Genomic DNA, 96,702 nt, shown 5'->3' on the forward strand with positions numbered 1-96,702 from the left:
ACAGGCGTGCCATCAGCCTGCGCGCGGCGCTGGCCCCCTGATCAGATTGGCGGGGTTTGGGGCAGAGCTCCCAAGGGGAAGCACGCAACCGGAACTCTGACTACGCAACAGGGGAACGGCACGGACACGAAACAGCCACCCGCCGACGCAACCGGGGGACGACCTACGGACCCCACGCGCCGCGCCGACAGGCGCCTCCCCGCCAAAGCCCCTACATCAACGCAGCAATCCGACGAGCAACATCAGCAGACCGCTCAAACGGCAACATGTGCCCAGCCTTCGGATAAACAACAAACTCCGCACCAGGCAACGCCTCAGCCAACACCCGAGAGTGCCGCATCGGAGTAAGAACATCCCAAGACCCAGCCATCACCACAGTAGGAATGTCAGCCAACACGGCCAACGCCGCCCGCCGCTGATGCAACACGAGCTCTTCCCGGATCCCGACGAAGGCGCCACCGGTGGTGTTCCCCGCCATCGCCGCAGCCGCCCGCACATCCGCCCACTTAGGACGCCGCCCGAACGTAACCCTCAACCCAGGCGTGATCAAGCGGCCGAACCCGACCTTCGGCCGCTTGACCAGCCATTTCCCGGCAAGCCGCTCCACACCGCTCAACCGGGGCAGGTCCCCGCACGACGTGGCCACAAGTGCCACCCCCGTAACGCGCGAGAACACATCCGGACGCTGCTCAGCCAACGCCATGATCGTCATGCCACCCAACGAATGCCCGGCAAGCACGATCCGCCCAGCAGGCGCGAACTCCTCAAGCACAGCAGCCAAATCGTCAGCCAGCTCGGAAATCGTCCCCACCCCAGACGACCCACCATGGCCACGCACGTCGTAACGAACCACGCGCCCGGGCAACGCAGCAGCCACCCGATCCCACGTGGTCAGGTCCATCGTCCACCCGTGCAACAGAACCGCGGTCACGTCGGAGGAAACAGAAGACTCCGACGTGACGACGTTCAGCCGATCAAGAACGAGCGACGCCATGAGCGCATCCCCGGCCTTCCCACGAGTCCGGCCTCGTCCAAGAACGACATGATCCGCTCCCCGGACCACCGCAGGGTCTCCTGGAACCGCGGGTTCCCCAGCGCCGCACGCCGAGCCTCCCGGACGTCCAGCCCGACAGCCGCGTACACGGCGGGGTTGATGATCGTCCGCGTGATCATCATCGACACGTACCCGATCAACCACTTCTGGTACGGCAGCTCGAACCCGCGCAACTCCGCCATCCCGCGCGTCAGCTCCTCGCGCGCGAACCGCACGTGGCGAGCCTCCTCCAGCACGTGGATCCGGTTCACCATCCGCACGATGGGCTGGATCGAGGAGTCGTTCATCGCCTCGCGCTGCAACCGGTCGAGGATCTCCTCGGCCACCAGGATCGACCCGTACATCGCGGGCCCGTACCCGATCGTCGGCAGCAGCTTGCCCAGCCGGTGAGTAGAGCGAACAGGACCGTAGGCAGGGCATCCGATCCGCTCCACCAGGCGCGCGAACATCGTCGAGTGCCGGCACTCGTCGGCGACCTCGGTGAGCGCGTACTGGGCGTGCCGGGAGGTCGGGTCCGTGTTGTAGACGACCTTCACCAGCATCTGCATCAGCAGCAGCTCGAACCAGAGCCCCACCGACGCGATCGACGCGAGCTCGTGCTTCGACAGCTCGATGCGCTGCTCGACCGTCAACGACTCGTAGAGAGGAGTGCCGTACAAGGAAATGCGCTGCTCAGGGATGTAGAAGAGACCGTCCACCAGAGGTGCGGACCAGTCGATGTCCACCTCGGGGTCGTAGAACTTCTCCGCGGACGACTTCAGAAGCCTTTCCGCTGTCTTCTCCCGATCGGCGACCCTCATCGGTTGCCCTCCCCGGTAAGTGTTACTTGAGGTAACGGTTACTTCTGGTAGCGTGCGTCACATGGCACGCACTGTCAAGGGCCCAGACGCGCGACGTGAGCGGTGGAAGGGCCACCGCGAGCAGCGCCGGGCGGAGTTCGTGGAGGCCACGATCGCCGCGGTGGCCAAGAAGGGGCCGGACGTCGGCATGGAGGACGTCGCCGCCGAGGCGGGCGTCAGCAAGCCGGTGCTCTACCGGCACTTCACCGACAAGTCCGACCTGTACCTGGCAGTGGGCCAGAGGGCCACCGAGCTGCTGATGGACCGGATGGGTCCCGCGCTCGCCGCCGACGGCCCGATCCGCGAGCGCATCGAACGGATCATCGACGCCTACCTGTCGGTGATCGAGGAGAACCCGAACCTCTACCGGTTCGTCGTGAAGGGGTCCTTTGTGGACCGCCCGGTGGAGAAGGACGTCGCGCAGGAGGACAAGAACCTCATCGCCGCGACCCTCGCCCGCATCCTCGGCGACTACCTGCGCGCGTTCGACATGGACTCCGGCGGCGCGGAACCGTGGGCGCACGGACTCGTCGGCATGGTGCAGAACGCCGGTGACTGGTGGCTCGACCGCCAGACCATGTCCCGCGCGAACCTCAGCGACTACCTCGCCACGATCATCTGGCACGCCATCGACGGGCTGCTCCGCGACGCGGGCGTCCAGGCGGACCCGGCCAAGCCACTCACCCCACTCCGATTGGTGGACTGATGAGCGACGAGCACGACGAAGAGGGCTACACCGGCGAGGCAACGCTCATCTTCGGCACCGACGAGGTGAAGGTCGACGTCGACCTGCGCGGCTACTTCCAGCCGATCGACGGCCGCTACCACTGGTACGGCCGGATCAAGCAGAACGACGAGGTCACGACCCGCGTGGAAGCCGGCGCCCGCTCAGCACTCCTGCGCACCCCGACAGGCCAGGCGGAAGGCACCCTGACCGACCCCGACCCGTGGGCCCGCTACCGGATCACCGGCATCTCAACCCCGCCCTACAAGATCGAAGAGCCCGCCGAGAACTAAGAGAAAAGCCCCGGTCGGCAACGACCAGGGCTTTCTCGTTCAAGACGACTCAGGCGCCGAAACCGACCTTGCGCGAGTCCTGCGGGCCGATCTCCACGTACGCGACGCGGCCAGCGGGCACGACGAACCGCGCACCCTTGGCGTCCACCAGCGACAGCACGCTGGACTTGCCGGACACCGCGTCCGCCACCAGAGCCTCAACGTCCGACGGGTTGAGCTCACTGGTCACGACGAGTTCCCGCGGGCTGTCCGCGACGCCGATCCTGACCTCCACGCTGACCTCCGTGCTCAAAGAGAAAAACTCAAGCCGAGCCTACCTAGCCCAGACCCAGCTGCGTCATGCGCCGCGCGTGCGACTGCTGGAGCCGCCGGAACAGCTGACCGATTCCGGCGAGGTCGCCAGAGCCCCGCACGATGAGCTCCGAGAGCCCGTCCCGCTCCGCCACCACGTACTGGGCCTGCGTCAACGCCTCGCCGAGCAGCCGGCGGCCCCACAGCGCGAGCCGGTCGCGGACGCGCGGATCCGACTCCACGGCGGCCAGGACTTCGCGCTCAGCGAACGCCGAGTGGCCCGTGTCGGCGAGCACGGCGAGCACCAGCTCGCGCGTCGGCTCGTCGTCGAGCCACGACCCCACCTCGCGGTAGAAGTCGGCGGCCAGACCGTCGCCCACGTACGCCTTGACCAGCGACTCGAGCCACGACTTGGGGCTCGTCGACTCGTGGAAGGCGTCGAATCCCTTCACGAACGGCGCCATCGCGTCCTCGACGGCGATGCCCTCCGCGGCCAGGAACTTCTGCAACTGCGTGAAGTGACCGATCTCCGCGGCGGCCATCTGCGCCAACGCGGCGCGCCCGGCCAATGTCGGCGCCGAGCGCGAGTCCTCCGTCATCCGGTCGAAGGCCGAGAGCTCGCCATATGCAAGCGCTCCCAGAAGATCGACAACACCCTCCGCAACACCCATGGAAACGAACTCTAGTGGTCAATCGCGTCTTGCCAGGTAGAATGACCTCGGACGCCCGGCGTGACGAGTGTGACGAACCGCCGCGAGGCGCACGAAATGTGCGCGTACATCTCTCCCGCAGCTGACAAAGAAGCGCGGTCGAGAGGCCCGGCCAGGGCTCGTACGCGCTTGGTACGAGAGAGGCTGATCACCCTGACCGCTGAAGTAGAAGCACATCTGAACCCGGTCCTGCTGGAGCACAGCGAGGCCGGAGTCATCGAAGAAGACACGTCGCACCCGCTGCAGGCCAACGCCCCGGTGCGCACCGACTCCCCCACGTTCGCCGAGCTGGGAGTCCGCAACGAGATCGTCAAGGCCCTCGGCGAGGCGGGCATCGAGCGCGCGTTCGCCATCCAGGAGCTGACCCTCCCCATCGCACTCGCCGGCGACGACGTCATCGGCCAGGCGCGCACCGGCACCGGCAAGACCCTCGGGTTCGGCGTGCCGCTGCTGCACCGCCTCGACACGCCCGGCGACGGCACCCCTCAGGCACTTGTGGTCGTCCCCACCCGTGAGCTGTGTCTCCAGGTCGCGCACGACCTCACCGACGCGTCGAAGCACCTCGGTGTGAAGGTCGCCGCCATCTACGGCGGCATCCCGTACGAGCGGCAGATCGCGCAGCTGCGCAAGGGCGTCGACGTCGTGATCGGCACGCCCGGCCGCCTGCTCGACCTGGCCGAACAGCGCCACCTGGTGCTCGGCAAGGTCCGCATGCTGGTGCTGGACGAGGCCGACGAGATGCTCGACCTGGGCTTCCTGCCCGACATCGAGCGCATCCTGAACATGGTCCCGGACAAGCGTCAGACGATGCTGTTCTCCGCGACCATGCCGGGCCCGATCATCACGCTGGCCCGCACGTTCCTCACGCAGCCGACGCACATCCGCGCCGAGGAGAACGACGCCGGCGCCACGCACGAGCGCACCAAGCAGTTCGTCTACCGGGCGCACTCGCTCGACAAGCCGGAGATGCTGGCCCGCGTGCTGCAGGCGCGCGACCGGGGCCTGTCGATGATCTTCGCGCGCACGAAGCGGACCGCGCAGAAGGTCGCCGACGACCTGACCGAGCGCGGGTTCGCCGCGGCCGCCGTGCACGGTGACCTGGGCCAGGGCGCCCGCGAGAAGGCGCTGCGGGCGTTCCGCAGCGGCAAGGTCGACGTGCTCGTGGCCACGGACGTCGCGGCGCGCGGCATCGACATCGACGACGTGACGCACGTCATCAACTACCAGTGCCCCGAGGACGAGAAGACCTACGTGCACCGCATCGGCCGCACGGGCCGGGCCGGGCGCGAGGGTGTCGCCGTCACGTTCGTCGACTGGGACGAGGAGCTGCGCTGGAAGTCCGTCAACGAGCTGCTGAACCTGGGCATCGACGAGCCGGTGGAGACCTACTCCACGTCGGATCACCTGTTCGAGGACCTGGGCATCCCGTCCGGCTCCACGGGCAGGCTGCCGCTCAGCCACCGCACGCGTGCCGGTCTGGACGCGGAGGAAGAGGAGAAGCTCGACAACGGCAAGCGCAAGAGCCGTCGTCGTCGGGGCAGCTCCAAGGGCTCGGAGCAGGCCGTGCCCGAGGCGACCGAGGAGACCAGGCCGAAGCGCACCCGTTCGCGCACGCGCAGCCGGTCCGGCGTGCCGGTCGAGGGTCAGCAGGCCGAGGCACCGGCGACGACGGAAGCCGCTGAGAAGCCGGCCTCCGACAAGCCGCGCAGGCGCCGTCGTCGGCGTTCCTCTGCCGAACAGGCCGCACCTTCGGCAGACTGATCACATGTCGTCCCCCGGTTCCGACGTCACCGACATCGAGGACGTCCTCGACGAGCCCGCGCACGAACCCGTGTCCGAGCCCGTCGAGGACCGTCCGCCCGCCAGGTCCTGGCGCACCCGCACCGACTTCATCGCGGTCGCGCTGATCGCGGTCGTGTCGATCACGGCGTCGGTGCTGACCTGGGCGTTCAGCGATGCACGTGCCACGACGTCGGTCACCGGACCGGCGTCGTGGGAGCAGCTGCCCGAGGTCACGGCGCTGCCTCCGACGCTCGCCGAGGTGTGGCGCGCGCGCAGCGGCGCCACCCAGTGGCCGATCGTCGTGCAGACCCCGCTGAAGGAAACCGGCGAGGAGAAGCCGTCGACCGTGGTGACCGGCGACGGCGGTGAGGTCAACGGGCGCGACCCGCTGACAGGTGACGTGCGGTGGACGTACAAGCGCGACCTGCCGCTGTGCGTGGTCGGCACGGGTCAGGGCCGCGCGATGGCCGTGTACTCCAAGGGCACCAACTGCTCGGAGATCACCGCGCTCGACGGCATCACCGGCGCGCGGCAGGCCCAGCGCAACGGCGACGCGGAACCGGACACGGCCCTGCTCAACGAGGGCTCGCACCTCATCATGACCGGGTCGAAGTACATCGAGGCGTACCGCAAGGACGACCTGGTGAAGTCGCTGGAGTACGGCAGGCTCCGCGCGATCGTGAACCCGAACAAGCAGCCGCGCGTCGGCTGCACGTACGGCTCGGTCGCGGTCACGTCCGGCAGGTTCGCGCTGATCGAGCGCTGCCCCGACGACGGCTCCGACCGCATCACGGTGCAGAAGCCGAACCCGGACAAGGCAGAAGACCCGAAGGTGTTCACGAGCGTGCTGACCGGCGGCAGGAACGCGCAGGTCGTGGCCGTGACGGAGAAGCTCGTCGCGGTCGCGCTGCCGGACCCGAGCCGCATCGTCGTGTTCGACGCCGAGACCGGCAACCAGATCACCGAGGTGCCGATCGACGTGCCGGCTTCGGACTTCACCGAGCCGCCGCACCACGTCGCGCGCAGCTTCACCACCAAGACGAACGTCTTCTGGTTCAGCGGTTCCAAGACCATCGCCCTGTCGCTCGAGACGCTCACTCCACTGTGGACGGCGAACGACACGCTGGGTGCCGGTACGACCCTCGCGGGCCGCGCGGTCATCCCGGTGAAGGACGGCCTGCGGGTGTACGAGCAGGCCACCGGTGAGCTCGTCGGCACGGTCCGGGTGAAGCGCGACGGCTACACCGGCCCTGTGCAACTCGCCACAGCCGGTCCCGTTGTGCTCGAGCAGCGTGGCGAAACCCTGGTCGCGCTGCGATAGTTCCCTCGTGTACTCGCAGCTCAGCCCGCACCGGGCACAACGCGTCGACCTGCCAGGCCGATACGGCACGATCGCGGCGCTGCGCGCGCCCGCGGTCGGCGACGACGCGTTGCGCACGACGGCGCTGCTCGTGCCGGGTTACACGGGTTCCAAAGAGGACTTCGCGCCGATGATCGATCCGATCGCGGACGCCGGTTTCGAGGTGCTCGCGATCGACCTGCCCGGCCAGCAGGACTCGCCTGGCCCTGCCGACGAGGCGCTCTACCGCCCTGGTCCGCTGGGGTCCGTGATCGCCGAGCTGATCGAGAAGATGGTCGCGGACGGCAGGAAGGTGCTGCTCCTCGGCCACTCCTACGGCGGCATGGTGGCACGCGCGGCGGTGTTCGCCGGTGCCCCGATCTCGGGTCTCACGCTGATGTCGTCCGGCCCGTCCGAACTGCCCGCCGGCGAGCGCCGCACGGTGCTGGAGGTCGGCGAGCACGTGCTGAACGAGCAGGGCGTCGAGGGCACGCAGAAGCTGAACGAGCTGCGGTCGGCGCAGAACCCGGCCTACGCGGCGCTTCCGCAGGAGCTGAAGGACTTCTACCGCAACCGGTTCCTGGCCTCGCCCGCCGCCGCGTTGCTCGGCATGGGCAACGGCCTGCGCTACGAACCGGACCAGGTCGCGAAGCTCGCCCGCGCGCTGCGGTCGTCGGGCATCCCGGCGCTGGTGGTGTGCGGCGACGCCGATGACGCGTGGAGCCCAGCCGCTCAGCGCGACATGGCTGAGCGGCTGGACGCCGACTTCGCGGTGCTGCCAGGCGTGATGCACTCCCCGAACACCGAGGCACCGCACGAGCTCATCGCCACGCTGCTGCCGACCTGGCGGGCGTGGCTGACCTCCTGATCAGTACTGGAGCTTGATCACGGCCTCGTGGCTCGCCGAGTTCGGCCACGCGCTGAGGTCGGCCTTCGCGAACGCCTCGCCGGGCCAGAACGCCAGGTTCGTCGCGGCGATGGACAACGTGGTGGTCTCGAACCCACCGGTGCACGTGACGGACTTGGAGGCACCGCCGGAAGCGATGCGTCCCCACACGTTCTGCGTGAGGCTCACGTTCAGGTAGGGCGACGACGTACCCAGCGGGCACGCGTAGGTGACCTGGACCTCGGCCACCGCACCCCACGCCTTGAGCTTGGCGGGCCCCTCGACTCTGACCGCGGACAACGAAGGCGACTGCGCGCTCACGTCCGCCATGACCGGTGCGACCGACGCGATGATCGCGCCGCCCGCGACGGCCGCGACGGCCAGTGCCTTGCCCCCGGAAATCTTCTTCATGCTCTTGTCCCCTCTGCCATTCCGTCCTCAGTGGACGGAAACCCCAGACCTGCGCACAGACCGGCCACGACGAGCACCACCGGCAGGTGCCACAGGAAGTCGAAACCGCTGTGCACCAGCACGACGACGACAGCCGCCATCGCCCCCGGCCACAACGAAGTCCCGCGCCCTCGCCACATCGCGACCACCACAGCGGCCACGACCCCCAGCGCCGCCAACAGCCCTACAGCCCCCAGTTCGACGAGCACCTGGAGGTACTCGTTGTGCACATAACGCATGACACGGGTGCCCTGGTTGCCCGCGTCGAAGAAAAAAGATCCATTTCCTGGTCCGGTGCCGAGGAGCGGCGAGCGGGAGACCAGTTCCAGCGCGGCTTCGGTGGCACCACCGCGGTCCGGTGAGCTGAACGAGACGCGCGTGGCCAGCCGGTCCGAGAAGGCGAACGCGGTCGCCGCGCCGCCGGCTGCCAGCAGCACCGCCACCGGCACCGCGAACCGCCCGAGCCTGCGCAAACCCAACGCCACCAAGGCTCCCGCGATCAGCCCGGCGACCGCGAGCAACGGCCGCGGCTCGTCGGCGACCCGCATCGACGGCAGCAGCGCACCGACCGCGACCACCGCCCCGAGCAGCACCGGGGTGGCCGTGACGATCGTCTTCTTGAAGCCCCCGAACACGCACAGCACCATCAGGCCGGCGGCCAGCGCGATCACGCCGGCGCGGCTCATGGTGGTGCCGATCCCCGTGCACAGCAGGAAACCCGTCATCGACGTGACCTGCGACGGCTTCAGGACCAGCGACAACACCGCGGCGGCGGCCATCACGGCGGCAGCGGCGTTCGGGTAGGTCAGCGTGGACGCGGCGCGCAGCAGCCCTTCCGCGACCGTCGTCCAGGCCGGGATCCGGAACACCACGGCCACCCAGCCGGTGAACGCGACCAGCGCGCCCACTCCCGTGACGACCGTGGCGAGCAGCTCGCGCTGAGCCAGATCAGCTTGTGCCGCAACGAGAACGGCACCGACGAACACTCCTGCCGCTGCCACCGTCGGCAGAGACGACAGCACGTCGCCTTCGAGCAGCCCGCGGACGACGGCCCACAACGCGAGCGATCCTCCCAGTGCCGCAAGGAGGTTCGGCTTCGGCCGGGCGAGCACGAGTGCCACCCCGACCAGCAGCCCGGACATGACCCGGCCCGGCAGGTAGTACCCGCCCTGCGCGACAACGGCCGCGGCGAACCCGGCGACCACGAGCAAACTCGGCATCGGCAACGCGACGGTCTCCCGGCGCACGCCAACGGCGTCCCCCACCACCATTTCAGGCCCCCCAGCCCTCGAAACCCGCCTCCCCCAGCGGATCGAGAGCACACTCTAAGGGGCGGACGTCGCCGTGCGGAAGCCCGAATTCCGGTCAGCTGAGCAACACCGCGGTGAACGCGCCGAGCAACATGAACGGCCCGAACGGCAGCGTGCTCTTGAGCGTGACCCGCCGCAGGAGCAACAGGACCAGCGACACGACGGCCGACAGGATGAACGCGAGCGCGGCGCCGAGGAGCAGCACGGGCCAGCCGAGCCACGCCAGCGCCATGCCGATCACGCCGGACAGCTTCACGTCTCCGTAGCCCATCCCGGCCGGGTTCAGGAACTCCAGCACGCGGTAGAGGAACGCGAGCAGCAGCCCGCCGAGCACCGCGCGGCCGAGTGCGCCGATCGTGCCTCCGGTCAGCGCGGCCACGGTCAGCAGGATCAGCACCGCGGGATACGCGGGCAGCGTCAGCACGTCCGGCAGCCGCCGCACAGCCGTGTCGATGAACGCGAGCGCGACCCCGACCGCGCCGAGGCAGGCGAACGCGAGGACCTCCACCGAGCCGGCGAACTTGATCGCGAGCACGGCCAGCACGGCCGCCGACACCAGCGGCAGCGCGATGCCGGTGCGCGTGAACCGGTTGACCAGGTCGCGCAGCGCGAAGCCGGACGCGAGTCCGCCGACAGCACCGCCCACGGCCCAGAGAAGAGTCATGCGGCTGACGGTAAGGCTCTCTAGGTCTCGACGGAACGTGACAACGCCAGGTCTGGCCGAGAGGTCGACAGCGTGTCCCCCGATCGACCGACATGTCCCCCGATCTGCGGGTTCGTTACACCTCTTCGTCCGATACCGAACCCTGGCGATGGTCACGCAGAGTTGCGGAGTCCTGAAACGGCATCCCAATCCCCCAGGAGACCGCCATGCTCACGTTCCTCAGCTACGTGCAGACGTTCCTGACCCGCACCCTGAAGCGCGACGACGATCGCGGCGCCACCGCCGTCGAGTACGGCCTGATGGTCGCCCTCATCGCGGTCGTGATCATCGCCGCCGTCACGCTGGTCGGCACCGACCTGCTGGCGCTGTTCAACAAGGTCGCGGCAGCGATCTGACCATGCGGCGCGCACGCGAATCAGACCGTGGCGCCACTGCCGTCGAGTACGGCCTGATGCTGGCGCTGATCGCGGTCTTCGTCCTGGTCGCCGTCACCGCGATCGGAGTGGACATGAACGCCATGTTCAACAAGATCGCCGACATCCTCTGATGGCTGAAGTCTCCTGTCCCGCGCGGCCGGTGATACCCCTCCACCGGCCGCGCACCTTCTTCGGAGCGGTCATGACCACTGAAGCTCGCGATCGCGGCGCGACCGCTGTCGAAGTCGCCTTGCTGATGCCCATCCTGCTGGTGCTGGTGATGGGCATCGTCGACTTCGGGCGCGCGTTGCACGCCCAGATCACCCTCACCCAGGCGGCCCGCGAAGGTGTCCGCGTCGCCGCGCTGGGCCAGCCGAACCCCACTGGCCGCACGCAGAACGCCGCCATCGGGCTGAGCAGCGTCGGCGTCGCGGTCACCGCCTGTCCCGCCGGTTCCGCGGGAAGCGCCAGTGCCGAGGTGGAGGCCACCTACACGTTCGAGTTCGTCACTCCGGTCGGTGCCCTCGCCGGTGCACTCGGCGGCGGTGGCTTCGGCGACCCGATCACGTTGAGCGCCAAGGGAGTCATGCCGTGCGAAAAGTGAGGAGCGACGACCGCGGCGCGCTCGGCGTGCTGATCGCCATCCTGCTCGGGTTCGGCGTCCTGTTCGGCATGGGCGCGATCGTCATCGACGTCGGGTTCATCTACCAGGAGCGCGCCGAGCTGCAGAACGGTGCCGACGCGGGTGCGCTCGCCGTCGCCCGCGGCTGTGCGACCGGCGCCTCGACCTGCCTGGTGAACAAGGCCAACTACTTCGCCAACCACAACGCCAAGGACGGCGTGTCCACTGTGGACAAGGTGTGCGGCTTCGACGGCAACGGCGTGCTCTCGTCGTGCTCCGCCTCGGCGGGCACGATGATCGACTGCCCGGCCACGCCGGCGTCCGGCACCAAGTACGTGGACGTGCACACCTCGACGCAGACGTCCGGCGGGAGCACGCTGCTGCCGCCCGCCTTCGCGAGAGCGCTGGCCAACAACGGCTCCTATGACGGAACCCGCGTGCACGCCTGCGCCCGCGCCACGTGGGGCCCGCCGAAGACCGCGACCACCATGGCAATGACGATCTCGTGGTGTGAGTGGAACGAGGCGACGTCGAACGGCACGAACTTCGGCCCGCAGCCGCCCACGACACCGCCGCTGTCCGTGCACCGGGTGCTCAAGCTGCACACGACGGGTGGCACGACGTGCCCGAGCGGTCCCGCGGGTTCGGACGGTCCCGGCATGTTCGGCTGGGTCGACGACTCGGGTTCCGACTGCTCGGTGCTGATCAACGACAACACCTACAGCGCGGACACCGGCGCCTCCGCGGGCAAGGACTGCAAGACCGCGCTGGCGGACGCGTACGCCTCGCGGAAGCCCGTCTTCTTCCCGATCTACACCTCGGTCACCGGTACCGGCACCGGCGGCACGTACACGCTCTCCGGCTTCGCGGGCTTCGTCGTCACCGGCTACTGGCTCCCCGGCGCCAACCAGAAGGACTGGCTGACCGGCAAGAACGAGTGCACCGGCTCGGACAAGTGCGTCGCCGGCTACTTCGTCGAGGGTCTGCTGCCCAACACCGGCACGATCGGCGGCCCCGACCTCGGCACCTACATCGTCCAGCTCTCCGGCTGAAACCCAGGAGTTGTCATGAAGAACCGCGCATTCATCATCGTCCTGGCAGCAGTGCTGGCCGTCTGCGGCAGCGCCGGGGTGTTCCTCTACGTCCGCAACGCCGACTCCCGCGCCATCGCGGGCCAGCAGGCGGTCACCGTGCTCGTCGCGAAAGACCGGATTCCCGCCGGAACAGCCGGGGACAAGCTGGCAGACCTCGTGGAACAGCAGCAGATGCCCAAGAGCAGCGTGCCGGCGAACGCGATGTCCTCAGTGGACTCCTCGGTCGCGAGCCTCGTCACGTCGTCGGAGGTCGCCGAGGGCCAGCTGCTCACCAAGACGCTGTTCACCGAGGCCGCGTCGCTGGCCAAGGGCATCTCGATCCCCGACGGCATGATCGCGGTGACCGTGCCGACAGAGGCCTGGCAACGGGCAGGCGGGCTCATCCAGAAGGGCTCGAAGGTCGCGGTCTTCGACACCTTCACCGTCATGGAGGGCAAGGGGAACACCCCGGCCGGTGATGGGCTTTCCAAGCAGTACGAACGAAACCAGTCCACCCGCCTGCTGCTGACCGGCCTCGAGGTCCTCTCCGTCGTCGACGAGAAGCAGGCCGCGGACAACGGCGACGTCGGCAAGGCGATCGTCACGGTCGCGGTGAAGCAGGCGGACGCGGAGAGGCTCATCCACGGCCAGCAGACCGGAACGCTCTACTTCGCACTGCTCGGCGGCAAGTCCGAGATCGCGCCGGGCAACGGCGTCGACAACCGCTCCCTGTTCGGAAACTGAGGCGTGCCATGACGATCCTGTGCGAACCGGCCGCCCTTGCCGGACAGCTCTCCCTCGCGCTCGGCGGCGAGGTCCGCACCGTCGAGTCACTGCGCGAGGCCTCCGGGCTGCTCGCCGCGGACCCCGTCGAGTCGCTCGTCGTGGTCGGCTCGTCGATCAACCTGGACCAGGCGCTGGCGTTCACCGAGGCGCTGCGCCTCGAACGTCCCTCGGTCGGCGTGGTGCTCCTGCGCGAGGCGCTCGACATCTCCGTGCTGTCCAGGGCGCTGCGCTCCGGCGTGCGCGAGGTCGTCGCGCGGGACGACCTCGCCTCGCTGGTGGACGCGTGCACCCGGTCGCGTGCGTTGTCGGCGCAGGTCACCGGGGTGCCGCAGCCACGTCTGGAGGAACGCAGGCAGGGGCAGGTCGTCACCGTGTTCGCCGCGAAGGGCGGGTGCGGCAAGACGACCCTCGCGGTGAACCTCGCCGCGGTGCTCGCGGCCGGTGGCGAACGCTCGGTGTGCCTGGTGGACCTGGATCTCGCGTTCGGCGACGTCGGGATCTGCCTGCGCGCCGAACCGGTTCGCACGATCGTGCACGGGCTCGGCATGCTCGGCCACGTCGACGCCGCCGGTGCCGCGTCGCTGCTCACGTCGTGCAGGCCAGGCCTCAGCGCGTTGCTCGCACCGGTCGAACCCGGTGACGCGGAACGGATTCCGGCCGGGCTGGTCAGCGAACTGCTCGAAGTGCTGCCCACGATGTTCGACTTCGTCGTGGTCGACACGCCGTCCGCGTTCAGCGAGCACGTGCTGGCCGCGATGGACGCCTCGCACCACCACGTCCTGCTGACCACGCCGGACGTGCCCGCGTTGAAGAACCTGCGCGTGACGCTGGACATGCTGGACCTGCTGTCGTACGCGCACGACATCCGTTCGGTCGTGCTGAACCGCTCGGACGCCAAGGTCGGCCTCACGATGGACGACATCGACCGCGTCGTGCGCAGCGACATCCGCGCGCACGTGCCGTCGAGCCGGGACGTGCCGATCTCGGTCAACAAGGGCAATCCGATCGTCCTCGACCAGCCCAAGCACCCGGTGAGCGAGGCGATCACGCGGTTCGCCCGCGAGCACGTCCTCGCGGAACCCGCTGTCGTCGCTACCAAGTCCTCGAAGAGGTGGTTCCGGTGAGCCTGGCCAACCGCATTGCCGCACAACGGGAATCCAGCTCGCCGGCACCGCAGGCGCGCAGGAACACCCGCGTGGCGGACCCCTTCGCCGACGTCAAGCGCAGTGTCCACGCGGGACTGCTGGAGGTGCTGGGCCCCAAGCTCTACGACGCGCACCTCGACCAGCGCGAGCTGGAAGCCCGTGTGCGCCAGACGTTGCAGGCCGTGCTGGAACGCGACGAGACGCCGCTGACCAACGCCGACCGAGCCCGCGTCGCGCTGGAGGTCCTGGACGAGATCCTCGGCCACGGCCCGCTGGAGCCATATCTGCGCGACCCCGGCATCTCCGAGATCATGGTCAACGGGTTCGACCAGGTCTACGTGGAGCGGGGCGGGCGGCTGGAACCGGTGCCCGTGGCGTTCGCGGACGAGTCGCACCTGCGCCGGACGATCGACAAGATCGTCGCGAAGGTCGGCCGCCGCGTCGACGAGGCCTCCCCGATGGTCGACGCCCGGCTGCCCGACGGCAGCCGCGTCAACGCCGTCGTGCCGCCGATCGCGCTGGACGGCTCGATGCTGACGATCCGCAAGTTCGCCGCCGACCCGTTCACCGTCGACGACCTGGTGGGGTTCGGCACGCTGACGCCGGCGACCGCGTATCTGTTGCAGTGCTGCGTGCACGGGCGGATGAACGTCCTGATCGGCGGCGGCACCGGCTCCGGCAAGACGACGTCGTTGAACGTGCTGTCGTCGTTCGTGCCTGCTGACGAACGCATCGTCACCATCGAGGACGCGGCCGAGCTCCAGCTGCGCCAGGACCACGTGCTGCGACTGGAAGCCCGGCCGCCGAACGTGGAGGCACGCGGTGAGATCGCGGTGCGGGACCTGGTGCGCAACGCACTGCGCATGAGGCCAGACCGGATCATCGTCGGCGAGGTCCGCGACGGTGCCGCGCTGGACATGCTGCAGGCGATGAACACCGGCCACGACGGTTCGATCACCACCGTGCACTCGAACTCGCCGCGGGACTCGTTGTCCCGCCTCGAAACCATGGTGCTGATGGCCGGTGTCGACCTGCCGGCGCGGGCGATCCGCGAGCAGATGGCGTCCGCGATCGACCTGATCGTGCACCAGAGTCGTCTGAAGGACGGCACGCGGCGGATCACCCACATCACCGAGGTCATCGGGATGGAGGGCGAGATCGTCACGCTGCAGGACATCTTCCAGTTCGACTTCCACGCGGGCGTCGACGAGCACGGGTTCTACCGCGGGTCGTTGAAGTCGACGGGGTTGCGGCCGCACTTCGTGGAACGCCTGCGGGATCGCGGGATCGACGTCCCGCCGCATCTGTTCCAGGGTGGTGTGCGATGAGAAGAGTTCTCGCCGGGCTCGTGGTCGGCGCGTTGCTGACGTTCGTGTTCAGCGCCTTCGCTCACGCCGCGCCCTCTCGCGGGGTGGTGGTGCTGATCGACACCAGCGGCTCGATGGCTCCGGATCGGATCGTCGTCGCTCGACAGGCGATCGCGACGTACGTGGGCTCGTTGCCCGCGGACGTGCAGGTCGGGCTGGTCGCGTTCTCCACCCAGCCGTCGCTCGTGCTCGCTCCCACCGCCGACCGCGGCGCGCTGACCGGAGCGCTGGATCGGTTGCAGGCCAAGGGTGACACGTCGCTCTTCGACGCGGTTCCGGTCGGTCTGTCGGCGCTGCAGGGCATCTCCGAACGGCGGATGGTGATCGTGTCCGACGGCGAGGACACAGTGTCGAAGTCCACTGTGGACGCCGCCGTCTCCGCCGTGGCCGCCGCCGGTGTGCCGACCGACGTGATCGGCTTCCAGTACAGCGACGAGTCGCTGCGCCGCATCGCTTCCGCCGCGGGTGGCCAGTTGCTGACCGCGTCCGACGCGCCCGCGCTCGCCGCCGCTTTCGCCGCGCTCACCGTGCCTTCGACGACCGTGGCCCCGCCGTCGGCGCCTCCGGTCACGGTGGAGGCCCCTGCCCCGGTGGCCGTCGCTCCCCCGGTGGCGACTCCAGGGCAGAACTGGCAGGCGGGGGTCCTGATCGCCGGGACGTTCCTGGTGCTGTTCTTCGGGGTGGTCCTGCTGTTCGCGCCGCGTCGCGCCGCGTCGGGGCGGAAGCTCGCACAGCACCTCGACCACTACGGACCGCAGCGTGAACCTGTTGTGCAGGAAGAGAGTCAGGCCGCGCAGACCGCCGTCGTGTGGACGGCTCGGGTGATGACCGCCGGCGGCACCGCGCGCACCGCGGACCGCCTGGACCTCGCCGGGATGAAGGCCACCCCGGCGGAGTGGACCCTGCTGCGGATCTGCGTCTCGATCGCGCTCGCTGCGGTGCTGAGCCTGGCGACGACGTGGTGGCTCGGCATCCCGCTGGGCGCGCTGTGCGGATGGCTGCTGACCGCGCTGTACATGTCGATGCGCGCCTCCAAGCGCCGAGCCGCGTTCGCCGACCAGCTCCCGGACGTGCTGCAGCTCGTCGCCAGCTCGTTGCGCTCGGGCTTCTCGCTGGCCCAGGCGGTCGACGCCGTGGTGCGGGACGACACGCAGCCGACGGCGGGCGAGTTCTCCCGCGCGCTGGCCGCCACCCGGATCGGTGCCGAGCTGGAGGACGCCCTGGAGCGCGTGGCGTTCCGGATGCGGAGCGCCGACCTCGCCTGGGTCGTGATGGCCGTGCGGATCCAGCGACAGGTGGGCGGCAACCTCGCCGAGGTCCTGATGAACACCGTCGTGACCATGCGGGAACGCGCGCAGACCCGCCGCCATGTGCGGGCGCTTTCCGCGGAGGGACGCCTCTCCGCTTACGTCCTGATCGGTCTGCCGGTCGGCCTGGCCGTGTTCCTGTTCTGGTTCCGGACGGAGTACATGCGCCCGCTGTACACGACGGTGATGGGCCTCGTGATGCTCGTGGGGGCGTTCGTGTTCCTCGTTCTCGGCTCGCTCTGGATGCGCAAGCTCGTGCGCGTGGAGGTGTGACATGGCACTGGTCATCGGCCTCGGCTGCCTGCTGCTCGCGGTCGCGTTGGGCGCCTTCGCACTCATGCTCCGACCGCGAGCCTCCGCCGCCGGCTCGCTGGCGTTGATCGAGACGAGCTACTCGGCGGCGCCCGCCGCCTCGGCCCAGGACGACGTCCAGTCACCTGGCTGGCTCCGCTTGCTGGGCCTGCGGCTCTCGCCGTCCGGCGTCGCGATGCGGCTGCAGCACCGCCTCGACCTGGCCGGCAACCCGCCGACCTGGACCCCGGACCGGATCCTGGCGTTCAAGGGCATGGGCCTGCTCTTCGGTGCCGCGCTGGGCGCGTTCCTCTCGTTCCGCTCGGCGGGCTGGCTGGTGGTGGGCATCGCCGCCGGGGGCGGGTTCGGCTTCTTCCTGCCCGACCTGCTACTGCTGAACGCGGGGCAGAAACGCCAGGAGAAGATCCGCCGCGCCCTGCCGGACGCCATGGACATGCTGACCGTTTGTGTGGAAGCGGGCCTCGGCTTCGACGCGGCCCTCGCCCAGGTCGCCCGCAACACGCACGGCCCGCTGGCCCAGGAGTGCGCCCGCGTCCTGCAGGAGATGCAGATCGGCAAGTCGCGTAACGAGGCCCTGCGGGCGTTGACCACGCGCACGACCGTCTCCGAGCTGCGGGCGTTCGTCTCGGCCCTCGCCCAAGCGGGTGAACTCGGTGTTCCCATCGCCGCGGTGCTGCGCGAACAAGCCCGTGAGATGCGGTTGCGGCGTCGCCAGCGGGCCGAGGAAGCGGCTCAGAAGGTCCCGGTGAAAATCCTGTTCCCGCTGATCACCTGCCTGTTCCCGGCCATGTTCGTGGTGATCATAGGACCGGGCATCATCAGCATCGCCAGAGTGCTGACCGGCCTCTGATGGTCCCTGGCCGAACAAGGCCGAACGACTCTATTAGGCCCTTCGGTGTAACCAAGTGAGATGTCCGAAACGACATGCGGGTTGAACCTTCACCAAGAGAGGGGGTCAGCTCATGGCGATCAACGTTGTCGTCGTCGACGGACACACGCTCACCCGGTTCGGCCTGACGAAGCTCGCCGCCGCGAACCCCGATCTCGAGGTGGTCGCGGAGGCGAGCACAGGCGCCGAAGCCCGGGCCTTGATTGCTTCGTCGTCGCCGGACGTCGTCACCATGGCCGTGGACCTCCCGGACGGGGACGGGCTCCGGCTGGCCCGCGAGCTGCGCGACCGCTACCCGTCACTGGGGATCGTCATCCTGACCGCGCACGGCGAGGACGACGTGCTGTTCCGCGCGCTGGAGACCGGCGCCTCGGCCTTCGTGGGCAAGAGCGCCCCGGTCGAGGAGATCGTCTGCGCCATCCGGCACGCGGCCGTCGCGGCCTCGTCGTTCACCGCTTCCGGCCTGGCCCTCGCGATGGCACGCCGCCAGTCCACCACCGCACGCCTGGCACTCTCGCCGCGCGAGCGCGAGGTGCTGATGCTGCTGCAGAACGGGGAGTCGATCCCGGCGATCGCCCGCACCCTGTACGTGTCGCCGTCGACCGCCAAGACCTACGTCTCACGCCTTTACGAAAAGCTTCAGGCCTCGAACCGCGCCCAGGCGTTGATGTCAGCCCTGCGCCTCGGCCTGATCCGCACCGACGCGGCGACCGCCTAGGCCCACCAGAAGGTCCACAGCGTCGCCCCGGTGACCACGAGCACCGCGAGCGAGGCGACCGGCGCCTTCCAGTCCGCATACCGGTCGGCCACGATCTGCCCGGCGACCACCAGCAACGCCGCCACGACGTGCGCGACCACCGACAACGTGCCAGGTCCCGGCAGGTCGCGGGCGTTCGCGTAGAACTGGACGCCGATGTTCCCCAGTGCGAGCAGCACGATGCCCACCGCGAGCACACCGCTCACGGCGCGCAGGATTCCGAAGATCCGCGAGGGTCGCTTTGCTGCTTCGACTTCCACCCTCGCCACCCTACGGGTCGGCCGGTGCCGATGCCCCGAGGGTCACGGCGCCAGCAACGACCAGGGCTCGATCGCCGGAGCCGCCTGCTGCCCCTCAGGACAGCTCCTCCGGAAGTCGCACCACTGACATTGCCGCCCCGTGACCGGCGGGAACAGGATCTCCTGGTCACCACCGGCCTTCAACGTCTCCGAGGCCATGTCGATCTCGTCGGCGGCCTCCTCCGCCCGCCGCACGTGCCGGGCCAGCGACTCCTCCGTGTGCTCCCACACCGCCACCGACCCCGACGGCAGGTGGTGCAGCTCGACCCGCCGGCACGGCTTGCGCAACGTCCTGCGCGCAGCCAACGCGTACAAGGCCAACGCCTGCGAACCGCGCGCGTCGTCCGAGGTCAGCACGTGCCGCCCGGTCTTGTAGTCGACGATCACCAGCTCGCCGTCGCGGTAGTCGATCCGGTCGACCCGTCCCTCGGCCACGATCCGCTCGGTCGGCGACGACACCCACCGCTCCACGCCGAGCGGTTCGAAAGCCACGTCCAGCGAAGCCACGTAGTCGTGCACCCAGCCACCAGCCCGCGACCGGTACTCGGCGGCCTGGTCGACGTCGCGGAAACCCTCGGACTTCCACTGCCGGTTCACCAGCGCCACGGCCTGGTCCGGCGTGCGCTTCTCCACCGGCAGGTCGAACAACGCCTTCAAAGCGTTGTGCACCACCGCACCCAGCGTGTTGTGCGCCCAGGCACCGCCGCGAGGTGGCGACGGCCGGTCTAGGTAAGTCATCCGGAAACGGCGTGGGCAGTCCGTCCACGTAGCGAGCTTCGCGGGCGTCACGCGCACCAGTCGCCGGGGCTGAACACCAAAGTCGAAGCCGAGTTGGTCCACCCCGACCAAGTTACTCAGGCACCCTGACAGAAAATGAACGGCATGGAGATCTGGCACAACCCGCGCTGTTCCAAGAGCCGCGCCGCCAAGCAGCGCCTGGACGACGAGGGTGTCGAGTACACCGAACGCCGCTACCTCGACGACACTCCGACGGCCGAGGAGCTCGACCACGTCCTCACGCTGCTGGGCAAGGAGCCCTGGGAGATCGCGCGCACCAAGGAACCCGCGTACCCCAAGCTGCTGGCGCACGACCGCGCCAAGTGGATCGCGCACATGGTCGCGAACCCGAGCCTCATCGAGCGCCCGATCATCATCGACGGCGACAAGGCGCACATCGAGCGCTAGACCCCGGAAGAGATGAAGCCCGCGATCGAGGACGCGACCAGCTGCACGGCGATCGCGGCCAGCAGCAGACCGGCGATCTTGGCCATCAGCAGGATCCCGCTCTCCTTGAACACCTTGATCAGCAACCCGGCGGACCGCAGCGTCCCCAGCAGCACGAGGTGCACGGCCACGATCGCCGCGGCCAACGCCACGTACGAACCGATGGCGCCGTCCGCCTGACGCACGAACACGATCGTCGCGGCGATGGCACCGGGCCCGGCCAGCAACGGCGTCCCCAACGGCACCAGCGCGATGTTGACGTCCTCGACCTCGGGGTGGTTGGTCGCGCCCTTGCCCGTCAGCAGGTCCAGCGCGATCAGCAACAGCAGCAACCCGCCCGCGCCCTGCAGCGCGGGGATGCCGATGTGCATGTACGCCAGGATCGAGTTGCCCGCGACGGCGAACAGCGTGATCACGAGGAACGACACCAGCACGCCCTGCCGCGCCGCCCGTTTGCGCGCGTCCCGCGACTTGCGCCCGACCAGGCCCAGGAACACGGGCACGGTGCCGGGCGGGTCCATGATCACCAGCAGCGTGATCGAGGCCTCGATGAACAGCCGCAGGTTGAACACAGTGCCACCTATCCCACGAGGATCTTGCCGCCTGTCGCCCTCGAAGCCAGAGCATCCAGCATCTCCGGGGCCGTCGTCTCCGCGCCGAGCCGCACCGTCTTGTTCGTCCCGTGGTAGTCACTCGACCCGGTGACGATCAAGCCCAGTTCGTCGGCGAGCGAACGCAACGACACCCGCGTAGCAGCATCGTGGTCCGGGTGGTCGATCTCAACCCCGCCCAGGCCGACACCGGACAACTCACGCACCACGTCCGCCGTGACGATCGGCCCTCGTGACCGAGCGAACGGATGCGCCAGCACAGTCACGCCACCGGCTTCCGTGATCATCTCGATGGCCCGCTCGACCGGGGTGTCAGTCCGCCCCACGTAATAACGTCCGCCGGTCAGGTAAGTCGCGAACGCCTCGTCGACCGACGACACCACCCCGGCCCGGATCAACGCCTGGGCCAGGTGCGGCCGACCGGCCGGCGCGTCGAACGGCAGCTTTTCCATCAGGTCGACCGGGTCGATCGGGAAGCCGTCGGCCTGCATCATCTCGGCCATCTTCTGCAGCCGGTGCCGCCGCTCCTCGCGCAACCGCGACTGCTCGAGCATCAACGCCGCGTGCGTCGGGTCGTAGAGATAGGCCAGCAGGTGCACGGTGATCGTGCGACCACGGCCGTCAGGACACGCGCAGGAGAGTTCGGCACCACGCACGAGCCGCAGGCCAGGAGGCAATGCGGCAACGGCCTCGGCCCATCCGGCGGCGGTGTCGTGGTCCGTGATCGCCACCGCGTCGAGTCCGGCTAGCGCCGCCGCCTCCACCAGTTCGGCAGGGCTGTCGGTGCCGTCGGACTCGGACGAATGGGTGTGCAGATCGATGACCACGTCGTCCAGTGTGGACGACGCCCCTGTGAGGCCCGGCTAGGGGACCATCTTCTTGCCGCGCGCGGCCCGCTGCGCCTTGATCATCGAGAACCGCTCGGCCTGCGCCTTCTTGTCGCCGAAGGTCAGCTCCGAGATGGCGTCGTACACCTCTTCGGGGTCCGGCAGGAACTCCAGGCGGTTCAACGCCTGGATCTGACCGGCCGACTCCACGATCAGCGTGCCGTAGCCGAGCATTCGCCCGCCCACGGTCCTCTCATACGTGAGGTCGGTGACCTTGCTGATGGGCATCATCGCGACCTTGGTCTCGAAGACGCCCGACGTCAGCATGAACCGCTTGTCGGTGACGACGATGCGCTCGACCCACCACTCGATGATGAAGTAGGCGAGCCGCAGCAGCACGAGCAGCCCGCCGTACCACAGCACGTTCTGGATCACGCCCGCGTTCGACGGGAGCAGGTACGAGATCATCATGAAGCCCGCGAGCAGTGCCGCGGCTTCGAGCACGTCCCAGATCAGGTAGGACCAGTGCCTGCGCACCCGGATGACCCGACGCTCGCTCGACAGCAGGTAGTCGTCTGGATCACGTGGTGCGAACATGCGCTACCAGCCCTTCCCGGTACCAGCCAGTGCCCTGTCCCTGCCCACCCGTCGACGCCGGGTGAACTAGAACAATTGTCGCACGAAGGTGATCAGGGCCTCAGCCGCAGTTCGCAGCGAGTTGAGGATGTTGGTGACCAGTTGGGCCGCCTGCTGGGGCTCCGCGATGAGGAAGAACAGCAGCAAGGCGATCCCGGCGAAAGTGAGGATCTTCTTCAGGTTCACGGTGTCCACCCCGTCCGCGTTCCGCACCCGTTTGGCGCCGTTCGTGACCGTTGTACAGCACGATTCAGTGCCTTGGGACATTTGTACCGCTGCCGGGCTATCGCACTGCACCGCCGTTGAGGGGTGACTACGCTTCGTGTTCGTGACGGGCAGCAATGAGCGCACGATCCGTTGTGTCGGAGCGGTCGTACATGACTCGAATGGGCGACTACTGCTCGTGCAACGCGCCAATCCACCTGGTGAGGGCATGTGGTCGATACCAGGGGGACGAGTGGAGCCGAACGAGACCGACGAGGCTGCCGTGACTAGGGAAGTCGCCGAGGAAACAGGACTCTCCGTCACCGTCGGCCGTCTCGTCGGAAGCGTCGAGCGAGCGGCCCCGAACGGGGTTTATTTGATCTTCGACTACGAATGCCAGGTCACGTCGGGTGTGCTCCGAGCGGGCGACGACGCATCGGATGTCGCTTGGGCGGACAGTGCGACCTTGGCCACACTTCCGACGACGGAAGGCCTCGTGCAAGCGCTTTCCGACTGGAACTGCCTGCCCAGAGCCTGATCAGGGTTCACGCGATCGAGGAAACCGCTCAACGCCAAACGAGACGTTGCCCGTGGGCCTCGGTGGTCGCCAGAGTGGTCGTCTCGACGCCCGCGTCACTCACACGAACAAGCCGCACCTCGCCGCCCTCGTGCGCGGCCCACCAGGCAGGCCTGCCCAAAGCGGACAAAGCAGGCAGCAGGTCGAGCCCGGAGCCGCTGGAGATGACTACGAGCGGTGCATCGATGCCCTCGACGGCCTTGGCGAGGTCCGCCACCGGGTCGCCGGTCACCAGCCGGGGCGGGTTCTTGCGAAGGACGCCGCACGCGACGCCGAACAGCCGCAGCCGCTCCGGTTGGTCCGCCCACACACACGCCTCGAGCCACGCGTAGGCGTCCTCGTCGGTCAGATCGGCGGGGGCCACGCCGATGCCCGCCTTCGCGGCCACCTTCACCGTCTTGGGCAGCTTCGGCAGCACCGCGCCCGGCGCCAGCTCCAGCGCGCAGTGCAGACCCAGCGCCGCCTTGGCGGGCCCGGCGACGAGCTGGCCGGCCTCCTGCGTCTGGTAGCGGTACGAGTACTGGTCGAGCCCGAGCAGCAGGCCCGCGGTCGTCGCGGCCTCGACGAGCCCGATCGGCCCGCCCGCCTGCTTCGCCGCCGCGGCCACCGCCGGGTAGAGCAGCGCCGCTCTGCGAACCTCGTTGGTCTGGATCACCTGCGAGCTCACCAAAGCCCGCACGCGGTCACCGCGCTCCAGCAGGAAGTCGCGGAACAACGGCCAGGTGCTCTCGTCCGCGCCGTAGGTCCCACCGAGCGACGGGTAGTAGTTCGAGAGCTGGTGGAACGGTTCGGCCTGCACGAGCCGATGCGCCGCCGCCAGCAGGAGCTCGCCCGTGGCGTTGTCCTCGCTGGCGGCGGTCAGCAGCTCGGCGATCTCCGGATCCGCGGCAGCACGCGACGCGAGGTGCTCGTAGAGAGGCGAAATTCCTGCTGCCTCCTCCGCGAACGCCCGCAAACGTTGCTGTGCCAGATCCAGAGTCGTCACGTCACTCCTTGGGCTCAGGGCGTCCAGGCTGCTCGCCACCGCGAGCGTCACCGTAGGACTTCTTCGGCACCATGACCTTGCGCCGGAAGATGCACACGACCGTGCCGTCCTGCTTGTAACCGCGAGTCTCCACGTAGACAACGCCCCTGTCGTCCTTCGACTTGGACGGCGTCTTGTCGAGCACCTCGGTCTCACCGTAGATCGTGTCACCGTGGAACGTCGGCTTCACGTGCCGCAGCGACTCGATCTCCAGGTTGGCGATCGCCTTGCCGGAGACGTCGGGCACGGACATGCCCAGCAGCAACGAGTAGATGTAGTTGCCGACCACGACGTTCTTCTTGAAGTCGGTCGTGTTCTCCGCGTAGTTCACGTCCATGTGGAGCGGGTGGTGATTCATGGTGAGCAGGCAGAACAGGTGGTCGTCGTACTCCGTGACCGTCTTGCCAGGCCAGTGCTTGTAGACCGCTCCGACCTCGAACTCCTCGTAGTACCGACCGAACTGCACCGCGCCTCCAACTACGTGTGATCGAGATCTGTCTCAGGTGGGGAGACAGTCTTTACGCGGAGGGAGTACCCTCGGCAACCGGTGTGTGAGGATTTCCACCACCAGTGACTTCGCCCCGAGGAGGTGAGGACCCCTAAATGAGCAAGGACCCCCACCCTGCCAGTACCAAGCGCGTCCTCACCGAGGTGGCCTGCTAGATCGTTCTAGTCAGCTGAGTTTCACCCGGTCAGGACGCCCGTCGTGTTTTCGATCTTCGACGACGTGTGGCCCTGGAGGAACTCACCATGCCCAGCTTGCCCTCGATCCGCGGACGCGGCGCCCAGCAGCGCCCGACGCCGCACATCTCCGTGCCGTTGTCGCACTACGTGGTCGACTGCGCGGTCTACGTCGACGGCAAGCGCTTGCCCGGCCGCTGGACGCACATCGACGCCGTCAAGGAAGTGCGCAAGCGCAAGGACGGCTTCGTCTGGATCGGCCTGCACGAGCCCGACGCCGAGCAGATCGAGGGCATCGCGGACACGTTCGGACTGCACGAGCTCGCGGTGGAAGACGCGGTGCACGCGCACCAGCGCCCCAAGCTCGAGCGGTACGACAACACGCTCTTCATGGTCTTCAAGACCGTTCGCTACGTGACGAACGAATCCCCCGACACCGCCAACGAGATCGTCGAGTCCGGCGAGATCATGGTGTTCCTGGGCAAGGACTTCGTCATCACGGTGCGGCACGGCAACCACTCCGGGCTGTCCAAGCTCCGCCACGAGATGGAGGACGACCCGGAGCGTCTGGAGATCGGTCCTTCCGCTGTGCTGCACGCGATCGCGGACCACGTCGTCGACAACTACCTCGAGGTGACCGACCACATCGAGGACGACATCGACCGCATGGAGGAGCGCGTCTTCGCGCCGCGCACCGAGGTGAGCGCCGAGCAGATCTACATGTTCAAGCGCGAGGTCGTGGAGCTGCGCCGCGCGGTGATGCCGCTCGCGAACCCGTTGCGCCGCTTGGCGGAGGGCTACACGCCGCTCATCCCCGAGCAGGTGCGCGCCTTCTTCCGCGACGTCGACGACCACCTCACCGAGGTCTCCGAGCGCGTCACGGCGTTCGACGAACTGCTGACCACGCTGGTCGACGCGACGCTCGCGAAGATCACGCTGCAGCAGAACACCGACATGCGCAAGATCACCTCGTGGGTCGCGATCATCTCCGTGCCCACCATGGTCGTCGGCGTGTACGGCATGAACTTCGACTACATGCCCGAGCTGAAGTGGAAGTTCGGCTATCCCCTGGTGATGAGTCTGGTCCTCATCGCCTGCCTGACGCTCTACCGAATATTGCGCCGAAATCGCTGGCTGTAGGTCCCGGTTTCGTTCGCTTTGTTCGTTGTAGAAGGGCTTTGTCATGACCAGATTGCTGACCAACGTCCGGTTCTGGATCCTCGCGTTCCTGCTCTGCTGGATCACCACCGTCTTCGTCCTGATCTCCGGAACGCCCTGACGTGCGTCGCCAGCTGAGGAACCTGCGCTTCTGGATCGTGGTGTTCGCCGTCGGCTGGCTGACGATGGTGTTCATCTCGATCGCTTCCTGGCCCGACGCCGGGAAGGAGTCGCCGGACGAGCTCGCGGCGGAAGTGACGAGTGCGTTGCGCGCACACGACTTCCACAAGTTGCAGCCGTTGCTGGCGGTGGGCGGCGAGGACGTCGCCAAGTCGACCGTGGAGACCTTGCAGACCGCGCGGGTGGAGCGCGGTCTCTACCGCGACGGTGCCGTCGTCGTCGAGTACACGCGCGACGGCACCCGTTCGGAGTTCCGGCTGCCCGTAGAGGAAGTCGACGGGCGCTTCGTGGTGAACCCGCTCGTCACTCCCAAGGGGTGACCTGCCACGTGAACGGTGCGCCGTGGCCGCTGCCGTACCCGAGGTTCAGCGACAGTCCGGCGGGCCAGAGCTTGAGCAGCAGCTCGAACCGGTAGCCCTCCTCCGCGTCGTCGGACCGCCGCGACTCGAACACCAGCAGTGCCAACGGTGTCGTGGGCGTGGCCTTCGCCGCCGCGTCCGCCAGCACCGCCCGTCCCATCGCCCTGTCCGCGGGCGAGACGTACTGCCACACCACGGAATGCCACACGACGGTGAGCACGTCGCGTTCGGCGCGGGCGAGCTGTTTCGCCAGCCACTCCGGGCCCGCTGACCTCTCGACCTTGACCGGATCCGTCGCGGCGAGGTCGAGCGCGTCGCGGAGGCGGTTCAACCGGCTGACCTGGTCTCCCCAGACGAATGAGCTCAGGTGCAGCCGTCCGTCCTCTGTGGACACGTCGACCGGCGTGAGGTCGCAGCCTGCCCTGCCGACGACGCGCAGCCGGTGGTCGAGGTCAGCGGGTGGTCTGCCGGTCCACTCCGGGTCGAACACGAGGAGGCTGTGCGGATCGCCGAGCACACGGTCCTCCAGCCGGTAGCCGATGTGGTGCGGACGCAGGTTGAGCCCGCCGCTCGCCCCGACCTCCAGCAGCCGCACGCAGAACGGCACCGTGCGGCCGGCTGCCTTCGCGGCCTCCTGCGCGGCGACCAGCAGTCCTCCGTAGAGGGGAGCGCTGCGAGCGGGTTCGTTGGTCTGCACCGTCGTGGCGCTGATCCACTGTCTGAGCAGGTCGGCGTGCTCGTTGAGGGCGGGCAGCGCGTCGTCCCACAGCGTCTCGAGGTCCGGCTGTCCCCCGACCGACGGGTAGTGCTTCGCCAGGCGTGGCGCCCTGCCTTCGAGCACGAGGCGGTGCACGGCGCCGGCAAACCGCAGCCCGGGCATGGTGCCGTCCCGGTCGCGTGCCGAACCCGCCATGATCTGGGTCGTGACGCCGCCTCGCCGGAGATCGGCCGCGGCGTCCTCGATGAGTTGTCGGGTCAGTGGACTGCGGTCGCGCGGTGCGCCCGCGTCCGCGACGAACAGCTCGGCAAGCACCCTGTTGACGCTAGTGGGAGAGCTGTCCCGCGTCATCCGGAGAAAGCCTTATTACGCTGCTGGAATGGTTCGGGTGCTCGCGGTGGCGGACGAGATCGTGGAACAGCTGTGGACTGATCAGGTGCACTCGCTCGACGTGGACCTGATCGTGGCGGCGGGCGATCTCCCCTTCGACTACCTGGAGCACCTGGCCAACGCGCTGGACAAGCCCCTGGTGTTCGTCCCCGGCAACCACGACGCCGACCTCTCCGGCTACTCGAACGTGCGCGGCCTGTGGACCAAGGCGGGTGTCCCGGTCCGCTGGCCAGGACCAACCGGTGCGGTGAACGCGGACGAACGCGTGATCGACGTCGCCGGCCTGCGCATAGCCGGTCTCGGTGGTTCGATCCGCTACAACAAGGGCCCGAACCAGTGGACGGAACGGCAGCAGGCCCGCCGAGCCCGCCGGGTGTCCCGGCTGGCGGGGTGGCGCAGGCTGCGGGACGGACGTGGCGTGGACGTGCTGCTGACCCACTCACCGCCTTACGGTTGTGGCGACGAACCGGACGCACCGCACCGGGGTTTCGCCTGTTTCGAGGGTCTGGTCTCCCGGTTGCAGCCTTCGTTCATGCTGCACGGCCACATCCACCCGCACGGCGTGCCGCGGCCGGACCGTTCTTTGGGCTCAACGCGCGTGGTGAACGTTGTTCCTTACAAGGTGCTGGACATCTCGGGGGTTCGCGATGAGACGTGACACCGGCTTCCCGGTCGCCGACGCCGAGAACGACTTCCTGCGCGCTCGACGCCGCCAGGTGATGTCGCGGCTGGCCGCCTGGCTGCGCCGCGAACCGGACGACGTGAACATCATGCTGCCGTTCCACGAGGTGGTGGACGCCCTGGGCATGGTCTCCGAAAAACGCCTGGGCCTGCAGACCATCCGCCTCGACTCGATCGTGGGCAGCGTCGACCGAACCCGCGACTTCGACCGCCGCTTCCGCCCGACCTCGGGCCGCGTCCGCGAACGCTGGCAACGCCTGGCCCTGGCCGCCCGCCGCGGCGAAAGCGTGCCGCCGATCGAGGTCTACCGCATCGGCGAGCTGCACTTCATCGTCGACGGCCACCACCGCGTCTCCGTGGCTCACGCCCTCGGACTCTCGGTGATCGACGCCTACGTGACGGCCGTGATCACGCGGGTGAACTCGTCCGGCATCCGGTACCGCGGCGACCTGATCGTGAAGGACTACCGGCGCTTGTTCTTGGAGCGCGTGCCGTTGAACGGCGAGGCCCGTGCCGCTGTCGTTCTGTCCGACCCGTGGGACTACGCCGAGCTGGGTGAGCACATCGAGGCCTGGGGCTTCCGTCTGATGCAGGACTCGTGCGCTTTCTTGGACCGCGGCGAAGTCGCTCGCCGCTGGTACTCCGACGAGTACAAGCCCGTCGTGGCGATGCTGCGGCAGGCCGACATGATCGGCGACCGGACCGAGACCGAGGCCTACATGTGGGTGGCGGCTGAGCGGTACCGCCTGATCCGCACGCACCGGTGGGACGCCGAGGTGATCAACGCCGTGCGCGAGGAGTCCCAATCGCACGGCCGAGGCCACCGCAGCTGATCACCGGCCCTTCGGCTCCGGGAACTCGCGCTCAAGCACCTCCGGCCAGTCTCCGTTCGCCAGGCCGCCGTTGACGAGCACGTCGCGCCAGTCCAGCGCGCTCAGCTCGACGGCCTGCCACAACCTGTCGACACTGCCGTCCGCCATCAACACCAGCGCCGCGTGGACGCGCTCCACGTCCTGGTTGCCGGTCTCGGCCAGCGCCAACGCTCCCAGCGCGTCGCTCGCCGCTGGACCGAAGTCGCGGCTGACACGTGCCGTGACCCTCGCCGACACGCTCACCTGGGCACCACCGCTGAACCTCCCGACGCCTCACGCACCACGGCACCGAAGCCACGACCGGCCCGCACCGCACGCCTGACCGACACGCTCACCGCCGCTGAACATCCCAACGCCTCACACGCCACAGCACCGAGGCCAAGACCAACCCGCATTACGGCCCCCACTGACACGCTCACCTGGGCACCGCCGCTGAACATCCCGACGCCTCACGCACCAAGCACCGAAGCCATGACCGGCACGCTGCTCACCGCGGCACCACCCGCGGACCGTCCGGCGCGTCCGGCAGCGGGCGGGCCTGGTCCAGCACCTCGTCCGTGTACTTGTCGAGCAGCCGGGTGCCGATCTGTTGCGCGTAGCCGAAGATGACCGCCCACAGCAGCAATGCCGCGGCCGAGGGTATGCCGATCAGGCCGCTCGTGACGCCGGCTCCCAGCGCGAGAATGCCGACCACCGCCAGTGCCGCTCCGAGCATGATCTTGATCAGGGCCTGGTAGCCGATCATCACGTACGGCGAGAGCGATGGTCGGCGGCGTAAGAGCAGGACCACGGCGGCCAGCACCGCGCCGAACGAGCCGAGCACCTGCACCAGCCACACGTCCACGCCGGTCGCCCGAGTGGTGCCGCCGGGGCAGACCGTCGGCAGCGCGTTCTCCTTGGGGTCGACGCACAGCGGGATGATGCCGGGCTTCACGATGCCGACGACGCCCAGCACCGTGTTGATCACGAACAGCACGAGCGAGGCCGCGATCAGCTTGTTGCGCAACGCCCGCGAGCCCGCGTGGGCGAAGTCCGAGTTGTCGTAGGCGGCGCGCAGGGCGTCCACCACGATCGCGCGCTCGACCGCGGGCGTGAACTCCCCCGGCCGCAACGCTTCCAGGGCGCGGCGCCGCGGATCGTCGTCGTCCAGGTACTGCGCCACCCGCGCCTGCAAACCCGGTAGCCGGCCCATGAACCCGCGCTCGGCCGAGATCGTCGCCACCTCGGCCTCGTGCAGGGCGCGCCAGGCCCGTTCGATGTGCCAGCCCGACCACCACGACGGCAGCATGCGCCACCACGGCTCCCGGTCGCTGAGCATCGCGTCCACCACCGCCGCCTGCTCCACGGCCGTGCGCCGCCACACGTCGCCCTCGGGATCGACCGGATCCGACGGCCCGAGCGCGGCCAGATCCGCGCGGACCCGGTCCAACCGGGACTGCACGACGAGTCGCCAGTCGGTGACTCTGGGTTTGCGCTCGGCCATGCCCCGATGGTGACAGCCACCACCGACAATTTCGGCAGCCATCCGTGTGACGTGCTAAAACGACCGGAATTCCGCGTGGTCGAGCGGATCGTCGTACTTCCCGAACCGGCACAGCCCCGGCGTGACCAACCGCCCCCCGCAGCCACTCCAGCACCGTGTCGGCCAGCGAAAGAGCCAACGGCAGCCCTTGATCGGCATGCCGTGGCACGAAGATCAGCGGCCACGAGCCAGACGTCAACCACCCGAGTTGGTCGCCGTCGATCGAGTCACCGAACGGCAGGAACCCGCCGGGCTCCGGCCACAACGGCAACGGGTGGTACTCGGGAAACTCGGCCCGCAGCTGCCGGTTGGCGTCGAGCGCACCCTCCGACAGGTCCACCAACCCGTGCGGATCCAACGGCGCCCACAACCGCAACCACCCCGCGAACTCCCCAGCGCCGTAGCACTCCATGAACGCCACGTAGTCCGACGGCAGATGCGTGCCCAACGAGTCGAACAACCACTCCCACGACCGTGCGCCGAGACGAGGCCGAGCAGGCGGCACGACCAATGACCGCAGAACCGAAAGCCTAGCCCCCTCGGCAAGTGCGCGCTTGCGAGCGACCGACGTGTCGACCGGCGCAGGTGGCGTCCACGGACCAGCCTGCCGGAGGAACGCCGTGCGCACCGCGGTCGCCGGCAACATCCCCAACGCCGGCAACGCCTCGACCACAACGGTGTCCAGCAGCCCCGACATCGTCATGCCGTAGTCGTGCCAGCCGGTGTCGTGGTCGAAGCACACCACCGGCCACTCGTCAGGAGCACCAGTGGAAGCGTCCCAGAACAGGTAACCACCACCGCGGGTCGCGCCCCACGGCACCAACGAAGGCGGCGCATCGGCGACCGAACGCGTCTGCTTGACCCACTCACCCCAGTTGAAGCGTCCAGCCTGGACACACGGCACGTGCATCCAGATGAACTCGCCGATGTCGAGCGGCCCGCGCGAGGACGCGATCGCCTTGTAGTCACTCGGCAACGGCAGCCCGAGCCACCCTTCGACGGCCTCCCAGTCGACCGCGACAGGTTCCCCCGTGAACTCCACGAGCGCATCCAATCACATACGCTTGCGCTTATATACGCCAGAAGTTATCTTCGGCGTCGTGGACGTCTTCGAAGCCGTCGCCGAACCCAACCGCCGCCATCTCCTCGGCCTGCTCGCCGAACGCGAACGCACCGCGGGCGAGCTCGTCGACAGCCTGCCGACCCTGACCCAGCCCGCCGTCTCCCGGCACCTGCGGGTACTCAGAGAAGTAGGCCTTGTCGAGGTCCGCCCGGACGGCCAGCGCCGCATCTACGCGCTGAAACCCGATGGCCTGCAACGCATCGACGACTGGATCACCCCGTACCGCCGCTTCTGGCGCGACCACCTCGCCGCCCTGCAACAGCACCTGGAGAAGTGATGAACGACCTCGGCACCGTGTCGCTGAACGGCGACCACGCCACCCTCACGTTCGAGCGCAGACTCAAGTTCCCGATCGACCGCGTCTGGGCCGCCATCACCGACCCCGCCGAACGCGCACAGTGGTTCGGCACCACGCACATCGCGGACGGCGAGATCGTCATCGAGCCCGAAGACCCGCCCGCCCCACCAGAGGCCAAGCGCGTCACGGGCCGCATCCTCACCTGGCAGCCGCCGGAAGACGGCCACGCGGTCTTCGAACACGAGTGGCAGCAACGAATCGTGGAGGACAGCGTGGTCCGCTACGAGCTCAAAGCCGACGGCGACACGACAGTGCTGACGTTCACCCACCGAGGACTGTCCGAACGCAACGCCCTCGGCTTCGTCCCGGGCACGCACGCGTTCCTCGACCGGTTGCGGGCGCACCTCAACGACGAGGAACTGCCGAACTGGCAGGAGCGCTACGCCGAAGTGGCACCGTCCTACCCGGCCTGGAAGTAACGGCTCAGGTCCACTTCCGCGCACCCGGATCCCAGGCGTCCAGGAGATCTCCCGCGGCCAACGGGTCCACGAACCCGACCACGGCGCCGACAACATCACCGAAGCTGTCGGGCAGATGCACGCCATCCGCACCAAGGCGCCGTTTGAACGCGCGATACGCAGGCTCTCTCAGCGACACGAAGTCTCCGAGTACAACCGAGAGCGGCTGAATCTCGACACCACGGTGACTTGCCGTTGCTTCCAACGCGGAACGGACCGACCCGTACGACAGGGCCTGCCGACCGGTGAGGGTGTAAAGGTCGACGTAGTCGCGTACCCGTGTGCTGGTGTCGCCCAAGGCGATCGCCGTGCTCGACTTCTCAGCGAGCACTGTCTCGATCGGATAGCCGAGCACCGGCACACCTGGCACTCCAGGCCGTTGCGACGGCAGCTGGAGAGCCTGCGGAGCCGGAGTGACCGGATCGCCGAAGTTGACGTCGAGCCACAGTTTGACCTTCGCAGTGGACAGTTCGCAGTCCATGCCGACCCTGACGCCGGAGTACAGGTCGTCATCACGGATTGTCCGCGCGCTCGTCGTACCGGTCAGGAACCGAACTCCGTCGTCGGGATCGATCTCGAGCTCGGCGATCTCGATCACCCTGGCGACGACCGACGCCTCGTCGTTGGGCAGGTTCCTCGCCAGCAGATCGGCGTCGGTGGTGGGGCGGCGTGCTTCGAAGACCGCGAGCAGCACGCCGCCCTTGAGCACGAACTTGCCGGCGTGCCGCGACTCGGCGAGGCGGGCGAGCCAGCGCTCCAGCACATAAAGAGTCAGCAGCTCCTGAGTTGGCCGCTTGTCTCTGCGTGCCCGGTTCTGCAGGTCCAGGTATGCGCGACCAGCCGGAGTGTCCTTCGTGGGTCGGCTCACTCCGCCGTCACCGCGTCCATCGCCGTGCGCACAGGACCGAGAATGTTGAGCTCGCGGGCCATCGCCAGCAGGTCACGCGGTCGAGCGTCCCGGCCGCGCAGGTATCGGCGAAGCGCCGCAAGCGCAAGGGGCTCTCCGAGCCTGTTCCTCAACCTCATGAGGTCGGCGACTGTCCTTTCCCTCGTGTAGATGCGAACAACCTCTCCCGGAGCAGCCTCCACCGAGGACAGACCGAGTTCGAACTTGTCAGCCGTGAAGCGGAACACCTCGGTCGGCGGATAGTCGATCCGAGGTGGCCGATGTGGTCGTGGCACCGCGAACTGGACGGCGACGGGTATTTCGTCGGTCAGGTCGTACACGGCCGCGGCTGATACGCAGCACACGATGGCGGCCGGCACTCGTCTGGACACGGCCAGCAGATCAGGAAAGGTCGGTACCGGGGCGTTCGCCCAGCGGAAGACACCACGCGACAGCTCGATCAGCGCGCCGTCGTCACGCAGGCCGTACAGCTCACGGCGGTGCATGCCGCTGCTGAGCGCCTCAGCCGTCGTGAACGTGTTCGCGAGAGTGCCGACCATGGACAAAAGTGTCGCCACCTGACGGTCAGATGGCAACACTTTTGTCCACCGAACTAGGCGGTCTGCGAAGGCTCCACCAGCGCACGGAGCCGGGGAGGCATCCTCTTCTCCAACCCGTACGGTTCGAGGTGCGCCTGCAGCACGCCCGTGAACGCCCGCTCGACCGAAGCGGTGTCCCAGTTGTCGCTCTCCAGCATCGGCTGCTTGAAGTACGGCTGCCCCACGATGTGCAGCTGCCGGCCGTTGCAGCGGATGACCTGCCCGGTGATGCCCTCGGCGCGGTCCGAGAGCAGGAACAGCACGAGCGGCGCCACCTTGCCCGGCGTGCGGTCGGCGGGAATGGCGCGCAAAGAACGTTCCGACTTCCACACCATCCGCGTGTGCGCGACCGGGCACACGGCGTTCACGCGGATGCCTTCGGACTCCAGGTCGAGCGCCCACGAGTAGCTCAGCGAGGCCACCGCGCCCTTGGTCGCCGAATAGGTGGCGAGTTTGCGCTGACCGAAGGAGGCGCCGGAGGAAATGTTGATGATGGAGCCGCCGCCGAAGCCGCGCATCGCCCGCATCGCCGCGATTCCGACGTAGATGACGCCGAGGACGTTCACCTCGACGACGTGCTTGATCGTCTCCGGATCGTCTTCCCAGGGCGCGGTCTCGTAGTTCAGCCCCGCGTTGTTCACGAGGCCGTCGATGCGGCCGAACTCGTCGACGCACAGGTCGACGATCTTGGCCGCCTCGCTCGGGTCGGCGACCGTGTGGCTCGAGGCCACGGCGCGGCCTCCGTAGCCGCGGATGTGCTCCGCGACGCGTTCTGCCAGGTCACCGTCGTTGTCGTTGACGACCACCGATGCACCCGCGAGGGCAGCGTGCATCGCGTAGGCCTCGCCCAAGCCGCGACCCGCCCCCGTGATGACGACCGCTTTACCGTCCAGGATCCCCATTGCACGCTCTCTTTCCTCACTCGGCGGCGGTTCCCCGGAACCCCCCTGTGGTCCTGTACCCGCCTTCGACAAGCGTGCGGACGAACCGAAGCGGCGCAGAAGATGTTTCGTTGAGACGTCGCTGCCGAGCGCCCAATGGCGAGCCGAGTTCGGCCCGGCAGATGACCTGGACTAATCGGCCCGGCGGAGCAGAGACCTTTGGCCCTAACTCGATCGAGTGACAAAGAGAAGCCGCCTTCCCCGCGCGGGGAAGGCGGCCCGTAAAACGAGAATTCACCGTTCCGTGTAAGTCAGGTTCCTGCCGCTGGACGGGTCGAAGAGCTGCACCTTGTCCGCGTCGAACCAGATGTCCGCCGAGGCACCCTCGGCAGCACCCGACGCCGACGACAACCGCGTCACGAGCGAGATGCCGTCACCCGGCACGTCGTCCGATCCCGCGTCCGCCGCCAGCTCCTGGAGCTCCGCCGACGCCGCCTGCTCGCCGGTGATGTTGAAGTAGGCGTACTTGTCCGAGCCCATCGACTCCAGCACGTCCACCTGGTGCGTGAACTTGCCGCCGGCCGACAGCTTCGACGGCTCGACCAGCGCCGCGTCCTCGAAGTGCTCGGGGCGGATGCCCAGGATCACCTCGCGGGGCGCGTCGGCACCCTCCAGCAGCTGCCGCACCCGGTCCGTGAGCGTCACGTCGCCCAGGACCGACCGCAGCGAGCCGTTCTCCAGCGACGCCGGCACGAAGTTCATCGACGGCGAGCCGATGAAGCCCGCGACGAAGAGGTTGGCCGGGTGCTCGTAGAGGAACTGCGGCGCGCCGATCTGCTGCACGACACCGCCGCGCATGACCACGACCCTGTCGCCGAGGGTCATCGCCTCGGTCTGGTCGTGCGTCACGTAGACGGTGGTGGTGCCGAGCTGCTTCTGCAGGCGCGACACCGAGGTCCGCATCTGCACGCGCAGCTTGGCGTCCAAGTTGGACAGTGGTTCGTCCATGAGGAACGCCTTGGGGCTGCGCACGATCGCGCGGCCCATCGCCACGCGCTGCCGCTGGCCACCGGACAGGTTGGACGGTTTGCGCTCGAGGTGCTGGGTGAGGTCGAGGATCTCGGCCGCCTCCTTCACCTTCTTCTCCACCGTCGCGTTGTCGACCTTGGCCAGCCGCAACGGGAAGGCCATGTTCTCCTTCACCGTCATGTGCGGGTAGAGCGCGTAGGACTGGAACACCATCGCGATGTCGCGGTCCTTCGGCGCCCGTTCGTTGACGCGCTGCCCGCCGATGCGCAGCTCGCCCTCGGTGATGTCCTCCAGGCCCGCGATCATGTTGAGGGTGGTGGACTTCCCGCAGCCGGACGGCCCGACCAGGATGATGAACTCGCCGTCGGCGATCTCGAGGTTGACCTCCTGAACGGCCAAAGCGCCGTCGGGGTACCTCTTGCTCACCTTGTCCAGAACGATCTCTGCCATTTGTCAGCTCACCCCTTGACGGCGCCGGAGGTCAGGCCCGCGACGATGCGGCGCTGGAAGAACAACACGAAGAGGATGATCGGGATGGTGATCACGACGGCGGCCGCCGCGATCGACCCGGCCGGGTCCTCGAACTGCGAGCTGCCGGTGAAGAACGACAGCGCGACCGGCACGGTCCGCGACGACTCGGTCGAGGTGAGCGAGATCGCGAACAGGAAGTCGTTCCAGCAGAAGATGAACACCAGGATCGCCGTCGTGAACACACCCGGCGCGGCCAGTGGCGCGATGACGCGACGGAACGCCTGCCCCGGCGTCGCACCGTCCATCTTCGCCGCCTTCTCGAGCTCCCAGGGGATCTCGCGGAAGAACGCCGACAGGGTGTAGATCGCGAGCGGCAGGGCGAACGTGATGTACGGCAGGATCAGGCCGGGCCACGTGTCGAACAGGCCGAGCGAGCGCTCGATCTCGAACAACGGTGACACCAGCGAGACCTGCGGGAACATCGCGATCAGCAGCGAGACGCCCACCAGCAGGTTCTTGCCGGGGAAGTCCAGCCGCGCGATGGCGTAGGCGGCCATCGTCCCGAACACCACGGCGATCGCGGTCGCGATGATCGCGATGCCGATGGAGTTGATCAGTGCTCGCGTGAACTCCGACGTCGAGAAGATGTTCTGGTAGTTCTCCAGACTCCACTCGCGAGGGATGAAGTTGCCGTCCGCCAACGTTTTCGACGACTTGAAGGACAGCGACACGATCCACAGCACCGGGAACAGCGCGTAGATCACGACGACCGCGTTGAGGACACCCCAGCCCCACTTCTTGCCGGTGGTGTCCGCTCCTCCGATGCCTGCCATCAGCGCTTCCCCCCGTCGTCGCTGCCGGGAGCAGCTGTTCCGAAGAGCTTGATGAACACGAACGCGATGATCGCGACCATGATGAAGATCAGCACGGACATCGTCGACCCGATACCGAGGTTCAAGCCCTTGATGAGGTTGTTGTAGGTCAGCATCGACACCGACGACGTGCCCTGCGAGCCCGCGGTGAGCACGAAGAGGTTGTCGAAGATGCGGAACGCGTCGAGCGTGCGGAACAGCAGTGCCACCAGGATCGCCGGCTTCATGATCGGCACGGTGATCTTGATGAACCGCTGCCACCCGCTCGCGCCGTCCATCGCGGCGGCCTTGAGCAGGTCGTCCGGCACCAGCGCCAGGCCCGCCATCAGCAGCAGGGCCATGAACGGCGTGGTCTTCCAGATCTCCGCGAGACCCACGACGAGCAGCGCCGGGATCTTCTCCGTGAGCACCGGGTCACCGCCGAGCGCCTCGGCGAGGTAGCCGGTCTTGGGCGTCCAGGCGAAGCGCCAGGAGAACGCGGCCACAACCGTGACGATGCCGTACGGGACCAACGTCGACGTGCGCACGATCCCGCGCCCGACCAGCGTGCGGTGCATGATCAGCGCGAGTGCCATGCCCAGCACCAGTTCGACCGCGACGGTGACGACGGTCAGCACGACCGTCACCCACACCGCGTTCCACCAGTACGGGCTGCTGAGCACGGTGACGTAGTTGTCGAACCAGATCCACTCGGTGCGGTCCGGGAACTTCAGGTCGAACCGCTGCATGGACAGCAGCAGCGAGTAGAGGATCGGCCAGCCCGTGACCGCGACCATGGTGATCGCGGCGGGCGCGCAGAGCAGCCAGCCCAGCCTGCGTTCGGCCCTCTTGCCCTCGCTCAGCACCGCTTTCTTCTTGGGGGCAACGGGTTCCGGCGCTGCCTCCGTCTTCTCAGCCGTCGCGTGGCTCACGGCAGCACCCCCTTGGAGTCGAGTGCGTCCTGAAGTTCCTTGCGGAGCCGGTCCGCCGTCGCCTGCGGGTCGATGCTCGCGGGCGGCGAGAGGATCGTGGAGATGACGGTCGACGCGTTCTGGTACGCGGGCGTGAGCGGTCGCACGCTCGCGTTCTTGAGCGTCTCCAGGATGTCGTCCTTCATCGGGTACGCCTCGGCCATCTCGGGCTCGTCGTAGACGGCCTCGATGGTCGGCGGCACACCGTCCTTGAGCGCGGCGAGCTTCTGGTTCTCCGCGCTGCGCAAGCACAACACGGCGTCGAACGACTCGTTCGGGTGCGTGGTGTAGTTGCTGACCGCGTAGTTGATCCCGCCGACGGTGACCTTCGCTTCGCTGCCACCGAGCGCGGGATACGGCGCCCACTTGAAGTTCTTCGCGAAGTCCGGCTTCTTCTGCGCCGCCGCGTAGACGTACGGCCAGTTGAGCTGGAACGCCGCGTTGCCGCCCTCCATCGCGAGGCGCGCGTTGTCCTCGGTCGCGTTGGAGAACGACGGGTCGATCGCCTTCGACGTGGCGAGCTTCTTCAGCGCTGCCAACGCTTCCACGGCCTTCGGATCAACGACGGCCTTGGTACCGGTCGAGTCGATGATCGTGCCGCCGTTGGAGTTGACCAGGGTGTTGTACAGCACGACGAGCCCTTCGTACTGCTTGCCCTGTCCCACGATCTGGCCGGGCTTCCCCTCCGCCACCAACGCCTCGGCCATCGAGATCATGTCGTCCCACGTCTTCGGCGGCTCCGGCACCAGATCCGAGCGGTACCAGAGCAGCTGGACGTTCGTGTTGTCCGGCGCTCCGTAGAGCTTGTTGTCGTAGGTCGCCGTCTTCAGCGGCGTCGCCAGCGTGCCGCTCTCCACCTGGGACTTGACGGACCCGGTGAACTCCTTGAGCCACCCGGCCTCCGCGAGCTCGGCCGTCCACGTGACGTCGAGCCCGAGCACGTCCATGCTGTCGTCTTCCGCGGCGAGTCTGCGCACCATCTGCTCGCGCTGACCGTCCGCCTCACGCGGCAGCTTGTTGTAAACGATGTTGTAGCGCCCGCCGGCCTTCGCGTTGCAGCTGTCGACGATGGCCTGGAAGTTCTCCTGCGGGTACTTGTAGACGTTGACGGTGATGCCTTGGTCGCCCGACCCGCACGCCGTGAGGGTTGACGCCGCGAGCAATGCGGACCCCAACCCGGCGGCGAGTCGATAGCGCCGTGTCGCACCCATCGGCCCTGCCTCCTTCCCGACTACACGGAGGAGCCAGACCCGCCTGCGCCCGGCACCTCGTCGTGCCACCGGCCGCACCGGGCGGACCGGTCAACCGAACCTAGGCCCGGTGATCAGGAGCCGCAACCAAAGGAAGCAACGATTCAGAACCAATGAACTTATTGGAACCTTAAGAGCCGGGGTTCACAGGCCGCATGGCGAGCTTCGCGAGCAGGTCACGCCCCTTTTCGGCCGACTTGGGGTCGCACAGCACGTCATACCTTCCCGCAACCAGCTGGGACGCGGACTGAAAGTCCCGCTTGCCCCGCGCCGACCCGTACCCCACCGCCGCGAACACGAGCCCGAAGAACACACCGGTGATCAGACCGGTGAGCACCGGTCCCACCGTCACGCCGGGTTCCGGGCTGAAGAGGGTGAGCAGCAGGCCGACGAACAGACCGAACCAGGCGCCGCTGGCCGCACCCGTCATGAGCACCCGGCTCCAGGTGAGCTTGCCGGTGATCCGCTCGACCAGCATCAGGTCGACGCCGACGATCATGACGTCCTGCACGGGGAAGTCCTCGACCGCGAGGTGGTCGACCGCACGCTGCGCTTCCTCGTACGTGGCGTACGAGCCGATCGGCCACCCCGTCGGCGGGGTGGGCAGGCGGGGCGGGACGCCTGGCCGGTTCGGGTTGGCGAACGGACTCGTCACAGGGACCACCTCTGTCGGACGCGCTGATCGTTCCATCCTGCCAGTGCCCGGTGCGGCGTGCTGAGACGCCTACGGGTGTTTTGCCGGAGTCATCGCTCAACCAACCAGGGGCCGACTGAGCACGCGCTCAACCGGCCCCTGCGAGGCGAAGTCAGCTAATCGCCGACCCCGCCGATGACCTCTGGCGCATAGGGTTCAGGGCGCGAGTCAAATCCATCCCAATAGACCCACAAGCGCCCACAGTTGCCGCATTTGAACATGGACCGGCACGCAAGATACACGGCCTCGGCCTCAACCAGCCCTTCAAAGTTATCGAAATCCGAATCAGACATGAACTTGAACTCCGCCGGATTCGGTATCTCACCGCTCACGCGGATGAGATATCCACAAATGCAGTTGAACTTGGCCACTACGGCAACACCACAATCTGACCCACTCGACCTCCAGTGCCGAAAACCCTGGCCTCAATGTTCGCTAGTTGGTCAGCAGTAACACTGGACCGAGAAAGATCAACAATTACGCCGCCACCGTGAACCTGACTCCCCTTCGAAGCGACTGCACTAACGATCCGGTCAGCATTGCCAGTCTTCGGGCTGTACACGTCCCACCGTACCCCGTTCACGAGGAGATCGCTCGTGTCACCGTCTTTACGCGTTCCTACGGGGTCCCTGAGAACGACATCGTTTCCACGAGCTGCCATCTCTTGCGCCCCCCGCAGCTCCGCAGCCGACGGTTTAGCGGCACTTACCCTGAGACTTCCAAGCCTCGGCCCCGCGATGACATTGGCGCAATTCTGATTGTGAACCAGAACAGGAGTTTCACCTGCGACGACGTAATACGTGTGGACGCTGTCCACGGTCAGGTTGTACGTCCGCATGTTGGCGATGTAGTGCCGGACGGCAACGAGTTCAGCACGACCGTTGCCCGGAGTGTTGAGGAGATCACCGGTTTCGAGTTCACCCGCATCCTCCCACTGCTTCGAAGCAGAGTTGTAGAACGGGTGATGAGCTGTTGTCCGAATTACCTTCGGCCCACCCGGGGTTGACACGGTGAGGTCGACGTACTCCTTGTCAGCATCTGTGACAATGACAGCCACGACCTCGTGCCGCTCCGTTGACGCAACCTCCGGCAGGCTGCTGGCAACCTCGTCACCGACCTCGACCTGGCCGATCGGTTTCATCGAGCCGTCGGCCATCAGTACCAACGTGTCGCCGGTGAAGCTGTTGGGTCGGCAGAAACTCGGCGCGGTTCTCGACGCCGCACCAGCACGAATTCGCATCGCGGTCGCACCGCCGAGGGCCATGTTGGCGAACTCGCCCGCGACGTCCTCCCACGTTGCCCCCTTGGAACAGGTCGTGAAGTTGTCGGCGCAGTAGTTCGCGGCAATTTCCTTCGCACCCGCGACGTCGTCCGGGTGCTCCACGAGATAGATCCACGCCTCCTGGCATGCCTGGCGCCCATAACAGGCGGCGTGGCCGTCGCCCATGTCTTGATGCCAGTAGTCGATGCCGTAGCTGTAGCCGACGGTGCGGGTCGAGAAGATGTCGATCAGCCGGTTCACATCGTTCGTCGCCGGTGAGTTCGCCTTCGTCCACCGCGTGTGCATGTCATCGCCCGGCGCGTCCCCACCGAGCATCAGCGGCGCCGGTGTCTGTTCGCTCTTCGTCCCGCCTGGCTGGCTGCTGCACGGGCCGTCCATCATGCAGCCCATCGCCAGCAGACCGGACGGATCGCTGAACGTGACAGGCGAGTTGTTGCTGTACGCGTACCCGTTCCACTGCTGCGGATCTCCGGTGGCCAGAATCGGGTCAACAGAGATGAACCGTCCGATCACCGGGTCGTACTGACGTGCGCCGAGCTGGGTCAGACCCGTGGAGGCATCGTTCGTGCCGCCGACGAATCCACGCTCCCCAGGGAACGAGGCGACGCCACCGCGAGGTGCTCCGAACGGAAGCTGACGGCGGCGCTCCACCGCCATGGAGTCCCGGTTGACAGCGATCTGTGCCGTGCCTTGGTGGTCGTTGGCCAACCAAGTGATCTTGGTTGCGCCCTCGCGCATCGCCACAACGTGTCCACCGTGGGTGTAGTAGCGCGTGACGCTGGGCTTGGTCGCTCCCTTGGCGAGCCGGATCTCCTGGCCGGCCAAGTACAACGTGGTGCCGTCCGGGTCACGACGCAACAACCGGGAGCCATTGGTTCCGTAGACGAACTTCGTCTCCTTGGTGCCTTCGGCGACCTTGGACACGCGTCCTTCTACGTCCCAATCAAGCGTCTGCGCGGCGCCCGCAAGGTTGCGCGTTTTGGTGTTGCCGGCTGCGTCGTAGGTGAAGCGGTCGAGGCGGCTGCCGCCGGGACCGGTCGACGTCACGGACTCAAGCTCGTGCGCCCGCGCGTAGTTGTAGGTGCGGGTGGTGTCGCCGCCCGTCGCATGCTGGACCTCGGTCTTCCGATTGCCGACAGCGTCGTACTCGAACGATTGCCAGTAAGGCGCCGGTCCGCCGAGCGCGGCAGTCGACGGATCGGTCGAACACTCCGTTGATGGCGTCCAGGCCTGGGTGAGCCGCTGCAGGTGGTCATAGCGGAAGCATTGCCGGTCCACTCCAAGGACAGTGTTGTCAGTGACCGACAAGGCGTTGCCCGCATCGTCGTAGCCATAATTGACGTCCGCCTGCTTGGGCGACGGAACCTCGGCGTCGACGATGTACCGGTTCATCCGGCGGGTGTTGTCGTCGTAGTAGTACGACAGCCACGTGCGCTTGCCGGTCACACCAAGTTCCACTCGGTATTGTTCGCCGTACCGCGTGTACGCCGTGCTGTTGACCAGCATGTCCGAGGTCGTACCGCTCAGGCCTGCCACGGTTTGTGACGGCCGCCCCAGGTCGTCGTACTGGTGCAGCACGGTTTCGGACGGCAGGTCAGCAGCGGGGATGGCACCGAACACCTCGCCTTGCAGGCTGCCGTCCGGGTTGTACTGGAACGTGGACTTGTACACGCCCTTCAGCGGTCCCTCGGCATCCGGGATCACCACTTCGCCGAGCAGTGGCCTGTCTAGTGGGTCGTAGGCGAGCACTCGCGAGATGTAGGCGTTTCCGTCGACGTACCTGGTCGACGAGGCCGGCAGACCCAAGCCGTAGTCCGCCGTGTCGTAGGTGAACTCCTGAAGCAGCGTTGCGCCTGACTTCACTGAGATCTTGCGGTTCAACTTGTCGTAGCCGTAAGCGAGCTTGCCGCTGTTCGGGTCGGTGATCGACTCGACACGGTCGAGAGCGTCGTAGGTCGTCGTCGAGACGCCCTTGTCGACGTCTTCCGCACGGATCTGACGGCCACGGAGGTCGTACTGCCACTTCCACGTGTTGCCAGCGGCGTCGGTCGTGGACGCGAGCTGGCCCGCGGCCGTATAGGAGTAGCGAGCCACGTCGTGATCGCCGCTCGCCGTTGCTCCCTTGTACTGCCACAGCTCAGTTTTCTGGCCGCGCGCATCGGTGATCGTGGTCGTGGGGGTGGCGCCACGCGGAGGCGTGACGTCCACGCGGTCACCGCCGTACGCGGTGGTGGTGCGCCACTTCTCCTGCCCACCGACCTGGTAGATCGAGTTCTGGACTCGGCCGGCCCCGTCGTATTCCGTGCGGGTCAAGCCCGGGACGTCGGTTTCCGAGAAGACCAGCCGGTTCGTGTCCACCGGCTTGTCGTTGAAGAACGGCTGGGTCACGCGGTTGGGACGCCCCTGGGAGTCGTACCTCGTGTCCACGACCAAGCGACCACCATCGGTGGGCGACTGAGTCTGCAGAGGCCGGTAGAGACCGTCGAACGTCGAGGTGCTGGTCAGGTAGTTGCCCTTGGCGCTGACCGTGGTCTTCTTGATCGAGCTCGGGGCGTCGCGCTGGACGGAGTAGGCGAACGACTGCGACGGCTGGTCGGGCCAATCCGCGCGCGTGCGGTCCGGCAACCACACCCTGGTTGCCCTGCCAAGTGCGTCGAACTCCGCCTCGTGCACGTTCTCGTTGGCGTCGACCTGCTTGGTTTCCTTGCCCCACGCGGGTTCGATCGTCGTCGTGACCGTGTGGCCGAGCGCGTCGGTGTGGACCACGCTCGTTGTCGGGCCGCCAGTCGACGGGACGTAGTCCGTCTTCGTCGCGTTGCCGAGCGCATTGGTCACGACGAGACCGCGGCCGTAGACGTCGTAAGTGTTGGTGACCTTGGTCTTCCAGACCGGCCCAGAGGCCGGGCGATCAGAGATCTCCTCGACCTTGGTGATGTTGCCGGCGTTGTCGTAGGTGTTGCGGACGCCGCCCAGTGCCTGAGCCGGGAACGACGCCGCAGTACCGCAGGCGACCGCGACGGTTTCCGACTCGAGCGGGTAGGCGAAGCGCCACCGCGGCTCGTCCTGCAAGTAAGAGGTCGTGGTGCAGCGGTCGTCGTCGGCGGTGGCGAGGTCGCCGAGATCCTTCGACTCGGTCGCCTGGCCGTGGCCGTCGTACTTGCTTTCGGTGCGGGTTTTGCGCCAGCCGCCGGAACGCAGGGCGGTGTAGGAGGTCGAGGACTCCTGGGCGGTCCAGTAGGCCTTGTAGTCGCCGCGGGTTGCGGTGGGGCCCGACCAGGTCGGGGTGGAGATGGTCTTGGAGAGGACGGTGTCGCTGGTGCCGTCGTGTTGCTGCGACTCGTAGCGGAAGCCGCTCAGCCAGTCCGAGTCCTCGCGCGTGCCGTTCTCCGTGTCGGTCACGTTGGCCGTGCGGGTGCCGCCGCCGGGGAGCTTGTCGCCGTGCATGCCGCGGTAGAAGCGTTCCTCGGACATGGTGACCGGGCCGGACAGGTCGTTGTCGCGGCCGTTGAGGACGCGGACCCGGCCGTAGCCGCGGAACTCGTTGTAGGTTCGCTTGTCGTCCTTGGTGAACTCGGACTGGTCGCGACGCCAGGCCGCGCCGTCGAGGTACTGGTAGCGCACAAGCTGTTCGGTGCTCGCCGCGTAACGGTCGGAGGTCGTGATGGACTCCACCACGTACTTGTGGAAGTAGTCCTCGCGCTCGGCGCCGTTCAGCGGCGTCCACTTGGAGGGGTAGCAGCGCTTGTCGTTCGACTCCGGGTTGGCGGGCATCGAGGTGCCCGGCACGCAGTCGGGATTCGCGTACTTCACCGTCGTGACGCCACCGGACTCGGAGACGACACCGGTGACGCGGTAGCGGTTCAGCGGGCCGATGCCGGTCGGGGCGTCGACGCGGTTGGGCATCTTGGTGCCCTCGAAGGTCACGTCGGGCAGCGGGAGCTCGCCGCCGACCAGGCCGGTGTGCGTGATGGAACGCAGCCACAGCGCGGCCTGGTAGACGTCGTCGGTCTTCGGGAACTCGTGCTGCAACGTCCAGCGGTCGACGTTCTGGTAGCCGTTGCCCTTGCGGACCTGAGTGGTGATGGTCGACAGGCGCTTGGTCGACCAGAAGGTCGGGACGTTCTTGTCGTGGCAGGTGGCGGCGTCGCAGTTGTCCGCGACGGCGGCGTCCGGCCAATTCTCCTTGATGCTGTAGTCGGAGCAGTTGGCGTCCTTGACGCAACGGTTCTCCAGGCCGAACTCGACGCGGCCCGACGCGGGCGCGTTCACGTCGTCGCGCAGGCCGTACTCGACGGACTTCAGCGTGCCGGCACGAACGTAGGAAGCGGCTGCGTCCTCACGGTTCTTGCCGTACTTGTTGGTCTCGGTCTCGTAGTTGTAGAGGACCACGTTGCCGCGCGGGTCGACGACCTTGTCCAGCATCCAGCGCCACGCGCGGTCGCACGACGACGCGGCGAAAGTGCTTTCGTGGCAGGGATCTTTGTCGTCGTCACCGAAGACCGGAACCGTCCACGTCGACTTCGCACCGGTCCTGGTGCCGAAGAAGTACTGGGTGCCGTCGACCGTGGTGATCTTCCACGACTCGTTGAACTTGTCGCCGTTGCCCGGCGTGGAGGTCCGCTCGATGCGCGACCGGTCGTCCGCCTTGAGCCGCCACGCGCCGGTGGCGTCGTCCTTGATCAGCATGCCGCCGCGGCCGCCGAACGACGCCGTCGCGTTGTCGCTGCGCCAGCACAGGTCGCCGGTCTTCGGCGGCGTCGTGCCGCCTTCGGTGTCGCTGGAGCAACCGCCGTAGGCCCGCTCGACGTAGCCCGCCGAGAGGTCCCAGCCCTCACCGACCCACGACGGCTGGTTGTTCGTCACCGACGTCAGACCGTCCACAGCGGACGATCGGTAGGAGAGGGCCAGCGACGGGCTGAACCCACCCGGCGCCGGCGGCACCCGCAGCGGGTACGACCAGGAGAAGTCACCGCTCTGCCGGGAAACCTCCCACGAGGAGGACGCCGAGAACGGGGTGGCGGCGAACGAACCGCCACCCTGCTGGGTACCGCCCGCGGGCTGGTTTCCCTTCAACGCCCGTGTCGTCGCCTCGTCCTGGCCGCGAGAGCCGAGCGATCCGTTCGACACAGCGACGGACTTCACGTCCGGCGCGTTCACCGACGGGCTGCCGGCCGCGATCGCGGCCTGGTCGACGCTGACGGTCACCATCGTCAACGCGAGGCAGACCGTCATCCCTCTGATGAGGGCGCGTTTGAGCTTCATGGTTTCGTCTCCCCCAGAGATCAGAACGTCGCGACGGTGGTAGGCAGGTCCATCGGGATGTAGCCCAGTGACTGCTCGACCTGATTGCCCTCGCAGTTGCCGGTCGAGTCGAAGCGGTTACCGGCACCAGAGTCGGCCCGGCAGCGGAAGAGCTGCTTGGAAGGCATGCCTGCCGGCGGCGAGGTCCAGATGTAGCCCACGCCACCGATGTTCTGCTTGCCGTCACACCCGCCGTCGAGCGAGCTGTAGGTGTCCGAGCCGTCCCTGCACTGCCACAGCACGACGGTGCCGGGCTGCTGGGTCAACGACACGACGCCGAGGACGCCCTCGTAGCGGTAGCCCGGCAGCACACCGTGTGTCGTGCTCCAGTGGTCCCACGGGTATGCCGTGCTCAGGTACCGCACGAGCGGTGCGTAGGCCCGCAGGTAGCCGAGCCTCTTCACCTTGGTCTGCCCCTCGCAGTCACTCGACGTGGCCGTGAACCGGTCGGCGTCGACGACGCAGAGGTTGAGCTCGACGGTCTGGATGTTCGTCGGTTTGATCGCGTAGACCGCACCGCTCTCCCCGATCACCGTCGCGCCCTCGCAGTCCGCCGCGGTCGAGTTGAAGTAGTCGTTGCCCGACTTGCACGAGTACAACCGCTGGGTGTTCGACTCGCTCAGCGACGGCGGCTGACCCATCACGCCTTCGTAGCGGTAGTTGGGCAGCGCGGGGACGTCGGTGAGACCGGTGTAGTGCTCACCATTGCCGTTGATGGTGTTGTATCGGCCGAGCAAGCCGCCGGCAGGCATCGGCCGGGACGACCGTTCCAGCAGCTTGGCTTCCGGCACCATGCCCTGTTCGAGCCGCACCTCGTCGATCAGTCCGGCGAAGTTGTCCGCGTCCTTGCCCTGCCACTGGGCGCGGCCGACCGCGAACTTGCCGTCGGCAGGCCACAACCTGCCCGACGTCGTGCCGGCGAGCTTGCCGTCGACGTACAACCGCAACTGCCCGGCACCGTGGTCGTACACACCGGCGAGGTGCGTCCAGCGCCACGGCACGGCGGGGTCGGCGGACTGCGCCTTCACGAGCGGCGCCTTGTCGGAGTCCTGAACGGGTGCCGCGAAGACCCACCGCTTGGACTCCGGCCGGTACTGCAGGACAAAGGCGCTGACGTTGGTGGCGTCCTGACTGAGCACCGTGAACGGCTTGTCGTCGCGTTCCACCCGCGCCCACGCCTGGACGGTGAAGCTGTCCCGGGTGTCGATGCCGAACCACTGCGCCGCCGCCGCACCGCTGCCGTCCGACTTGTACGCGGTGCCGATCACGCCTGGCACGAACGAGGAGCCACCCGTCATCGTCAGGGTGTTGTTGCGCCACGTGCTGTCCTTGCCGTTGCTCTCGTCGAACTTGAAAAGCCCGAAGTCGTTCAGCACCACGTCGTCGTGGACCTTGTTGACCTCGCCGTCCGTGAGCGCGCGGCTGAACACGCGGACGTCGTCGATGCCGCGGTAGTACCAGCTTCCCTTGACGCCGTTCCACTTGTTGCGGCCGATGGTGAACGGGCCGGTGGCCTTGAACCCGATCGCGCCAACCTTCACCGCGGACAGCACTCCGTTGACGTACAGGCGGAGCTGGTTCTGCCTGGAGTCGGTGGGGTGGACGTAGTACGACGCCGCGACGTGCGTCCACCGGTCCGTCTTCGCGGGCTCGGAGGAGACCAGCACCGTGGCGGCTGACCCGTCCGCGTCCTGCTCCGGCTGGACGATCGCCCACCTGCCGGAATCACCGTTGTAGGACAACACGAACGCGCTGTTGCGCGCACCGTCCTGCGCCACGATTCCGCGGTTGCCGGTAATGCCGTCCTGGGCGTACGTCCACGCCGACACCGTGAAGCTCTTCGACGTGTCCTCGATGACCGGGCCGGTTGTCTCACCGGCGCCGCTCGCCCCGTCGAGCCACGCGGCGACACCAGTGCGACCGCCGATCCACCCGGACCCGGTGCTGAAGGTGACGGTGTTGTTCCGGCCGCTGATGTCCGCCGCGGTGGTACCCGTGCCCTCGTTGAGCTTCCAGTACCCCACGTCCGCGACCGGAAGAGCGGGAACCGGCTGGTCGGCGACGGGGTAGGACTTGTACAGCTTGAACACGCCGTCGAGGTCCAGTGCACCGGTGTACATCCGGACGTCGTCGACCGAACCCGTCCACCACTGTGCGTCCCCGCCCAGCTTCGCCCGGCCGATCGTGATGCCGTGCTTCGCCTCCCACGCGCTATTGAGCGCGCCTTCGCCCATCCGGTTGCCGTTCACGTACAACAGGAGTCGCTTGGCGGACCTGTCGTAGACGCCGACCAGGTGCACCCACGTGTTGTAGTCAGCGAGCTCAGCGGACACCGCGGCCTTGGTGATCGTGGTGGCGGGAGTGTCGTCCTCCGGCATCTCGAAGTACCAGTTGCCGAGATTCTGCCTGTCCTTGATGAACCCGAGCCGGAACTTGCTGTTGTTCTCACCGTCCTGGCTCACCGCAACCTGCCTGCAGGTCGACGAACAACCGGCTGGCAGCTTGACCCACGCCGACACCGTGAAGTTCTGGTCGGTGCGGGGTTTGGCGTCCGTGGTCACCGCACCGTTGCCCGTGAAGCTCACTGCGTTGCCGAGCTTGCCCGGTGCATAGGTGGCGTTCTGCAGCGTGCCCGCCTGGCCGCCCACCGAGTCGCCGGCGGTCGTGCCGGTGGCCTCGTCGAACTGCCACTTGTGCACGAGGTTGAGGTCGCGGCCCGCCTTGTCGCGGATCTCGTTCGCGAACAACGCCCGGTTGTAGACCTCGACGTCGTCGATCGCGCCGGGAAAGAGGTCGACGTCGGCACCGTTCCAGAACGCGCGACCGATGCGGAACCAGCCGTCCGGGCGGTCCCAGGCATCCGGACGGATCGCGGTCGCTGCCTCGACTCCGTTGACGTACAACGTCATCCGGTCGGTCTTGTCGTTGTACGTGCCCACGAGGTGAGTCCAGACACCGATCTGCGCCACCGCGCCGACCGCCCTGGACGCCTCGCCGCCACCGTTCTGCTGGTCCTTGCCGAACATCGCGAACGCCCAGTGGCCATCGCTCGTCGCCTGCAGCTGGAACGCGCTCACGGTGTTGCCGTCCTGGGACAGCACTGCCGGGTAGCGGTCGGTGACGGTCTTGTCCAGCTTGGCCCAAGCACTCACCGAGAAGCTGCTCGACGTGTTCACGGCGTGAGGTGCGTAGAGCGAGGCGCCGGGAACCCCGGTCAGGCGGACACCGAGGTCCTTGGGGTCGGAGGTGTTGCTCTGGCCGCTCACCCAGTCGACCGGGTTGCCGATCGTCGCGTTCGCGTTGTAGCCGGACGTGTCGGTGCCGTCACCGTCCAACCGGTACTGGCGAACCGGGTAGGCGTCCAGCTGGACGATCTCCTGGATCTCGTCGACCGCCAGGACCCTGCTGTGCACGCGCACGTCGTCGAGGTCGCCCTTGAAGAACGCGCCCTGCTGGTCGGTGCCCAGCACGAACGGGCCCGCCGAGTCCCAGAACGGCTTGGTGGCGACGGCACTCACCGCGGCCTCGCGACCGTTCAGGTACAGGGTCGCCTTCTTGGTGCCCGCGTCGAAGACGGCGGCCACGTGCGTCGGGGTGTTCGCGACAGCGGTGTTCGGCCCGCTCTGCGCGAGCACGTTCCAGCCCGGCTTGCCGTCACCTTCCGACATCCCGAACTGCCAGCGCCCGTCCCGTTGCTGCAGCACGAATCCGCTCGACGTCGGGCCGTTCTGCGACAGCACGGTCATGGGCTGGTTGATGTTGTCCAGCCGCACGGACGCGGAGACGGAGAAGCTCTTGTCCGTGCGGACGATCGAGCCCTCGGTCTTGGCCTGACCGGTGCCGTCGAAACGGAGCGCGTTGTTCTTCGGCTGCGGCCGCTGCTCGAAGTACGAGACACCGCCAGACAGTTGCGCCGGAGCCCCGCTGGTCACGGCGTTGCGCGCGACGGTGCCCTGGCCTTCCTCGAAGCGCCAATGTCCTACTTGGACGTTGTCGCGGCGGACCTCGCCGATCACCTCGGCGTCAGTCAGCGCGCGGTCGTACATCCGAACCTCGTCGATGCCCCCACGCCAGAAGGTGTGCATCTCGCTGCCGTTCTTCGCCTGGCCGATCTGCAGGTCGCCCGCCGCGTTCCACGGTGTCGGGCTCGACTCCGCGATGCCCTGCAGTTCGCCGTTGACGTACAGCTTCACCTGCCGGCTGTCCGCGTCGTACACACCCGTGAGGTGGGTCCACGCGCCTGGGGTGGGTTCTTCCTTCGACCTCACGAAGACCACCCCGATGTCCGTGGTGGAGTCCTTGTGGGGCATCAAGAACACCCAACGCCGGTTGTGACCCTCGTACCGGAGGAAGAACCCGGCAGTGGCGTTGCCGTCCTGCGAGACCGCGGACCTCCCGATGTCGTCGACCTGGTCCAGCTTGACCCAGGCGGACACGGAGAAGCTCGTGTCGGTGCGCACCGAACTGGGAGCAGTGGCGTGGGCGCCGGAGCCGTCCAGGTTCAGCGCGGAACCGACCGCACCCGTGATGTAGCTCGTGTTGCCGTACGTGGCTCCGTTGCGGTCGCCGAGGTACGCGCTGTCGTTGACGTTGCCGTCCAACGAGTACTGCGCAATCGCACCGCTGCCTGCGCGGACATAGATGTGGTAGGTGCGAGTCGGGCCGTAGTTGCCCGCCTTGTCCACGGAACGCACGAAGAGGTCACGAGGGCCATCTCCGGGCGGAGTCAGCGTGGCCGTGGCCGAGCCGCCGAGCCCGTTCGCCGTGACGGACTTCGAGGGATCGCTCCAGTCGCCGTCGACCCAGCTGTACGCGAAGCGGTCGACGTCGGCGTCCTTCGCGGTGAAGGTGAACTTGCCCGGCACCGACGTACCGCCGTGCCAGCGGTTGTCCTCCGGGTACACGGCGCTGACGACGTCCGGCTGGTTGGCCGGCCTCGTGTGGTCGATGCGGAACACCTTGGGGCCTCTGACGTAGCCCGACTCCCACTGGTCGTCTGTGGCCTTGACGTACCAGTCCATCTCCCAGCCGTCCGCGACCTTGTCCAGCGGCACGTCCAGCGTGGTGGTCGACCCGGACTCGCGCGGGCTGCCCGTGAAGACGCGCTTGTTCTGCCCTGGGTGCTCGGGGTCCGTGTCGTAGACGTCCCAGATGGGCCTGACCTGGTCACCGTCCGAATCGGACACGGTCGCCTTCAGGCGGATGGAGGAACCGCCGTACCACGCCATGCCACCGCAGTTCGCGCACGCCTGCGGGTCGGGCTCGGTCGCGGGGTCCTTCGGGGTGTTCGCCTGGCCGTTGTAGTAGATGACCAGCTTCGTCGCGCCGGGGCTGAACTTCCGCCAGGCGTCCTGGTCGCCCTCGTTGCCCGCGCGGATCGAGAAGGTCGAGTTGCCCTTCTTGTCGATCTGGTTGGGGAAGTTGGGACTGTTGAAAGACAGGAACTGGTGCCCGGAGCAGTTCTTCCAGACAGACGGGATGCCGGCTGACGTGATCGAGCCCCAGTCGGCGGGCTGGTTGTTCCAGTTCGTGTTCCCGTCCACGTCCCACTTGGACTGGTACAGGTGGTGGGTGTGGTTCGACGCGTAGCAGGAGGCCGAGTGGACCACCTCGACGTCGAGCCTGGCGGAGGAGATGCTCTTGCCGTCGAGGAAGGCGGTGTTGTACTGGAAGTAGGTCCTGGTCGTCAGATTCCACCCGTAGGCGCGGCCGGATCTGGCGGTGGGGTTGGTCTGGATCCACCAGGCGTTGGGGTCCTCGGCCTCAGTGTCCTTGCCGTTCCAGTGCGTGCCGTTGCGCATGGCGTTGGTGCCGTCGTCGTAAACGGTCGTCCAGCCGTCGTTGTTGCCGACGTGGGGTCCCGGGTCGATGAACACCGGGTAGACCGTCGCGGGGTCGTCGAGCATCTTCTGCTGCGGCACCAGGGTGAGGGAGTCGGCGGCGATCTCCACCCCGACCACCTCCCTGTCGGTGCGCGGCGCCTCGGTGTACTCGCGCTTCTTCGAGTCCCACATCAGCGACGAGGGCACCTCAAAGACCTTCGTGCCGGCGGCGTCCACCATCGTGAACGAGCTGCCCTCGCCCGGCTTCAGCTCCAGCCCGTCGGTCTTCACGCCGAGCTTGATGTTCTTGACGTGCTTCGCGGCCTCTCGGGTCTTCACCACGAAGAGCTGCTCGTAGCCGTCGTTCTTCGCGGTCATCCGCAGGTCGACGCCCGGCAGGATCTCGGCGTACTTCGCGGTCGAGCCCTCGATCGAGGGAGCGGGCAGCCTGCCCGGCCAGGTGAGCGTGAAGGACTTGCCGTTCTTGCTCAACCGCACGAGCGGCTCGGCCTCGCCACCGCCGGAGAACGTCAGCCCGACCTCGGTTGCCTTGGGCTCGACGCGCTCCTTTCCCGCTGTGAGCGCGGTGTCGATCGGCATCCACTTGCCGTCCCGCTGAACCCGCTGCGCCAGCGTGGAAAGGTTCGCCTTGAGCTGGCCGTTCGGCTGCGCGAACACCTCGCGCGTCGAGGTCCGCATGCTGACGGCCTCGACCTCGGTGCCCTGCTTGCGGGCCGCCTGCAGGGCGGTGGCCGTGTCCGGGGCCTCGGTGATCGGTGCGGCGACCGGCTTCTCAGGGACGCTCACGGTGACGACCACCGCGGTCGCCGCCAGTGCCAGGGCCAGAACTGCGGCAGCGGCGATGTTTCTGGGCGTGCGCAGGCGTGACAGCCTCGCCGCCCCATGGCGGTTCAACAAGTGGATCCCCCAGGTCGCGCGCATGTCCCCCGACAACACGCGGACTTAACAACGTCAGCGGGAATCCTGACAAACAGAACGCCGGCTACACATAGGCCAGACGAGTGACGATCGCCGCGTGTGACCGAGATGTGAGCTTGGACATTTCGGACCAATAGTGGCCATTTGCCCTCGGGGGTCCAGTTCGGATCGAACCTCTGTTCGAGGCTCTCAGGCGGGGAACGCCAGCTCGAAGCGGTGCGCGAAGGCTCGGTACGAGCGCGCGTAGACGTCCGTCTTGTCCGCCACCCGCTCGCGTTCCTTCTTCAGCACCTCGCCGGCCGCGCCCGCGTTGCCGTTGAGCACGTGGATGATCGACAGCTTGCGCGCCCGTTCGAAGTCCAGCAACGACTCGGGCTTCGCGACCAGTTCGCGTGAGAGCGCGTCCCACTTCGCGTGTTTGTCGATGTACGGCTTGCCGTGCTTGAGGAACGCCCCGACGAGCGCCTGCGCTACGGGCGCGTGGTCGCCTCCGGGCTCGAAAGTCCAGTGCCACACCGGTTTCTCGCCCATCAGGTGGCCTAGCGGCGTGGAGATGAGCGGGGTGGTCGCCGTGACGCCGAGAGCGCGGCACACCTCGTCGTAGCGCCTGAAGCAGACACCTACGAGCGGGGTGAGTTCCAGTCCTACCACGCCGAAACCCAGCCATCCCGAGACGCCGTCGCCTCGGTCCTTCCGCCAGACGTGGCCTCGGCGGACGAAGCCCGTTGGGCGCAGGGCGGTGTCCACGGCTACGAGCACGTCGGTTTTGGGCGATGGCCTCACGCACGACAGGGTCCCACCGATGATCGGTCAGTGCAGCACGGGCGCCAGGAACTTCGCCAGCTCCTCCACCGCCTCCTGGGGCACGTCGTCGAGGTGCTCGGTGAGCTGCAGCAGCAGGCGACCGCCGCCCAGGTCGGTCACCGAGCTGCAGGGTGCGGAGGCACAGACCTGTTGCACACCACCCAAAGCGGCGACTTGACGCGGGCCGAGCAACGTGGCCCAGTGCGGGCCGCGGGACAGTTCCGCTGCCATGAAAAGAGATTCGTCCAGACCCACGCCGACGGACACCTCGTGTGCGGTTCGGACGCCTACGCGGTCCAACGTGATCCAACCGCCCGAGGCGCGGACCAGCGAGGCGCCCGTGCGGAACATCGAGAGCCAATCCTGTTGCACGGCATGGGAAATCCAGCCGCCGAACAACGCGCGGGCCGCGGTGACGACCACCTGGTGCGGGAAGGCCGGGTCGTCCTTCAGGAGGATTTCCGCGCACCAGCCGTCGTCGACGAGAGGCATGCCCTGGTAGTCGAGCTGGACGAGCTGCACGCGCAGGAAGGAGGGCAGGTCCGAAAGTGCGGCCTGCCACGAAGAAAGAGTGAACTCACCCGAAGAGAGCAGCAGGCGCGCGTAACCCGGTGGGCCCCAAGGCGTTGTATCGGACGGCACGTAGTCGCGGGCCACCGACACGAGCTCCTCGATCGACGCCGGGCACAGGGGCGCGAGGAGGTCGTCGAACAGGCGGCCGAACCAGGTGGCCAGCGCGGGGCGGTCGACGCCGGTGAACGTGTCCAGCTCCAGGCGGACGACGTGCGGCGGCGACACAGGTCTCGGAAGCGTCAGATCTGTGCTCAAAGTGAGCGAACCCTATGGCTCCCAGGCAGAAAACGTTAGGGGCCACTCTCGTGAAAGAGTGACCCCTAACGGAGGAATGCTCAGCCGCGGGACTGGTAGTCGCGCAGCAGGCCGCGGGAGATGATCGTCTTCTGGATCTCCGAGGTGCCCTCGCCGATCAGCAGGAACGGGGCCTCGCGCATCAGGCGCTCGATCTCGTACTCCTTGGAGTAGCCGTAGCCGCCGTGGATGCGGAACGACTCCTGCGTGACCTCGGCGCAGTACTCGGACGCGATGAGCTTGGCCATGCCGGCCTCGACGTCGTTGCGCTGGCCCGAGTCCTTCAGGCGCGCGGCGTTCACCATCATCAGGTGCGCGGCCTCGACCTTGGTCGCCATCTCGGCGAGCTTGAAGGCGATGGCCTGGTGCTCGGCGATGGCCTTGCCGAACGTCCTGCGCTGCTGGGAGTACTCGATCGCGAGCTCGAAGGCGCGGATCGCGATGCCGCACGCGCGGGCGGCCACGTTGACGCGGCCGACCTCGACGCCGTCCATCATGTGGCGGAAGCCCTGGCCGGAGACACCGCCGAGGATCTGGTCAGCGGCGATCTCGAAGCCGTCGAACACCATCTCGGTGGTGTCGACGCCCTTGTAGCCCATCTTGTCGATCTTGCCGGGGATCGTGAGGCCAGGCAGCACCTCGCCGTAGCCCTCGGGCTTCTCCACCAGGAACGTCGTGAGGTTCTGGTGCGCCTTCTCGGCACCCTCGTCGGTCTTCACGAGCACGGCGGTCAGGTTCGACGTGCCACCGTTCGTCAGCCACATCTTCTGGCCGTTGATGGTGTAGCCGGAATCCGACTTAGCTGCCCGCGTGCGAATCGCCGCCACGTCCGAACCGAGCTCCGGCTCCGACATCGAGAACGAGCCGCGCACCTCGCCCGCGGCCATCCGCGGCAGGTACTTCTGCTTCTGCTCGGGCGTGCCGTGCTGCTTGAGCATGTGCGCCACGATGAAGTGGGTGTTGATGACGCCGGAGACGCTCATCCAGCCGCGCGCGATCTGCTCGACGACGAGCGCGTAGGTCAGCAGGGACTCGCCGAGGCCGCCGTACTCCTCCGGGATCGTCAGGCCGAAGAGACCCATCTCCTTCATGCCCTCGACGATGTCGGCGGGGTACGTGTCGCCGTGCTCCAGCGTCTGGGCGTGCGGAATGATCTCCTTGTCCACGAACGTGCGAACGGTCGCGAGGATTTCTTCCTGGATGTCCGTGAGACCCGCGGTCTGGGCGAGGCGCGCCATCGCACTTCCCTTCCAAGGCTTGGTTACCGGCGAGTATGGACCGGTTAACGCCCGTTTGCGACCGGGGTGTGCTCTCCGCAACACACTCGCGCCACCTGTACCGAGACAGCATGCCCAACAGGGGGAATCGCGCACCCACACGCAACGAACTGGCGGGCGAACCCTAGGATCGCCGCTCAGCGAAGCGAGGGGGATCCCGATGACTTACGACCCGTACAACCAGAACCCGAAGGGCGACCCCTACGGGCAGCAGCCTTATGGCCAGCCCCAGTACGGTCAGCCGCAGTACGGCCAGCAGCCCTACGGCCCGCAGTACGGGTACGGATATCCGCCCAAGCCCCTCGACACCCAGACCGCGATGATCGCGATGATCTCCTCGATCGCGGGCATCCTGTGCTGCGTCGGCTGGATCGTCGGCATCGTGATGGGGCACGTCGCCCTGGGGAAGATCAAGCGGGGCGAGGCGACCGGCAAGGGGATGGCGATCGCCGCGTTGTGCATCGGCTACGGCTTCATCGTGCTCTTGGTGCTGCTCTACTCGCTGGGCATCGGCGCGGCGATCTTGGAGAACGCCAGGCGCTGATCAGCCCGCGAGGGCGATCTCCAGGTCTCCACCGCAGTGGCGGCAGACGTCGGCGAACACGTGGACGTCGGCATCGCATCCCGGGCAGCTGCGGAAGCTGCGCTCGAGCAGGTCGTCCTCGCGGCGCTTGAAGAGCCGCAACCGTCTGCTCGCCTTACCGTTACTCGAACGTGACATGCCCACGAGCATGCACCCCACCCCGGGGCGCACCGCAAACTTCGGTGACGGATTGTGCGCCACTTCACCCGTTTTGAACGCAACCTGTGACGGTCGAACACGTCCAGTAATAGTTGGGGTGAAGTGGCGCACAATCAGTAACGGCTTTGAACCGGCTCAGTCCTCCGGCGGCGTCCAGACGTTCGAGCGCGACATGCCCGCGGCACGCCCCTTGCCGGAGATCACCAGAGCCATCTTCCGCGACGCCTCGTCGATCATCTCGTCGCCGAGCATCACCGCGCCGCGCTTACCGCCGGCCTCGGACGTGTAGTACTCGTACGCGTCGAGGATGTTCTCGGCGTGGTCGTAGTCGTCCTGCTTGGGGCTGAAGACCTCGTTGGCCGCGTCGATCTGGCCGGGGTGCAGCACCCACTTGCCGTCGAAGCCCAGCGCCGCGGAACGACCGGCGACGCGCTTGTAGCCGTCGACGTCGCGAATCTGCAGGTAGGGGCCGTCGATGGCCTGCTTGTCGTGGGCCCGCGCGGCCATCAGGATCCGCATCAGGATGTAGTGGTAGGCGTCGCCGACGTCGTAGCCGGGCGGCTGCTCACCGACGACCAGGGACTTCATGTTGATCGACGCCATGAAGTCCGCCGGGCCGAAGATGATCGTCTCGACGCGCGGGGACGCGGTGGCGATCGCGTTGACGTTGTTCAGGCCCAGGGCGTTCTCGATCTGCGCCTCGATGCCGATCTTGCCGACCTCGTAGCCCATCGTCTTCTCGATCTGCGTGATCAGGAAGTCCAAAGCAACGATCTGCTCGGGCGTCTGCACCTTCGGCAGCATGATGCAGTCGAGGTTCGCGCCGGCGCCCTCGACGACCTCGGTGACGTCGCGGTAGGTCCACTCCGTCGTCCAGTCGTTCACGCGAACGACGCGGGCCTTGTTGCCCCAACCGCCCTCGTTGAGGGACGCGACGATCGTCTTGCGGGCGTCCGGCTTGGCCAGCGGGGCGCAGGCGTCCTCCAGGTCCAGGAACACCTGGTCCGCCGGCAGCGTGCGCGCCTTGTCGATCATCTTCTGGCTCGAACCCGGAACCGCCAGACACGAGCGACGGGGACGCTGCTGGTCGACCACTGGAGTACCTCCTCGTACCGGCCGGTAACTATGTGCGCCACAGTGGCACGCATCATCTCCGGGCGCATATTCGCTGAGTCCCGTTTCACAAACCCTGGCAGGCTGAACCGGTGGAGATCACTCGAATCCTGGACGCGGCGCTGCGAAAGGCAGCCGCCGTGTGGATCACCTCACCGGGCCACGAACCGCGTCTCGTGCACGCGCACTGGCGTGACGACGCGCTGTGGGTCATCACGGGAGGCTCCGAACAGCAGGTGCCGGGCCTGAGCGAAGGAGCGCAGGTCACCGTCACCGTGCGCTCCCCCAGCACGCACTCGCACCTCATCGACGCTCCTGCCGTGGCAAGGCTGACAGAGCCTGACGAGGAGACGACGCAGGCGCTCAAGACCGCCCGGCTCAACACGAAGCCGGAGTGGGAAGCGGTGTACCGGCTGGAGTTCAGCGCATGATCACCGTCCCGGAGGGCTTCGGCGAAGGTCTCGGCGACGGTGCCGAGCAGTGGGTGGCGACGCTGCCGAGACTGGCGACGAAAGCCTGCGCGCGGTGGCAGCTCACCCCCGACGGCGCGCTGATGAACGGGTTCTGCGCGGTCGTGCTGCCGGTGCGCCAGGCCGACGGACACCCGGCCGTGCTCAAGCTGACCTGGGTCGACGTGGAGACCGAGCACGAACCGCTCGCCCTCGAGCTCTACGACGGCAACGGCGCGGTGCGGCTGCTGGACCACGACGCCGAGCTGGGCGCGTTGCTGCTCGAACGCCTCGACCCGCATTCGCTCGACGACGAACCGATCGACCTCGCGGTCGGGGTGATCGGCGAGCTGCTGCGCCGCCATCGTCATCTCCAGGCACCGGACGGGATCCGCCGGTTCGCGAGCGAGCTCGAAGACCACCCCGCGGTGCCGCGCAAGCTGATCGACGCCGCTCGGGAGATCGCCACCAGGCCGATGGGCACGACCCTCGTCAACGAGGACCTGCACTACGAGAACGTGCTGCGCGGCGACCGCGAACCGTGGCTGATGATCGATCCGAAGCCGCTGTCCGGTGATCGCGAGTTCGGCGTGCTTCCGTTGCTGCGGAACAGGTTCGACGAGATGGACGGACGAAAGGGACTCGCCGACCGATTTCTCGCGATCTGCGACGCCGGCGAGCTCGACCCGGCCGCGGCGAGGGACTGGACGCTGCACCGCGCGGTGACGAACTGGATCTGGTGCCTGGAAGAGGACGACGAAGAAGAGGCCGTGATCTGCGCCGAGATCGCCGGGTGGGCGGCCAGAACCTGATCTAGCCTGGGTGTTGTGGTGGCTGTGAACCGGGTTTACATCGCTCAGCTGGCCGGACTTCCCGTCTTCGGCCCCGACGGCGAACCGATCGGCAAGGCCCGCGACGTCGTGATCAGTCTCCGGATCGACCGTCAGCCGCCGCGCGTGCTGGGCATGGTCGTGGAGCTGGTGACCCGCCGCCGGATCTTCGTGCCGATGCTGCGGCTCACCTCGGTCGAGCCGAACGCCGTGACGCTCGCGACCGGATCCGTGAACCTGCGGCCGTTCCACCAGCGCGTCAACGAGGTGCTGGTGATCGGCGAGCTGCTCGACGCCAAGGTCCAGCTCGACGACGGCGGCACGGCGGTGGTGGTCGACGCCGCGATGGAGCTGACCCGCACCCGCGACTGGCGGATGGTGCGCGTCGCCGCCCGCCAGCGCACCGGCCGGTTCGGTTTCAAGGGCCCGACCCAGGTGTTCCGGTGGGAGGACGTCGGCGGCCTGAGCGTCAACGAGCTCGCGGGCCAGCCGCAGGGCGCACAACAGCTCGTCGCGGTCTTCGAGGGCATGCGCGCGGCGGACGTGGCTCACGCGCTGCACGAGCTGCCGCCCAAACGCCGTCACGAGGTCGCGGACGCGTTGGACGACGAACGACTGGCCGACGTGATCGAGGAACTGTCCGAAGAGGACCAGAAGGACATCCTGTCGCACCTGGACGAGGAACGCGCCGCGGACATCCTGGAGGCGATGAACCCGGACGACGCGGCCGACCTGCTGGGCGAGCTGTCCGAGGGCACCAAGGATCGCCTGCTGGAGCTGATGGAACCCGAGGAGTCCGAACCGGTCCGGCGCCTGCTGGAGTACTCGTTCGACACCGCCGGCGGCCTGATGACCCCGGAGCCGATCATCCTCACGCCGGACGCGACGATCGCGGAAGCGTTGGCACGAGTGCGAAATCCCGACCTCACGCCGGCGCTGGCGTCGATGGTGTTCGTGTGCCGCTCGCCCTCCGCGACCCCGACCGGCCGATATCTGGGGTGCGTGCACATCCAACGGCTGCTGCGCGAACCACCGTCCGATCTGGTCGCGGGCGTGCTCGACACCTCCTTGGTGCGGCTGCCCCCGTCGGCTTCACTGAGCGACGTGACCCGCTACTTCGCCACCTACAACCTGGTGTGCGCCCCGGTCACCGACGAGGCCGAGCACCTGCTCGGCGCGGTGACCGTCGACGACGTGCTGGACCACCTGCTGCCGGACAACTGGCGCGAGACGGGACTGAGCCATGCCTGAACTGCTGCCGCGGCGCAGACTCGACCAGCCGCGCGAGCCGCGTGGCTTCCGCTTCTCGATCGACCCGGACTCGTTCGGTCAGTTCTCCGAACGGCTCGCGCGGTTCCTCGGGACCGGGAAGTTCCTGTTCTGGCAGACGCTGATCGTCATCGCGTGGATCGTGCTGAACCTTTTTGCTGTGACCCTGCAGTGGGACCCGTATCCGTTCATCCTGCTGAACCTGGCGTTCTCGACGCAGGCTGCTTACGCGGCGCCGCTGATCCTGTTGGCGCAGAACCGGCAGGACGACCGGGATCGGGTTTCGCTGGAGGAGGACCGGACGCGGGCGGCGCAGACCAAGGCGGACACCGAGTACCTGGCGCGCGAGCTGGCGGCGGTGCGGCTCGCGATCGGTGAGGTGGCGACGCGCGACTTCATCCGGACCGAGCTGGAGAAGCTGGTGAAGGAACAGGGCAACCGCAAGAAGGTGCGACCGTGACGAAGGACGTGCCGGCCAGGGAGGCCGAACTGCGAGCGATGTGCAGGCGCGCCCTCTCCGGTGAGCTGTCGCCCAAAGAGCTGACCAGATGGGTGCGCGACACCTATCGGTACGGGCCGATCGTGCTCGCGCAGGCGTTCACCGACTTCGACAAGGCTTACAGCTCACTCGACTACATCGGCCTGACCGAACAGGACGTGGACGAGATGGTGCTGGACGAAGTGCGCCGCATCACGTCCTGATCTGTCCACTCGCGACCAGGTCTGCCAGGACCTCGTGGATCGCGGGCGCTGTCTCGGCGTGCTCGCGGTACTCGTCCCGCGTCACGTACGTCAGCTCGGCGATCTCACTCGTCGGCTGCGGCGTGCCGTTGAGTACGGCGGTGAAGCACGTCATGTCGACCATCGCGCCTTCGCCCTCGCCGTACGCGGGTGCGACGTAGCGCTTGAGCACCGTCGGGTTCTCCACCGAGATCCCGAGCTCCTCCCGCACCTCCCGGCGCAGCGCGTCAGCCGGGGACTCGCCGGCCTCGATCTTGCCGCCCGGCAGGTAGAAGGCCTTCTTGTTGCGTGAGCGCACAACGAGGAGGCGGCCAGCCTCGACGTGCACAAGGCCCACCACGGTGATCACGGATAAAGGTCGTCCGCTGCGAGTCGATCACACGTGCGGCCGAACGCCTCGAGCTCACCAGGCCCGAAGCTCTCCCCGAAGTGCTCGGCGACTCCCGCCAGGTGGGTGGCGGACGCGCTGCGAAGGCGTTCGGCACCGAGCGGTGTGAGCACGGCCACGATGCCGCGTCCATCACCGTCGGCGCGTTCACGCCCGACGAGGCCAGCGCGTTCCAGACGGTCCACCAGGCGGGTCACGCCTGAACGGGACAGCAGGACGGCATCGGCGAGTTCGGTCATGCGCATGCGCATGGAAGGCGTCTCGGCCAGTTGAACCAGCACGTCGTACGCCGCGAGCGAAAGGCGCTGCTCAGCAATCAGTTCGGCCTCGAGGACCCTCGTGATCCGTGCATGCGCGCGGAGGAACGATCGCCACACCCCTAGCTCGACACGGGTGGGCAACCGGGAACTACCCGATTCCGGCACGGACGTCGATGTTACGGACAGCTCCGGCCCCGCTACGACCTGGGCCTGTGCTCTCAAGTGACCGGCCGGTAGGACGCGGACGAACCGGACGTAGCATGGCTGGGTGACCACCACGCAGCCCCTCCCCACCGTCGAGGACGTCCGCAAGGCGCTCGCCGGTGTGCAGGACCCCGAGATCCGCCGCCCGATCACCGAGATCGGCATGGTCAAGGACGTCGAGGTCGGCACGGACGGTGCCGTGGTCGTGGGCATCTTCCTCACGGTCGCCGGCTGCCCGATGCGGGACAAGATCACCAAGGATGTCACCGCGGCCGTGTCTGCGCTGGACGGCGTTGCCTCCGTGCGCGTCGATCTGGACGTGATGAGCGACGCCCAGCGCACCGAGCTCCGCAAGACCCTGCGCGGCGGCACCGAAGAGCCCGTGATCCCGTTCGCCCAGCCGGGCTCGCTGACGCGCGTGTACTGCGTCGCGTCCGGCAAGGGCGGCGTCGGCAAGTCGTCGGTCACCGTGAACCTCGCCGTGTCCATGGCCGCGCGCGGCCTGTCCGTCGGCATCGTCGACGCGGACATCTACGGCCACTCGATCCCTCGCATGCTGGGCGCCGACGGCAAGCCCACCCAGGTCGAGAAGATGATCATGCCGCCGCAGGCGCACGGCGTGAAGGTCATCTCGATCGGCATGTTCACGCCGGGCAACACCCCGGTCGTGTGGCGCGGCCCGATGCTGCACCGCGCTCTGCAGCAGTTCCTCGCGGACGTGTTCTGGGGCGACCTGGACGTCCTGCTGCTCGACCTGCCGCCCGGCACCGGCGACGTGGCGATCTCGGTCGCGCAGCTCGTGCCGAACGCCGAGATCCTCGTGGTCACCACGCCGCAGCAGGCCGCCGCCGAGGTGGCCGAGCGCGCCGGGTCGATCGCGCTGCAGACGCGTCAGCGGGTCGCGGGCGTCATCGAGAACATGTCGTGGCTGGAGATGCCCGACGGCTCGCGCATGGAGGTCTTCGGCTCGGGTGGCGGTTCGGCCGTCGCCGCGTCGCTGTCGACGACGATCGGGTCCGAGGTGCCGTTGCTCGGGCAGGTGCCGTTGGACCCGCGTCTGCGCGAGAACGGGGACACGGGCACGCCGATCGTGCAGGCGGTGCCGGACTCGGCCGCCGCTCAGGTGCTGAACGACGTGGCGAAGAAGCTGACGGTGAAGTCGCGCGGGCTGGCGGGGCGTCTGCTGAACGTGTCGCCTGCCGGCCGCTAGTCAGATCGCGCGAGGTAGGCGCGTTCCATCTGGGCGCGCCACTCCGCCTCAGTCAGCGGTGGCGGTTCCTCGGCCTGCACGAGTCCTCAGACGACCACGCGTCCGGCTCCCGCCAGCTCCGCACGTACGCGTCGAGGAAGCTCTGCACCTTCAGACGATCCAACCGCGGCAACCGCACGTAGATGTCGTAGCAGGGACCGCTCACCAGGTCAGGTGGCGTCCGGGTCGTACGGCGGGCGCTCGCCGGGCGCGAGCGGCCGCTGCTCCGGCGCGGGTGGGGTGGACGGCGTCGGGTAGCCGTTCGACTTGGTGGGCTCGGGGTCGTCGAACAGGTGCTTGGTCACCGCGCGCTTCGGGTCGAAGTTGCGCAGCTCGCGGAGGTCCTCGAGAGGCTTGCGGAGCGACTCGAACTCCGGCCCCATCTCCTGCTTGAGCTGCTCGCGCGCGCCGGTGGCGTACTCGCGGACCTGGCGCACGGTCTTGCCGAGCCAGGCGGCCGCGGACGGCAGGCGTTCGGGCCCCAGGATGAAGAGACCCGCGACGACGATGATGAGGATCTCTACCCATCCGATGCTGTCGAACACGGGTCCCAGCCTACTTGTCAGTCGGACTTCAATGTCACGTCGAGTTTGAGCTCACGGCCTTGCCGGGCGAGCACTACCTGCACCGTTTGTCCGATCTCGTGCTCGCGGACGGCCACGACGAGCTCGGCGGCGTTGCGAACCATGCGGTCGCCCACCTTGGTGATCACGTCGCCCTCCTGGATGCCCGCGGCGGCCGCGGCACCTCCGGCGGGAACGTTCTGCACCTGGGCGCCCTCGGAGGTCTCCGCGGACACCGACTTCACGTTGATGTTCATGTCCGCGTGCTTCACCGAGCCGTTGCGGATCAGCTCCTGGCTGATCTTGCGGGCCTGCTTGCCGGAGATCGCGAAGCCCAACCCCACGGAGCCGCCCGTCTCGGTGCGGATCGACGAGTTGATGCCGATCAGGGCGCCGCGCGAGTCGACCAGCGCGCCGCCCGAGTTGCCAGGGTTGATGGCCGCGTCGGTCTGGATCGCGTCGTAGGTGACCTGGGGGCCGCCGTTCTCGCCCGCCGCCGACACGGGGCGGTGCAGGGCGGAGACGATGCCCTCGGTGACCGTGTTGGACAGCTGCAGCGGCGAGCCGATGGCGATCACGCTGTCGCCGACCTGGAGCTCGTCGGAGTTGCCGAACTGCAGGACGGTCGGGTTGGTGACCTCGACCTTGATCACGGCGAGGTCGGTCTTGGGGTCGCGGCCGACGATGCGGGCCGCGGCGCGCGTGCCGTCCGTGAAGACCGCGCTCAGCTTGGCCGACGAGTCCTGGGCCGCCGGGGCGACGACGTGGTCGTTGGTCAGGATGTAGCCGCCGGCCTCGATCACGACGCCGGAGCCGACGCCCGCGACGTTCGTGCCCTTGAACTCGATGGACACGACGCTGGGCGTGACGCGCTTGGCGATGTCCGAGATCGAACCGGCCGGGCGCTCCTTGCCCTCCTCGATCTCGGCCAACGTCACCGTCGAGTCGGTCAGCGGGTTGCCTGCGCGACCGATCAGCCAGCCCACCAACCCACCGGCAGCGCCGACGAGCAGCGCCACGACCACGAGCAACGTCAGAGCGGCCGGCTTCACACGGCGGCCGAAGAGCAGTTCGGGAACGCTCAGCTGCGGACCGGGCGCGGGCTTCGCCTCAGGTTCGCCCGGCGGGTCCTCACCCACGGCGGGCGGCCCGATCACCGCACCGGAAGCCGGGTCGCGCCACGGGTCACCAGCGGGCTTGTCGTCCCAGAAGACGGGGTCGATGTCCGGATCGGGGTCCGAAACGGGCTGCGGCGGGCGCTGCAGGAGTTCGGCAGAGCCCTGGCGGCCGAACGCGGTGGCCAACGACTCGGGAGGGGGCGGCGCCGACTCGACGGGTGCGACAGGCACGTCGCGCGCGGAGAACGCGCCGGCGACACCGTCCGGGCGGCCGAAAGCGGAGGCGTACGCGGGGTCGACCGGCGGCTGCACCAGGGGCCGTGGCCGGAGCCTGCGATGCGCTCCGTCGTCCACTCCGGAAACGGGCGTGGGCGTCTGGCCGTTGGGCGACTGCTGGCTCATCTCTCCCCGAATTTTCCGCTAGGAGTGCTGAACTACAGCGTGCCTCACGAACGGTGAAATGGCTGTCAGGGGGTGGTCGCGAAGACCGCGCGGGCGTTCTGCGGCACCGACGGCGAAGCGGGCGCGTCGCTCTCGGGCGAGGTGAACGCGAGCGCGCCGAGCAGCATGCCGCTCACCACGACACCGGCACCCTGGCGCGCGCGACGGCCGCTGAACCAGCCGTTGCTGCCCAGAGGCCGCGAAGAGCCGAGCACGGGACCGGACCCGAACGCGGGCTTGTCCGTACGTTGCACGGCGACGAACTGTCCGTCCTCGGTGATCGCGAGCCCGTCCGGAGCGGACGGCAGGTCGACCTCCTGCGGGATGGCACCGAGCCTGTCCAGCAACGACGCGGACGCCGTCGGCGCGGCGGCAGTGCGCACAGCCGCACGCGCCTGCTGCTGGGTGTAGGTCTCGAAAGCGCAGAAGCCGCAGCGCTGGATGTGCGCTGAAGCTCGCTCGTGGGCGACCGAGGACAGTTCTCCGTCCACGAACGCGACCACGGCATCCGGCAACAGGTGCTGCTCAGGCAGGCCCCAACCACGGAGGTCGGTCATGCAGAGTCCTCCAGCAACGATTCCCGACGACGACGTTCGAGCGCGACCTTCAGAGCCTGGCGGCCCCGATGGATCCTGCTCCTCACGGTACCCATCTTCACCCCGAGCGTGGCGCCGATCTCCTCGTAGGAAAGGCCTTCCACGTCGCACAGGACCACAGCGGCGCGGAACTCCGGCGGGAGCTCGTCCAGCGCGGCCTGCAGATCGGGGTCAAGGTGGTTCTCGTCGTAGATCTCCTCGGGGGACAGGTCGTCACCCTCGAGGCGGTCGTTGTCCTCGGGCAGCGCCTCCATGCGCACGCGAGAACGCCTGCGTGCCATGTCGAGGAAGAGGTTGGTGGTGATGCGGTGCAGCCACCCCTCGAAGGTGCCCGGCTTGTACGAAGCGAGCGACCGGAAGACGCGAATGAACGTCTCCTGCGTCAAATCCTCGGCATCGTGCTGGTTGCCGGTCAAGCGGTACGCGAGCCGGTAGACGCGGTCCGCGTGCTCACGAACGATCTCGTCCCACGAGGGCGGCGTCCAGTCGGCCGTCTCGATGGGCGCGACGGCCTCCGGCGAACTCGACTGCGTGCGCATCAGGTGTTTCGGCACCTCCATGTGGGCCGCCCGGCGACCCTTATGCGGCTCAACGAGCGACGGGTCCGGCTTGTTCCCGACTAGAGCCTGGCTTCTTGCCTCCGTACCTTCTCCTGCTCCCTTTAAACGATCGTGAGAACCAGCTGAGAGCACCCTGAGAATCTCGGTTCAGGCCGGGTTCACCCGTTTTGGGCACGCCTGGCACTAACCTGCCCCCTGTGACCACGGAATCGGCCCTGCGGGAGTACGTCGAGCAGTACCTCCCCGAGGACGAGGTGCACCTGGCCGCCCGCAAACGCGGCCAGGAACTGGGCTGCGTGCCCATCGGCGCAGGTGGCGGCGCAGCTCTGCGCTTCCTGGCCACCGCCCTCCAAGCCCGCGCGGTAGTGGAAATCGGCACCGGCGCGGGCACCAGCGGCCTCTACCTCCTGGCGGGAATGCCCCAATCCGGCATCCTGACCTCGATCGACGTGGCCCCGGAACACCAACGAGCAGCCCGCGAGGCCTACGCCTCAGCAGGCATCTCCCCGTCCCGCACCCGCCTGATCATGGGCAAAGCGCTGGACGTTCTCCCTCGTCTCACCGACGCGGCCTACGACCTGGTCTTCGTAGACGCCTACAAACCTGAGTACCCGGCCTACCTGCAACACGGCGTGCGGATGCTGAGGCCGGGCGGGGTCATCGCGTTCGACAACGTCCTGTGGCACGGCGCCGTCGTGGACCCTTCGAAACGCGACGAGTCGACCCAGGCGATGCGGGACATCGCGCGGCTGGTCAAGGAGGACGACCGGCTCGTCCCGGTGATCCTGCCGCTGGGCGACGGCCTGCTGGTCGCCGCGCGCAAACCCTGAGTGGGCAGATAAGAATTCTGGTTGGACCACCTGAGTGATGCGGTAACAGCGCATTACGACCATTCGACATGCCCTCCGCAGGGTCGGGGATCGTCTATTCCCCGAAAGGGGCACAGGTGAAACCAACAAGAGTTCTGGCCGCGCTGGCGGCTGCCTTCCTACCGGTCATCGGCCTGGCAACACCCGCGCTGGCAGATGGTCCGTGCTGGGGAAACGGCGACGACATGATCCACGAGACGTGCGGCCGCGACACCTACATCCTCGACCCGGGACTGCACAGCGAGCTGAGCCCGAACGACGTCCGACAGGCCGAGGGTTATTACCTGGGACGCGGATTCAACCGCAATTTCATCTGGTACGCACCCACCGCGAACCGACAATTCCAGGACACCGAAGAATGGTCGCACTGCGTCGACGACATGGCACAGGACGTACCGTGCACACCGGGCCACGAGGACTACCACCAGATCGGCATCGCCTTCCGGGACCGGCCGATCGTGGTGCACTCGCTGGCCTACGGCGGCACCTTCATCACGCTGCCCTGCGGCAACTTCTCCCGTGACAAGTCCGGCAAGCCCGTGCCGGTGATCAGCGGGCACAAGTACCACGACGCCAACCGCAACGGCGTCCGCGACCCCGGCGAGGAAGGCCTGGCCGGCTGGACCATCACACTGCACCGCGACCGTTCCGACGCAGGTCAGGGCACCGGCGCGGTCGCCACGACCAGCACCGACGCCAACGGCTACTACGAGTTCCGCCTCGACGGCCACCTGCCCGGCGACTACGCGCTGACCGAGGAGAGCCGCGACGGGTGGACCCGCACGAGCGGCCCGGAGCGCCACACCATGAACGTGGCTCCGAACATCGGTGACGCCAGGTTCGACGGCCGCGACTTCGGCAACGTCGAGACCACCGCCGACGCGGTGAAGGTCGCCTTCGAGGTGCTCAACCCGCCAACGGAGATGACTGCGGACGAGCCGCACACGCTCCAGGTCCGCGCTGTGCTGGAGAACCGCGGCCCGGCGCCGATCATCGAGGTCCAGGACTTCCTCGCGAAGTCCGGCCCACCGGACTGCTTCCTCACCGCACCGGAGTCCCTGACGAGGGAACTGGTGCTGGGCAGACCGGTTGAGGTGATCTTCGAGGTCGAGGTCACCTGTCTGGAACCGAGCTTCCACCGGTTCGAGTTCACGAACAAGCTGACGATCCGGACGCCAGGGGTGACCGATCCGGACCGCACCAGCAACTTCCGGACCACCGAAACGACCATCGCCGTGATCGACGATGCGAACGTCGGCATCGACAGCACCCAACTCGACTGCGTGACCCGCACCTACGTCCGCGACCAGTTCGAGTGCACAGTCACGGCCGTCGCCGCCAACATGGGCACCCACGGCCCCGCGAACACCGACGTAGTGCTGGGGCTGACCGGTCCGGCCGACTGCACGCTCACCCCTAACGGCCCCACGAGCCACGAGACCTCGATCTACAAGGACCCGGTGACGGTGTCGTCGAAGTGGAACGTGACCTGCGCGAACCGCAGCTACCACGACTTCACGGCGTCATCGGAGGCGAAGCTCGACCACCTGCACGTGATCGACCCCGACGCCACCAACAACAACGGCACGGCCACCGACCGCGTCGAGGTGTTCGAGCGCGTCGACCTCTCGGTCTCCGACATCAGGCTGACCTGCACCGAACGCCAGTACCAGACCCAGACGTTCGACTGCGCGAGCAAGGTGACCGTAGCGAACGCCGGACCTGCCGACGCGGTGCACACGCTGACCACGGTGACGTTCGGCGCGCCCGCCGACTGCACGGTCACCCCGAACACCGGTCAGCAGCAGGCCCACGTCCTCAACGCGGGAACCACCGCGACGTTCACAAAGAACTGGACGGTGTCCTGCACGGAGAACCGCCGGCACCTGCTGTCCACCAGCGCGGTGATCGTCGCCGACGAGCCGCACCCGGAGGACACGAACCGCGCCAACGACGTCCGCTCGATCAGCTGGGTGCCGCCGGACGTGAAGCCGCGCAGCTTCCCCAGCTCGATCAACGTCAAGAAGGAGGGTCTGGTCCCGGTCGCGATCCTGTCCACCGCGGAGTTCGACGCGGTCGCGAGCGTCGACCGGACCAGCCTCACCTTCGGCGCCACCGGCCTGGAGCAGAGCTTCGTCCGGTGCGGGTCACCGGGTGAGGACGTGAACGACGACGGCCGCGCCGACCTGGTGTGTCACTTCGACACCACGAAGACCGGCCTGACCTGTGGCATGACGACGGCGACCCTCATGGGCCGCACGATCGACGGCCGCCGCTTCGAGGGTCAGGACGACGTGAAGCTGACGGGCTGCTAGTAGGCCCGGACGCCCTTGCCGAGGACCGTGACCCCGCTCGCGGACACCGTGTAGCGCTCACGGTCCATCGGCGCGTCAACACCAATCAACGCCCCATCAGGCACAACAACGTTCTTGTCCAAAATAGCCCGCCGCACAACAGCACCCTTGCCAATCCGAACCCCGGGCAACAGCACCGACCCCTGCACAACAGACCCGACCTCGACAGTCACATCCGAAGAGATCACAGACCCGTGAATCTTCCCGGAGATGATCGACCCAGGCCCCACCATCGAGTCCTCAGCAGACCCACCAGCGATGAACTTGGCCGGCGGCAACGGCGGAGTGGCAGTCCGAATCGGCCACAACTGGTTGTACAGGTTGAAAATCGGATGGACCGAAACCAGATCCATGTGCGCGTCGTAGTAGGCGTCAATGGTCCCGACGTCCCGCCAGTACCCGCGATCCCGATCAGTGGCCCCGGGAACCTCGTTGTCCTGGAAGTCGTAGACGTGCGCCTTCCCCCGGTCCACCAGCATGGGGATGATGTCGCCACCCATGTCGTGGTCCGAGTCGGGGTTCAACGCGTCCCCGCGCAACGCGTCCAACAGCGCCTCGGTCGTGAAGACGTAGTTGCCCATTGAAGCGAAAGTGACATCGGGATCGTCCGGCACGTGCGGCGGCTCGGACGGCTTCTCCAGGAACCGCGTGATCTTCCCGGACGCGTCCGAGTCGATGCACCCGAACGCCTTGGCCTCGGTCCGCGGCACACGAATACCGGCCACGGTCACGGCCGCGCCCGACTCGACGTGCTGCGAGATCATCTGCGACGGGTCCATCCGGTACACGTGGTCGGCACCGAAGATGACCACGTGGTCCGGCTTCTCGTCGTGGACCAGGTTGAGCGACTGGAAGATCGCGTCGGCCGAGCCCGTGTACCAGCGCGGGCCCAGGCGTTGCTGGGCCGGGACCGGTGTCACGTACTGACCGAGCACATTGGACAGGCGCCACGTCGTCGAGATGTGGCGGTCCAGTGAGTGCGACTTGTACTGCGTCAGCACGCAGAGCTTCGCGAGCCCCGCGTTGACCAGGTTCGACAGCACGAAGTCGACCAGCCGGTAGTTGCCCCCGAAGGGCACAGCCGGTTTCGCGCGGTCGGCCGTCAGTGGCCACAGGCGCTTGCCTTCACCACCGGCAAGCACAATTCCGAGAACGTGCGGCTGCCCCTTCACGGTATGTGACCCTATCTGTGCGATCGAGCTTCAACCAGACGCAAACTGGTTCGTCCCAACAAGTACCGCCGTGATCTACGGTGGGTGTGTGCGAGTTGCGCTCATGACGCGGGAGTACCCGCCTGAGGTCTACGGCGGCGCTGGTGTGCACGTGGGATTCCTCGTGCCCCATCTTCGCGAGCTCGTCGACGTCGACGTGCACTGCTTCGGGGCACCCAGAACGGACGCCACCGCCCACAACCCTCCGCACAGCCTGGAGCAGGCGAACGCGGCCATCACCACCCTCGCGGTCGATCTTGAGATGGCGCAGGCGGTCGCTGGGGCGAACCTCGTGCACACCCACACGTGGTACGCCAACATGGGCGGTCACCTGGCCAAACTCCTGCACGGGATACCCCACGTGGTCACGGCTCACTCGCTCGAACCGCGCCGGCCGTGGAAGGCCGAGCAGCTCGGCGGCGGGTACCGGATCTCGTCGTGGGCCGAGCGGACGGCGTACGAGCACGCCGACGCGATCATCGCCGTGAGCGACGGGATGCGGGCGGACGTGCTCGACGCCTACCCGTCGCTGGACCCGGCGAAGGTGCACGTGGTGCGCAATGGGATCGATTCCACCGCGTACCGCCCCGTCACCGAAACCGACGCACTGACGGCGTACGGCATCGATCCGGAGAAGCCGATCGTCGCGTTCGTCGGACGGATCACGAGGCAGAAGGGCGTCGGCCACCTCGTCGCCGCCGCGCACGAGATCGACCCGAGCGCGCAGATCGTGCTGTGCGCGGGCGCGCCGGACACCCCGGAGATCGCCGAGGAGACCCGGCTGGCCGTCGAGGAGCTCTCCAAGACCAGGACCGGCGTCATCTGGATCCAGAAGATGCTGGAACAAACAGAGGTCAAGCAGATCCTCAGCCACGCGACGGTGTTCGTCTGCCCGTCGGTCTACGAGCCGCTCGGCATCGTGAACCTGGAGGCGATGGCGTGCGGCACGGCGGTCGTCGCGAGTGACGTCGGCGGCATCCCCGAGGTCGTCGCTCACGGTGAGACCGGGCTCCTCGTTCACTACGACGAGCACGATTTGTCGACATATCGACACGCCTTGGCCCAGTCCATAAATGAACTTGTCTCGGATCCTGAGCGGGCCCGCCGCTACGGCCAAGCCGGACGAAAGCGCGCTGAGCAGGAATTTTCCTGGTCGACCATGGCCGAGCAGACCGTCGAGGTGTACCGCAGCGTGATTTGAGTCACACACTCATGGGGCAACCCCAAAGTGTGAACGCCGCCTTTAACCAGTAGTGACGTTTCGGATTCAACTGGTGAGGGGCACGAGGACTGTGCGTGTTGCGGTGCTGGGTCTGTCGGTCCTCCTGGCGATCACCGCGTGCGGCACATCAGAGAAGACAAAGCCCACCGCGGTGCAGCTCAGGGTCGACGGCATGAAGCTCGCCGACGCCTCCGACCTGCAGTCACAAGCCGAGGCCCAGCTCGCCTACACGCTGGAGTACGGCTACGTGGCACGGGCGGGCGCGGCGGCGGTGAGCTGCTGGTTCGCCAAGACCGGCGTCGAGGCCGAGGTCGACAAGAAGCTGTGGTGCGGACCGGTCCAGGTCCCGGGCACCGGCGCGTCGACCGACTGGGTGCCCGTCCCGCTCAAAGAGGTCAACAAGAGCGGTGACGAGGTCCGCTACGAGGTCCAGTCGCCGCAGGTGCCGGAGAAGGGCAACCGCAGCACCCCGTCCGGCACGCTCGTGCGCACCGACGGCAAGGAGTTCGACCCGTCGAAGCAGCAGGACCTCACGGCCGGCCGCGACTTCCTCGCGGTGCTCCCGGACGACGGCAAGCGCAACAACGCCGACCTCGGGCTCGGCAACGTCGACGTCAAGCTGCGCGACGACCTGCTGACCACCGCCGTCACGGGCTGGGCGAACCCGGACATCTGGTACACCGCAGAGGGCACCCTGCGCGCCGAGCCGGGCTCACGGCTGCGCGTCATGCGGATCAAGGTCGAGAAGCTCTGGGAGACCGACAGCGGCTTCCACCGGACGAACTGGCAGGGGTTCGCCCCGCAACCGTCCGAGCTCGCCTTGGAGGTGCCCGGCAAGCGCCAGGTCCTGCCCGCCGACCGGCTCCCGGCCAACGGCTCGGTGTTCGTCGTCTACACCGTGCCGGACCCGCAGGAGGGCACCGAGACGCTGGCGCTGGGCTCGCTCGGCGCCAAGTCGCTGGAGCAGAAGGTCGAGATCCCGACCGGCAAGCGCACCGACAACGCGCCGAAGGTGCTGCAGCGCGCCGCCTCCCCGAACCACTTCGACGAGAAGACCCAGAGGCTCCGCTTCGGCGGCAACGCGATGGGCATGAAGATCACCGGCGTGAAGCTCGGCAGGCAGCGCCCGGTCAAGCTCGGCGAGAGCCAGTACGACCTCGCGACCATCTCCGCACCGGACAAGGCGCTGCTGGAGATCCGCATGGAGGCCACCGGCGACCTGCCCGACACCGCGGGCGGCAACGTCACCAAGGACCTGATCTCCGTGCAGCTGCCGGACGGCTCGACCGCGAGGCAGGTCGGCGCCCGCTACGACGGCGGCCCGCTGCCGTTCGCGATCGTCGTCGAGGTGCCGGCGGACACCCGCTCGGTCTCGGTCGGCCTCAACGAGGGCACCGCGGAGCTGCCGAGGCTGGGCAAGCAGCTGATCTCGCCGGTCGACTCGCGCATCACCCTCGCGTTGGAGTTCTGAACGAGCATCACGGCCAGGGCCAGCCAGCCGAGGATCACCAGCACGAGCCCGCCCCAGCCCCACTCGCCGTACGCGGTGCTGCCGGACGTGCCACCGATGCTGCTGCCCACGTAGAACCCCGCGAGGTACAGCCCGGACGCCTGGCCGCGGGCGTGCGACGGGGCACGCGCGCCGACCCAGCTGCTCGCGATGGCGTGCGAGGCGAAGAACCCGGCGGTGACGATCGCCAGGCCGAGCGGCACCCACAGCAGGCTCGCCAGCGTGCCCACCGCAACCACGCCGATGGTCATGAGCAGCACGCGCCCGCGTCCCAGCCGGTCGGACAGCCTGCCGGCGAACGCCGCCGACGTGCTGCCGAACAGGTAGAAGAGGAACACCAGCGACTCGAGCCACGACGGACCGGTGAGCTGGAAGCCCGCGACGTTGTAGAACGAGATGAACGCGCCGACCAGCAGCACCGCGACCCCGTACAGCGAGAGCAGCACCGGGTCCTGCACCGCCGCCTTCATCCCGCGAGGCGCCCGCTTCGGCGCCGCCTGAGCCCGCGGCAGGAAGAACACGACGACCAGTGCCGCCACCAGCCCCACGACTCCGCTGAGCAGGATCGACGCGCGCCAGCCCAGCCAGTCGACGGTCATGCCGGAGAACAGGCGGCCGACCATGCCACCGACGCTGTTGCCCGCGATCATGGCGCCCATCGCGGCACCGAGCTTCTTCTTGTCCAGCTCGTCCGCGAGGTAGGCCATCGACGCCGCGGGAACCCCGGCCGCCGCAACGCCCTGCAGCACCCGCAGCACCAGGAAGACGTCGTAGTTGGGCGCCAACGGCAGCACGACGCCGAGCAGGCCCGCCAGCAGCACGCTGATCACGATCACCGGCCGGCGTCCGACGCGTTCGGACAGCATCGCGATCGGCACGACCACGACGGCCAACGCCAGCGTGGCGGCGGACATCGCGAGCGACGCGCCGCCCGGCCCCAGCCCGTACTCCGCGGCGATTTGCGGCAACACCGGCTGCGGCGCGTACAGCAACGCGAAACACGCGAGCCCGGACGCGGCGATGGACGCGGTCAACCTGTTCACGCATTCGACGCTAAGCCATACGTCCAATACGGAAATGCGTCAGAATCAATTCGTGGATGAATTGGAGCTGGCCCCGAAGCTGGCGGTGCTGAAAGCGCTTGCCGCCGACGAGCACGTGACCCGCGTCGCAGAACGCGTCGGGCTTCCCCAGCCGACGGTCAGCCGCTGGCTCGCGGAGATCGGCGAGCAGCTCGGCTCGCCGATCATCGTGAAGACCGGCCGCCGGGTGCGTCTGACCCGCGCCGGCAGGCTTCTCGCCGAGGCCGCCACCCGGTCGTTGGCCGCACTGGAACCCGGTCTGCGCGCGGTGGAAGAGGAGCTCGACCCGGAGAAAGGCCGTGTGGTGCTGGGATTCCTGCACATGCTCGGCCGCTCACTGGTGCCGGAGCTGGTGCGCGGTTTCCGCGCGGAACATCCACACGTGCGGTTCGGCCTGGTCCAGAACGCGCGCTACACGGTGGTCGAGAAGCTGTTGCAGGGCGAGATCGACCTCGCTCTGGTCGCGCCGCCACCGGAGGGGCCGGAGTTCGAGTCGGCTGTCCTGTTCGAACAGGAACTGATCGTCGTCGTCCCGTCCGGACACCGGCTGGCAACGCGAAAGACCGTGCGGCTCAAGGACTTGGAGCACGAGGAACTGATCATCCTGGAACACGGCTACGGCTTGCGGCAGATCACCGACGACATGTTCGCGGCTGCCGGAATTTCGCCGAAGATCGCCTTCGAGAGCCAGGAGATCGAGACGGTGCGCGGCCTGGTGGCAGCGGGTCTCGGCGTCGCGCTGCTCACGCACGCCGAGACCACACCGCCTGCCGGCCTTCGAGAACTACCGCTGGCACCGCGGGCGAGCCGGGTGTTCGGGCTGGCCTGGTTGAAGGACCGCCCGTTGCCGCCCGCGGTTCGCGCTTTCCGCGATCACGCCCTGCGGACTCACGCTCCCCAGCGCTGAACCCCGGACCACATCCGCAGGTACGACTCGGCGCCACCCAGCATGTCCTGGACGAGCTGGTCACCGCCGAGCTGACGGACCCTCTCGATCCAGTCCGGCAGCAGACCGATGTGCGCACCGCCGTCGACGTTGATGTCCCAGACCTTGTCGCCCGTGCGCTGCCGGTCGACCAGCGGACCGTCCGGGTAGGTGCGGAACGGGTAGGTCACGCCGGTCTGCGGGTCCGGGTGCGAGCCCACGCCGTTGTAGTCGGAACCGAACCCGATGCCCACGTCGTACTTGCGCCGCAACGGTTCCGCCGCGGCCGCCTGCGAGACGTAACCGCCGGGGTCGTTCTCGTAGCCCGCCACGAACCCGCCGAGCTGGTAGACCTTCTCGGTCCACAGCGAGTCCATCCAGGAGTGGCTCGACACGATGCCGGGGTACTTCTTCTGCGCGGCCAGCTCCAGCGTGCGGCCGGCGGCCTTCACGCTCATGTGATCGATCTCGATCATCATGTGGCGCTTCATCATGCCCTGCACCGCGTACTCGCCGAGCGACGTCAGGCCGCGCACGTTGCAGCGCTTCGCCGGGTCGTACTGAGGCGCGACGGCACTCGCCGGGATCAACGCGTTCGGGCCGGCGGTGCCGATCGGGTTGTCCTGCTGCGGGCCCTTGCACTCCTCGGTCTTCCACCACGTGCCGGTGCGCAGGAACTGACCCGCGTTGAGCACGCCGCCCTGCACGCCGGAGTCGAACCTCACGCCGCACAGCGCGTTGTCGAACTTGTGGCACAGGAACGCACTGCGCACGCCGAGCGCGTAGACCTCGTCGAGGCCGCGGTCGATGTCGCCCTTGCCGCACAACGGGAGGTCGAGCAGCTGCCGGCAGCCGAACAGCTCAGAGGTCTCGATGCCGAGGATCACGGCGAGCTTGCCCTGCTTGATCACGTCCCGCGCCTGCTCGGACGACGTGACGATGCGGAACCAGCCCTTGCCCTCGCCGCCGAACATCTTGTCGATGAACGCCTGCAGCTCGTAGGTCCGCTTGGCCTGCAGCTTCACGGACGCCATCTCGTCACAGGGCTTGTCCTTGAACGGGTAGATCACGCACAGCGTCGCGTTGCTGGTGAGGTCCTGGACCAGCACGCGCTGCCCGCCGCGCCAGGCCCGTTCCAGCCAGGCGTAGTAGTTCTGCTGGTGCGACACCGTCTTGTACGACGGCCAGTCCTTGAACGTCGGCCAGCCCACCGGGTCGTGGCCGTCGAAGTCGTTGGTGACGATCGCCTCGAACAACGCGCCGAGCCCAGCCGGGTAGTGCTCGGGGCAGTCCTTCAACGCGGCTGCCGCGCCCTGCTCGTTGAACTCCTCGCCGCAGATCAGCCGGCCACCGAACGCCTCGTTGGTCATCAGGTGGTTGTGCGCGTCGACGAACCCGCGCACCTTCCCGGCGCCGTCGGTGCCCTTGAACGGCTCACCGGTGACGTTGATCTGCGAGTCCAGCGCGGGCCTCGCGACCGGTTCCCACCAGGGACCGGCCGCCGTGGCAGGGGTCATCGCCGCTACTACCAGCGAGGCGGCGAGAGCGAGGCGGAGTAACACGAGCGCTCCTCTACGACGTTGTGAAGGCGCTCACATCATGCAGGGAACGTCGCCGTCTCGTATCGGCCGTTCGTAGGTACTAACGCGAATATTTTTCAGCAAGTTCGATCAGCGTGCGCGCACCGAAGCCCGTGGCGCCCGCGACGACCTCGTCGTAGACCTTCTCCGACCGCGCGGGACCCGCGATGTCGAGGTGCGCCCACGGCACCTGACCTGCGAACTTCTGCAGGAACAGCGCCGCCGTGATGCCACCGGGGCCGGGCGGGCACTGCTTGTAGTCCGCGATCTCGCTGGCGACGGCCGCGACGTGCTCCTCCAGCAGCGGCATCCGCCACCACTTCTCGCCGACGTTCACGCCCGCGTCGATCACGCTCCGAGCGATCTCGTCGTCCGAGGTGAACACGGCACCCGTGCGCAGGCCGAGCGACACCTTCATGGCACCGGTCAGCGTCGCGACGTCGACGATCAGGTCCGGCTTGAGGTTCTTCACGGCGTACGCCATCGCGTCCGCCAGCACCATGCGGCCCTCGGCGTCGGTGTTCTGCACCTCGGTGGTCGCGCCGCCGTAGTGCCGCACGACGTCGCCCGGCCGGTACGCAGAGCCGCTGACGTGGTTCTCCGCACACGGCACGAGCCCGGTGACCCTGATCGGCAGTTGCCGGCGCGCGACGGCCATCAGCGCGGAGATCACCGCGCCACCACCGGCCATGTCGGTGCGCATCAGGTGCATGCCGTCGGCGGGCTTCACCGAGATGCCGCCGGTGTCGAACGTGATGCCCTTGCCGATGAAGACCAGGTGCGGGCCGGTCGTCCCGTACGTCAGCTCCAGGAACCGCGGCGGGCGTGCGGACCCACCGCCGACCGCGAGCACGCCGCCGAAGCCCTGCTGCTGCAGCCACTTCTCGTCGCGCACGGTGGCGGACAGTCCGTCGATCTTGTCCGCGAGCTTGGCGGCCGTGGTGGCGAGCCAGCGCGGGTCCTTGACGTTGGACGGGGTGTTGGCGAGATCACGGGCGAGCGAGGTGGCGGTGGCCAGCGCGTGAGCCTTCAGCGCGGCCGACGTCAGCACCTCTTCGAACCCGGTGTCCTGGCTCACGAGCCGCAACGAACCGACGCGCTTCGGGCCGTCCTCACCGGTGACCTTGAAGCGGTAGCCGCCGAGTGCCGCGCCCAGCACGAACGCGCGGACCTTGTCCGCGTCGAAGTCCGGCGTGAGCAGGACATCGGCGCTCTTGGGAGCGTCTTCACCGCTCAGCGCGCGCACCAGGGCAGCACCGGCCGTGCGGTAGTCGCTGTGGGTGCCGGTGCCGACACCGAGGGTCCAGACGTCGTCGTGCCGGACCGTCTCACCGGCCTTGCCCGTCAGGTCGGAGACGTCGATGCCGTCGCCACCCGGCCCCAGCGCCGGTCCGGTGGCCGCGAGCACGACAGCCGGAACGTTGCGGCGCGAGGTGGTGGCCACCTCGACGTCCACGAGCTTGGTTGGCACTGACGGAACCGTCGACCCCACGACTGACCCTCCACCTGTTGCATTGACGACCGTTCAGTCAACACCACCACCGAACGAAGCGATGCCCCGGCCTCCACTATGGAACACAGTGGAAACCGGGGCTCTTCTCGTGCTTCCTCGCCGGGTGCCTCAGCCGGCGGCGGCCTTCAGCGCGTCGCCCAAGGCGCTGGCCTCGTCCGCCGACATCTCGACGACAAGGCGCCCACCACCCTCGAGCGGCACGCGCATGACGATGCCGCGTCCCTCCTTGGTGACCTCGAGGGGACCGTCGCCGGTCCGGGGCTTCATGGCCGCCATCGCGTGCTCCCTCCGTCAACATCTTCCCCGTCCGGCCAGGCCGGATCTGCTCCATTCTCCCCTATCGCGACTCAGGGGCGAAACCGAACCGATCTTTTGGCGAGTTCGGGTGACATTTGTTGATCTTGCTTTACACCTGATCACTAGCCGTTTTCACGACAACACAACAGTTTCGGCACGGATGGGCATGGCGTGACAGGATGGGCCGGGTGCGAGCCCGTTCCGCGCTCTTCGACGTCTACGGCGGCCACCTGCGCGAACGCGGTGGTGCCGCCACGATCGCTGCCCTCGTCCGGCTGCTGGAACCGCTCGGATTCGCCGCGCCGGCCGTGCGCACCGCTGTTTCCCGGACGGTCAGGCAGGGCTGGTTGCAGCCGACGAGACTGCCCGACGGGCCGGGTTACGCGATGACACCTCGCGGGGAACGAAGGCTCGACGAGGCCGCCGCCCGCATCTACCGGACAGGGCCGTCCACGTGGGACGGTCGCTGGCACGTGGTGGTGCTGGAGGAGATGCCGGGCCGCGACTCGCGCGATCACCTGGCGTCTGAGCTGCAACTGCTCGGGTACGGCGCACTCGGTCCTGTGACGTGGATCGCTCCCCGGCCGTCCCCGGAACTCGCCGATGTGCTCGCGGCCGAGGAAGTACAAGCACGAACTTTTCACGGTTCACACGACGGTGCGGACGTCGAGCTGGCGTCCAAGGCGTGGGACCTGGCCGAACTCGGGCGCGATTACGCCGCTTTCGTCGCGCACTGGCGGGCACAGGTGTCCGTTGTGGACGAAACCGACGACGCGGCGGCGTTCGCAGCGTCACAGCAGCTGCTGCACGCGTGGCGGAAGTTCCTGTTCCGCGATCCCGGTCTTCCTGCTGAACTGTTGCCACCGGACTGGCCGGGGCACGCGGCAGCGTCGTTCTTCGACGAACAGACACTGCGGCTGGCACCGGGCACGAGTCGTTTCGTCGACGAGTGCCTGCGGCCGGTTCGCAACGTTTCCACTGCTTGATGGAGGTCCAGTGTCCGAGCTCCTCGTCGACGACGCCGATGGTGTGCGCACGTTCACGTTCAACCGCCCCGAGTCGTTCAACGCCTTCACCATCGCGCTGAAGGAGTCGTTCCTCGCCGCGCTGAAGGAGGCGGCGGCGGACGAGAACGTGCGCGCGGTGGTGATCACGGGTGCGGGCAAGGCGTTCTGCGCGGGTCAGGACCTCAAGGAGCACATCGGGTTGCTGCAGGCCGGCGACCCGGCGCCGCTGCACACCGTTGAGCTGCACTACAACCCCATCGTGCGCGAGCTGATCGGCATGCCGAAGCCGGTGATCGCCGCGGTCAACGGCAGCGCGGCCGGTGCGGGCGCGTCGTTCGCCTACGCCTCGGACCTGCGCATCGCGGGCAAGTCGGCGAAGTTCCTGATGGCGTTCGCGAACGTCGGACTGACCGCGGACTCCGGTGCGTCGTACACGCTCCCACGGCTGATCGGGCACGGGCGCGCGATGGAGATGATGCTGCTGGCCCAGCCGGTCGGCGCCGAGGAGGCGTTGCGGGTCGGCATGGTCAACCAGGTCGTGCCGGACGAGGAGCTGCTGGAGACCGCGCACCTGCTCGCCGCGAAGCTCGCCAAGGGGCCGACGACGGCGTACGCGAAGATCAAGGAAGCGCTGGCAGCGGCCGCGGACGGCACGTTGGAAGACGCTTTGGAGGCAGAGCGCCGGACTCAGGCCGACTGCGGTGCCACGGAAGACCACCGCGAAGCCGTCGACGCCTTTGTGAACAAGAGGGCGCCGAAGTTCATCGGGAAGTAACCCGGATCAGCGCGCACGGAAACACGTCGCGATGTGGTCGTCCACCATCCCGGTGGCCTGCATCAGCGCGTAACACGTGGTGGGGCCGAGGAACTTGAAGCCACGACGCTTCAGTTCCTTGGCCATCGCCTTGGATTCGTCGGTGATGGCCGGAACGTCCGCGAACGTCGCCGGACGGACATGATCTTTCGGTGCGAACGACCACAACAACGCATCGAGATCCACGTCCTCGGAGACGATCACGCGAGCGTTGTGGATCGCCGCGTCGATCTTCATCCGGTTCCGCACGATTCCCGCGTCCGACATGAGCCTTTCCACGTCGGCGGGCCCGAACTCCGCCACCAGCTTCGGGTCGAAGTCACCGAACGCCGAGCGGAACGCGGGACGCTTGCGCAGGATCGTGATCCACGACAGACCGGACTGGAACGCCTCCAGCGTCATCCGCTCGTACAGCGCGTTGGTGCCGTGCAGCTCCACGCCCCACTCGGTGTCGTGGTAGTCCACGTAGTCCGGAGTCGAGTCACCCCACGGGCAGCGCGTGATCACCGGTACTCCTCGGCGAAACGGGCGAAGCGCTGCAACGACCGGCGCAGCATCAGCACGAACAACGGCTTCACCAACGGGTAGAAGAACGGCACGTCGAGACGCTCCGTCCACACGAAACGGCTGCCGCGCACGGCGAACACGCCCGTGCCCTTCACGACCTTCCCGAGGTGCTCGACCTCGACGGCGTGCGGCGGGTCCCAGCGCGTGATCCGCATCCGGTCGGAGACGCCGAACGTCCGCGCGTCGATCTCGCTGCCGACCGACTTCCCGTCACCGGCCACGACCGACACCCGCGTGCCGAACACCCACTCCGACTGGCGTTCCCAGTCGGTCATCGCGCGGAAGATCGTGTCGGGCGGGGCGGCGACCTCGACCGTCAGCTCAAGCTCGGTCACTGGTCTCCAGCTCCTCGACGCGCGCCCGCAGCGTCTCGACCTCGGTCGCGAGCCGCCGCAGCACCCAGTCGACCTCGCTCATCTTGTAGCCGCGGAACACCTGCTGGAACTTCAGCTCGCGGACGTCCTCCGCGGTGATGTCGTCGGCCGGCAACCGCGTCGGCGAGGCGCCGGGCGGCAGCGGGGCGAGCTCCTCGCCGCGCCCGAACACCAACGCCGCGAGCAGGAACACCACTGCCGCGACGGCCACCATCACGATCAGGTAGATCAGGGCGTTGGTCACGCGACGATCGTGGCACAGCTCAGGCAGCGACGAGCGAGCAGACCGAGTCGAATGATCACGATCCAGCTGATCAGGCTCGCGATCGACATCGGCAACGACTGCATCAGCCGGGACGCGTCGACGCTCGCGGTCGCGACGATGATCGAGATGTTGCCCAGCAGCACCACGCCGACGGCGCCGATCGCGACCGTCGCACCGATCTTGGCCAGCAGTTTCGTGTCGTACCGGCGAGCCAGGACGCGCCCCAGGACCAACGCCACCAACGCCACCCCGGACGCGATGCCGCTGCTCAGGTCGTTGGCCTTGGCGATGAACAGGTACCAGGACGGCGGCATCGCGCCGAAGTCCTGCCACGGACCGATGAGCAGCATGCGGCCGTACTCCCACGCCATGTGCATCAACGGCAGCACGATCGCGAGCCAGATCAGCGTGCGCGTGCCGTACGCGACGGCGAGCTCGGCCTGGTACTCGTTCGCGATCTCGCGCACGGGCCCGAACTCCTCGACGGCACGCTCCCGCGCCTCTTCTTCGGTCAGCCCGCGGTCGAGGTGCGCCTCGGTCGCGTCGGTGAGGCTGTCGCGCGTCTCCGTGAGCAGGTCCCGCACCTGTTTCTTCGAGCCCTGCAACCGCGACCCGAGATCGGTCACGTAGCGCTCGATCACGTCTGTGCCCACTTGCCGTCACCCCCCAGCACCCCGTCGATGACCGTCGTGAACTCCTGCCACGCGGTGCGTTCGGCGTGCAGCGCCTTCTGCCCCGTCTGCGTGAGCTTGTACGTGCGGCGCTTGCGGCCACCGACCGTGCTCCAGTCGCTGACCACGTGCCCGGCGCGTTCCAGCCGGCGCAACGCCGGGTAGACCGTGCCCGTCGGCAGGTCGAGCGCGCCGCCGCTGCCCTGCTGCAACGCCTCGATGATCGCGTAACCGTGCAGCTCGCGGCCGTCGAGCGTCGCCAGCAGCAACGCGTCCAGATGACCACGCAGCGCGTCGGGCTTCATGAGTAGCGACTCTACTCATCACGGCACCTCCGGGAACCCCTGAGACGCCCCTGAGATCTCCCTGATCTCTCTCGAAAAGGCTCGATGTGTAGCCGCACTACATATAGCTTCCCTACTCATGAGCGCAGCAGACCTCGCCCGGCTCCAGTTCGCGTTGACGACGTCGTTCCACTTCCTGTTCGTGCTGCTCACGCTGGGTCTGGTCACCCTGCTCGTGATCATGCAGACCAGGTTCGCGATCACCGGGGCGCCCGTGCACGAGCGGATGACGCGGTTCTGGGGCCGCATCTACGTGATCAACTACGCGCTGGGGATCGTCACCGGCATCGTCATGGAGTTCCAGTTCGGGCTGAACTGGTCGGGCCTCGCGACCTACGCCGGCGACGTGTTCGGGGCGCCGCTCGCGATGGAGACGCTGATCGCGTTCTTCCTGGAGTCGACGTTCCTCGGCCTGTGGATCTTCGGCTGGGGCAAGCTCAACCGCTGGGTCCACCTCGCGCTGCTGTACCTGACCGCGTTGACCGCCTACGCGTCGGCGTTCTGGATCATGGCGGCGAACGGGTTCCTGCAGCACCCCGTCGGCTACCGGATCGACGGGAACGTGTTGCGGCTGGACGACTTCTCCGCGTTGCTGACCAACCCGACCTTCAACTCCGCGCTGATGCACGTGATCTTCGCGTCGATCACGGCCGGCGGCGTGTTCATGACCGGCGTTTCGGCCTACCACTTCATCAAACGCACGCCCGAGATCGAGTTCTTCCAGCGGTCGATGAGGCTGGGCGTCATCACCACCGCGCTGGCCACGCCGTCGCTGCTGGGCGCTGGGTTCGCGCAGTTCCCGATCATCGCCCAGTACCAGCCGGGCAAGCACTCGGCGGCACCGTGGATCGGGGCACCGCTCGGGTTCATGATCATGATCGGGATGACGCTCGCCGCGGTCAGCTGGCTGACGCTGCCGTTCCTGTTCGGGACGGTGATCCTGCGGATGCGACCGCTGCTGTACCTGATGGTGATCGGCATTCCGCTGCCGTTCACGGCGGCGATCTTCGGGTGGATGTTCCGCGAGGTCGGACGGCAGCCGTGGCTGGTCTACGGACTGCTCAAGACCGAGGACGCCGTGTCCCATGTGGACGCCTCGCAGATCCTGTTGTCGCTCATCGTTTTCACGTCCCTGTTCATCCTGCTGACCGTCGTCGACTGGGCGTTGATCGCACGTGCGGTCCGTCGTGGTCCCGATGTCGCGCCCGCTCCCGTTTCGCCGTTGGTGGTGACGCTCTGATGGAATTCCTCTGGCTGGTCGTGCTCGGCGTGCTGACGACGGGGTACTTCGCGTTGGCGGGCTTCGACTACGGCACCGGGTTGCTGCTGCCGTTTCAGCGAAAAGACGTTGCCTTGCAACGGATGACACCGTTCTTCCTGGGCAACGAGGTGTGGCTGGTCGCCGCGATCGGGGTGTTGTTCGCGGCGTTCCCGCGGCTCGAAGGCGAACTGCTGTCCGGCGCGCATTCGGTGTTCACACTGGTCCTGGCCGGGCTGGTGCTGTTCATGGCGGCGGTGCAGCTGCGGTTGTGGTCGTGGCTGGTGTTCACCGGCGCGCTCATGGTCTCCGTCGGCTGGGGCCTGTTCCTCGCGCACCTGCTGCACGCGCCGTGGCCCGTCGCACTCCTCATGCCGGTCGTGTTCGCCTTTCACGGCTGGGTGTTCCAGACCCGGCAGTGGAAGTTGTTCCCGTGGACCGCGGCACTGTGCGCGCTGCCGATCCCGGCCGCGTTCAGCACGATCGACGTCAGTGGGTTGATGGCCCACTCGGACACGCTCGGCCTGCTCGCGTGGGTCGCGATCCCGATCATCCCGTTGGTGGTGTGGGTGCAATGGTCGATCGTCGCCATCTCCTCGCGCTGATCCCCGTCCCGTTCCTGGTACTGGCTCAGGCCGAGCTCCTGGCGTCGGTGCTGAGCGGTGGGACCGGGTTTCTGTTGCTGTGCCTGGTCATCGGCCTGCGGGTACTCGTGTGGTGGGTGCACCGCGCGATGGCTCACCGCGCCGCCGAACGCACCCGCTCGCGCCTTCGCGAGGCCTTCCTGCGCTCACCCGGGAACAAAGCCGGCGAGGTCGCCACGCTGGTCACTCGTGGCGTGCACGACGTGACGCCGTACGTCGTCGGCTATCTGCCACAACAGGTTCTGGCCGTAGTCGTGCCGTTGGCCGTGGTGATCCGACTGGCGTTCGCCGATCTCACCGCCGCTCTGACCATCCTGCTGACGCTGCCGTTGATCCCGATCTTCGGTGCGTTGGTCGGAGCGCACACCCGTGAGCGCACCGCTCGCCAGTGGGCCGCGCTGGCCACTCTCGGCGGGCATTTCCTCGACGTGGTCAAGGGAATCGGCACGCTCCGGGCGTTCGGGCGGGCCGAGGCGCAGTCGACGACGGTCCGGAAACTCGCCGCACAACACATGACCGAGACGATGTCCGCGCTGCGAGTCGCGTTCCTGTCGGCGTTCGTGCTGGAGCTGGTCGCGACGCTGTCCGTGGCGATGGTCGCCGTGCCGGTCGGGCTCAGGCTGCTCGACGGCGGAGTGCCGCTGCTCACCGCTCTGCTCGTGCTTTTCCTCGCACCGGAAGCGTTTCTGCCGCTGCGAGCCGCCGGAGCGCAGTACCACGCGAGCGCTCAGGGCCGCGAGGTGCTCGCGAAAGTCCCCGCTCACACCGAAAACATCGGGCAGGCACCACCGGATCTCGCACGCGCCGAGATCGTGTTCGACAACGTGAGCGTGCGCAGTCTCAAGAACTTCTCACTCACGATCACACCAGGAGAGCGCATTGCGCTGGTCGGGCCAAGCGGCGCGGGGAAGAGCACGATTCTGGGGCTGCTGCTGGGATTCGTGCAGCCCGACGACGGCCGCGTCCTCGTCGGCGGCGTCGACCTGCGCGAGATCGACCAGAAGGCCTGGCTGGAGGCGCTGTCGTGGGTGCCGCAACGCCCCACGCTCGTCCCCGCGAACCTCTCGTCCGGCGAACAGCAACGGGTCGCGCTGGCCAATGCTCTCGACCGGCAGCAAGCCGGGCTGTTCCTGCTCGACGAACCGACCGCGCACCTCGACGCGGACACGGAAGCGCTGGTGCTCCAGGCAACACGCGAGTTCACGAAAGGCAGGACCGCGGTGATCGTGGCGCACCGGCCGACGCTCCTCAACGAGGTCAACAGGGTGGTGACGGTGTGAAGCTCGCAGTCCTCGTCGGCGTGCTCGCCGAACTGGCCGGCGTCGGCCTCACCGCGACGGCGACCTGGCTGATCATGCGCGCCGCCGAGCACCCGCCGATGGAGGCGCTGACCGTGGCGATCGTCGCGGTCCGCACCCTCGCGCTGGCCAAGGGCGCGCTGCGCTACCTCGAACGCCTGACCAGCCACAAAGCCGTGCTCAGCGAGGCTGTCGAGCTCCGAGGGAAGGTCTACGACGACCTGGTGAACCGCAGGCACATCCCGTCCGGCACGGCGCTGACCCACATCGTCACGAACGTCGACCAGCACCTCGACGGCAAGCTCCGCACCACGCTGCCGTGGATCACCGCGGCCCTGGTCAGCGCGGTGATGGCGGTCTTCTCACTCCCGCTCGCGATCGGCCTGCTGATCAACGTGGCCCTGCTCCCCTGGCTAGCCATCCGCAAGCCGGAAGACCTCACCCCGTTGCGCGCCAAGCTGACCGAACAAACCACTGAACTGGTGCACAGCAAAGAAGAACTCATCGCGTACGGCCTCTTCGACGAGAAGCTCTCCGCCGCGACCAGGACCGCGAAGACGTTGTCCCGCAAGGAACGCACCCGTGACCTGACCCCGCTCGCGATCGCCGTCCAGTTCGGCACGGCACTCCTGATGCTCGCCCAGCACGACCCGGCCTGGCTGATCATGGCCGCCATCGCGACGTTCGAGATCACCATCCCGCTCGCCGCGCTCAGCAAGCCGACGCCAGAGCCCACCGACGAACCAGAACCCGCCTACGTCACCGAAACGCCGACGCTTCAAGGCAAAACGGCGATCGTCGGCCCGAGCGGCATCGGCAAGACCACGCTGCTCAACGCCATCGCCCACGACCTCGAACCGAGCAAGGGCGCGCTCGCGGACGCGCACGTCTTCCACACCACGGTCCGCACCAACGCCCTGCTGGCCAAACCCGATGCCACGCAGGAAGAACTGGACCACGCCGCGAGCATCGCCGAGCTCGACCTCGACTGGGACCAGGTCGTCGGCGAACGCGGCGAGGAGATCTCCGGCGGCCAACGCCAGCGCCTGATCCTCACCAGGTCGGTGCTGGCGAACCCGGAGGTCCTGCTGATGGACGAGCCGACGGAAGGCCTCGACCCGGAACAGGCCGACCGCGTGCTGAAGAAGGTCCTCGACCACTGCCAGGGCACCGCGCTGGTCGTGACGCACCGCGAAGAGCAGCTAGCGCTCTTCGACCACGTGCACCATCGGGGGCCGATCCGCGACGAGGACCTCGGTCGAGTCGGGTAGCCACTCGCCACCGACCTGCACGAACTGCGTGAGCGGCCCGGAGTCGAACTCCACCTGACAACGGGCCAGCGCGGTGCCCATGATCTGCGAGGACATCACGCCGAGCTGCAACAACGACCGGTTGCGGTGCTTGCGCACACCCAGGTTCACCTGAGCCAACGCGGACAGCCCGTAGATCCGGTGCACGTCCAGCAACAACCCGATCTCCACGCCATATCCGGCCGCGAAGGGCACAGACTCCAAAAAGGACCGAGTAGCCGCGTACTCGCCGCCGAGCGGTTGCACCACACCGGAAAGCTCCGGCCGCAACGTGTTCAGCAACGGCCGCGCCACCAGCTCGGTCACCCGCCCGCCACCGGAGCTCTCCAACCGCAACGGCCGCCGGTAGAACCCCTTCACCAGGTGCACGTCCGAAACATCCAGCAACGGCCCGAGCAACGCCGTCACGAACGCGGTCTCCGGATCCACCAGATCGGAGTCCAAGAAAACGATCAGATCCCCAGAAGTAGCGGCCAACGACCGCCACAGCACCTCACCCTTGCCGGGCAACGGCGGAAGCCACGGCACGACTTCCTCGCGCCGCACCACCCGTGCCCCGGCTGCGGTTGCCACCTCGACGGTCCGGTCGGTCGACCCGGAGTCCATCACCACGAGCTCGTCGACGAGCGTCCCGAGCAACGGCCGCACGACCGAGACCACATCACCGACGGTGGCTTCCTCGTTCAACGCGGGCAGCACGACGGACACGGTCCGGCCGCGCTTCAACGCCACCAGTTCGTCAACGGTCCAAGCGGGCTGCTGCCAGGTGTGCGTGGCGAACCAGGCCTCGACGGCGGGCAGCATCAGGCGAGCGCCCGCACCGCTCGGGCAGGCGGACGGGTCCCCGTCACGCTCGCGACCATCTCCACGACCTTCCTCGCCTGCCGCACGTCAGATGCACGAATCGCGCGTGCTCCGGACATCGCAGCCACTGTGGCAGCCGCGAGCGTGAAATCCTCATCCCCTGCGGGGATCGTCACCACATCCAACGTTTCGGTGAGCGATGACAATTCCAGCTCGCCGTCGAATTCAACGACGTCCGCGCCGTCGTTAATGGTCTGGCCCAACGCGTCCGCGCTGGTCAGATGCGCAACGACCAGGACCCGGTCTTTCGGCAGCTCAGTCACGCGGAATCGGTTCACGCCACCCAGCGTAAAACAGTGACCTGGCTCACAGCCTCTTGCTACCCGCCAGTAGCAATCGGTTTACTCCCCAGTAACAACCCTGTGTGATCTACGTCATGGTCAAGGAGGACCAGCGTGCGACGATCACTTGTTTCAGTCCTGGTACTCCTCTCAACCCTGCTGGGTGCTCCGGCTGCCAACGCGGCTCCCGGCAGCTCCATCTCCTACAAGTCGATCTCCGGCGTCGGTGGCACCACCCTGAAGGCCTTCGTCGTCGAACCGACCGGAATCGGCAACGGCCCCTTCCCGTTGCTCGTGATGCCGTCCAGCTGGGCGGTGCCCAACATCGAGTACGTCGGCGCGGCGGCCAAGCTCGCCAAGGAGTCCGGCTACGTCGTGGTGAGCTACACCAGCCGCGGCTTCTGGGACTCCGGCGGCGAGATCGACATCGCCGGCCCCGACACCGTCGGTGACGTCAGCAAGGTCATCGACTGGGCGATCGCCAACGCGAAGGCCGACGGCACCAAGGTCGGCGTCGCCGGGATCTCCTACGGCGCCGGGCAGTCACTTCTCGCCGCGGCCGTCGACAAGCGCATCAAGGCCGTGGCCGCGATGAGCACGTGGACCGACCTGGCCCGGTCGCTCTACCCGAACAACACCGTGAACAAGCAGGCCGTCGAGGTGCTGCTCGCGGCAGGCCACGCCACCGGACGTCCTGGACCCGTCCTCCAGGAAGCCGAGGACGCCTATCGCGACGGCCGGTTCTGGGAGGTCGTGCCGATCTCCGCGGGCCGGTCGGCAGCCTCGAAGATCTCGCAGATCAACGCCAACGGCACCGCCGTGATGCTCGGCAACGCCTGGAACGACGGCATCTTCGCGCCGGGCCAGGTCGCCGACTTCTACTCGAAGCTCACCGGCCCGAAGCGACTCATGCTCTCGCCGGGTGACCACGCCACCGCCGAACTGTTCGGCGCGGCCGGTCTGCCCAACGAGATCTGGGAGTCGGTCGGCCGCTGGTTCGACCGCTACGTCAAGGGTTCAGCCAACGGCATCGAGAACGAACAGCCCGTGCAGCTCAAGCCCAACAACGGCGGCACGTGGAAGAAGTTCGGCGCGTGGCCGGCGGGTGCCGCGGACACGTTGCAGCTCGACGGCAAGAAGATCTACGCGGGCTGGAACACCGTCGCCGACAGCGGCACGATCCTGCTCTCCGGTGCGCTGCAAGGGTTCTTCAACATCCCGACCGGGGTGGCGCTGCCGTTCGTCGACCGCAACGTCGCGGGCGTGTGGAGCGGACCGCAGTACTCGAACGGCGCGACCCTCGCCGGTACGCCGAAGCTCAAGCTGCAGGTGACGCCCAGCGCGGAGACCACCACGCTGTTCGCCTACCTGTACGAGGTCGGCCCGCTCGGCCTGGGTTCCCTGATCACGCACAAGCCGATCAAGGTGACCGGCGCCGGCCGCACCCAGACGCTCGACGTCGAGCTCGAACCGACGGTCTGGGACGTCGACAGGGGTGACCGGCTCGCACTGGTGATCGACACGGTGGACCCGCGCTATGTCACCGAGTCGACGCTCGGGTCGACCGTCACGTTCGGACCGTCGAGCTTGACGGTGCCGAAGGCGTAACAACACCCCGCTTCACCTCGGACGCAGTCGAGCCCGAGGGTGGGACAGGCGTAAGAATGTCCGGGTGGACCTCACCCGGCAGCAGGTGCTCTTCCACCGGATCCACCAGCACGAGCTGGACCGGCGGGTCAGTGACGCGGCCGAGCTGGCGGTGTTGTCCCTGGGCGTCCAGGACAACACCTCCGGTTCGGCCGTGCTGAGTCTCGCGGCTCGCCTGGACAAACCCTCCGTGGAGGACTTCACCCTCACCTGGTCCGTGCGCGGCGCTCCCCACCTGCACCGCGCCGGTGAGCTGAAGGCGTTCTCCCGCGCGCTGTGGCCGTGGAGCGACAAGGACGCCCTGGCCCGCGCCGCCCGCCCGAAGGTCGAGGACATGCTGGCGTCGCTGCGGCACATCGCGACGGCGATGCGCTCCATCGTCACCAAGCCGATGACCAAGGGCGATCTGAGCAAGGCCCTGACCCCGTTGGCGCCCAGGCAGACCGTCGAAGCCTGCCGCGGCTGCCAGACCGAGCACGTCAGCGACCCGATCTTCCGGCTCGGCGCGCTGCCGGCCGGTCTGCGGATCATCCCCGACGAGAAGACCGTGACGTTCGAACGGATCCACGGCTGGCCGGGCGTCCCGCGCAAGACCGCCGGTTTCCACGAGCTGGTGCACCGCTACCTGACCCTGCACGGCCCGGCGGGACCGTCCGAAGTGTCCAGTTACTTCGGCACGACCACCCGCGAGGTCAAGAAGCAGTGGCCTTCGGAAGGCCTGATCGAGGTGACCGTCGAAGGCCAGCAGGCGTGGCTGCCGGAAGACCTGGACATCGCCGACGCCGAACCACCGGACGTCCGCCTGCTCCCGCCGACCGACCCGTACCTGCAGGCCCGCGACCGGGACCTGCTGCTGCCCGACAAGGCCGCCCAGAAGGACATCTTCCGCATCCTGGGCCGTCGCGGCGCGATCCTGGTCGACGGCGAGATCGCGGGCTCCTGGCAGGGCAGGGTGGTGTCCGGCAAGCGGTTCGAGGTCACGGCCACGCCGTACCGCCCGCTGCCGGATCTCCTGCCGGAGACCCAGATCCTCGCTCAGGCCAAGGGACTAAACGACGCAAGCGTCAAGAGCAACTGACACGTCGTCCGTGACGACGAGCCCCTTCAACGCGGCGTGCGAGACGAAACCCTTGTCCCGCAACTCGGTCAGCCACTCGACGAGTCCCTTGTAGTGGTTGTCCACGTCCAGCAGCACGACCGGCTTGGCGTGCATGCCCAGCACACCCGCCGTCCACACCTCGAAGAACTCCTCGGCGGTACCGATGCCACCGGGCAGCGTCAGGAACGCGTCCGCCTTGTCGTCCATCATCTTCTTGCGCTCGCGCATCGTCTCGACGACGTGCAGCTCGGTCGACTCGCGGTCCGCGATCTCCCTGGTCGCGAGCCCCTGGGGAATCACGCCGTACGTGTGCGCCCCACCGGCACGAGCCTCCCGCGCCACCGCGCCCATCATCGACGTCTGCCCGCCACCCCACACGAGGTTCCACCCGCGCGCGGCGATCTGGCGCCCCACCTCGGCGGCGAGGTCGACGTAACTCCGCGGAACCGTCGACAGGCTCCCGCAATACACAGCGACGTACATCAGTGAGCGTCCGCCCATGCTTGGTGTGCTTCCTTGACCACGCGCACCGCGTCGTCGATGTCATCGGTCAGGTGCAGCAGCGCGAGGTCCTTCTCCCCCACCTTGCCACCTTCGAGGACCGAGTTCTGGATCCAGTCGTAGAGCCCCTGCCAGTACGACTTCCCGAACAACACCACCGGGAACTTCGTGACCTTCTTGGTCTGCACCAACGTCAGCGCCTCGAACAGCTCGTCGAGCGTGCCGAAGCCACCCGGCAGGCAGATGAACGCCTGCGAGTACTTGATGAACATCGTCTTGCGCACGAAGAAGTACCGGAAGTTCACCCCGAGGTCGACCCACGGGTTCAGCCCCTGCTCGAACGGCAGCTCGATCCCGAGCCCGATCGAGAACCCACCGGCCTCCGAACACCCTCTGTTCACAGCCTCCATCGCACCGGGCCCACCACCCGTGATGGCGGCGAACCCGGCCTCGGCCAACGCCTTCCCGAGGTCCCGCCCGATCTGGTACTCGGGGTGGTCCCGCCCAGTGCGCGCAGACCCGAACACCGTCACCGCACTGGGCACCTCGGCGAGCGCCCCGAAGCCTTCGACGAACTCGGCCTGGATCCGCAACACCCGCCACGGATCCGTGTGCACCCAGTCCGAGGGCCCACGAGAATCCAGCAACCGCTGGTCCGTGGTGGTCAACTCGTCCCGGCGCTCGCGCCGCAGCACGACCGGCCCGCGCATCTTCTCCTTGGGACGCTCGTCCACAACACCGTTCTTGTCTTCCGTCATCTAAAAACCTCCGAGAAGACCCCGTCGTTCACGACGGGGAGAAATCGGCCCGCTGCGGAGCGGTTGCACGGATCGGCGCTCACTGTCCTGAGAACACGGCGATCGCAACCCGTTCGCGTTGGGGCGCAATGTAGTTTGGTAGTTTGTGAACCGTGAACGGGCACGTGAAGCGGGCATTTCGGTACCGCTTCTATCCGACCGAGGCGCAGGCATCGGAGCTTTCGCGCACGTTCGGGTGTGTTCGGAAGGTGTACAACCTGGCGTTGCAAGCTCGGACAGAGGCGTGGACGCAGCGCAGCGAACGAATCGGCTACAACGCCACATCTGCGTTGCTGACAACCTGGAAGCGCACGGAAGATCTGGCTTTTCTGGCCGACGTATCGTCGGTGCCGCTGCAGCAGGCGTTGCGGCATTTGCAGGCAGCGTTCTCCCACTTCTTCGCCAAGCGTGCCCGGTATCCGCGATTCAAGTCGCGGAAGAAGTCGCGTGCCAGCGCCGAGTACACGCGGTCGGCGTTCCGATGGCGTGACGGAGTGCTTACGCTGGCGAAACTGGCCGGGCCGCTGAACATCCGCTGGTCGCGGCCGTTGCCCGACGGGGCTGTGCCCTCGACGGTGACGGTGTCGCAGGACGCAGCTGGGCGCTGGTTCGTGTCCTTGCTGTGCGAAGACGCTGGTGTACGGCCTTTGCCCGCCGCCGACACGGTCGTCGGCATCGATGCCGGTCTCGATCACCTGCTGGTCCTGTCGACCGGGGACAAGATCGGCAATCCGCGGTACGAACGCCTCGACCGAGAGCGTCTGGTCAGGGCGCAGCGGGCCTTGCACCGCAAGCTGAAGGGCAGCAACAACCGGGACAAGGCCCGCGTCAAGGTCGCCCGTGTGCACGCCCGGATCGCCGATCGACGCACAGACTTTCTGCACAAAATCACCACTCGGCTCGTGCGTGAGACCCAAACGCTCGTGATCGAGGACCTGGCCGTGTCCAATATGGTCGGCAACCGTCGTCTCGCACGCGCGATCAGCGACGCGAGCTGGCGCCAGTTCCGGCAACTGCTGGAGTACAAAGCGGACTGGTACGGGCGGGACGTGATCGTGGTTGATCGCTGGTTCCCGTCGTCCAAGCTGTGCTCGGTCTGCGGCGCACTCGCGGAGGCGATGCCGTTGCGCGTGCGCGTGTGGACCTGTGGCTGCGGCACGATCCATGACCGGGACGTGAACGCGGCACGCAACATCCTGGCCGCCGGGCTGGCGGTGACAGTCTGTGGAGCCGACGTAAGACCTCAACGGAACACTCCGGGCGGGCGGACGGTGACGAAGCAGAAAACCCTTCGGCGCGAGCCGTAGGACTCCTCCCCGATCCCGAGGAGGAGGAAGTCAACACTGAGATATTAGTGATCAGGCAAGCAAAAATCGCTTAAGCACGTCGAAACACCCGGTGATCTGACGGACCGGCACGTTCTCTTCCCGCGTGTGCGCCAACGTGGGATCCCCCGGCCCGAAATTCACCGCAGGCATCCCCAACGCGGCAAACCTCGCGACATCCGTCCACCCGAGCTTGGCCACCGGCACCCCACCGGCAGCCTCCACCAACTCCCGCGCCGCAGGAGCGTTCAGCCCGGGCAACGCCCCGCCCGCGAAGTCCGTGACGGTGACGTCAAACCCCTCGAACACCTCGCGCAGGTGCTGTTCCGCCTGCTCAACAGTCCGATCCGGGGCGAACCTGTGGTTGATGCTCAGCACGGCCTCATCCGGAACAACATTGCCCGCGACGCCACCGCTGATCTTCACGGCCTGCAGTCCCTCGTGGTACTTGCAGCCGTCGATCTCGGGCTGCCTCGGCACGTACGCCTCCAGCCGCCGCAACGCCTCACCCAACCCGTGAATGGCGTTCTTCCCCATCCACGCCCTGGCCGTGTGGGCCCGCTTCCCGCTCGTCCGGATCTCAATCCGCATCGTGCCCTGACACCCGGCCTCAACCGTCCCGTTGGACGGCTCGCACACGATGGCGAGATCCCCCATCAGCCATTCCTTCAGCTCACGCTCGATCCGCGTGAGCCCGTTGCGCTCGGCCTCGATCTCCTCGCAGTCGTAGAAGACGAACGTCAGATCGTGCCGCGCCTCAGCACTACGAGCCGCGATCGCCAACATGACCGCGTCCCCGCCCTTCATGTCGACGGTCCCGCACCCGTGCAAGATCTCGCCCTCACGCCGACTGGGAAAGTTCTGGTTGATCGGCACGGTGTCCAAATGCCCGGCCAGCACAACCCGCCGCTCCCGCCCCAGGTTCGTCCGCGCCAACACAGCATTCCCCGATCGAGTGATCTCCAAATGGGGCGCGTGCAACACCAACGACCGCTCAACAAGATCCGCGATCTCCGCCTCCTCCCCGGACACGCTGCGCACATCCACCAGTGCGGTAGTCAGCTCAATCGGGTCGGCAAAGAGATCAAGGGTGTCGGACACGCCCCAACCCTACTCAGCGAGCTTGGGCACTAGACCGTTCAGCCGATACCGTGCGCTGCGTGATCAAGCGCACACTCCTGGTCATCTCCTTGATGCTGTTGGCCACGGGTTGCGGCGAGGCCCCAGCAGCCTGCGACCGCCAGTGCGGCGAAATCCGCACCCTCTTCACGGCCCCGTGCGGCTCCCAGCACACCGGCACCCCAGCCGACTGCGCCCCGTGGGTGGCCCGCGTGAGCACCATGACCCGCAAACTGGACAAGTCCCTCCAGGGCAAACACGTCCAGGAGGACGTCAGCGAGGTCCTCCCCCGCCTGATGACCGCAGTAGGCGACTTCGAAGCCCACAAATGCGCCGACGTAAAAGTCGACAACATCTCCAGCACCGACGCCCGCCAGTCGAAGTGCAACGAGGCCTTGATCGCGACCAGGGGCGACCTGGGCTCGCTCTACTTCAGCGCAGACGTACCGGACTAGGACAAGAGGCGAAGGCGAAGCCGAGCTGCTTGGGGCGACGCCGAAGGCGAGCTTGCTTTTCCGTGCGCTCCGGCGGGCCCCGTCACGAGTCGTGCCTGATCGTTGGCCGCGCCAGAGGGGTTGGGTCAAGTCGA

100 protein-coding genes and 1 pseudogene are annotated in these 96,702 nt (G+C 67.6%); 44 read left to right on the top strand and 57 right to left on the bottom strand.

All coding sequences use genetic code 11. The features are described 5' to 3' along the window. Positions 1-211: 211 nt before the first annotated feature. Both AB0M24_RS39665 and AB0M24_RS39670 read right to left on the bottom strand, forming a co-directional pair. Positions 212-994, bottom strand: a complete 783-nt coding sequence (locus AB0M24_RS39665) for an alpha/beta hydrolase (protein WP_363778800.1) — start codon at positions 992-994, stop codon at positions 212-214. After that, on the bottom strand, positions 967-1,854 hold the full coding sequence (locus AB0M24_RS39670; RefSeq protein ID WP_363778802.1) for a diiron oxygenase: 888 nt from the start codon (positions 1,852-1,854) through the stop codon (positions 967-969). The genes AB0M24_RS39665 and AB0M24_RS39670 overlap by 28 nt, the downstream gene beginning before the upstream one ends. Before the next feature lie 61 nt (positions 1,855-1,915). Here AB0M24_RS39670 and AB0M24_RS39675 point away from each other — a divergent pair, with 61 nt between their 5' ends. Both AB0M24_RS39675 and AB0M24_RS39680 read left to right on the top strand, forming a co-directional pair. After that, entirely contained in the window at positions 1,916-2,599 is a 684-nt protein-coding gene (locus AB0M24_RS39675) for a TetR/AcrR family transcriptional regulator (protein WP_363778804.1), read from the top strand. Beyond that, positions 2,599-2,910 (top strand): DUF4873 domain-containing protein, encoded by a 312-nt coding sequence (locus AB0M24_RS39680; RefSeq protein ID WP_363778806.1) that lies wholly within the window; start codon positions 2,599-2,601, stop codon positions 2,908-2,910. The genes AB0M24_RS39675 and AB0M24_RS39680 overlap by 1 nt, the downstream gene beginning before the upstream one ends. Before the next feature lie 49 nt (positions 2,911-2,959). Here AB0M24_RS39680 and AB0M24_RS39685 read toward each other — a convergent pair whose 3' ends face one another. Continuing rightward, entirely contained in the window at positions 2,960-3,184 is a 225-nt protein-coding gene (locus AB0M24_RS39685; RefSeq protein WP_030474076.1) for a DUF3107 domain-containing protein, read from the bottom strand. 43 nt (positions 3,185-3,227) lie between these two features. After that, complete coding sequence (locus AB0M24_RS39690; protein ID WP_363778808.1) at positions 3,228-3,872, bottom strand: ferritin-like fold-containing protein; 645 nt, start codon at positions 3,870-3,872, stop codon at positions 3,228-3,230. 168 nt (positions 3,873-4,040) lie between these two features. Between AB0M24_RS39690 and AB0M24_RS39695 the strand changes: the two genes are divergently transcribed. The 3 genes from AB0M24_RS39695 to AB0M24_RS39705 are packed head-to-tail and all read left to right on the top strand — an operon-like array spanning position 4,041 to position 7,900. Next, positions 4,041-5,672, top strand: coding sequence for a DEAD/DEAH box helicase (locus tag AB0M24_RS39695; RefSeq protein ID WP_363778810.1), 1,632 nt, complete (start codon positions 4,041-4,043; stop codon positions 5,670-5,672). A gap of 4 nt (positions 5,673-5,676) precedes the next feature. Continuing rightward, positions 5,677-7,014 carry a hypothetical protein gene (locus AB0M24_RS39700; RefSeq protein ID WP_363778812.1) on the top strand — a complete coding sequence of 446 codons (1,338 nt, stop codon included), beginning with the start codon at positions 5,677-5,679 and terminating at the stop codon, positions 7,012-7,014. Between the two features lie 7 nt (positions 7,015-7,021). Continuing rightward, positions 7,022-7,900, top strand: a complete 879-nt coding sequence (locus AB0M24_RS39705; RefSeq protein ID WP_363778814.1) for an alpha/beta fold hydrolase — start codon at positions 7,022-7,024, stop codon at positions 7,898-7,900. Here the strand turns inward: AB0M24_RS39705 and AB0M24_RS39710 are convergent, their stop codons facing one another. The 3 genes from AB0M24_RS39710 to AB0M24_RS39720 form a co-directional block, all read right to left on the bottom strand. Then, the gene (locus AB0M24_RS39710; RefSeq protein ID WP_363778816.1) at positions 7,901-8,329 is read right to left on the bottom strand and encodes a hypothetical protein; all 429 of its coding nucleotides are present in this window, start codon (positions 8,327-8,329) and stop codon (positions 7,901-7,903) included. Beyond that, a complete protein-coding gene (locus tag AB0M24_RS39715; protein WP_363778818.1) occupies positions 8,326-9,633 on the bottom strand; it encodes an O-antigen ligase family protein in 1,308 nt (435 codons plus the stop codon). Before AB0M24_RS39715 ends, AB0M24_RS39710 begins: the two co-directional genes overlap by 4 nt. A 100-nt stretch (positions 9,634-9,733) precedes the next feature. After that, positions 9,734-10,342, bottom strand: a complete 609-nt coding sequence (locus AB0M24_RS39720; RefSeq protein WP_363778820.1) for an A24 family peptidase — start codon at positions 10,340-10,342, stop codon at positions 9,734-9,736. 206 nt (positions 10,343-10,548) lie between these two features. Between AB0M24_RS39720 and AB0M24_RS39725 the strand changes: the two genes are divergently transcribed. From AB0M24_RS39725 to AB0M24_RS39770, 10 genes are all read left to right on the top strand, one after another. After that, a complete protein-coding gene (locus AB0M24_RS39725; protein WP_363778822.1) occupies positions 10,549-10,737 on the top strand; it encodes a Flp family type IVb pilin in 189 nt (62 codons plus the stop codon). A gap of 2 nt (positions 10,738-10,739) precedes the next feature. Continuing rightward, positions 10,740-10,889, top strand: a complete 150-nt coding sequence (locus tag AB0M24_RS39730) for a Flp family type IVb pilin (RefSeq protein WP_363778824.1) — start codon at positions 10,740-10,742, stop codon at positions 10,887-10,889. A 71-nt stretch (positions 10,890-10,960) separates the two neighbouring features. After that, positions 10,961-11,362 (top strand): TadE/TadG family type IV pilus assembly protein, encoded by a 402-nt coding sequence (locus AB0M24_RS39735; RefSeq protein WP_363778826.1) that lies wholly within the window; start codon positions 10,961-10,963, stop codon positions 11,360-11,362. Next, complete coding sequence (locus AB0M24_RS39740; protein WP_363778828.1) at positions 11,350-12,432, top strand: TadE/TadG family type IV pilus assembly protein; 1,083 nt, start codon at positions 11,350-11,352, stop codon at positions 12,430-12,432. Before AB0M24_RS39735 ends, AB0M24_RS39740 begins: the two co-directional genes overlap by 13 nt. A 15-nt stretch (positions 12,433-12,447) precedes the next feature. Continuing rightward, entirely contained in the window at positions 12,448-13,197 is a 750-nt protein-coding gene (gene cpaB / locus AB0M24_RS39745) for a Flp pilus assembly protein CpaB (protein WP_363778830.1), read from the top strand. A gap of 8 nt (positions 13,198-13,205) precedes the next feature. Beyond that, positions 13,206-14,363 (top strand): AAA family ATPase, encoded by a 1,158-nt coding sequence (locus AB0M24_RS39750; protein ID WP_363778832.1) that lies wholly within the window; start codon positions 13,206-13,208, stop codon positions 14,361-14,363. Next, entirely contained in the window at positions 14,360-15,712 is a 1,353-nt protein-coding gene (locus AB0M24_RS39755) for a CpaF family protein (protein ID WP_363778834.1), read from the top strand. The genes AB0M24_RS39750 and AB0M24_RS39755 overlap by 4 nt, the downstream gene beginning before the upstream one ends. Next, the gene (locus AB0M24_RS39760; RefSeq protein ID WP_363778836.1) at positions 15,709-17,331 is read left to right on the top strand and encodes a VWA domain-containing protein; all 1,623 of its coding nucleotides are present in this window, start codon (positions 15,709-15,711) and stop codon (positions 17,329-17,331) included. Before AB0M24_RS39755 ends, AB0M24_RS39760 begins: the two co-directional genes overlap by 4 nt. Position 17,332: 1 nt before the next feature. Then, positions 17,333-18,220, top strand: a complete 888-nt coding sequence (locus AB0M24_RS39765) for a type II secretion system F family protein (protein WP_363778838.1) — start codon at positions 17,333-17,335, stop codon at positions 18,218-18,220. 112 nt (positions 18,221-18,332) lie between these two features. Further along, complete coding sequence (locus tag AB0M24_RS39770; protein ID WP_363778840.1) at positions 18,333-18,977, top strand: response regulator transcription factor; 645 nt, start codon at positions 18,333-18,335, stop codon at positions 18,975-18,977. On the opposite strand, the gene AB0M24_RS39775 is transcribed toward AB0M24_RS39770, so the two are convergent. Then, positions 18,974-19,276 (bottom strand): hypothetical protein, encoded by a 303-nt coding sequence (locus AB0M24_RS39775; protein WP_363778842.1) that lies wholly within the window; start codon positions 19,274-19,276, stop codon positions 18,974-18,976. The genes AB0M24_RS39770 and AB0M24_RS39775 overlap by 4 nt on opposite strands. A gap of 42 nt (positions 19,277-19,318) precedes the next feature. After that, positions 19,319-20,155 (bottom strand): PD-(D/E)XK nuclease family protein, encoded by an 837-nt coding sequence (locus AB0M24_RS39780; RefSeq protein ID WP_363778844.1) that lies wholly within the window; start codon positions 20,153-20,155, stop codon positions 19,319-19,321. A 33-nt stretch (positions 20,156-20,188) separates the two neighbouring features. On the opposite strand from AB0M24_RS39780, the gene AB0M24_RS39785 reads away from it, so the two are divergent. After that, positions 20,189-20,500, top strand: a complete 312-nt coding sequence (locus tag AB0M24_RS39785) for an ArsC/Spx/MgsR family protein (protein WP_363778846.1) — start codon at positions 20,189-20,191, stop codon at positions 20,498-20,500. On the opposite strand, the gene AB0M24_RS39790 is transcribed toward AB0M24_RS39785, so the two are convergent. The 4 genes from AB0M24_RS39790 to AB0M24_RS39805 form a co-directional block, all read right to left on the bottom strand. Further along, positions 20,497-21,111, bottom strand: coding sequence for a MarC family protein (locus AB0M24_RS39790; RefSeq protein WP_363778848.1), 615 nt, complete (start codon positions 21,109-21,111; stop codon positions 20,497-20,499). The two genes, AB0M24_RS39785 and AB0M24_RS39790, sit on opposite strands and share 4 nt — an antisense overlap. Positions 21,112-21,119: 8 nt before the next feature. Then, entirely contained in the window at positions 21,120-21,977 is an 858-nt protein-coding gene (locus AB0M24_RS39795; protein ID WP_363778850.1) for a PHP domain-containing protein, read from the bottom strand. A 36-nt stretch (positions 21,978-22,013) separates the two neighbouring features. Next, the gene (locus AB0M24_RS39800) at positions 22,014-22,574 is read right to left on the bottom strand and encodes a PH domain-containing protein (RefSeq protein ID WP_045314770.1); all 561 of its coding nucleotides are present in this window, start codon (positions 22,572-22,574) and stop codon (positions 22,014-22,016) included. Between the two features lie 66 nt (positions 22,575-22,640). Continuing rightward, on the bottom strand, positions 22,641-22,799 hold the full coding sequence (locus tag AB0M24_RS39805) for a hypothetical protein (RefSeq protein ID WP_167971300.1): 159 nt from the start codon (positions 22,797-22,799) through the stop codon (positions 22,641-22,643). Positions 22,800-22,941: 142 nt separating this feature from the next. On the opposite strand from AB0M24_RS39805, the gene AB0M24_RS39810 reads away from it, so the two are divergent. Further along, the gene (locus AB0M24_RS39810) at positions 22,942-23,355 is read left to right on the top strand and encodes an NUDIX hydrolase (protein ID WP_363778987.1); all 414 of its coding nucleotides are present in this window, start codon (positions 22,942-22,944) and stop codon (positions 23,353-23,355) included. A 28-nt stretch (positions 23,356-23,383) separates the two neighbouring features. On the opposite strand, the gene AB0M24_RS39815 is transcribed toward AB0M24_RS39810, so the two are convergent. Beyond that, positions 23,384-24,379: a DUF2332 domain-containing protein gene (locus AB0M24_RS39815; RefSeq protein ID WP_363778853.1), complete on the bottom strand. Its 996-nt coding sequence runs from the start codon at positions 24,377-24,379 to the stop codon at positions 23,384-23,386. Between the two features lies 1 nt (position 24,380). Next, complete coding sequence (locus AB0M24_RS39820; protein WP_112271026.1) at positions 24,381-24,884, bottom strand: MaoC family dehydratase; 504 nt, start codon at positions 24,882-24,884, stop codon at positions 24,381-24,383. 284 nt (positions 24,885-25,168) lie between these two features. Between AB0M24_RS39820 and corA the strand changes: the two genes are divergently transcribed. Then, positions 25,169-26,239, top strand: a complete 1,071-nt coding sequence (gene corA, locus AB0M24_RS39825) for a magnesium/cobalt transporter CorA (RefSeq protein ID WP_363778856.1) — start codon at positions 25,169-25,171, stop codon at positions 26,237-26,239. Between the two features lie 140 nt (positions 26,240-26,379). After that, complete coding sequence (locus AB0M24_RS39830; protein WP_363778858.1) at positions 26,380-26,757, top strand: hypothetical protein; 378 nt, start codon at positions 26,380-26,382, stop codon at positions 26,755-26,757. Here the strand turns inward: AB0M24_RS39830 and AB0M24_RS39835 are convergent. Further along, a complete protein-coding gene (locus AB0M24_RS39835; RefSeq protein WP_363778860.1) occupies positions 26,741-27,829 on the bottom strand; it encodes a DUF2332 domain-containing protein in 1,089 nt (362 codons plus the stop codon). The genes AB0M24_RS39830 and AB0M24_RS39835 overlap by 17 nt on opposite strands. A gap of 64 nt (positions 27,830-27,893) precedes the next feature. Here AB0M24_RS39835 and AB0M24_RS39840 point away from each other — a divergent pair, with 64 nt between their 5' ends. Continuing rightward, the gene (locus tag AB0M24_RS39840; RefSeq protein WP_363778862.1) at positions 27,894-28,562 is read left to right on the top strand and encodes a metallophosphoesterase; all 669 of its coding nucleotides are present in this window, start codon (positions 27,894-27,896) and stop codon (positions 28,560-28,562) included. Continuing rightward, on the top strand, positions 28,552-29,418 hold the full coding sequence (locus AB0M24_RS39845; RefSeq protein WP_363778864.1) for a chromosome partitioning protein ParB: 867 nt from the start codon (positions 28,552-28,554) through the stop codon (positions 29,416-29,418). The genes AB0M24_RS39840 and AB0M24_RS39845 overlap by 11 nt, the downstream gene beginning before the upstream one ends. On the opposite strand, the gene AB0M24_RS39850 is transcribed toward AB0M24_RS39845, so the two are convergent. The 3 genes and pseudogenes from AB0M24_RS39850 to AB0M24_RS39860 form a co-directional block, all read right to left on the bottom strand. Continuing rightward, entirely contained in the window at positions 29,419-29,700 is a 282-nt protein-coding gene (locus tag AB0M24_RS39850) for a hypothetical protein (RefSeq protein WP_363778866.1), read from the bottom strand. A 244-nt stretch (positions 29,701-29,944) separates the two neighbouring features. Continuing rightward, positions 29,945-30,940, bottom strand: a complete 996-nt coding sequence (locus AB0M24_RS39855; RefSeq protein ID WP_363778868.1) for a hypothetical protein — start codon at positions 30,938-30,940, stop codon at positions 29,945-29,947. Between the two features lie 169 nt (positions 30,941-31,109). Continuing rightward, positions 31,110-31,625, bottom strand: a pseudogene (locus AB0M24_RS39860) (SMI1/KNR4 family protein); the annotation flags it as partial. 454 nt (positions 31,626-32,079) lie between these two features. Between AB0M24_RS39860 and AB0M24_RS39865 the strand changes: the two are divergent. Together AB0M24_RS39865 and AB0M24_RS39870 are read left to right on the top strand one after the other, a co-directional pair. Then, the gene (locus AB0M24_RS39865; protein ID WP_363778870.1) at positions 32,080-32,379 is read left to right on the top strand and encodes a metalloregulator ArsR/SmtB family transcription factor; all 300 of its coding nucleotides are present in this window, start codon (positions 32,080-32,082) and stop codon (positions 32,377-32,379) included. Next, entirely contained in the window at positions 32,379-32,879 is a 501-nt protein-coding gene (locus AB0M24_RS39870) for an SRPBCC domain-containing protein (protein WP_363778872.1), read from the top strand. The genes AB0M24_RS39865 and AB0M24_RS39870 overlap by 1 nt, the downstream gene beginning before the upstream one ends. A 4-nt stretch (positions 32,880-32,883) precedes the next feature. Here the strand turns inward: AB0M24_RS39870 and AB0M24_RS39875 are convergent, their stop codons facing one another. The 14 genes from AB0M24_RS39875 to AB0M24_RS39940 form a co-directional block, all read right to left on the bottom strand. Continuing rightward, positions 32,884-33,786, bottom strand: coding sequence for a nucleotidyl transferase AbiEii/AbiGii toxin family protein (locus AB0M24_RS39875; RefSeq protein ID WP_363778874.1), 903 nt, complete (start codon positions 33,784-33,786; stop codon positions 32,884-32,886). Further along, positions 33,783-34,364, bottom strand: coding sequence for a type IV toxin-antitoxin system AbiEi family antitoxin domain-containing protein (locus AB0M24_RS39880; RefSeq protein ID WP_363778876.1), 582 nt, complete (start codon positions 34,362-34,364; stop codon positions 33,783-33,785). The genes AB0M24_RS39875 and AB0M24_RS39880 overlap by 4 nt, the downstream gene beginning before the upstream one ends. A gap of 53 nt (positions 34,365-34,417) precedes the next feature. Next, positions 34,418-35,305, bottom strand: a complete 888-nt coding sequence (locus AB0M24_RS39885) for an SDR family oxidoreductase (protein ID WP_363778878.1) — start codon at positions 35,303-35,305, stop codon at positions 34,418-34,420. 273 nt (positions 35,306-35,578) lie between these two features. Further along, positions 35,579-36,763 carry a sn-glycerol-3-phosphate ABC transporter ATP-binding protein UgpC gene (gene ugpC / locus AB0M24_RS39890; protein ID WP_363778880.1) on the bottom strand — a complete coding sequence of 395 codons (1,185 nt, stop codon included), beginning with the start codon at positions 36,761-36,763 and terminating at the stop codon, positions 35,579-35,581. Positions 36,764-36,771: 8 nt separating this feature from the next. Next, on the bottom strand, positions 36,772-37,617 hold the full coding sequence (locus tag AB0M24_RS39895; RefSeq protein ID WP_363778882.1) for a carbohydrate ABC transporter permease: 846 nt from the start codon (positions 37,615-37,617) through the stop codon (positions 36,772-36,774). Beyond that, the gene (locus AB0M24_RS39900) at positions 37,617-38,567 is read right to left on the bottom strand and encodes a sugar ABC transporter permease (RefSeq protein WP_363778884.1); all 951 of its coding nucleotides are present in this window, start codon (positions 38,565-38,567) and stop codon (positions 37,617-37,619) included. Before AB0M24_RS39900 ends, AB0M24_RS39895 begins: the two co-directional genes overlap by 1 nt. Then, on the bottom strand, positions 38,564-39,817 hold the full coding sequence (locus AB0M24_RS39905; RefSeq protein WP_363778886.1) for an ABC transporter substrate-binding protein: 1,254 nt from the start codon (positions 39,815-39,817) through the stop codon (positions 38,564-38,566). Before AB0M24_RS39905 ends, AB0M24_RS39900 begins: the two co-directional genes overlap by 4 nt. A gap of 169 nt (positions 39,818-39,986) precedes the next feature. Further along, the gene (locus AB0M24_RS39910) at positions 39,987-40,547 is read right to left on the bottom strand and encodes a general stress protein (protein ID WP_363778888.1); all 561 of its coding nucleotides are present in this window, start codon (positions 40,545-40,547) and stop codon (positions 39,987-39,989) included. A gap of 119 nt (positions 40,548-40,666) precedes the next feature. Further along, a complete protein-coding gene (locus tag AB0M24_RS39915) occupies positions 40,667-40,921 on the bottom strand; it encodes a hypothetical protein (RefSeq protein ID WP_363778890.1) in 255 nt (84 codons plus the stop codon). Continuing rightward, a complete protein-coding gene (locus AB0M24_RS39920; protein ID WP_363778892.1) occupies positions 40,921-47,094 on the bottom strand; it encodes an RHS repeat-associated core domain-containing protein in 6,174 nt (2,057 codons plus the stop codon). Before AB0M24_RS39920 ends, AB0M24_RS39915 begins: the two co-directional genes overlap by 1 nt. Before the next feature lie 20 nt (positions 47,095-47,114). After that, complete coding sequence (locus AB0M24_RS39925) at positions 47,115-53,870, bottom strand: LamG-like jellyroll fold domain-containing protein (protein ID WP_363778894.1); 6,756 nt, start codon at positions 53,868-53,870, stop codon at positions 47,115-47,117. A gap of 213 nt (positions 53,871-54,083) precedes the next feature. Next, positions 54,084-54,677 (bottom strand): hypothetical protein, encoded by a 594-nt coding sequence (locus AB0M24_RS39930; protein WP_363778896.1) that lies wholly within the window; start codon positions 54,675-54,677, stop codon positions 54,084-54,086. A 27-nt stretch (positions 54,678-54,704) separates the two neighbouring features. Further along, entirely contained in the window at positions 54,705-55,526 is an 822-nt protein-coding gene (locus tag AB0M24_RS39935; protein ID WP_363778898.1) for a hypothetical protein, read from the bottom strand. Between the two features lie 80 nt (positions 55,527-55,606). Continuing rightward, a complete protein-coding gene (locus AB0M24_RS39940) occupies positions 55,607-56,803 on the bottom strand; it encodes an acyl-CoA dehydrogenase family protein (RefSeq protein ID WP_363778900.1) in 1,197 nt (398 codons plus the stop codon). 199 nt (positions 56,804-57,002) lie between these two features. Between AB0M24_RS39940 and AB0M24_RS39945 the strand changes: the two genes are divergently transcribed. Further along, complete coding sequence (locus AB0M24_RS39945) at positions 57,003-57,386, top strand: DUF4190 domain-containing protein (protein ID WP_363778902.1); 384 nt, start codon at positions 57,003-57,005, stop codon at positions 57,384-57,386. Here the strand turns inward: AB0M24_RS39945 and AB0M24_RS39950 are convergent, their stop codons facing one another. Both AB0M24_RS39950 and AB0M24_RS39955 read right to left on the bottom strand, forming a co-directional pair. Beyond that, entirely contained in the window at positions 57,387-57,563 is a 177-nt protein-coding gene (locus AB0M24_RS39950) for a hypothetical protein (RefSeq protein ID WP_363778904.1), read from the bottom strand. A 156-nt stretch (positions 57,564-57,719) separates the two neighbouring features. After that, positions 57,720-58,679: a CoA ester lyase gene (locus AB0M24_RS39955; RefSeq protein ID WP_363778906.1), complete on the bottom strand. Its 960-nt coding sequence runs from the start codon at positions 58,677-58,679 to the stop codon at positions 57,720-57,722. Between the two features lie 110 nt (positions 58,680-58,789). On the opposite strand from AB0M24_RS39955, the gene AB0M24_RS39960 reads away from it, so the two are divergent. The 5 genes from AB0M24_RS39960 to AB0M24_RS39980 are packed head-to-tail and all read left to right on the top strand — an operon-like array spanning position 58,790 to position 61,947. Further along, positions 58,790-59,128 carry a hypothetical protein gene (locus AB0M24_RS39960; RefSeq protein ID WP_363778908.1) on the top strand — a complete coding sequence of 113 codons (339 nt, stop codon included), beginning with the start codon at positions 58,790-58,792 and terminating at the stop codon, positions 59,126-59,128. Continuing rightward, entirely contained in the window at positions 59,125-59,958 is an 834-nt protein-coding gene (locus AB0M24_RS39965) for an aminoglycoside phosphotransferase family protein (RefSeq protein WP_363778910.1), read from the top strand. The genes AB0M24_RS39960 and AB0M24_RS39965 overlap by 4 nt, the downstream gene beginning before the upstream one ends. A 15-nt stretch (positions 59,959-59,973) precedes the next feature. Then, positions 59,974-61,227 carry a CBS domain-containing protein gene (locus AB0M24_RS39970; protein WP_363778912.1) on the top strand — a complete coding sequence of 418 codons (1,254 nt, stop codon included), beginning with the start codon at positions 59,974-59,976 and terminating at the stop codon, positions 61,225-61,227. After that, complete coding sequence (locus AB0M24_RS39975) at positions 61,220-61,705, top strand: DUF1003 domain-containing protein (protein ID WP_363778914.1); 486 nt, start codon at positions 61,220-61,222, stop codon at positions 61,703-61,705. Before AB0M24_RS39970 ends, AB0M24_RS39975 begins: the two co-directional genes overlap by 8 nt. After that, positions 61,702-61,947, top strand: coding sequence for a hypothetical protein (locus tag AB0M24_RS39980; protein ID WP_363778916.1), 246 nt, complete (start codon positions 61,702-61,704; stop codon positions 61,945-61,947). The genes AB0M24_RS39975 and AB0M24_RS39980 overlap by 4 nt, the downstream gene beginning before the upstream one ends. Here AB0M24_RS39980 and AB0M24_RS39985 read toward each other — a convergent pair. Both AB0M24_RS39985 and AB0M24_RS39990 read right to left on the bottom strand, forming a co-directional pair. Beyond that, positions 61,937-62,335, bottom strand: a complete 399-nt coding sequence (locus AB0M24_RS39985) for an NUDIX domain-containing protein (protein ID WP_363778918.1) — start codon at positions 62,333-62,335, stop codon at positions 61,937-61,939. The genes AB0M24_RS39980 and AB0M24_RS39985 overlap by 11 nt on opposite strands. Further along, positions 62,332-62,799, bottom strand: a complete 468-nt coding sequence (locus AB0M24_RS39990) for a MarR family transcriptional regulator (protein ID WP_045312718.1) — start codon at positions 62,797-62,799, stop codon at positions 62,332-62,334. Before AB0M24_RS39990 ends, AB0M24_RS39985 begins: the two co-directional genes overlap by 4 nt. 103 nt (positions 62,800-62,902) lie before the next feature. On the opposite strand from AB0M24_RS39990, the gene AB0M24_RS39995 reads away from it, so the two are divergent. Beyond that, complete coding sequence (locus AB0M24_RS39995) at positions 62,903-64,048, top strand: P-loop NTPase (RefSeq protein ID WP_363778920.1); 1,146 nt, start codon at positions 62,903-62,905, stop codon at positions 64,046-64,048. 52 nt (positions 64,049-64,100) lie between these two features. Here AB0M24_RS39995 and AB0M24_RS40000 read toward each other — a convergent pair whose 3' ends face one another. From AB0M24_RS40000 to sigE, 5 genes are all read right to left on the bottom strand, one after another. Further along, positions 64,101-64,253, bottom strand: a complete 153-nt coding sequence (locus tag AB0M24_RS40000) for a hypothetical protein (RefSeq protein ID WP_363778922.1) — start codon at positions 64,251-64,253, stop codon at positions 64,101-64,103. Positions 64,254-64,257: 4 nt separating this feature from the next. Next, positions 64,258-64,632 carry a Sec-independent protein translocase protein TatB gene (gene tatB / locus AB0M24_RS40005; protein WP_363778924.1) on the bottom strand — a complete coding sequence of 125 codons (375 nt, stop codon included), beginning with the start codon at positions 64,630-64,632 and terminating at the stop codon, positions 64,258-64,260. Positions 64,633-64,649: 17 nt separating this feature from the next. Continuing rightward, positions 64,650-66,170: a trypsin-like peptidase domain-containing protein gene (locus AB0M24_RS40010; protein ID WP_363778926.1), complete on the bottom strand. Its 1,521-nt coding sequence runs from the start codon at positions 66,168-66,170 to the stop codon at positions 64,650-64,652. Positions 66,171-66,235: 65 nt separating this feature from the next. Further along, positions 66,236-66,766: a zf-HC2 domain-containing protein gene (locus tag AB0M24_RS40015; protein WP_363778928.1), complete on the bottom strand. Its 531-nt coding sequence runs from the start codon at positions 66,764-66,766 to the stop codon at positions 66,236-66,238. Further along, positions 66,763-67,359 carry an RNA polymerase sigma factor SigE gene (gene sigE / locus AB0M24_RS40020; protein WP_363778930.1) on the bottom strand — a complete coding sequence of 199 codons (597 nt, stop codon included), beginning with the start codon at positions 67,357-67,359 and terminating at the stop codon, positions 66,763-66,765. The genes AB0M24_RS40015 and sigE overlap by 4 nt, the downstream gene beginning before the upstream one ends. A gap of 203 nt (positions 67,360-67,562) precedes the next feature. Between sigE and AB0M24_RS40025 the strand changes: the two genes are divergently transcribed. Both AB0M24_RS40025 and AB0M24_RS40030 read left to right on the top strand, forming a co-directional pair. Beyond that, a complete protein-coding gene (locus AB0M24_RS40025) occupies positions 67,563-68,195 on the top strand; it encodes an O-methyltransferase (protein WP_363778932.1) in 633 nt (210 codons plus the stop codon). A 116-nt stretch (positions 68,196-68,311) separates the two neighbouring features. Continuing rightward, positions 68,312-70,549 carry an SdrD B-like domain-containing protein gene (locus tag AB0M24_RS40030; RefSeq protein ID WP_363778934.1) on the top strand — a complete coding sequence of 746 codons (2,238 nt, stop codon included), beginning with the start codon at positions 68,312-68,314 and terminating at the stop codon, positions 70,547-70,549. On the opposite strand, the gene glgC is transcribed toward AB0M24_RS40030, so the two are convergent. Beyond that, a complete protein-coding gene (glgC, locus tag AB0M24_RS40035; RefSeq protein ID WP_363778936.1) occupies positions 70,546-71,760 on the bottom strand; it encodes a glucose-1-phosphate adenylyltransferase in 1,215 nt (404 codons plus the stop codon). The two genes, AB0M24_RS40030 and glgC, sit on opposite strands and share 4 nt — an antisense overlap. Positions 71,761-71,848: 88 nt before the next feature. Between glgC and glgA the strand changes: the two genes are divergently transcribed. Next, on the top strand, positions 71,849-73,000 hold the full coding sequence (gene glgA / locus AB0M24_RS40040) for a glycogen synthase (RefSeq protein WP_363778938.1): 1,152 nt from the start codon (positions 71,849-71,851) through the stop codon (positions 72,998-73,000). A gap of 1,329 nt (positions 73,001-74,329) precedes the next feature. On the opposite strand, the gene AB0M24_RS40045 is transcribed toward glgA, so the two are convergent. Then, positions 74,330-75,574: an MFS transporter gene (locus AB0M24_RS40045; protein WP_363778940.1), complete on the bottom strand. Its 1,245-nt coding sequence runs from the start codon at positions 75,572-75,574 to the stop codon at positions 74,330-74,332. A 52-nt stretch (positions 75,575-75,626) separates the two neighbouring features. Here AB0M24_RS40045 and AB0M24_RS40050 point away from each other — a divergent pair, with 52 nt between their 5' ends. Then, positions 75,627-76,520, top strand: a complete 894-nt coding sequence (locus AB0M24_RS40050; protein ID WP_363778942.1) for a LysR family transcriptional regulator — start codon at positions 75,627-75,629, stop codon at positions 76,518-76,520. Here AB0M24_RS40050 and AB0M24_RS40055 read toward each other — a convergent pair. The 3 genes from AB0M24_RS40055 to AB0M24_RS40065 all read right to left on the bottom strand — a co-directional run bounded on the left by AB0M24_RS40055 (position 76,502) and on the right by AB0M24_RS40065 (position 79,907). Further along, the gene (locus AB0M24_RS40055) at positions 76,502-78,100 is read right to left on the bottom strand and encodes a hypothetical protein (RefSeq protein ID WP_363778944.1); all 1,599 of its coding nucleotides are present in this window, start codon (positions 78,098-78,100) and stop codon (positions 76,502-76,504) included. The two genes, AB0M24_RS40050 and AB0M24_RS40055, sit on opposite strands and share 19 nt — an antisense overlap. 79 nt (positions 78,101-78,179) lie before the next feature. Further along, positions 78,180-79,589: a leucyl aminopeptidase family protein gene (locus tag AB0M24_RS40060; protein ID WP_363778946.1), complete on the bottom strand. Its 1,410-nt coding sequence runs from the start codon at positions 79,587-79,589 to the stop codon at positions 78,180-78,182. 150 nt (positions 79,590-79,739) lie between these two features. Continuing rightward, entirely contained in the window at positions 79,740-79,907 is a 168-nt protein-coding gene (locus AB0M24_RS40065; protein WP_065914675.1) for a DUF3117 domain-containing protein, read from the bottom strand. A 209-nt stretch (positions 79,908-80,116) separates the two neighbouring features. Between AB0M24_RS40065 and AB0M24_RS40070 the strand changes: the two genes are divergently transcribed. After that, entirely contained in the window at positions 80,117-80,914 is a 798-nt protein-coding gene (locus tag AB0M24_RS40070) for a PaaX family transcriptional regulator C-terminal domain-containing protein (RefSeq protein ID WP_363778948.1), read from the top strand. Between the two features lie 10 nt (positions 80,915-80,924). Next, complete coding sequence (locus AB0M24_RS40075) at positions 80,925-81,710, top strand: enoyl-CoA hydratase-related protein (RefSeq protein ID WP_363778950.1); 786 nt, start codon at positions 80,925-80,927, stop codon at positions 81,708-81,710. Positions 81,711-81,716: 6 nt separating this feature from the next. Here the strand turns inward: AB0M24_RS40075 and AB0M24_RS40080 are convergent, their stop codons facing one another. The 5 genes from AB0M24_RS40080 to AB0M24_RS40100 are packed head-to-tail and all read right to left on the bottom strand — an operon-like array spanning position 81,717 to position 83,931. Further along, the gene (locus AB0M24_RS40080) at positions 81,717-82,253 is read right to left on the bottom strand and encodes a DNA-3-methyladenine glycosylase I (protein ID WP_363778989.1); all 537 of its coding nucleotides are present in this window, start codon (positions 82,251-82,253) and stop codon (positions 81,717-81,719) included. Beyond that, positions 82,253-82,651: an SRPBCC family protein gene (locus AB0M24_RS40085; protein WP_363778952.1), complete on the bottom strand. Its 399-nt coding sequence runs from the start codon at positions 82,649-82,651 to the stop codon at positions 82,253-82,255. The genes AB0M24_RS40080 and AB0M24_RS40085 overlap by 1 nt, the downstream gene beginning before the upstream one ends. Further along, positions 82,638-82,934, bottom strand: coding sequence for a DivIVA domain-containing protein (locus AB0M24_RS40090; protein WP_363778954.1), 297 nt, complete (start codon positions 82,932-82,934; stop codon positions 82,638-82,640). Before AB0M24_RS40090 ends, AB0M24_RS40085 begins: the two co-directional genes overlap by 14 nt. Then, a complete protein-coding gene (locus AB0M24_RS40095) occupies positions 82,931-83,608 on the bottom strand; it encodes a permease prefix domain 1-containing protein (RefSeq protein ID WP_363778956.1) in 678 nt (225 codons plus the stop codon). The genes AB0M24_RS40090 and AB0M24_RS40095 overlap by 4 nt, the downstream gene beginning before the upstream one ends. Then, positions 83,593-83,931 (bottom strand): helix-turn-helix transcriptional regulator, encoded by a 339-nt coding sequence (locus AB0M24_RS40100; protein ID WP_363778958.1) that lies wholly within the window; start codon positions 83,929-83,931, stop codon positions 83,593-83,595. Before AB0M24_RS40100 ends, AB0M24_RS40095 begins: the two co-directional genes overlap by 16 nt. Positions 83,932-84,049: 118 nt before the next feature. Between AB0M24_RS40100 and AB0M24_RS40105 the strand changes: the two genes are divergently transcribed. Genes AB0M24_RS40105 through AB0M24_RS40120 form a run of 4 tightly spaced genes read left to right on the top strand, consistent with a single transcriptional unit; the run spans position 84,050 to position 88,441 of the window. Then, positions 84,050-85,210: a cytochrome ubiquinol oxidase subunit I gene (locus AB0M24_RS40105; protein ID WP_363778960.1), complete on the top strand. Its 1,161-nt coding sequence runs from the start codon at positions 84,050-84,052 to the stop codon at positions 85,208-85,210. Then, positions 85,210-85,833: a cytochrome d ubiquinol oxidase subunit II gene (locus tag AB0M24_RS40110; RefSeq protein ID WP_363778962.1), complete on the top strand. Its 624-nt coding sequence runs from the start codon at positions 85,210-85,212 to the stop codon at positions 85,831-85,833. The genes AB0M24_RS40105 and AB0M24_RS40110 overlap by 1 nt, the downstream gene beginning before the upstream one ends. Continuing rightward, positions 85,803-87,152 (top strand): ATP-binding cassette domain-containing protein, encoded by a 1,350-nt coding sequence (locus AB0M24_RS40115; RefSeq protein ID WP_363778964.1) that lies wholly within the window; start codon positions 85,803-85,805, stop codon positions 87,150-87,152. The genes AB0M24_RS40110 and AB0M24_RS40115 overlap by 31 nt, the downstream gene beginning before the upstream one ends. Next, entirely contained in the window at positions 87,149-88,441 is a 1,293-nt protein-coding gene (locus AB0M24_RS40120; RefSeq protein WP_363778966.1) for an ATP-binding cassette domain-containing protein, read from the top strand. The genes AB0M24_RS40115 and AB0M24_RS40120 overlap by 4 nt, the downstream gene beginning before the upstream one ends. Here AB0M24_RS40120 and AB0M24_RS40125 read toward each other — a convergent pair. Both AB0M24_RS40125 and AB0M24_RS40130 read right to left on the bottom strand, forming a co-directional pair. Next, positions 88,373-89,284: a glucosyl-3-phosphoglycerate synthase gene (locus AB0M24_RS40125; RefSeq protein WP_363778968.1), complete on the bottom strand. Its 912-nt coding sequence runs from the start codon at positions 89,282-89,284 to the stop codon at positions 88,373-88,375. The two genes, AB0M24_RS40120 and AB0M24_RS40125, sit on opposite strands and share 69 nt — an antisense overlap. After that, positions 89,284-89,622: a hypothetical protein gene (locus tag AB0M24_RS40130; protein ID WP_363778970.1), complete on the bottom strand. Its 339-nt coding sequence runs from the start codon at positions 89,620-89,622 to the stop codon at positions 89,284-89,286. The genes AB0M24_RS40125 and AB0M24_RS40130 overlap by 1 nt, the downstream gene beginning before the upstream one ends. Positions 89,623-89,739: 117 nt before the next feature. Here AB0M24_RS40130 and AB0M24_RS40135 point away from each other — a divergent pair, with 117 nt between their 5' ends. Together AB0M24_RS40135 and AB0M24_RS40140 are read left to right on the top strand one after the other, a co-directional pair. Next, entirely contained in the window at positions 89,740-91,233 is a 1,494-nt protein-coding gene (locus tag AB0M24_RS40135) for a CocE/NonD family hydrolase (RefSeq protein WP_363778972.1), read from the top strand. A gap of 64 nt (positions 91,234-91,297) precedes the next feature. Further along, positions 91,298-92,350, top strand: a complete 1,053-nt coding sequence (locus AB0M24_RS40140) for a winged helix DNA-binding domain-containing protein (protein WP_363778974.1) — start codon at positions 91,298-91,300, stop codon at positions 92,348-92,350. Here the strand turns inward: AB0M24_RS40140 and AB0M24_RS40145 are convergent. Next, the gene (locus tag AB0M24_RS40145) at positions 92,321-92,854 is read right to left on the bottom strand and encodes a TIGR00730 family Rossman fold protein (RefSeq protein WP_363778976.1); all 534 of its coding nucleotides are present in this window, start codon (positions 92,852-92,854) and stop codon (positions 92,321-92,323) included. The two genes, AB0M24_RS40140 and AB0M24_RS40145, sit on opposite strands and share 30 nt — an antisense overlap. Next, a complete protein-coding gene (locus tag AB0M24_RS40150; protein ID WP_363778978.1) occupies positions 92,854-93,630 on the bottom strand; it encodes a TIGR00730 family Rossman fold protein in 777 nt (258 codons plus the stop codon). The genes AB0M24_RS40145 and AB0M24_RS40150 overlap by 1 nt, the downstream gene beginning before the upstream one ends. Before the next feature lie 152 nt (positions 93,631-93,782). Here AB0M24_RS40150 and AB0M24_RS40155 point away from each other — a divergent pair, with 152 nt between their 5' ends. Further along, on the top strand, positions 93,783-94,976 hold the full coding sequence (locus AB0M24_RS40155; RefSeq protein WP_363778980.1) for an RNA-guided endonuclease TnpB family protein: 1,194 nt from the start codon (positions 93,783-93,785) through the stop codon (positions 94,974-94,976). A gap of 51 nt (positions 94,977-95,027) precedes the next feature. Here AB0M24_RS40155 and dapE read toward each other — a convergent pair whose 3' ends face one another. Further along, positions 95,028-96,095: a succinyl-diaminopimelate desuccinylase gene (gene dapE / locus AB0M24_RS40160; RefSeq protein WP_363778982.1), complete on the bottom strand. Its 1,068-nt coding sequence runs from the start codon at positions 96,093-96,095 to the stop codon at positions 95,028-95,030. A gap of 59 nt (positions 96,096-96,154) precedes the next feature. On the opposite strand from dapE, the gene AB0M24_RS40165 reads away from it, so the two are divergent. Then, positions 96,155-96,568: a hypothetical protein gene (locus AB0M24_RS40165; RefSeq protein WP_363778984.1), complete on the top strand. Its 414-nt coding sequence runs from the start codon at positions 96,155-96,157 to the stop codon at positions 96,566-96,568. The last annotated feature ends 134 nt before the right edge of the window (positions 96,569-96,702 follow it).

The sequence above is a fragment of the Lentzea sp. NPDC051838 genome (assembly GCF_040681245.1).
In the GTDB taxonomy this organism is placed as follows: Bacteria; Actinomycetota; Actinomycetes; order Mycobacteriales; family Pseudonocardiaceae; genus Lentzea.

Excerpts from the sequence above, each read along its gene's own strand:
- AB0M24_RS39665 (WP_363778800.1), bottom strand. The coding sequence starts at position 994 with ATGGCGTCGCTCGTTCTTGATCGGCTGAACGTCGTCACGTCGGAGTCT.
- AB0M24_RS39670 (WP_363778802.1), bottom strand. The coding sequence starts at position 1,854 with ATGAGGGTCGCCGATCGGGAGAAGACAGCGGAAAGGCTTCTGAAGTCG.
- AB0M24_RS39675 (WP_363778804.1), top strand. The coding sequence starts at position 1,916 with ATGGCACGCACTGTCAAGGGCCCAGACGCGCGACGTGAGCGGTGGAAG.
- AB0M24_RS39680 (WP_363778806.1), top strand. The coding sequence starts at position 2,599 with ATGAGCGACGAGCACGACGAAGAGGGCTACACCGGCGAGGCAACGCTC.
- AB0M24_RS39690 (WP_363778808.1), bottom strand. The coding sequence starts at position 3,872 with ATGGGTGTTGCGGAGGGTGTTGTCGATCTTCTGGGAGCGCTTGCATAT.
- AB0M24_RS39700 (WP_363778812.1), top strand. The coding sequence starts at position 5,677 with ATGTCGTCCCCCGGTTCCGACGTCACCGACATCGAGGACGTCCTCGAC.
- AB0M24_RS39710 (WP_363778816.1), bottom strand. The coding sequence starts at position 8,329 with ATGAAGAAGATTTCCGGGGGCAAGGCACTGGCCGTCGCGGCCGTCGCG.
- AB0M24_RS39720 (WP_363778820.1), bottom strand. The coding sequence starts at position 10,342 with ATGACTCTTCTCTGGGCCGTGGGCGGTGCTGTCGGCGGACTCGCGTCC.
- AB0M24_RS39725 (WP_363778822.1), top strand. The coding sequence starts at position 10,549 with ATGCTCACGTTCCTCAGCTACGTGCAGACGTTCCTGACCCGCACCCTG.
- AB0M24_RS39730 (WP_363778824.1), top strand. The coding sequence starts at position 10,740 with ATGCGGCGCGCACGCGAATCAGACCGTGGCGCCACTGCCGTCGAGTAC.
- AB0M24_RS39735 (WP_363778826.1), top strand. The coding sequence starts at position 10,961 with ATGACCACTGAAGCTCGCGATCGCGGCGCGACCGCTGTCGAAGTCGCC.
- cpaB (WP_363778830.1), top strand. The coding sequence starts at position 12,448 with ATGAAGAACCGCGCATTCATCATCGTCCTGGCAGCAGTGCTGGCCGTC.
- AB0M24_RS39750 (WP_363778832.1), top strand. The coding sequence starts at position 13,206 with ATGACGATCCTGTGCGAACCGGCCGCCCTTGCCGGACAGCTCTCCCTC.
- AB0M24_RS39760 (WP_363778836.1), top strand. The coding sequence starts at position 15,709 with ATGAGAAGAGTTCTCGCCGGGCTCGTGGTCGGCGCGTTGCTGACGTTC.
- AB0M24_RS39765 (WP_363778838.1), top strand. The coding sequence starts at position 17,333 with ATGGCACTGGTCATCGGCCTCGGCTGCCTGCTGCTCGCGGTCGCGTTG.
- AB0M24_RS39770 (WP_363778840.1), top strand. The coding sequence starts at position 18,333 with ATGGCGATCAACGTTGTCGTCGTCGACGGACACACGCTCACCCGGTTC.
- AB0M24_RS39785 (WP_363778846.1), top strand. The coding sequence starts at position 20,189 with ATGAACGGCATGGAGATCTGGCACAACCCGCGCTGTTCCAAGAGCCGC.
- AB0M24_RS39800 (WP_045314770.1), bottom strand. The coding sequence starts at position 22,574 with ATGTTCGCACCACGTGATCCAGACGACTACCTGCTGTCGAGCGAGCGT.
- corA (WP_363778856.1), top strand. The coding sequence starts at position 25,169 with ATGCCCAGCTTGCCCTCGATCCGCGGACGCGGCGCCCAGCAGCGCCCG.
- AB0M24_RS39840 (WP_363778862.1), top strand. The coding sequence starts at position 27,894 with ATGGTTCGGGTGCTCGCGGTGGCGGACGAGATCGTGGAACAGCTGTGG.
- AB0M24_RS39845 (WP_363778864.1), top strand. The coding sequence starts at position 28,552 with ATGAGACGTGACACCGGCTTCCCGGTCGCCGACGCCGAGAACGACTTC.
- AB0M24_RS39855 (WP_363778868.1), bottom strand. The coding sequence starts at position 30,940 with ATGGCCGAGCGCAAACCCAGAGTCACCGACTGGCGACTCGTCGTGCAG.
- AB0M24_RS39870 (WP_363778872.1), top strand. The coding sequence starts at position 32,379 with ATGAACGACCTCGGCACCGTGTCGCTGAACGGCGACCACGCCACCCTC.
- AB0M24_RS39880 (WP_363778876.1), bottom strand. The coding sequence starts at position 34,364 with ATGGTCGGCACTCTCGCGAACACGTTCACGACGGCTGAGGCGCTCAGC.
- AB0M24_RS39885 (WP_363778878.1), bottom strand. The coding sequence starts at position 35,305 with ATGGGGATCCTGGACGGTAAAGCGGTCGTCATCACGGGGGCGGGTCGC.
- ugpC (WP_363778880.1), bottom strand. The coding sequence starts at position 36,763 with ATGGCAGAGATCGTTCTGGACAAGGTGAGCAAGAGGTACCCCGACGGC.
- AB0M24_RS39895 (WP_363778882.1), bottom strand. The coding sequence starts at position 37,617 with ATGGCAGGCATCGGAGGAGCGGACACCACCGGCAAGAAGTGGGGCTGG.
- AB0M24_RS39905 (WP_363778886.1), bottom strand. The coding sequence starts at position 39,817 with ATGGGTGCGACACGGCGCTATCGACTCGCCGCCGGGTTGGGGTCCGCA.
- AB0M24_RS39910 (WP_363778888.1), bottom strand. The coding sequence starts at position 40,547 with ATGGAACGATCAGCGCGTCCGACAGAGGTGGTCCCTGTGACGAGTCCG.
- AB0M24_RS39920 (WP_363778892.1), bottom strand. The coding sequence starts at position 47,094 with ATGAAGCTCAAACGCGCCCTCATCAGAGGGATGACGGTCTGCCTCGCG.
- AB0M24_RS39940 (WP_363778900.1), bottom strand. The coding sequence starts at position 56,803 with ATGGCGCGCCTCGCCCAGACCGCGGGTCTCACGGACATCCAGGAAGAA.
- AB0M24_RS39945 (WP_363778902.1), top strand. The coding sequence starts at position 57,003 with ATGACTTACGACCCGTACAACCAGAACCCGAAGGGCGACCCCTACGGG.
- AB0M24_RS39950 (WP_363778904.1), bottom strand. The coding sequence starts at position 57,563 with ATGTCACGTTCGAGTAACGGTAAGGCGAGCAGACGGTTGCGGCTCTTC.
- AB0M24_RS39965 (WP_363778910.1), top strand. The coding sequence starts at position 59,125 with ATGATCACCGTCCCGGAGGGCTTCGGCGAAGGTCTCGGCGACGGTGCC.
- AB0M24_RS39975 (WP_363778914.1), top strand. The coding sequence starts at position 61,220 with ATGCCTGAACTGCTGCCGCGGCGCAGACTCGACCAGCCGCGCGAGCCG.
- AB0M24_RS40010 (WP_363778926.1), bottom strand. The coding sequence starts at position 66,170 with ATGAGCCAGCAGTCGCCCAACGGCCAGACGCCCACGCCCGTTTCCGGA.
- AB0M24_RS40015 (WP_363778928.1), bottom strand. The coding sequence starts at position 66,766 with ATGACCGACCTCCGTGGTTGGGGCCTGCCTGAGCAGCACCTGTTGCCG.
- AB0M24_RS40065 (WP_065914675.1), bottom strand. The coding sequence starts at position 79,907 with ATGGCGGCCATGAAGCCCCGGACCGGCGACGGTCCCCTCGAGGTCACC.
- AB0M24_RS40100 (WP_363778958.1), bottom strand. The coding sequence starts at position 83,931 with ATGAAGCCCGACGCGCTGCGTGGTCATCTGGACGCGTTGCTGCTGGCG.
- AB0M24_RS40105 (WP_363778960.1), top strand. The coding sequence starts at position 84,050 with ATGAGCGCAGCAGACCTCGCCCGGCTCCAGTTCGCGTTGACGACGTCG.
- AB0M24_RS40110 (WP_363778962.1), top strand. The coding sequence starts at position 85,210 with ATGGAATTCCTCTGGCTGGTCGTGCTCGGCGTGCTGACGACGGGGTAC.
- AB0M24_RS40115 (WP_363778964.1), top strand. The coding sequence starts at position 85,803 with ATGGTCGATCGTCGCCATCTCCTCGCGCTGATCCCCGTCCCGTTCCTG.
- AB0M24_RS40125 (WP_363778968.1), bottom strand. The coding sequence starts at position 89,284 with ATGCTGCCCGCCGTCGAGGCCTGGTTCGCCACGCACACCTGGCAGCAG.
- AB0M24_RS40145 (WP_363778976.1), bottom strand. The coding sequence starts at position 92,854 with ATGTACGTCGCTGTGTATTGCGGGAGCCTGTCGACGGTTCCGCGGAGT.
- AB0M24_RS40150 (WP_363778978.1), bottom strand. The coding sequence starts at position 93,630 with ATGACGGAAGACAAGAACGGTGTTGTGGACGAGCGTCCCAAGGAGAAG.